This is a genomic window from Cellulophaga algicola DSM 14237, assembly GCF_000186265.1.
GTDB classification, from domain to species: Bacteria; Bacteroidota; Bacteroidia; order Flavobacteriales; family Flavobacteriaceae; genus Cellulophaga; species Cellulophaga algicola.
Map to the genome: position 1 here is coordinate 4,496,679 of NC_014934.1, position 115,343 is coordinate 4,612,021.

General features: G+C 34.5%; 105 protein-coding genes. 58 read left to right on the forward strand and 47 right to left on the reverse strand.

What is annotated here, in order from left to right:
- Positions 1-157: 157 nt before the first annotated feature.
- Both CELAL_RS19490 and CELAL_RS19495 read left to right on the forward strand, forming a co-directional pair.
- Positions 158-727, forward strand: coding sequence for a Crp/Fnr family transcriptional regulator (locus tag CELAL_RS19490; RefSeq protein ID WP_013552614.1), 570 nt, complete (start codon positions 158-160; stop codon positions 725-727).
- Positions 728-795: 68 nt separating this feature from the next.
- Positions 796-1,539, forward strand: a complete 744-nt coding sequence (locus CELAL_RS19495) for an acyl-CoA desaturase (protein ID WP_013552615.1) — start codon at positions 796-798, stop codon at positions 1,537-1,539.
- A 92-nt stretch (positions 1,540-1,631) separates the two neighbouring features.
- Here CELAL_RS19495 and CELAL_RS19500 read toward each other — a convergent pair whose 3' ends face one another.
- From CELAL_RS19500 to CELAL_RS19515, 4 genes are all read right to left on the reverse strand, one after another.
- Positions 1,632-2,507, reverse strand: a complete 876-nt coding sequence (locus CELAL_RS19500) for a transglutaminase family protein (RefSeq protein ID WP_013552616.1) — start codon at positions 2,505-2,507, stop codon at positions 1,632-1,634.
- Positions 2,504-5,056: a circularly permuted type 2 ATP-grasp protein gene (locus CELAL_RS19505; RefSeq protein ID WP_013552617.1), complete on the reverse strand. Its 2,553-nt coding sequence runs from the start codon at positions 5,054-5,056 to the stop codon at positions 2,504-2,506. The genes CELAL_RS19500 and CELAL_RS19505 overlap by 4 nt, the downstream gene beginning before the upstream one ends.
- The gene (locus CELAL_RS19510) at positions 5,056-8,412 is read right to left on the reverse strand and encodes a transglutaminase family protein (protein WP_013552618.1); all 3,357 of its coding nucleotides are present in this window, start codon (positions 8,410-8,412) and stop codon (positions 5,056-5,058) included. Before CELAL_RS19510 ends, CELAL_RS19505 begins: the two co-directional genes overlap by 1 nt.
- Positions 8,413-8,583: 171 nt before the next feature.
- A complete protein-coding gene (locus tag CELAL_RS19515) occupies positions 8,584-9,468 on the reverse strand; it encodes a transglutaminase domain-containing protein (RefSeq protein WP_013552619.1) in 885 nt (294 codons plus the stop codon).
- Between the two features lie 342 nt (positions 9,469-9,810).
- Between CELAL_RS19515 and CELAL_RS19520 the strand changes: the two genes are divergently transcribed.
- Positions 9,811-11,136: a hypothetical protein gene (locus tag CELAL_RS19520; protein ID WP_013552621.1), complete on the forward strand. Its 1,326-nt coding sequence runs from the start codon at positions 9,811-9,813 to the stop codon at positions 11,134-11,136.
- Positions 11,137-11,231: 95 nt separating this feature from the next.
- Here CELAL_RS19520 and CELAL_RS19525 read toward each other — a convergent pair whose 3' ends face one another.
- The 6 genes from CELAL_RS19525 to CELAL_RS22430 form a co-directional block, all read right to left on the reverse strand.
- Entirely contained in the window at positions 11,232-11,630 is a 399-nt protein-coding gene (locus tag CELAL_RS19525; protein ID WP_013552622.1) for a group III truncated hemoglobin, read from the reverse strand.
- Positions 11,631-11,684: 54 nt separating this feature from the next.
- Positions 11,685-13,904, reverse strand: coding sequence for a nitric-oxide reductase large subunit (locus tag CELAL_RS19530; RefSeq protein ID WP_013552623.1), 2,220 nt, complete (start codon positions 13,902-13,904; stop codon positions 11,685-11,687).
- Between the two features lie 20 nt (positions 13,905-13,924).
- Positions 13,925-14,263 carry a cupin domain-containing protein gene (locus CELAL_RS19535; protein WP_013552624.1) on the reverse strand — a complete coding sequence of 113 codons (339 nt, stop codon included), beginning with the start codon at positions 14,261-14,263 and terminating at the stop codon, positions 13,925-13,927.
- A gap of 64 nt (positions 14,264-14,327) precedes the next feature.
- Positions 14,328-14,771: a hypothetical protein gene (locus CELAL_RS19540; protein WP_013552625.1), complete on the reverse strand. Its 444-nt coding sequence runs from the start codon at positions 14,769-14,771 to the stop codon at positions 14,328-14,330.
- A gap of 41 nt (positions 14,772-14,812) precedes the next feature.
- On the reverse strand, positions 14,813-15,244 hold the full coding sequence (locus CELAL_RS19545; RefSeq protein ID WP_013552626.1) for an RrF2 family transcriptional regulator: 432 nt from the start codon (positions 15,242-15,244) through the stop codon (positions 14,813-14,815).
- Between the two features lie 108 nt (positions 15,245-15,352).
- On the reverse strand, positions 15,353-15,493 hold the full coding sequence (locus CELAL_RS22430) for a hypothetical protein (protein WP_013552627.1): 141 nt from the start codon (positions 15,491-15,493) through the stop codon (positions 15,353-15,355).
- A 289-nt stretch (positions 15,494-15,782) separates the two neighbouring features.
- Between CELAL_RS22430 and CELAL_RS19550 the strand changes: the two genes are divergently transcribed.
- Both CELAL_RS19550 and CELAL_RS19555 read left to right on the forward strand, forming a co-directional pair.
- Entirely contained in the window at positions 15,783-17,159 is a 1,377-nt protein-coding gene (locus CELAL_RS19550; RefSeq protein WP_013552628.1) for a right-handed parallel beta-helix repeat-containing protein, read from the forward strand.
- Between the two features lie 340 nt (positions 17,160-17,499).
- Positions 17,500-18,360, forward strand: coding sequence for a sigma-70 family RNA polymerase sigma factor (locus tag CELAL_RS19555; protein WP_013552629.1), 861 nt, complete (start codon positions 17,500-17,502; stop codon positions 18,358-18,360).
- Positions 18,361-18,432: 72 nt separating this feature from the next.
- Here CELAL_RS19555 and hxlA read toward each other — a convergent pair whose 3' ends face one another.
- Positions 18,433-19,062: a 3-hexulose-6-phosphate synthase gene (gene hxlA, locus CELAL_RS19560; protein ID WP_013552630.1), complete on the reverse strand. Its 630-nt coding sequence runs from the start codon at positions 19,060-19,062 to the stop codon at positions 18,433-18,435.
- A gap of 47 nt (positions 19,063-19,109) precedes the next feature.
- Positions 19,110-19,694 carry a 6-phospho-3-hexuloisomerase gene (gene hxlB, locus CELAL_RS19565; RefSeq protein WP_013552631.1) on the reverse strand — a complete coding sequence of 195 codons (585 nt, stop codon included), beginning with the start codon at positions 19,692-19,694 and terminating at the stop codon, positions 19,110-19,112.
- A 224-nt stretch (positions 19,695-19,918) separates the two neighbouring features.
- On the opposite strand from hxlB, the gene CELAL_RS19570 reads away from it, so the two are divergent.
- Positions 19,919-20,761: a helix-turn-helix domain-containing protein gene (locus CELAL_RS19570; protein ID WP_013552632.1), complete on the forward strand. Its 843-nt coding sequence runs from the start codon at positions 19,919-19,921 to the stop codon at positions 20,759-20,761.
- A 108-nt stretch (positions 20,762-20,869) separates the two neighbouring features.
- On the opposite strand, the gene CELAL_RS19575 is transcribed toward CELAL_RS19570, so the two are convergent.
- Positions 20,870-22,030, reverse strand: a complete 1,161-nt coding sequence (locus tag CELAL_RS19575; protein ID WP_013552633.1) for an esterase-like activity of phytase family protein — start codon at positions 22,028-22,030, stop codon at positions 20,870-20,872.
- A gap of 277 nt (positions 22,031-22,307) precedes the next feature.
- Between CELAL_RS19575 and CELAL_RS19580 the strand changes: the two genes are divergently transcribed.
- The gene (locus tag CELAL_RS19580; RefSeq protein ID WP_245529660.1) at positions 22,308-22,682 is read left to right on the forward strand and encodes a DoxX family protein; all 375 of its coding nucleotides are present in this window, start codon (positions 22,308-22,310) and stop codon (positions 22,680-22,682) included.
- On the opposite strand, the gene CELAL_RS19585 is transcribed toward CELAL_RS19580, so the two are convergent.
- The gene (locus tag CELAL_RS19585) at positions 22,679-23,056 is read right to left on the reverse strand and encodes a DoxX family protein (protein WP_013552635.1); all 378 of its coding nucleotides are present in this window, start codon (positions 23,054-23,056) and stop codon (positions 22,679-22,681) included. The two genes, CELAL_RS19580 and CELAL_RS19585, sit on opposite strands and share 4 nt — an antisense overlap.
- Positions 23,057-23,353: 297 nt before the next feature.
- Here CELAL_RS19585 and CELAL_RS19590 point away from each other — a divergent pair, with 297 nt between their 5' ends.
- The 9 genes from CELAL_RS19590 to CELAL_RS19630 all read left to right on the forward strand — a co-directional run bounded on the left by CELAL_RS19590 (position 23,354) and on the right by CELAL_RS19630 (position 31,132).
- The gene (locus CELAL_RS19590; RefSeq protein ID WP_013552636.1) at positions 23,354-23,968 is read left to right on the forward strand and encodes a TetR/AcrR family transcriptional regulator; all 615 of its coding nucleotides are present in this window, start codon (positions 23,354-23,356) and stop codon (positions 23,966-23,968) included.
- A 1-nt stretch (position 23,969) separates the two neighbouring features.
- Complete coding sequence (locus CELAL_RS19595; protein ID WP_013552637.1) at positions 23,970-25,214, forward strand: TolC family protein; 1,245 nt, start codon at positions 23,970-23,972, stop codon at positions 25,212-25,214.
- Positions 25,215-25,224: 10 nt separating this feature from the next.
- Positions 25,225-26,127, forward strand: coding sequence for an HlyD family secretion protein (locus tag CELAL_RS19600; RefSeq protein WP_013552638.1), 903 nt, complete (start codon positions 25,225-25,227; stop codon positions 26,125-26,127).
- A 10-nt stretch (positions 26,128-26,137) separates the two neighbouring features.
- On the forward strand, positions 26,138-26,608 hold the full coding sequence (locus CELAL_RS19605) for a hypothetical protein (RefSeq protein WP_013552639.1): 471 nt from the start codon (positions 26,138-26,140) through the stop codon (positions 26,606-26,608).
- Between the two features lie 19 nt (positions 26,609-26,627).
- Complete coding sequence (locus CELAL_RS19610) at positions 26,628-27,086, forward strand: OsmC family protein (RefSeq protein ID WP_013552640.1); 459 nt, start codon at positions 26,628-26,630, stop codon at positions 27,084-27,086.
- 6 nt (positions 27,087-27,092) lie between these two features.
- Positions 27,093-27,998, forward strand: coding sequence for an ABC transporter ATP-binding protein (locus CELAL_RS19615; RefSeq protein ID WP_013552641.1), 906 nt, complete (start codon positions 27,093-27,095; stop codon positions 27,996-27,998).
- Positions 27,995-28,729 carry an ABC transporter ATP-binding protein gene (locus CELAL_RS19620; RefSeq protein ID WP_013552642.1) on the forward strand — a complete coding sequence of 245 codons (735 nt, stop codon included), beginning with the start codon at positions 27,995-27,997 and terminating at the stop codon, positions 28,727-28,729. The genes CELAL_RS19615 and CELAL_RS19620 overlap by 4 nt, the downstream gene beginning before the upstream one ends.
- 89 nt (positions 28,730-28,818) lie before the next feature.
- Positions 28,819-29,925: an ABC transporter permease gene (locus CELAL_RS19625; RefSeq protein WP_013552643.1), complete on the forward strand. Its 1,107-nt coding sequence runs from the start codon at positions 28,819-28,821 to the stop codon at positions 29,923-29,925.
- A gap of 85 nt (positions 29,926-30,010) precedes the next feature.
- Complete coding sequence (locus tag CELAL_RS19630; RefSeq protein WP_041558373.1) at positions 30,011-31,132, forward strand: ABC transporter permease; 1,122 nt, start codon at positions 30,011-30,013, stop codon at positions 31,130-31,132.
- A gap of 32 nt (positions 31,133-31,164) precedes the next feature.
- Here CELAL_RS19630 and CELAL_RS19635 read toward each other — a convergent pair whose 3' ends face one another.
- Positions 31,165-32,400 (reverse strand): hypothetical protein, encoded by a 1,236-nt coding sequence (locus tag CELAL_RS19635; protein WP_013552645.1) that lies wholly within the window; start codon positions 32,398-32,400, stop codon positions 31,165-31,167.
- A 133-nt stretch (positions 32,401-32,533) separates the two neighbouring features.
- Here CELAL_RS19635 and CELAL_RS19640 point away from each other — a divergent pair, with 133 nt between their 5' ends.
- The 6 genes from CELAL_RS19640 to CELAL_RS19665 all read left to right on the forward strand — a co-directional run bounded on the left by CELAL_RS19640 (position 32,534) and on the right by CELAL_RS19665 (position 41,189).
- On the forward strand, positions 32,534-34,891 hold the full coding sequence (locus CELAL_RS19640) for a TonB-dependent receptor (protein ID WP_013552646.1): 2,358 nt from the start codon (positions 32,534-32,536) through the stop codon (positions 34,889-34,891).
- A gap of 69 nt (positions 34,892-34,960) precedes the next feature.
- The gene (locus CELAL_RS19645) at positions 34,961-36,016 is read left to right on the forward strand and encodes a M29 family metallopeptidase (protein ID WP_013552647.1); all 1,056 of its coding nucleotides are present in this window, start codon (positions 34,961-34,963) and stop codon (positions 36,014-36,016) included.
- Positions 36,016-37,284, forward strand: a complete 1,269-nt coding sequence (locus CELAL_RS19650; protein ID WP_013552648.1) for a purine-cytosine permease family protein — start codon at positions 36,016-36,018, stop codon at positions 37,282-37,284. The genes CELAL_RS19645 and CELAL_RS19650 overlap by 1 nt, the downstream gene beginning before the upstream one ends.
- Positions 37,285-38,730 carry an aminoacyl-histidine dipeptidase gene (locus CELAL_RS19655; protein ID WP_013552649.1) on the forward strand — a complete coding sequence of 482 codons (1,446 nt, stop codon included), beginning with the start codon at positions 37,285-37,287 and terminating at the stop codon, positions 38,728-38,730.
- Between the two features lie 6 nt (positions 38,731-38,736).
- Positions 38,737-40,008 carry a purine-cytosine permease family protein gene (locus CELAL_RS19660; protein WP_013552650.1) on the forward strand — a complete coding sequence of 424 codons (1,272 nt, stop codon included), beginning with the start codon at positions 38,737-38,739 and terminating at the stop codon, positions 40,006-40,008.
- Between the two features lie 212 nt (positions 40,009-40,220).
- The gene (locus tag CELAL_RS19665) at positions 40,221-41,189 is read left to right on the forward strand and encodes an ornithine cyclodeaminase family protein (RefSeq protein WP_013552651.1); all 969 of its coding nucleotides are present in this window, start codon (positions 40,221-40,223) and stop codon (positions 41,187-41,189) included.
- A gap of 133 nt (positions 41,190-41,322) precedes the next feature.
- Here the strand turns inward: CELAL_RS19665 and CELAL_RS19670 are convergent, their stop codons facing one another.
- The gene (locus CELAL_RS19670) at positions 41,323-42,582 is read right to left on the reverse strand and encodes a DUF2130 domain-containing protein (protein ID WP_013552652.1); all 1,260 of its coding nucleotides are present in this window, start codon (positions 42,580-42,582) and stop codon (positions 41,323-41,325) included.
- 357 nt (positions 42,583-42,939) lie between these two features.
- Between CELAL_RS19670 and CELAL_RS19675 the strand changes: the two genes are divergently transcribed.
- From CELAL_RS19675 to CELAL_RS22475, 4 genes are all read left to right on the forward strand, one after another.
- Complete coding sequence (locus CELAL_RS19675) at positions 42,940-43,839, forward strand: DMT family transporter (protein WP_013552653.1); 900 nt, start codon at positions 42,940-42,942, stop codon at positions 43,837-43,839.
- A 239-nt stretch (positions 43,840-44,078) separates the two neighbouring features.
- Positions 44,079-45,068 carry a YHYH protein gene (locus CELAL_RS19680; RefSeq protein ID WP_013552654.1) on the forward strand — a complete coding sequence of 330 codons (990 nt, stop codon included), beginning with the start codon at positions 44,079-44,081 and terminating at the stop codon, positions 45,066-45,068.
- Positions 45,069-45,072: 4 nt separating this feature from the next.
- Positions 45,073-45,678 carry a hypothetical protein gene (locus CELAL_RS19685; RefSeq protein WP_013552655.1) on the forward strand — a complete coding sequence of 202 codons (606 nt, stop codon included), beginning with the start codon at positions 45,073-45,075 and terminating at the stop codon, positions 45,676-45,678.
- A gap of 115 nt (positions 45,679-45,793) precedes the next feature.
- Positions 45,794-46,348: a heavy metal-binding domain-containing protein gene (locus CELAL_RS22475; RefSeq protein ID WP_013552656.1), complete on the forward strand. Its 555-nt coding sequence runs from the start codon at positions 45,794-45,796 to the stop codon at positions 46,346-46,348.
- Between the two features lie 74 nt (positions 46,349-46,422).
- Here CELAL_RS22475 and CELAL_RS19695 read toward each other — a convergent pair whose 3' ends face one another.
- Positions 46,423-47,196 (reverse strand): polysaccharide lyase family 7 protein, encoded by a 774-nt coding sequence (locus tag CELAL_RS19695; RefSeq protein ID WP_041557835.1) that lies wholly within the window; start codon positions 47,194-47,196, stop codon positions 46,423-46,425.
- 338 nt (positions 47,197-47,534) lie between these two features.
- Here CELAL_RS19695 and CELAL_RS19700 point away from each other — a divergent pair, with 338 nt between their 5' ends.
- Entirely contained in the window at positions 47,535-49,022 is a 1,488-nt protein-coding gene (locus CELAL_RS19700) for a glycosyl hydrolase family 28-related protein (RefSeq protein ID WP_013552658.1), read from the forward strand.
- A gap of 79 nt (positions 49,023-49,101) precedes the next feature.
- On the opposite strand, the gene CELAL_RS19705 is transcribed toward CELAL_RS19700, so the two are convergent.
- The 10 genes from CELAL_RS19705 to CELAL_RS19750 all read right to left on the reverse strand — a co-directional run bounded on the left by CELAL_RS19705 (position 49,102) and on the right by CELAL_RS19750 (position 59,122).
- Complete coding sequence (locus CELAL_RS19705) at positions 49,102-50,040, reverse strand: LamG domain-containing protein (RefSeq protein ID WP_013552659.1); 939 nt, start codon at positions 50,038-50,040, stop codon at positions 49,102-49,104.
- Between the two features lie 139 nt (positions 50,041-50,179).
- A complete protein-coding gene (locus tag CELAL_RS19710) occupies positions 50,180-51,388 on the reverse strand; it encodes a winged helix-turn-helix domain-containing protein (protein ID WP_013552660.1) in 1,209 nt (402 codons plus the stop codon).
- A gap of 75 nt (positions 51,389-51,463) precedes the next feature.
- Positions 51,464-53,110 (reverse strand): cyclic nucleotide-binding domain-containing thioredoxin-disulfide reductase, encoded by a 1,647-nt coding sequence (locus tag CELAL_RS19715; RefSeq protein WP_013552661.1) that lies wholly within the window; start codon positions 53,108-53,110, stop codon positions 51,464-51,466.
- A gap of 12 nt (positions 53,111-53,122) precedes the next feature.
- Positions 53,123-53,392, reverse strand: coding sequence for a UBP-type zinc finger domain-containing protein (locus tag CELAL_RS19720; RefSeq protein ID WP_013552662.1), 270 nt, complete (start codon positions 53,390-53,392; stop codon positions 53,123-53,125).
- A 48-nt stretch (positions 53,393-53,440) separates the two neighbouring features.
- Positions 53,441-53,914 carry a Dps family protein gene (locus CELAL_RS19725; RefSeq protein ID WP_013552663.1) on the reverse strand — a complete coding sequence of 158 codons (474 nt, stop codon included), beginning with the start codon at positions 53,912-53,914 and terminating at the stop codon, positions 53,441-53,443.
- 198 nt (positions 53,915-54,112) lie between these two features.
- Positions 54,113-54,583, reverse strand: a complete 471-nt coding sequence (locus tag CELAL_RS19730; RefSeq protein ID WP_013552664.1) for a cupin domain-containing protein — start codon at positions 54,581-54,583, stop codon at positions 54,113-54,115.
- Between the two features lie 614 nt (positions 54,584-55,197).
- On the reverse strand, positions 55,198-56,205 hold the full coding sequence (locus CELAL_RS19735; protein ID WP_013552665.1) for a zinc-binding alcohol dehydrogenase family protein: 1,008 nt from the start codon (positions 56,203-56,205) through the stop codon (positions 55,198-55,200).
- Positions 56,206-56,216: 11 nt separating this feature from the next.
- Positions 56,217-56,882, reverse strand: coding sequence for an oxygen-insensitive NAD(P)H-dependent nitroreductase NfsB (locus CELAL_RS19740; RefSeq protein ID WP_013552666.1), 666 nt, complete (start codon positions 56,880-56,882; stop codon positions 56,217-56,219).
- 198 nt (positions 56,883-57,080) lie between these two features.
- Complete coding sequence (locus CELAL_RS19745) at positions 57,081-57,710, reverse strand: alpha-ketoglutarate-dependent dioxygenase AlkB family protein (RefSeq protein WP_013552667.1); 630 nt, start codon at positions 57,708-57,710, stop codon at positions 57,081-57,083.
- A 44-nt stretch (positions 57,711-57,754) separates the two neighbouring features.
- Positions 57,755-59,122, reverse strand: a complete 1,368-nt coding sequence (locus CELAL_RS19750) for an NAD-dependent succinate-semialdehyde dehydrogenase (RefSeq protein ID WP_013552668.1) — start codon at positions 59,120-59,122, stop codon at positions 57,755-57,757.
- 270 nt (positions 59,123-59,392) lie between these two features.
- Between CELAL_RS19750 and CELAL_RS19755 the strand changes: the two genes are divergently transcribed.
- The 3 genes from CELAL_RS19755 (at position 59,393) to CELAL_RS19765 (ending at position 62,750) form a co-directional block, all read left to right on the forward strand.
- Entirely contained in the window at positions 59,393-60,277 is an 885-nt protein-coding gene (locus CELAL_RS19755; protein WP_013552669.1) for an AraC family transcriptional regulator, read from the forward strand.
- 308 nt (positions 60,278-60,585) lie between these two features.
- Positions 60,586-61,326: an SDR family oxidoreductase gene (locus CELAL_RS19760; RefSeq protein WP_013552670.1), complete on the forward strand. Its 741-nt coding sequence runs from the start codon at positions 60,586-60,588 to the stop codon at positions 61,324-61,326.
- Positions 61,327-61,355: 29 nt separating this feature from the next.
- Positions 61,356-62,750, forward strand: coding sequence for an NAD-dependent succinate-semialdehyde dehydrogenase (locus tag CELAL_RS19765; protein ID WP_013552671.1), 1,395 nt, complete (start codon positions 61,356-61,358; stop codon positions 62,748-62,750).
- An 88-nt stretch (positions 62,751-62,838) separates the two neighbouring features.
- Here the strand turns inward: CELAL_RS19765 and CELAL_RS21695 are convergent, their stop codons facing one another.
- The 3 genes from CELAL_RS21695 to CELAL_RS19780 form a co-directional block, all read right to left on the reverse strand.
- Positions 62,839-64,716, reverse strand: coding sequence for a T9SS type A sorting domain-containing protein (locus CELAL_RS21695; protein WP_013552672.1), 1,878 nt, complete (start codon positions 64,714-64,716; stop codon positions 62,839-62,841).
- Between the two features lie 327 nt (positions 64,717-65,043).
- On the reverse strand, positions 65,044-66,876 hold the full coding sequence (locus CELAL_RS19775) for a monovalent cation:proton antiporter-2 (CPA2) family protein (protein WP_148229718.1): 1,833 nt from the start codon (positions 66,874-66,876) through the stop codon (positions 65,044-65,046).
- A gap of 432 nt (positions 66,877-67,308) precedes the next feature.
- Complete coding sequence (locus CELAL_RS19780; RefSeq protein WP_148229719.1) at positions 67,309-68,760, reverse strand: CotH kinase family protein; 1,452 nt, start codon at positions 68,758-68,760, stop codon at positions 67,309-67,311.
- A 400-nt stretch (positions 68,761-69,160) separates the two neighbouring features.
- Here CELAL_RS19780 and CELAL_RS19785 point away from each other — a divergent pair, with 400 nt between their 5' ends.
- Together CELAL_RS19785 and CELAL_RS19790 are read left to right on the forward strand one after the other, a co-directional pair.
- Complete coding sequence (locus tag CELAL_RS19785) at positions 69,161-70,180, forward strand: M4 family metallopeptidase (protein ID WP_013552675.1); 1,020 nt, start codon at positions 69,161-69,163, stop codon at positions 70,178-70,180.
- A complete protein-coding gene (locus CELAL_RS19790) occupies positions 70,177-70,443 on the forward strand; it encodes a protealysin inhibitor emfourin (RefSeq protein WP_013552676.1) in 267 nt (88 codons plus the stop codon). The genes CELAL_RS19785 and CELAL_RS19790 overlap by 4 nt, the downstream gene beginning before the upstream one ends.
- Positions 70,444-70,502: 59 nt before the next feature.
- Here the strand turns inward: CELAL_RS19790 and CELAL_RS19795 are convergent, their stop codons facing one another.
- The 3 genes from CELAL_RS19795 to CELAL_RS19805 form a co-directional block, all read right to left on the reverse strand.
- Positions 70,503-70,988: an Mpo1 family 2-hydroxy fatty acid dioxygenase gene (locus CELAL_RS19795; protein WP_013552677.1), complete on the reverse strand. Its 486-nt coding sequence runs from the start codon at positions 70,986-70,988 to the stop codon at positions 70,503-70,505.
- 16 nt (positions 70,989-71,004) lie between these two features.
- Complete coding sequence (locus tag CELAL_RS19800; protein ID WP_013552678.1) at positions 71,005-71,634, reverse strand: TetR/AcrR family transcriptional regulator; 630 nt, start codon at positions 71,632-71,634, stop codon at positions 71,005-71,007.
- 124 nt (positions 71,635-71,758) lie between these two features.
- Complete coding sequence (locus CELAL_RS19805) at positions 71,759-72,340, reverse strand: DUF6515 family protein (protein ID WP_013552679.1); 582 nt, start codon at positions 72,338-72,340, stop codon at positions 71,759-71,761.
- Between the two features lie 233 nt (positions 72,341-72,573).
- On the opposite strand from CELAL_RS19805, the gene CELAL_RS19810 reads away from it, so the two are divergent.
- The 16 genes from CELAL_RS19810 to CELAL_RS21710 all read left to right on the forward strand — a co-directional run bounded on the left by CELAL_RS19810 (position 72,574) and on the right by CELAL_RS21710 (position 90,326).
- Positions 72,574-73,164 carry a DUF4494 domain-containing protein gene (locus CELAL_RS19810; RefSeq protein ID WP_013552680.1) on the forward strand — a complete coding sequence of 197 codons (591 nt, stop codon included), beginning with the start codon at positions 72,574-72,576 and terminating at the stop codon, positions 73,162-73,164.
- A 274-nt stretch (positions 73,165-73,438) separates the two neighbouring features.
- Entirely contained in the window at positions 73,439-75,250 is a 1,812-nt protein-coding gene (locus CELAL_RS19815) for a type VI secretion system Vgr family protein (protein WP_013552681.1), read from the forward strand.
- Positions 75,251-75,298: 48 nt separating this feature from the next.
- The gene (locus tag CELAL_RS21700; protein WP_013552682.1) at positions 75,299-76,843 is read left to right on the forward strand and encodes a T6SS phospholipase effector Tle1-like catalytic domain-containing protein; all 1,545 of its coding nucleotides are present in this window, start codon (positions 75,299-75,301) and stop codon (positions 76,841-76,843) included.
- Positions 76,844-76,854: 11 nt separating this feature from the next.
- Positions 76,855-77,919, forward strand: coding sequence for a DUF2931 family protein (locus CELAL_RS19825; RefSeq protein WP_013552683.1), 1,065 nt, complete (start codon positions 76,855-76,857; stop codon positions 77,917-77,919).
- A gap of 161 nt (positions 77,920-78,080) precedes the next feature.
- Positions 78,081-79,130 (forward strand): DUF2931 family protein, encoded by a 1,050-nt coding sequence (locus CELAL_RS19830; protein ID WP_245529661.1) that lies wholly within the window; start codon positions 78,081-78,083, stop codon positions 79,128-79,130.
- 130 nt (positions 79,131-79,260) lie between these two features.
- Entirely contained in the window at positions 79,261-80,310 is a 1,050-nt protein-coding gene (locus tag CELAL_RS19835; protein ID WP_148229720.1) for a DUF2931 family protein, read from the forward strand.
- Positions 80,311-80,352: 42 nt separating this feature from the next.
- Positions 80,353-81,240, forward strand: a complete 888-nt coding sequence (locus CELAL_RS19840; RefSeq protein WP_013552686.1) for a hypothetical protein — start codon at positions 80,353-80,355, stop codon at positions 81,238-81,240.
- Positions 81,233-81,913 carry a PAAR-like protein gene (locus CELAL_RS22015; protein ID WP_013552687.1) on the forward strand — a complete coding sequence of 227 codons (681 nt, stop codon included), beginning with the start codon at positions 81,233-81,235 and terminating at the stop codon, positions 81,911-81,913. The genes CELAL_RS19840 and CELAL_RS22015 overlap by 8 nt, the downstream gene beginning before the upstream one ends.
- A 7-nt stretch (positions 81,914-81,920) precedes the next feature.
- A complete protein-coding gene (locus CELAL_RS19850; protein ID WP_013552688.1) occupies positions 81,921-83,705 on the forward strand; it encodes a hypothetical protein in 1,785 nt (594 codons plus the stop codon).
- Between the two features lie 86 nt (positions 83,706-83,791).
- On the forward strand, positions 83,792-84,817 hold the full coding sequence (locus CELAL_RS19855; RefSeq protein WP_013552689.1) for a hypothetical protein: 1,026 nt from the start codon (positions 83,792-83,794) through the stop codon (positions 84,815-84,817).
- A 16-nt stretch (positions 84,818-84,833) separates the two neighbouring features.
- The gene (locus CELAL_RS19860) at positions 84,834-85,805 is read left to right on the forward strand and encodes a hypothetical protein (protein ID WP_013552690.1); all 972 of its coding nucleotides are present in this window, start codon (positions 84,834-84,836) and stop codon (positions 85,803-85,805) included.
- 169 nt (positions 85,806-85,974) lie between these two features.
- Positions 85,975-86,448 (forward strand): hypothetical protein, encoded by a 474-nt coding sequence (locus tag CELAL_RS19865; RefSeq protein ID WP_013552691.1) that lies wholly within the window; start codon positions 85,975-85,977, stop codon positions 86,446-86,448.
- A 220-nt stretch (positions 86,449-86,668) separates the two neighbouring features.
- Positions 86,669-87,490 (forward strand): YARHG domain-containing protein, encoded by an 822-nt coding sequence (locus CELAL_RS19870; protein WP_013552693.1) that lies wholly within the window; start codon positions 86,669-86,671, stop codon positions 87,488-87,490.
- Positions 87,491-87,547: 57 nt separating this feature from the next.
- The gene (locus CELAL_RS19875) at positions 87,548-88,423 is read left to right on the forward strand and encodes a DUF3828 domain-containing protein (RefSeq protein WP_013552694.1); all 876 of its coding nucleotides are present in this window, start codon (positions 87,548-87,550) and stop codon (positions 88,421-88,423) included.
- Positions 88,424-88,775: 352 nt separating this feature from the next.
- Positions 88,776-89,501, forward strand: coding sequence for a hypothetical protein (locus tag CELAL_RS21705; RefSeq protein WP_013552695.1), 726 nt, complete (start codon positions 88,776-88,778; stop codon positions 89,499-89,501).
- Between the two features lie 63 nt (positions 89,502-89,564).
- Entirely contained in the window at positions 89,565-90,326 is a 762-nt protein-coding gene (locus tag CELAL_RS21710) for a hypothetical protein (protein WP_013552696.1), read from the forward strand.
- 308 nt (positions 90,327-90,634) lie between these two features.
- Here CELAL_RS21710 and CELAL_RS19890 read toward each other — a convergent pair whose 3' ends face one another.
- Genes CELAL_RS19890 through CELAL_RS19910 form a run of 5 tightly spaced genes read right to left on the reverse strand, consistent with a single transcriptional unit; the run spans position 90,635 to position 95,963 of the window.
- Positions 90,635-91,378, reverse strand: coding sequence for a LytR/AlgR family response regulator transcription factor (locus tag CELAL_RS19890; RefSeq protein WP_013552697.1), 744 nt, complete (start codon positions 91,376-91,378; stop codon positions 90,635-90,637).
- Positions 91,375-94,236 carry a sensor histidine kinase gene (locus CELAL_RS21715; protein ID WP_013552698.1) on the reverse strand — a complete coding sequence of 954 codons (2,862 nt, stop codon included), beginning with the start codon at positions 94,234-94,236 and terminating at the stop codon, positions 91,375-91,377. The genes CELAL_RS19890 and CELAL_RS21715 overlap by 4 nt, the downstream gene beginning before the upstream one ends.
- 46 nt (positions 94,237-94,282) lie before the next feature.
- On the reverse strand, positions 94,283-94,831 hold the full coding sequence (locus tag CELAL_RS19900) for a hypothetical protein (protein WP_013552699.1): 549 nt from the start codon (positions 94,829-94,831) through the stop codon (positions 94,283-94,285).
- Between the two features lie 3 nt (positions 94,832-94,834).
- Positions 94,835-95,488 carry a hypothetical protein gene (locus CELAL_RS19905; RefSeq protein WP_013552700.1) on the reverse strand — a complete coding sequence of 218 codons (654 nt, stop codon included), beginning with the start codon at positions 95,486-95,488 and terminating at the stop codon, positions 94,835-94,837.
- A 43-nt stretch (positions 95,489-95,531) separates the two neighbouring features.
- Positions 95,532-95,963, reverse strand: coding sequence for a hypothetical protein (locus tag CELAL_RS19910; RefSeq protein ID WP_013552701.1), 432 nt, complete (start codon positions 95,961-95,963; stop codon positions 95,532-95,534).
- A gap of 937 nt (positions 95,964-96,900) precedes the next feature.
- Here CELAL_RS19910 and CELAL_RS19915 point away from each other — a divergent pair.
- The 10 genes from CELAL_RS19915 to CELAL_RS19960 all read left to right on the forward strand — a co-directional run bounded on the left by CELAL_RS19915 (position 96,901) and on the right by CELAL_RS19960 (position 105,095).
- Positions 96,901-97,773 carry a hypothetical protein gene (locus CELAL_RS19915; protein ID WP_013552703.1) on the forward strand — a complete coding sequence of 291 codons (873 nt, stop codon included), beginning with the start codon at positions 96,901-96,903 and terminating at the stop codon, positions 97,771-97,773.
- Between the two features lie 156 nt (positions 97,774-97,929).
- Positions 97,930-98,214, forward strand: a complete 285-nt coding sequence (locus CELAL_RS19920; RefSeq protein ID WP_013552704.1) for a hypothetical protein — start codon at positions 97,930-97,932, stop codon at positions 98,212-98,214.
- A 7-nt stretch (positions 98,215-98,221) separates the two neighbouring features.
- Positions 98,222-98,644: a DUF3592 domain-containing protein gene (locus CELAL_RS19925; RefSeq protein ID WP_013552705.1), complete on the forward strand. Its 423-nt coding sequence runs from the start codon at positions 98,222-98,224 to the stop codon at positions 98,642-98,644.
- 201 nt (positions 98,645-98,845) lie between these two features.
- Positions 98,846-99,499 carry a metal-dependent transcriptional regulator gene (locus CELAL_RS19930; protein WP_013552706.1) on the forward strand — a complete coding sequence of 218 codons (654 nt, stop codon included), beginning with the start codon at positions 98,846-98,848 and terminating at the stop codon, positions 99,497-99,499.
- A 22-nt stretch (positions 99,500-99,521) separates the two neighbouring features.
- A complete protein-coding gene (locus CELAL_RS19935; protein WP_041558395.1) occupies positions 99,522-100,433 on the forward strand; it encodes a metal ABC transporter solute-binding protein, Zn/Mn family in 912 nt (303 codons plus the stop codon).
- 96 nt (positions 100,434-100,529) lie between these two features.
- Entirely contained in the window at positions 100,530-101,264 is a 735-nt protein-coding gene (locus CELAL_RS19940; protein WP_013552708.1) for a metal ABC transporter ATP-binding protein, read from the forward strand.
- A 135-nt stretch (positions 101,265-101,399) separates the two neighbouring features.
- The gene (locus CELAL_RS19945) at positions 101,400-102,527 is read left to right on the forward strand and encodes a metal ABC transporter permease (protein ID WP_013552709.1); all 1,128 of its coding nucleotides are present in this window, start codon (positions 101,400-101,402) and stop codon (positions 102,525-102,527) included.
- A complete protein-coding gene (locus CELAL_RS19950; protein WP_013552710.1) occupies positions 102,520-103,680 on the forward strand; it encodes a metal ABC transporter permease in 1,161 nt (386 codons plus the stop codon). Before CELAL_RS19945 ends, CELAL_RS19950 begins: the two co-directional genes overlap by 8 nt.
- A 168-nt stretch (positions 103,681-103,848) precedes the next feature.
- Positions 103,849-104,616 (forward strand): hypothetical protein, encoded by a 768-nt coding sequence (locus CELAL_RS19955; protein ID WP_041557841.1) that lies wholly within the window; start codon positions 103,849-103,851, stop codon positions 104,614-104,616.
- Positions 104,613-105,095, forward strand: a complete 483-nt coding sequence (locus tag CELAL_RS19960; protein WP_013552712.1) for a PIN domain-containing protein — start codon at positions 104,613-104,615, stop codon at positions 105,093-105,095. The genes CELAL_RS19955 and CELAL_RS19960 overlap by 4 nt, the downstream gene beginning before the upstream one ends.
- Before the next feature lie 1,246 nt (positions 105,096-106,341).
- On the opposite strand, the gene CELAL_RS19970 is transcribed toward CELAL_RS19960, so the two are convergent.
- The 9 genes from CELAL_RS19970 to CELAL_RS20010 all read right to left on the reverse strand — a co-directional run bounded on the left by CELAL_RS19970 (position 106,342) and on the right by CELAL_RS20010 (position 115,342).
- Positions 106,342-107,088, reverse strand: coding sequence for a hypothetical protein (locus CELAL_RS19970; protein WP_013552714.1), 747 nt, complete (start codon positions 107,086-107,088; stop codon positions 106,342-106,344).
- Between the two features lie 131 nt (positions 107,089-107,219).
- Positions 107,220-107,969, reverse strand: coding sequence for a LytR/AlgR family response regulator transcription factor (locus tag CELAL_RS19975; RefSeq protein WP_013552715.1), 750 nt, complete (start codon positions 107,967-107,969; stop codon positions 107,220-107,222).
- A gap of 3 nt (positions 107,970-107,972) precedes the next feature.
- Positions 107,973-109,037 (reverse strand): sensor histidine kinase, encoded by a 1,065-nt coding sequence (locus tag CELAL_RS19980; protein ID WP_218916570.1) that lies wholly within the window; start codon positions 109,035-109,037, stop codon positions 107,973-107,975.
- Entirely contained in the window at positions 109,030-110,250 is a 1,221-nt protein-coding gene (locus tag CELAL_RS19985) for an ABC transporter permease (RefSeq protein ID WP_013552717.1), read from the reverse strand. The genes CELAL_RS19980 and CELAL_RS19985 overlap by 8 nt, the downstream gene beginning before the upstream one ends.
- Position 110,251: 1 nt before the next feature.
- Positions 110,252-110,992, reverse strand: coding sequence for an ABC transporter ATP-binding protein (locus CELAL_RS19990; protein WP_013552718.1), 741 nt, complete (start codon positions 110,990-110,992; stop codon positions 110,252-110,254).
- An 11-nt stretch (positions 110,993-111,003) separates the two neighbouring features.
- A complete protein-coding gene (locus CELAL_RS19995) occupies positions 111,004-112,236 on the reverse strand; it encodes an efflux RND transporter periplasmic adaptor subunit (protein WP_013552719.1) in 1,233 nt (410 codons plus the stop codon).
- A gap of 4 nt (positions 112,237-112,240) precedes the next feature.
- The gene (locus CELAL_RS20000; protein WP_013552720.1) at positions 112,241-113,566 is read right to left on the reverse strand and encodes a TolC family protein; all 1,326 of its coding nucleotides are present in this window, start codon (positions 113,564-113,566) and stop codon (positions 112,241-112,243) included.
- A 231-nt stretch (positions 113,567-113,797) separates the two neighbouring features.
- The gene (locus CELAL_RS20005) at positions 113,798-114,439 is read right to left on the reverse strand and encodes a tetratricopeptide repeat protein (protein WP_013552721.1); all 642 of its coding nucleotides are present in this window, start codon (positions 114,437-114,439) and stop codon (positions 113,798-113,800) included.
- 132 nt (positions 114,440-114,571) lie between these two features.
- Positions 114,572-115,342, reverse strand: coding sequence for a hypothetical protein (locus tag CELAL_RS20010; protein WP_148229721.1), 771 nt, complete (start codon positions 115,340-115,342; stop codon positions 114,572-114,574).
- Position 115,343 lies beyond the last annotated feature (1 nt).

Consider the following 115,343-nt stretch of genomic DNA (forward strand, 5'->3'; position numbering starts at 1 on the left):
TAAATGGCAAATTCCATATGTTCAGTGAACGCCCTATAGTTCTTGGTGAATACAGCATAACTTCCTATTCCATTAATTTAGTTCTCGCTATGCATCTCTCTATAATCCTAACAGGAATCCTTATCTTTACAGACCTAATTATGATGATTAAATAATTTTGCAACAGATAAAAGCTTACTTAGATCAAATAGCGACCATATCTACTAAAGATTGGGAATATTTTACGTCTAAATTACAAGGTCGTGTGATTCCGAAAAAGACTATTTTTTTAAAAATCAATGAGATTGAAAACCATATTTCATTTATTGAATCTGGTGTAGTACGCTTGTTTATTCCCAAAGAGGACCCTGAAAAAGAAATTACTTTTGGTTTTAGTTTTGAAAACCAATTTATCAGTGCTTATGACTCATTCTTAACACAGCAACCTTCTGCATATCAACTAGAGACCCTTACAGAAACAACCCTTTTGAGTATTACCTATAGCGATTTACAAGCGGTCTATCAGAATACCCAAATAGGAAATCTTATTGGTAGGCTAACCGCAGAACGTCTCTTTTTATTAAAATCTAAACGCGAACAAAACTTACTAAATCTAACTGCAGAAGAGCGTTATTTAAAATTATTTAAAGAACGTCCGGAGCTCATAAAAGTGATTCCCTTAAAATATATTAGCTCCTACATTGGTGTTACCGCACAAGCCTTAAGCCGTATTAGAAAGCGTCTATAGTACGCGTTTTATTGATTTAGGTTCATTGTTTTTCGATAAACAACACCTTATCTTTGTAAAAAAAAGTTATGGCAGTAATCATTTTTGTTTTAGTGCTTTGGTATGGAGGCTTGTTTTTTCAATCTTTCTTTTTACACCGTTATGCAGCACACCAAGTATTTACCATGTCTAAAACCATGGAGCGTATTACCTTTATTCTAACTTGGATATTTCAAGGATCTAGTTATTTAAGCGCGTATGGCTATGGTGTTATGCACCGCATGCACCACGCTTATACAGATACCGATAAAGATCCGCACTCCCCTTCTCATGATGCAAATTTATTTGCGATGATGTGGCGTACAAAGAACATCTATCAAGATATCAATAAAGAACGGATTGCTATTGATCAGCGTTTTACGAAGAACGTACCACAATGGAAAGCGTTTGATAAATTCGCTAGTTCACGTATTTCTAGAGTTCTTTGGATTTCTATGTACATTCTATTTTTCGCCTTATTCACCACAGCAACATGGCAATGGGCTTTACTTCCTATCACCTTTTTAATGGCACCTATTCATGGGGTAATTATTAACTGGTTTGGTCATATTTATGGTTATGTAAATTATCAAATGAAGAATACAAGTAAAAACTTATTCCGATTTGATTTTCTAATGATGGGCGAAGGCTATCATAACAACCACCATAGGCATGCAAATAGAGCCAATTTTGGGGTTAAATGGTACGAGATTGATGTTACTTATGTGATCATAAGATTATTAGACGCCTTCGGATTTATTCAATTAAAGAGAATTGCGATTAAAGATAAATAGTTTAAGCTATTAAGTAAATTTAAAAAACCATAAAATAAAAATACAGCATTGCTGTATTTTTATTTTATGGTTTTTTTTAATCTAAGCTCCTATTACGCTTTACGAGTCACATCTACGGTAACCTCCATATGCTGACCTCCTCCAGAATACACGATTCCTTTTAACGGAACAACATCAGAAAAATCACGCCCTTTAGCAACACGTATATGTTGGTCTGATACTAAAAGATTATTTGTAGCATCAAACTCTACCCAGCCAGTATCAGGAATATATAAAGACATCCAAGCATGTGAGGCGTCTGCGCCTGCTAACTTTGGTTTCCCTGGCGGTGGAATGGTTTCAATATATCCGCTTATATACCTAGCAGACAAACCAATAGAACGAACGCAGGCCAAACCAAAATGCGCATAATCTTGACATACTCCCTTTTTATGTTTAAACACTTCTGCTAAAGGAGTACTTATTTCAGTAAATCCTGGTGTAAACGTAAAATCGGTAAAAATACGCGTATTTAATTCAAGCATAGCTTCCATTATAGGCCTATTAGGTGTAAAAGATTCTAAAGCGTACGCACGAATGTCCCTTAAAAAGGTAACATGGGGCGATTCTAAATAAAATTGCCTTATATCATTAGAGGTATCTATTGATTGCAGGAGTTTAACTACCGATTCCCAAGCAGGAGTTTCTGCAGGAGGTATCGTTAACCAAGTAGGTGGAAATACGGTAATGAGATTGGTACTCTCTACCACAAGCTTTTTATGAGCTTTTTGAACTGAAAAGTAGAAATACTTATTTTCAAAAAAATCTTCACGTTCCATTACAAAGTTAGGTTCAGGATCAATGGTACACTTCGTGGAATTGATCTCCTGAAACTCATTATTACCACTAACTTGAAATACTATATTATGGCACAACGAAACCAGTGACTGATATTCGTATACTGTTTTATGCTTCACTTCGTAAATCATATTTCTGGTATTTTAGTGCTTACAAAACCAAATGTAGTTTCCGTATGGTTAAAATATTGGCTAATAAACAAGCTTGAAGCTTCCCCTAGTAATTGTTCTAATTTTTCCATTAGTAAGATCAAATCTTTTCTAGAACCTGACTTTTTCTTTCCTTTTTTTAAGAGGTTGGGTTCACATAAACGAACTAATGTAGTTGCTTCTAATAATTTCTTTTGTATTAAACTCAACTGTACTCCTGACGTTTTTGGCATGCGATTTACACGCTTTTCAAGTTGTGTAATTTGGTATACAACTGATCTAGGATTCAATTCATTTAACATTAATAGTGTTAAGGTATTCGTAAATTCAATAGTAGATCTATACATATAACGATAGGTAATTAAACTTTCGTTATTTATTAAAACACACTCTAAGAGCGACTTTTCTGTTTCGCTATCCAATGCTTTAGAAAGTATATTTTTTAGAAAAGTACAGGTCATATAAGAAGATTCTAAATCACTACCTATACACTGTAAATTCCAAGAAACATCTCTTGTCATCGTATCTACTCGCAAACCATGGTAGGCCATAAGTCGTACAATTAGGCCATCTAGAATATAACTAATATCATTAATTCGCGTACAGTCTTTAAGTTTGCTACTTTGCTCTGAAATATTGTCTAGTATACGCCAACTATCTAGACCTAAACGGTCACGAACAGCATAAGCATTACGTAAGAATGCTTGTAATGATTGATTTAGAGATCCTGTTTTCGTGACATCAGTAATCACCGAGATTAATTCCTTTTCTGGGTTTACAAGTGTTTCTTTTGCCTCAAAACCAGGCAATAACAAGGTGATATTAGAAAAAGATTTTAATAAAGAGCAGAGTACAACATCGTTTTCAATATTTAAATTATCCTCGGTCTCATAATACTTTTTAATAATAACACGAGCCAATCTAACTAGAAAAATAGAACGTTCTACATACCTTCCTAACCAAAATAATTTTTCTGCTGTACTACTAGGCAGTACATTCTCGGTTTGTAAACTTGTATTTTGTACGCTTTCTAATTTTGTGTTTTTATCAGTACCAAGCACCCAAGTATCTTTACTGATCCCTCCCGATTGATTGGAAACAATAAAAGCACCTTCATCTGCAGAACTTCTGGTTAAACCACCAGGCATAACCTGATACGAATTATCTGTAGTATCTGCTACTACATAACTTCTAAAAACTGCATTTCGCGAAGCCAACTTACCATCAATATATGATGGCGTAGTAGAAAAATCAACAATTTCTTGACCTACAAATAAATAAGGTCGCATATTAATCTCATTCTTTAAGCTAGCAATCTGTTGTTGGTCTAATGAGGAACCGTACACGGCACTGCTTGTATCATCACTATATATTTTTCTGATAATTAACTTTTCTAAATTATCAAATACATATTGTTTTGCAGGTGCTTGTCCGCACCACCAAGTAGCCACTGAAGGTAAAATAAGTTCTTCTCCCAAAATATGCCTACACAATTTTGGTAAAAAAGCCATTAAGCCTGGATTTTCAAGAATACGGCTACCTAAGGGATTAATAAGCATTACTTTTTCCTGCCTCACCGCTTCCATAAGACCTACGACTCCCAACTGAGAGCTCATTTTAAACTCTAATGGGTCACAAAAAACATCATCGACCCTGCGTACAATAACATCTACTTTTTTAAGCCCTTTAATTGTTTTTAACCAAACATACCCATCATTAACTTTAAGATCTGCACCACTTACTAGGGTAAAACCCATTAATGAGGATAGATAGGCATGCTCAAAATAAGCTTCATTCTCAGAACCTGGTGAAAGAAAAACTACTCTTGGTTCTTCTTTATTTTGCCAAGCTAAATTTGTAATTGTTCTTTTTAAGGTTTCGTAATACGTATTAATCTTTCTAATCTGATTTTCTCGAATCATTTCAGGAAATACACGGGTCATAGCTACCCTATTTTCAAAGGTATACCCTGCTCCCGAAGGCGCATCTGTACGGTCATGCAAAACCCACATTTTGCCATTAGGACCACGGGCTAAATCTGCAGAATACTGTATTAATTGCTGCTCTCCTGGTATTTTTAACTTGTCTACCTGCCGCAAAAATCCTTTGTGATTATAGATCAGTTCAAAAGGAATATGCCCAGAACGAATAAGCGTCCTATTGCCATAAATATCTTTTAAAATATGATTTAATAAAATGGTACGTTGCTTTAAGCCTGACTCTATAACGTTCCAATCTTCTTGACCAAAAATCATAGGTACAGCATCAAGCATCCATGGCCTATTCATCCCATTTGGATCCCCATAAATATTGTACGTAACTCCATTTTCTTTCAATTGACGCTTTAGTTGTAGTTGGCGCTCATCCATCTCCTCTTTACCTAGCGTATTGAAACTATCTAATATCTTTTCCCAATGAGGATGCACCGAACCATCTGGCGAAGTTATTTCATCAAAATAAGGAGAGTTACTTTTTACTCTTTTATTTAGTAAAGAAGAGATCATGTCTTCTTTATAAATTTGGTTGTCCATTATTTAATTTTCTTTTTCGCTTTATATTGCCTCAAATCCATAGTGTATGGATAATCAGGATTTACTACTTCGCCACTAATATCATACTGCGTTGTAATTTGTATTGGCGTAATATAGCGTCCTGCAGACTGTTGTGTTGCTACGGTAGGTTCTACCAAATTAACGGTATGTCCAAAATCAAAAAATCTAGAAATACGTCGCGATTCTGCCTCATAACTATTCACTGGAAAAGTTTCATAATTGCGCCCTCCTGGGTGTGCCACGTGGTATTTGCAAGCCGCTACAGATTTTTTAGACCAGGTATCATACAAATCAATTACCAAAGGAGTATCCGCCCCTAGCGTAGGATGCAATGCAGAAGGCGGTTGCCATGCTCTGTATCGTATTCCTGCCACATATTCGCCCTGAACGCCTGTGTTCTTTAGTGGAATACGGCAGCCATTACAAATAAGTATATAACGAGAATCTGTTAATCCGCTTACTTTTACCTGAATTCTTTCTAATGATGAATCTACAAACCGTGCTGTTCCTGTACTAGACATCTCTTCGCCAAGTACATGCCAAGGCTCAATTGCCATAGTTAATTCTATATGGATATTGTCTACTTGTAACTCTCCTAAAAATGGAAAACGGAAGGCAAAAAATGGATCAAACCAATCCAAATTCATCTTATACCCTGCATTTTGTAAGTCTTTCATCACATCACCTAAATCATTAGAACAATAATGGGGCAATAAAAACCGGTCATGGAGTGCTGTTCCCCAACGTACTAATTTATGTTCATAAGGTTTTTCCCAAAACCAAGCCATTAAGGAGCGTATCAATAAAAATTGTACCATACACATTTGATAATGTGGTGGCATATCAAATCCTCTAAATTCTAGAATTCCCAAACGACCTGTTGAAGAATCTGGAGAATACAATTTATCAATACAAAATTCTGCTCTATGCGTATTCCCTGTAATATCTACCAATAAATTTCGGAAGATACGATCTACCAACCAAAACGGTACTTCGTTTTCTTTTAGGTCTTCTGGTATTTGCTGAAAAGCTAATTCTAGCTCGTATAACATTTCATCACGCCCTTCATCTACTCGTGGCGCCTGACTCGTAGGGCCAATAAATTGTGTAGAAAACAAATAGGATAATGAAGGGTGATGCTGCCAATACGTAATAAAACTACGCAATACATCTGGTCTGCGCAGTAAAGGACTGTCTGCTGGAGTTACACCTCCTAGCGTTACGTGGTTCCCTCCACCAGTTCCGGTATGTTTCCCGTCTAGATTAAACTTTTCTGTAGTTAAATACGTTTCCGCAGCTTTTTTATAAAGAATATCATAATTATTAAGTATTTCTTTCCAACTACTCGCTGGGTGTATATTTACTTCAATTACACCTGGATCGGGTGTGATTTGAAATTTCTGTACGCGATTATCAGAAGGCGGATCATAACCCTCTATAAGAATAGGCATCTGTAACTTCTCTGCCACAACCTCGATGTGATTTACCAATTGAAGGTAATGCTCAAAATGCGTAAACGGTGGTAAGAATATAAAGAGCTTTCCTGCTCTTATTTCTACCGATAAACTAGTGATGAAAATTGTAGCACTATCTGCTAGTTGCAGTTTATCTTCTTTGTTTAATGTGTTTTCTTTTATCGTAGGTAACGGACCCTTTTTTTCAAATAAACTAGGCTCTGGCTTTACTTTCACTTCTTCATGATCGAATGCTTGAATAGATTTCAATGGCAATCGTAAGCCTAAAGGAGAGTTCCCTGGAACTAGAAAAAGATTTTTTCTGCGAAATTTCCACGCGCAGGTTTCCCAGGTACTATTTTCAAAATTCCACGCTATAGGTATAGAATAACCAATAGGTTTATTCATACCATGTTGTAACAATTCTGATAAACGTTGGCGTTCTAAAGGAGCTTCTAAATCGAGTTTTAAAGGGTCTATATCTATAGGTATATTACTTTCTTCCCATGCAAAATAAAACGGATCTTCATACGCAGGGTGTATACATTCTTGGTTTAATTGTAATGATTTTGCTAGAGCGTTCATAAACGTATCCGCATCATCAACCGTAAATTTATAATCGTGAGATAGGTCTGCTAAAAGCGCATCATTATTCCAAATTGGCAAGCCATCTTTACGCCAATAACATCCTAACTTCCATCGGGGTAAAGGTTCTCCTGGATACCATTTTCCTTGACCATACAGCATTAAGGCTCCAGTACCAAACTCATCTTTTAATTTATGAAAAAGTTCATTGGATAATTTACGTTTTTGCGCACCATCTGCCGCAGAATTCCACTCTGGCGCATCTTGATTATCTGTAGCTACAAAAGTGGGCTCCCCTCCCATGGTTAGCCGCACATCTTTAGCTAACAATACCGCATCAACTTGCTCCCCTAATGCTACAATTTCATTCCATTGTTCATCGGAATAAGGTTTAGTTACTCGAGGTTTTTCTACAATACGGGTCACCGTATTTTCAAAATGAAATTCTGTTTTGGCAGCTTCTGCTAATCCTGAAATTGGGGCTGCACTATCTGGGTTTGGAGTACAGGCTAAAGGAATATGCCCTTCCCCAGCAAACAAGCCTGAGGTTGCATCTAAACCTATCCAACCCGCTCCTGGCACATATACCTCTGCCCAAGCATGTAAATCTGTAAAATCTTCCTCGGCTCCAGAAGGTCCTGTAAGCGATTTAACATCTGCTTTTAATTGAACCAAATACCCTGATGCAAAGCGAGATGCTAAACCTAAGTGACGCAACAATTGCACTAATACCCAAGTAAAATCACGACAAGAGCCAGATTTTAACTGCAAGGTTTCTTCACAGGATTGTACTCCTGCTTCCAACCGAATATTATAGGATAATTGATTGTATATTAACTGATTTAAGGCGACTAAAGAATCAACCATATTCATGTCTTCCGTCAAAAGTGCTTTTGCTTCCTTAACCAAATTGAGCATTAAGGCCTCTTTTTCTTTAATTTCTAAATAAGGCGATAATTGTTGCAACAAACCTTCTTCATACGTAAAACCTGGTTTTGATGCATATTCTTCAATAAAAAAATCGAAAGGATTAATCACCACCAAATCTGCAATAACCTCTACATCTACCGAAAAATGATCTACTTTATCTGGAAAAACAATTCTGGCCATATAGTTTCCAAAAGGATCTTGCTGCCAGTTGATAAAGTGATTTTTAGGATTGATATTTAAACTATATCCTTTAATCGGGGTACGAGAATGTGGTGCAGGACGTAGCCTAATTACCTGTGGCGATAATTTAATATGCTTATCATATTTGTATTCTGTGTAATGCCTTATGGCTACTTGTATTGACATCGACTGAGAAATTAATGTGAAAATTATCTAAGAGCAAAATTAACTATTAGATTTTATTTATTTAGACTCGTATTCGTAATGCTTAGGCTCACCTGCAACAAAAACGTTAATAAAGCGATTTTTTATGAAACATACTATCATTCATTTGTTTTTTATTTCTGCCTGTAAGTACTAAAATTTGGTGTGAAAATTCTCCTGTTCCTCCGCTACTTTCTCAACAGTTACCAGCTGTTTTAAAGGAACAACACCTGGACCAAATTGATTAAAAACGGCAACGTCTGCTGCATCGGTACCATAGCCTAAAGCTACATAACCTCCTTTTTTATCAGATTGTGTTGCATCAAACGTATACCAGCATCCACCTACATATACTTCAAACCAGGCATGCATATCCATCGGTTTTAAATCATGCAAATATCCCACAACAATACGAGCAGGAATGCTTATACTACGGCATAAGGCAATGCCTAAATGGGCTAAATCTCTACAAACCCCAGATTGTCGATAGTTAACATCTACCGCTGAAATAGGAAAATTGCTGCTACCTGGAATATAGCTGATTGTATTCCGCAGCCAAGACTCAATGGCAGCAACTTGGTTATATCCTGGTAATTCATTTGCTGTAATAGACACCGCTAAATCATTGAAACGATCAGATTCACAATATCTACTCGGTAATAAATAACGCAAAATTGCATCTGGTAAATTTTGAATTTCTACAAACGGAGCCCCAAAATGAACAGCAACTACATCTGGAACTTGTACCTCTGCCTTGGTACTAATAGAAAAAGTTCCCGAAGGAGCAATCAATCGCTGACAAAGGTTGCCCGCAATATCTGTATGTTCAACCACCGGTATCATGGGCGAAATTTTGTATTCCTCACGTTCTACCCATTGTGCAGCATTACTTCGTGGGCGCAGCATTAATATAAACGGCGTAGGTACTTCTAACTCAAACAATAAGTAAAAACTAATTCGCAATACCATAGGGAAGTGTTTTATAAAATACGTAAAAATAGGTTTGCCTATATCTACAGGATATTTTCCAATGCCCAACCAATTTAAGTATTATTTAGGTAGTAAAAGAGTTCTATTTTAGTTGATTAAGTATTATTTATGAATCTTAACTTTTAGTCCTATTAATTTCCTAATTAGATAAAAAACCAGAGGATATTATTTTGATTTAGGGTGATAAATTATAAGCATCTTACAAAAATAGCAACACGAAGATCCCCGTAAAAGCACCCATTCCCCGTTCTACTTGTACTGTAGGAATCAGTTGTAATAACGCATAAGTTAAACGCTGATAAGGTTTTACACCGCATGGATTAATCAAAAAAAAAGATCTAAAAACAACTATAGGTTCACTATTTACGTACATCCTTAAACCCCATGATTATGAATCTTATAAAACATTTAAAACTTTACTTCGGGATCCTATGCCTCAGTTGTGCATTAAACGGCTGTACCAGTGATGATGCCAAAGTTGTATTGCCTAGTGAAGCCGAAGAAGCGGTAACGCCTATTGAAGAAGGTACAGACACTCCAAATGAAAATACGGTTGCTGTTGCCACTTCCTTAGTTGCTAATGATTTAGAGCTACACCCAATGCAAGATATTGCAAGGCCTAACTATTTAGAAACCATTGTAGACCCTTCTTTCGGAACGATCATTCGCAGAATATCCAATGCCGGAGATGGCGGGGTAATTAAACCCATGTACAGTACCATTCAGGCATGGAATGCCGATGAAACTAAAATGATTCTATACGATCAAACCAATGGTGTACACCAATTACTAGACGGGATGAGTTATGCCTTTATTCGGAATCTTGATGATGTATGGCCTGATGATGTAGAACAACTATTTTGGGATTTTAATGATGCGGATGTTTTGTATTACTTAGATGCAAATACTGATGATTTTATCAAATACAGCATTTCATCTTCAACAAAAACCATTTTGGTTAATTTAAAAGAGGTCTCAGGCTGTGACGGAACCATTACCATGGGCAGTGATGTTCAAATGATGTCTTGGGATTCTGATGTGATAGGATTTAGATGTAATAATGATAACACCTATTCATACCGTTTTTCAACGCAAGAATTAACACGTTTTAATCTTGACGATGTGAATTATGCTGCAGTAATGCCAGCACCTAGTGGTACTTTATTTTACCACAATGTATCATCTTATGATAGCAATGGCAATTTTGTAGCAAGACTTAACAAAAGCAAACCAGAGCATTCTTGTTTAGGTCAAATGACCGATGGCACCGATACGGACTATTCCGTAAGTTTTAATGGCGGACCTAATGGCGGCTGCGAAGGGAATATCATAGCCTTTAATTTAAATACAGGAGAGTGCCTTCCCGTAATAGCTGAAGCTATGGGCTATGACTATCCAAAATCAGGAACACATATTTCTGCCGTTGCCCATAAAAACCCGGGATGGATAGCTGCTTCAATGATTGGCTATGAAGAAGACGGGCAAGCACTATTAGACCAAGAATTAGTTATTGCGCATGTAGCACCAGGTAGTGTTGATGTATATAGAATTGGACATCATAGAGCAGATGAAGACCAATTTGACTATTGGGGAGAGCCTCATGCTGTAATTAGTCCTACAGGTACTAGAGTACTTTTTGGTTCTGATTGGAGCGGTAGTGAAGATGGTAAATCAGTTGAATCTTACGTCGTAGAACTCCCTTCTTTTAATCGATAAAAAAAAGGTCTAGCATGTTCCTGAACTTGCTAGACCTTTTTTACTTTGTACGCTTTTTCCGTTCAGAATACTAACGCACTACATTTTATAACCTCTTAGCGCATGCAGGTTGGCCTGTTCTTAGAAATATGTTGAAACTGACCAATAGCCATTCTTCTAGAACCTTCCTTAGCACGTTCTGCTACGGTACCCACATATAAGGTATCAATAGTTGCCGCCCACAAGTTTAACCAAGTATCAAAATGCTCTTGTGCTATACTATGTTTCATATGCGCATCTACTTTTAAATGCGCTTCACTAGGGTTGCCTTTGAAACACACATTTCCTAATAATGCAGTCTCCCAGAAATCGGTTAGTTTTTCTAAATGCGCAGGCCACAGATCTGCTGCAATATGTTCATTGAAGATAGGCCCCAACAAATCGTTTTTTCTAACTTCTGCATAAAAAGTATGCACCAATAGGGTAATCTCTGCTCTGTTTTCTATGTCTTTCATTCTTCTGTTGATAAGAATCAGTACAACCCAAAATTGGATGGTACTGATTTTTAATTAATTTTTCTTTTTTATACAATACACACTTTCTTGTATGGTAAACCAGCAGAAATAAAATATCCCAACAGAGAATATAATATCGCCAATCATACGCATCCATTTTAAGGTTTGTACGGTTGGTGAATATAGTAATTCTGCATCTCTAGCAAAAGAATATCCTTTAGTTATAGACGTATACGCTTGTATAATTCCTATGGGTAATAAACTCAAGACCACCATGGCTACTAATCCAATATTCAAGAACCAAAAGGCTCTTTTCAATTTTACAGAATTCCACACCCGGTCTGAGTAAAAACGCAAACAGATGATGATAAAGCCCATTCCCAGTAAACCATACACCCCAAATAAAGCGGTATGTGCATGTACTGCAGTAGTATTTAATCCTTGAATATAATAGAGTGCGATAGGCGGATTAATTAAGAACCCGAAGACCCCTGCGCCTACCATATTCCAAAAGGCTACCGCAATAAAAAAGAATACAGGCCATTTGTATTTTTGCATCCATTCATTGGATTTTAAAAGGTTCCAGTTTTCACGAATTTCGAAACCCATTAGCGTTAGCGGCACCACTTCTAGTGCACTAAACGTAGCGCCTAATGCAATGGCTTGCACCGGTGTGCCCGAATAATATAAATGATGTAAGGTTCCTATGATTCCACCTGCTAGAAAAATCGTCGCCGAAGCAATGGATGCTTTTCCTGCTGTTTTTGCGGATAGAATTTTCATCCGTAAAAAAATAAAAGCAATTATTACCGTCGCAAATACTTCAAAGAAACCTTCTACCCAAAGGTGTACCAACCACCAGCGCCAATAATTAATTACCGGCAAACTACTATTTTCACCATACATTAATCCAGAGAAAAAGAACATTCCTATAGCTATTACAGAAATGAGTAGAATGATTAGCAAGTGTTTAGAATCGTCATTTTTCTTAATCGCAAAAACTACGTGTCTGCCTACCATCAACACCCACAATACTAAACCTATGCCCAAGAATATTTGCCAAAACCTACCTAAATCCATGTATTCATAACCTTGATGGCCGAAAAAGAAATTGGTGGTTAAATCTAAAAACTGATGTACGCCTAACCACTCCCCTAACATCGATCCTAATACAATTATAATTAAGGCGATAAATAGAAAATTGATCCCGAATACTTGTAACTTCATTTCTTTACCGCTAATCATCGGTGCTAGAAACAAACCAGTAGCAAGCCATGTAGCAGCAATCCAAAATACCGCCAATTGGGTGTGCCATGTTCTGGTAATGGAATAGGGTAAGAAACTAGACAAATCAAATCCAAAGAACGCTTGCCCTTCTACCGTATAATGCACCGTTAGTGCGCCTAAAACAACCTGTAGCGCTATCAATAGAGAGATTACAATAAAGTACTTTAAGACTGCTTTCTGTGATCTGGTTAACACCAAGGTATCTAAGGGATCTTGCTTAGGGTGAATTACCGCATCTCCTTTTTCATGGTTGCGGATGTAATAATAACTCAAGGCGCCTATAAATAACAACAAGAGTACAATAGAAAATCCTGACCAAATTTGAGATTCTGGCGTAATGGTATTCCCTATTAAAGGTTCATGTGGCCAGTTAGAGGTGTAGGTATAATTCTCATTAGGCCTATTGGTACTCGCTGCCCAAGAGGTCCAGAATAAAAAAGCATTTAACTGTGCTAGTTTCACTTGATCTGTTAGTGCCCCTTCTGGAATGGCATATTGTTCATAGCCTTCGGAAAAAATACGGGTATAATGAGCAGTATTGCTCCTAATTGCAGCATAACGTGCGGCAGAAATAGTTATAGCTCCGGTCTCTGGGTTGTAGCTATTGGTTTTAATATCTTTAATTAACCGCGCTTTTAGCGCTGCCTTATTTTCAACGTCTAGGTTTTCGTAGGTAGAATTAAAGTCTTTTTTAGCCCATGCGGCTAACATAAAAACGGCTTCTTTATGAATCCAATCGGCAGACCAATCAGGAGCCACATAACTCCCGTGGCCCCAGATGGAACCTACTTCCATCCCTCCTATAGATTCCCAGACATTCTGACCTATTTGTATATCGGCCTTGGTAAAAACCGTTTTTCCCGTTTCTTTAATAGTAACGGTTTCCGGAATTGGTGGTTGTGTTTGATATACTTCTGTTCCTACCCATATTAAGGCTATAAACGAGAGTATAACAACGCTGGAAAATGCAATCCAAACTTTTTTCATGGTTGTTTCTTTTTCAATTCCTAGTTGGCTACATTTTTTACACGGTCTACACTATCTGCCGTAGAAATGGTCAAACGGATAATAGCGTCTTCAATACAAAATAAATCATGGGGAACACTAGCCTCCAAGGCAATTAAGTCTCCCCTTTTTAATTGCTGTTTTTCTCCAGCTACGCCAAAATCTATAAGGCCTTCAAAGAGTTCTACTACTATTGGAAAAGGAGCTTTATGCTCTTTCATCTGTTGTCCTTTTTTCATGAGGATTCGCACCTCTTTTGTGCTGTCTGTTTTTAATAAAACACTCACGGCTGGTCGGTCTTCCAAATAGTTAAGATTCGCTGTTATTGATGCTGTTTTCATAGTATATATATTTGTTGTTGTTTTAATTTTAATATTCTTAATTAGAGGTACTTACGTATTCCTATTACTTGTTTGTATTTAAATGTTTAAAGCTCCTAAATCCAAATAAAATAAGACAGGTTATTTTTATGATTTCTACGAGCACGTACCACAGATGCAACTTACTTTTTGCTAGCGATACTCCCGCTCGTATGAGGTCTGCTCTGGTATCTAATGCGGGCAATAACCACACACTCTGTAAGACCAAAATGACTACTGCTGTATAAAACAATCCCTGCAACCGCAATGCTTTTTTTTCTTTGGATGCGATACTTAAAATCAGTATTAAAACAGCACTGGTGATCTCTACTCTATTGAGTGCACTAAATACCAATTGTCCAATACCTAAGCCCAATGCAGTATCTATGCCTGGAGCTCTAAATTTTAGCCATGCCTCCATAAAGCTGATGGCGCCTATAAACCCTACCCAGATAAATGTAATGGCAATACTATACTTCTGTTTTTTCATAACGGATTAAAAGACCTTTTTATCTTCTATTGAATTAAATTTTAGCGTTTTAGTATAATGCTTTCTAAACTTAGATCATTCACAACCGATTTAATCGAGGTGGTTTCTAACATTTCTTGCAAATTATCACGGATTTCGACGAACTTAAAATGTAGTGGACAAGGTGAATTGGCATCACATTGTTTTAAGCCCAAGGCACACCCTTTATAAATACTGTCCCCATCTAGTATGGTCACAATTTCACTTAGTTTTGTATCCATCTTCTCGGGCAAAATACTAAATCCTCCATAGGGTCCTTTTAAGGAATGTACAATCTGTGTTTTCGTAAGCTTCTGTAATATTTTTGCGGTAAATGCCTGTGGAGAGTTTATTTCTTCCGAAATAGTGCTCATGCTCACCTTAGTATCTTTATCGCTCTGTTGTGCGATAAAAAGTACTGCCCTAAGTCCATACTCACATGATTTTGAAAACATAACTCCCCTATTTAGATGCCAAAGATATATAATTTTTATAGAGGATAAAAATATCCTTTATGGAAATTTATACTTTTCACAGATCCATCATAAATATCGCTTATAAAACTAATCATTCGGCTTATGTCTATGCGGTTTTAAATTAGGATGATTTGATTTATTATCAGGAGTAACTCGTCTTCTTCTATCTGGAGTACCATCTGGTTTGTTTGGTTTTGGTCCTGGCTTAATGGCTTCTACTTTTATCATAGTACTTAATTTAATTGCTTGAGAATAAAACTACCAAAAACAAAAATCACAACACTTCGGTTTCCCGCAGTGTCAAGAAAAAAGATTGTAGTATGACACTTTGCTTTCCTCCTTCGTATTTCGAGTAACATTCAAAAAAAAGGAATTTTCCACTGCGCTTCAAGACACTAGTGCGGTGCCGCTATACTAATTCATAAAAAAATCTGTTTACTATCTAATGGGTAAGCTATGTTCAAAAAGTTGGGGTAGCATGTCCGCTTATATTTTAAATTATTTCTAAAAAAATAATATGAAAAAGACCTACTATACCTTACTTCTTGTCGTGCTATTGGCTTTAAACTCCTGTAAGCAAGACGAGCTCAACGTACTGCAAACAGTAACTACAGAAAATTTAGATGAAGGTGGTTTGCCTGAGCTTACCTTTAGCTCTGTACTTCCTGCAATGACCAGCACCGAAGCCTATACTATAGATGTAGCACAATGGAATATTCCTAATGATGGCACCGATGCGGCAACGACCACCACCAATTTACAGGCAGCTATAGATTGGGCACATGCGGAAGGTTTTAGTACCGTTACGCTTCCGGAGGGCACTTATTTAGTAGGCGAAGAGAAAAATGACATCTACCAAGGGGGAATAGAAATACACGAGAATACGGAGTTTGTGTTTGGTGAAGGAGCTATTTTAGAAATAGACACCAATGATAAATGGAACTACTGCGTACTTAGTTTAGATGGCGATAATATTATTGTTAGAGATGGTATTATCCAAGGCGATAGAGACACCCATGTATTTACGCCTCGCGAGAGTGATACTAAGGTAGCACATGATGAAGGCCATGGAATTTGTGTTTGGAACGATAGTAACGTTGTCCTTATTGACAATATGATTATTAGAAATACCACTGGTGATGGTTCTCTTGTCTTAGAAGCTACGGATGTTACTTTTACCAACAACACCATTTACAACAACCGCAGACAGGGAATTTCTGTAGTGGGCGGCACCCGTATTACCATCACTGATAATGAAATACACCATATGAATGGTACGAGTCCACAATTTGGAATAGATATAGAAGGTGCTGGGCGTGTAGATGAAGATATCCTGATCCAGAACAATTATTTTCATCATAATACGGGTGGAGATATTGTGAATACTAGTGGTAAAAATGTATACATTTTAGACAATGTTTTAGAACAAGGAGAAGGCAATGAGTATATAGATGGTCCGCTTGTGTCTTGGCATAAAACCCACAATATTATTGCAAGAAATACCATTACCATGCTTAGTGGTTCTGTAAATGGTAGGTTAGGATACATACAATACTCTAGCGGTGGCGACAAAGGCCATAGCCGTGCTACTTATGTACATGATAATGTCATGAACAATTGTGGCATGTATATGTATAAAAGTGCTGATGCCGATGTGCGTAGAAATAAATTCTATGGCTACTTTGCAGCATTCTCAGATTTTGACAATTTAATCTTAGAAGATAATTTAGTAACCTATTCTCAGGAACATACAAATCTTAGGTATTGCTGGTCCTATCGTTTTAAAGAAGCTACGGGTACCGCTAGTGGTAATTATTTGGAGGATGAATTGCAAGACCTTCCATTATCAGAAACAGAACCGTATACTATGCAATGTGTTTTAGATGGTTGGTAGGCTTAGGGTAGATATTAAATAAAAAATGCCTTTCTGAAGAATGTTTCAGAAAGGCATTTTTTGTATACCTGATTTTAGAAAAGAAATGCCACTACTATCCTTTAGAGAATACAACGCTTGAGTCGTGTCTTCACCGTCTGGTTATACTGGTAAATGAATAGAAAATAGCGCAAAAACGTTTTTTACCACACTCCTATTTTCTTTGAAATGACGAAAAAACACCCTTTTTCGTCAAAAAATAGCCATTTTGGGCCTTTTTTTGATAAAATATGCCTTTTTATTAGGAATAACGTAGAAAAAAGTGTATAATAAGGAAAGAAATAATAACTAAAACATATATATGAGGCAACTAAAGATCACTAAGCAAATTACAAACAGAGACACAAAATCATTAGAAAAGTATTTTCAGGAAATATCAAAATTAGACATGATTACCGCTAATGAGGAAGTAGAACTGGCCATAAAAATTCGTGAAGGAGATCAAGTTGCACTTAACACCTTAGTAAACGCCAATTTGCGTTTTGTAGTTTCCGTGGCAAAGCAATATCAAGGAAGTGGTTTACGCCTTTCAGATTTGATTAATGAAGGCAATGTTGGACTGGTTAAAGCTGCCAAACGCTTTGATGAAACCCGAGGCTTTAAATTTATTTCGTATGCCGTATGGTGGATAAGACAATCTATTTTACAAGCGATATCTGAATTATCACGTATGGTACGTTTGCCTTTAAATAAAATTGGAGAGATTGGTAAAATAAATAAGGTGTTTTCTTATTTAGAACAGAGCCTACAACGCCCGCCAAATGCTATTGAAATAGCTAGAGAATTAGACATGAGCACGTCACAAGTAAAGCTTGCCATGAAAAACACAGGGAAACACTTGTCTATGGATGCTCCTTTTGCAGAAGGAGAGTCTTCTAACTTGTACAATGTGGTACAATCAAAAGAAGCCAATAGTCCAGATACGAATTTAATGCAAGAATCGCTTTCTTCGGATATCGGTGATTTACTAAGTACATTACCAAGTAGAGAAAGTGACATCATCCGTTTGTATTATGGAATAGGAGAAAAAGCGCCTATGAGTTTAACAGAAATTGGTGAAATTTTTGATATTAGCAGAGAGCGCGTAAGACAAATTAGAGAAAAAGCAATTAGAGTATTGCGTAGAAAATCTCAAAAAGAGGTATTGAAAGCATACTTGTAAAATATTCTCAACTTAATACTTGAAAATCCGACCTGAGAAGGTCGGATTTTTTTTATACTTTAATTTTTAGCCTTAAGCCATTGCTAATGCTTGTAATTCTTTAGCGGCTTTTGCAGGATCTTCTGCTCCATAGATGGCTGCACCGGCTACGGCAACAATAACACCTGCATTTTTAACTGCAGCTATGCTCTTTAAATTAACACCACCAGCAATAGAAACGGCAACGCCTGCTCTTGCTGCTTCGTCTATCAGTACTTGTATAGAGTATCCATCTTCTGCCTGCTCATCTAAACCTGCATGTAATTCTACAAACTCTGCGCCTAAAGCAATAGCTTCTTGCGCACGTTTTACTCTATCTTTTACACCTATAGTATCTACAACAACACCTTTACCATGTGCTTTTGCTGCTTTTACAGCGCCCGCTATAGTAGCATCTCCTGTTGCTCCTAATACTGTAATATAATCTGCTCCGGCTCCAAAAGCCATATTTGCTTCCAATTCCCCTGCATCGGCCGTTTTAAAATCTGCCAAAACCAGTTTATCAGGAAAAGCATCTTTCATCTTTCTTATTCCCGCTAAACCTTCACTTTTAATAAGCGGAGTTCCTAATTCTATAATGTCTATGTACGGAGCTACTTTTGTTGCTAATGCGATAGCGTCGTCTATGTTTAATAAATCTATTGCTACTTGTAATTTTGCCATAATTTTCTATTTAAACTATTCTTAATTTATATTTGTGTGCTTCTTAATTATTCCATATTTGCGTGACGCTTCCATAATTCGGAAGTCGAAGTGCCTTCTATTTCCCAAAGGCTTTGTATTAATGCATCGAAAACTAAAAGCAACGATTGCTCAAAAAGGCTCCCCGCGTATTGTTTGGATACAGCTTCAACTCGTTCTTGTTTTTGTGCTGCAGGTATCGTTACCGTTTGGTTTGCCAATTGTGCTAAAGGCGATTCCTTATTGGTAGTAAAACAAAGGACAGCTGCACCTACTTTTTTAGCAGTTTCTGCCGCACTAACGATCCCGCTAGTATTTCCAGAACCAGAACCTGCAATAAGTAAATCTCCTTTCATTATTGCGGGCGCAGTAGTTTCTCCTACCACATGAACCGTATAGCCTAGATGCATTAAGCGCATGGCTGCAGCTTTCATCATAAGGCCCGTTCTCCCCGCTCCCATTACAAATAGCCGATCTGCATTGTTTATCACAGGGATCAAGGCTGCTATTTCTTCATACTTAAGAGTATGTATTAGTTTTATATGCTCATTGATAATCGTATTCATGGCATTTTCTACTACTTGGGTTTCCTTATTTTTAAGTATGTTTTCCATCGTTAATCTTCCTTTATGCTATTGCTTCTCAATATCGAAAGCAAAATTAGGGACGCTCCTGAACTAAAGAGTTATACAATTTGACAGATGTCTGGTACAATTTGCCCTTATCCTAAAAAAGGGTGGTGTTATTCACTATTTTTGTGGTACATTTTGGAAACTGTCATTTTAAAGGGGTAATAGGCAACTTACAAACCCCAATGTAGTGCCATAAAAAAACTAGTATGCTTAGTGATAAAGTTTTATATATTCGAGATTTAGGGAATTGCCCTCCAGCCTATTTAAACGATCCTGCACGAAGAGATTTTTTTGAGATTGTTTGGCTGCGCAATGAGGATGCTCTTCATGTTCCGCAACACGATTTTCAAACCCTAAAAGGAGATTGGATTTATTTGATTCCACCTTACCGTGTACATCAATTAAACAAGGCGGGAAAAAATGGAGTATTAATTTCTTTTAAGCAAGAATTGTTGGAAGGAGATTTAAAAGAGTTTTTATTGGATGTTTTTCGTATGTTCAATATTCAAGGAGAATTTTCTTGTTTACAAGTCAACGAAGAAACCTCTAAAAGCTTGGTCTCTGTACTTCAGCTTTTAAAAGAAGATTATGACAAACCCACGGTGAATTTAATTATGATAAAAGCCCTATTAAAAGTGTTTTTATTAAAGTTGATTCATTTAAAAGAACAGCATTTTACACTACAGGATATTAATGAAAAGCGCGTTTATGAGTTTATGCTATTGCTTGAGAATAATTATAAAGAGGAGCGCACCGCTAATTTTTACGCGGAACAATTGGGCATAAGCGCAAAACGGCTCAATCAGATATTAAAAGAAAAGCTTGACAAAACTGGGGTTCAATTAATACATGACCGTGTAATACTGGAGGCAAAACGTCAAATCATACATAGCGAGAATACGATTAAAGAAATAGCGTATAATTTAGATTTTAAGGATCACTCCTACTTCAGCCGTTTTTTTAAACAGCACGCTGCACAAACCCCACAAGAATTTCAGAATAATGTAAAGGAGCATGTCATTTCGCATGACAACACTTTATATAGTTAGTTGCTGTTTTTTGGAGTATTTCCTACATCTATGTTATCGTATAACAGGAAAAGAAACACCTCTTTAATTTTTAATTAAAGAGGTGTTTCTCATTATTAAAAGGAAAGACTACTGCTCTATTTCCAATAAAATAAATTGGTTTAATTGTGGACCAAAAAAACTAAAATTATTATCGGCCACAAGAACTAAAGACCTATTTCCGTTTTCTAAAAGGGGGCCAAAAGTAATTCCCTCTATATTATCAATAATACCACCCGTAAGCTCACTTCTGATGGTTTCAAAATCTAGCAACAGTGTTTTGCTAACTTCCGTATACTCCGCTCCTTTTAGGCTAGCTAATCCGCTTACATCAGTAGCATTCGTAGCATCTACGTCGTAAATTTTTATCGTATTCCCTCCATCAAGATACCCCGTTGAAAAAGAACGCTCTAGTACCAAAAATTTGTTCTCCGCATAAGCAAATAATTCTGCGACGCCATTAACTTCAAACGTAGTTCCCAATAGTGCTGGGCGGGCTACAGGATCAAGATCATAGACTATTTCTTTTTCAAAGGCATTTGTAGCTTTGTTGATATAGGCTATTCGTATTTTGGCATCTGTGTCTTCTAATGTGGGTACTTCGCTATCTTGTTTTAATGGTAGCTCCATAGAAACCCAATATCCTTCACGATCATAGCTTACACAAAGACCTTCAAACACCCCATTTTGTCGCGGTCCAAAAGTACTAGCTGCATTGGGCATGTATCGTTCTGGCAACGTAGCTTCACTAACAAAAGTTCCGTCTAAAGATGCCGTACGCAAAAAAGGAGCTATTCCCTTGTCAATATTTCCTTCGCTGGTCCAAACTATATTTTCATGCCCGTAACGAATCGCTTCTGGATCCGTGATACTTTCCTTTACATTTGCTCCATTAGCATCTTTGAAATTGGTAATCCCTGTGAAGTTTATAGCGGCAATCCCTTCTGAACTCAACGCAATAGCTGCCGTATAAAAGCGAGGCGCTATTCTATCATCACTAATCATATACCAGGTGTTATTGGCATAATCTATACCTGATATTCCTCCTACTATTGTATTCTGGAATACCGTACCATCTGGAATGATATATTCATCAATAAAACGCAATTGCGTAATAGTCTGATGCTCTTCTGAAAGTTGATTGGTTTCTTGATTTGGATTCTCGTTTTTTTCTTGTCCTTCAACAGATCCGCAAGAACCTACAGCCAAAAGGACTGCAAATGCACATAGTTTAATCATTATTCTATTCATTTCATTCGTTTATTAGACCCGCAATTAACTTTGCTTTATCTAGTATTACCAGTATGTAAACAGTAAGTTTTGGGGCACTAATGTACTAGTTTACGATCACATTATTTCATTGAGAGCCTTTTTTTAAAAATGAAGATTATAATTATATGAAATGGTTGCGCTAATTCAATTAAAAAAGGGCATTTAAAACTAAAAAGTTAAGGCCTACAAAGAGGTACAATACAGACCACTCTCACCTCCTTTCTAAAGGAATAGTTATGTCGCTATGTAGAGGATAATGAGTAACTTTACTAAAAAAAAATTGGATCTCTTAACCCTCTTAATTTGGTTTTCAAGCCTAGCCTTCGTGTATTTCGGAATAAGTTGTTTTTATTCCGACTTTATAATTTCGGAATTTGTACGCTATAATTTAGCGAAGTATCGGCGCGCTACCGGTTACCTTCAACTGCTGGGAGCAGTAGGATTGCTATTTGGACTTTATTTTAATGCAATTGTAGTTGTTTGTGCTTCCACAGGCTTATTTTTATTAATGCTTGCAGGGTTTATAGTGCGACTAAAAATTAGAGATAATTTCATTAAATCTTCTCCTGCTTTTATTTTTGCAGGCCTCAACTTATATATAGCCTTTAAAGCTTTCTATACGTATTTCTAATAGGCTAAAGAGGCAATTACTAAATTCATAGCAATAAACAAAAAGGCTGGAAAAGATTTAAACAATTCGTCTTTTACTTTTAAGTGCATAATAATAGAACCTAACAAAAGTGTCGCTAAGCCCAAACTGCCAATTAAAGTTAATCCTTCAAATTTTATGGAAGCCAATAGCATCAGCGCTAAACTAACTTTTAAAAACCCAATTACATAACAGAAAGTTTCGGATAAGCCATACACCTTAAACTCTTCTTTTATAGTTGTGGCATTACCACCGCGCCACTTTGTAGCTTTCTTAGGTTGAAGTAACCACACATTTAGAATACTTAATCCCACTATTATTTTTAGCCCTATACTCACATAATCCATTACTTCCATTTGTTATTTTTAGTTGTTGGCAATTTTCATAAAGCTACAACAAATAATAAACTAATGTTTGCCCAATTCGCACTTTAAATAACACAAAAGCAAATTGTTTATATATGCTATCCTATTCCTTGTTTTATGCTTAGCTAGTGGTGATAATTGCTAAAGAGTTTTTAGAATAAACACTACTCTAATTCGGCTTATCGAACGCTTTACTCAATGAATATTAAAGTTTTACAGATTGATTACCTAGCGGGATCAAATATTTTGTACCTTTGTTAACCATATGGTTAAACCATATAGTTTATTATGAAAAAATCAAAAGACAAAAATACGGAGGAACAAATACTTGCTGCTGCAAAAAGTGTTTTTCAAGCCAAAGGAATGGATGGCGCGCGAATGCAAGAAATAGCAGATAAAGCGGGTATAAATAAAGCGATGCTTCATTATTATTTTAGAAGTAAGCAACTGTTATTTGAAGCCGTTTTTAAGAATGTATTTTTATTATTAGCGCCGCAATTAAATGCTATTCTAAATGATGATTCTTCTATTGAAGAAAAGATAAAAAACTTTACGGCAAATTACATCTCTTTTATTAGTCAGCATCCGTACTTGCCCAACTTTATCATTCAGGAGTTAAACAGGAATCCTGAATTTATATTAAAATTTAAAAACAATAAAGGGTTTCCTGACATCACAAAATTTAAAAAGAAAGTTGCTGATGAAGTGCAACAAGGGGTTATAAAACCAATACGTGCTGAACAATTATTCATTAATATTTTAGCGCTTAATATTTTTCCTTTTGTAGCACAACCTTTAATCATGGCATTTACTGATCTTGACAATCAGGCGTACCAGAAATTAATGGAAGATAGAAAAACAGATGCCGCAAATTTCATTATCAATGCAATAAAGAACACTTAATATGAAACGTTTCCTATGTATTCTGATAAGCATAACCGCATTCTCTGGTAGCGCACAACAAAGCATCTCCTTACAAGAATGTTATGACCTCGTCACACTAAACTACCCTTTAGCGAAACAAACCCAATTGTTAGAAGCTCAAAATACCTTAGAGACTGCTGTGGTCTCTAATGCAAAATTGCCACAATTGAGTTTAGATGCGCAAGCCACTTATCAATCTGATGTGATAGAAATTCCAATATCGAGTATTGATCCGTTGAATAAAGACCAATACCGCGCTACATTTTCGGTAAATCAATTGCTCTATAATGGTGGTGCAACCGGCGCTTCATTAGCGCTTAAATCGGCGCAATTAAAAACAAATCAAAAACAAATAGAAGTTAGTTTATATCAACTAAGACAACAAATTAACCAACTGTACTTTTCAATTTTATTAGCACAAGAATCTAAACTATTAGTAAAAGCAAAACAAGAACAGTTACAAGCAAAACTTGATGAAGTACGTGCTGGGGTTACCTATGGTATGCTTATGCCCTCTTCTGATAAAGTACTAGAAGCAGAATTACTAAAGATAGACCAACAATATCAAGAATTAGAAAGCAGTAAAAATAGCTTGATAGAAACACTTGGGAGTTTAATAAAAAAACCGCTGACTGGGGCTACCCAATTTCAAAACCCGTTGATTGAAATTAAAGTACAGCCAGAATTAACACGACCAGAATTAGAATTATTTCAATATAAAAAAGAAGAAATAGCGCATTCAGAACGCTTTATAGGAAAACAAAATGCGCCTAAATTACATGGTTTTGCTACTGGTGGATATGGCAACCCAGGGTTAAACATGCTAGATAATTCTTTTCAGGCTTTTTACACTGCTGGTGTAAAATTACATTGGAATGTATTTGATTGGAATGCGAACAAAAAACAACGTGAATCATTAGCCATTAACAAAGACCTCGTAGACACGGAAGTCGAAATTTTTAAGCTTAATACTCATATTGAACTGAACAAACAGCAGCAAGAAATTGATAAAATGGAGGCGATTATCACTGCAGATGATGCCATAATAGACTTAAGAAAAGACGTCTTACTAACGGCAAGTTCTCAACTAAAAAATGGCGTAATAACAGCATCTGCGTACCTCACAGAGCTTACCAATTTATATGAAGATGAAAATACTAGGGTACGGCACAAGATTCAGTTGCAGCTCGCTAAAGTAAATTATAATGTTATCAAGGGACTTTAAACATTTAAAAATGAAAAAACACAACGCTATACTAGCGATCAGCATGAGTGCCACTACCCTATTTTCCTGCAGCGATGCTAGCGGTACAGCAGATGGTTATGGCAATTTTGAAGCTACAGAAATTACCATTTCTGCCGAAAACAACGGAAAACTACTGCAGTTTGATGTGCAGGAAGGTGATACGCTTAGTAAGGCTCAATTTATAGGCTATATTGATACCATACCACTTGCTTTAAAACGGGAACAATTACAGGTTTCTAAGGCGATAATTAGTTCAAAATCTAAAGGAGTTTTATCTCAAATTAATGTGCTAAATGCCAAATTAAAAACAGGAAACATCAATAAAGATAGAATGCAGCATTTGATTCGTGATAATGCAGGTACACAAAAACAACTAGATGACGTGCAGGGAGAAATAGCGGTTATTAAAAGTCAGATAAAAAGTGTAGAAATCCAGAATGCCCCCGTAGTGAATGAACTTAAGGCCATTGATGTGCAGTTAAAACAGCTCGACGATCAAATAGGAAAAAGTAAAATTATTAATCCTATTGCTGGAACAGTATTAACCAAATATATGGAGCCTAATGAAATTGTAAGTTTTGGAAAACCGCTATATAAAATTGCGAACCTAAAGATGATGCAATTGCGCGTTTATGTAAGTGAAACGCAATTAGCAAGCTTAAAAATAGATCAAGAAGTTACCGTAAAAATAGATGATGGAGCTGCTATGAAATCTTATAAAGGACGTATTCGTTGGGTTGCTTCTGAGGCTGAATTTACACCAAAAATTATTCAAACAAAAGAAGAGCGTACCGCCTTAGTATATGCTGTAAAAATTGATGTAGAAAATGATGGTCGCATAAAAATTGGTATGCCCGCAGAACTATGGTTAAAAAATAATACCCAAAATTAATTCCTAGAAAATGAAAAAAATAATAGGGCTTTTATTCGTAATTACAACGCTTACGGCAAGCTGTAAAAATACAAACAAAAAAACAGCAACAGATACTTCAACGGACTCCACGACGTCGCAGACAGATGCATTATTTGAAACAGCATGGATGAATGATCTTAGTTTGAATAATGGCCGTAAATGGGAAGCGAATAAGGAAACTACGGAAGGTGTTCTTAAAATGCAAACCCTTTTACAATCTGAAACTACACATACTATTGAAGAATATGTACATTTAGCCGGTAAACTTAACGTAGTAAAAAACGAAGTGGTAAAAGAATGTACTATGGAAGGTGCTTCTCATGATAATTTACACCTTTGGCTTTATCCATTAATTAAAAAAATAAAAGCGTTTTCGGAAGTTAAAAGCTTGGAAGAGGCTTTAAAATTAAAACAAAGTATCGAAGAGCATCTCAAGGTTTACGCTACTTATTTCCAATAACGATCTTAAAATAAATACCATGGAAAAACATACTTATAATGTCAATGTTCGTTGGACGCAAGACCGAAAAGGTCTGCTTTGCTCTCCTGAGCTTCACAATAATGAAACCAATGCATCTAATTGTTTAGAAGTTGCCACACCCCCAGAATTTCCTGGAGGAATGCCAAATATTTGGTCGCCAGAACATTTATTTACGGCAGCAGTCAGCAGTTGTTTAATGACTACTTTTTTGGCCATTGCCGAATTTTCAAAATTAGAGTACCTAAGTTTCGAATGTGACTCTAGAGGTATTTTAGAGAAAGTAGATGGCAAGTTTGTCATTAGTGAAGTGCTCTTATTTCCTGAAGTGGTTATTGCCGATGAAACCAAGCGCGAAAGAACCGAACGCATTCTTGAAAAATCTGAGAAAGCATGCTTAATTTCAAATTCTATTACGTCAAAAATTACAATGGAAACGAAAATAACTGTTCAAAATTAATACGAAATGAGCATCACCGTAAACCATATTGGTAAATCCTACAAAAACATACCCGCTTTACATGATATTTCTTTTGAAGTGAAGGAAGGAGAACTCTTTGGTTTAATTGGTCCCGATGGTGCGGGAAAAACAAGTTTATTTCGGATTCTTACGACCCTATTGATCGCCAATGAAGGTACTGCAACAGTCGCAGGATATGATGTGGTTGAAGATTATAAAAAAATTAGGAATTGTGTGGGCTATATGCCTGGGAAATTCTCATTGTATCAAGATTTAACGGTTCAGGAAAACCTAAAATTTTTCGCTACTATTTTTGGAACTACAATAGAAGAAAACTACGATTTAATTAGAGAAATATACGTTCAGATTGAGCCTTTTAAAACCCGTAGGGCAGGAAAACTTTCTGGGGGGATGAAACAAAAGTTAGCTTTGTGCTGCGCTTTAATTCACAAACCAAAAGTGCTCTTTTTAGATGAACCTACCACGGGAGTTGATCCGGTATCCCGAAAAGAATTCTGGGAGATGTTAAAACGATTACAACTAAAAGGAATTACCATTTTAGTATCTACCCCATATATGGATGAAGCGGCCTTGTGTGACAGAATTGCACTGCTGCAAGATGGGAAAATTTTACAGATAGATACTCCAGAAGCAATAGTAAAACACTATCCTAAAGAGATTTACAATGTGGGAGCCCATTCGATGTATGAACTTATCAATAGCTTAAAAGCGTATGAGCACCAACATAGCGTGTATCCTTTTGGCGAGTATGTTCATTATACCGATAAAAGATCGGACTTTAATCCGGCGGACTTAAAAGCATATTTGGCGGCTAAAAACCTCTCGGAGCTCACTATAGAAAAAACGACTGCCAGCATTGAAGATACCTTTATGGAATTAGCAAAAAAATGAACGATAACAAAGTCATACACGTAGAAGGGTTAACGAAAACATTTGGAGATTTTACCGCTGTAAATGCCATTACATTTGATGTGCATAAAGGTGAAATATTTGGGTTTTTAGGTGCCAATGGGGCTGGAAAAACTACAGCTATGAAAATGCTCATCGGGATTTCTAATCCAACATCTGGCAAGGCAGAAGTAGCAGGTTTTGATGTATTTACACAAGCAGAAGACATCAAAAAAAACATTGGCTATATGAGTCAGAAATTTGCCTTGTATGATGATTTAACGGTTCAAGAAAATATTACTTTCTTTGGCGGTATTTATGGTTTGTCAAGAAAACAAATCAAAGAAAAGTCTGCCTTATTAATCCAAGAACTAGGGCTAGAAAATGTAGATCATCAATTGGTAGGCGCATTACCCTTGGGGTGGAAACAAAAATTATCATTTTCGGTGGCTTTACTCCACGATCCAAAGATTGTGTTTTTAGATGAACCTACCGGTGGTGTTGATCCTATTACCAGACGCCAATTTTGGGAAATGATTTACAAAGCCGCACATCAGGGAACGACCATTTTTGTAACTACCCATTATATGGATGAAGCAGAATATTGCGATCGCGTTTCCATTATGGTGAATGGTAAAATAGAAGCTTTAGACACCCCTAAAAACCTCAAAAAAAAATACAAAGCAGACAGCATGAACGATGTGTTTCTAAAACTTGCCAGAGTGCCCTCCTAACTCCTGCTAAGAAAAAGAAGACTTTACTTTTAAAAGTAGCATCAAAATTAAAACTAGAAAAATTATCCCATTAGGGAATTATACCAAAAATGAAAAGATTTATAGGCTTCATAGAAAAAGAATTTTACCATATCTTTAGAGATAGACGCTCCTTGTTTATTCTCTTTGGAATGCCTATTGCCCAAATTTTATTATTTGGCTTCGCAATAACCAATGAAATTAATAATGTTGATATTGCTATCCTAGACCATTCAAAAGACGCAAACACCACCGAAATTATTTCAAAAATAGGGTCCTCAAAATACTTTAGTATTAAACAAGTTATCACTAAAGAAACAGACATTGCTGCTGTTTTTAAAAAAGGCGAAGTAAAGGCTGTTTTAAATTTTGAGAAAGACTTTAGCAAAAACCTTATAAAAGAGCATAAAGCTAGCGTTCAAATTGTTACCGATGCTACGGACCCGAATACCGCAAATACCATCAGTAACTATGTCAATGCTATTCTACAGCAATATCAAAAAGAATTAAACAAAGACAGCAGCACGCCATACCAAATAGTTCCTGAGACCCGAATGGTCTATAATCCAGAATTAAAAAGCGTGTATATGTTTGTTCCGGGAGTCATGACCATTATCCTTATGCTCGTTTCTGCCATGATGACCTCTATTTCTATCACAAAAGAAAAAGAATTGGGCACTATGGAAATATTATTAGTCTCCCCGATAAAACCAATTCAAGTCATTATAGGCAAGGTTTTTCCTTATATTTTTCTATCCATCATAAACGCTATTGTCATTGTAGTCTTAAGTATTTTCATCTTTAATATGCCGGTACAAGGCAGCTTATTTCTGTTGGCTTTAGAGAGTATCCTTTTTATTGTGAGTGCTTTGGCATTGGGCATTTTAATTTCCACCATTTCTAAAACACAACAAACCGCCATGATGATTTCTCTAATGGGATTAATGCTACCCGTTATTTTACTCTCGGGTTTTATTTTCCCTATTTCAAGCATGCCGGTTCCCCTACAGGTCATTAGTTCTATTATTCCTGCCAAATGGTTTATTCTTATCATTAAAGGCATTATGCTAAAAGGGGTAGGTTTAGAGTATTTATGGAAAGAAACCCTTACTTTATTAGGAATGACGGTGTTTTTCATAGCCTTGAGTGTCAAGAAATATAAAATTAGACTAGAGTGAAACAGTACCTAGTGAAATAAAAAAATAGCAGTAGAACGCGAGTGTTAAAAACTAAAAAGAGATTCCCGGTTTCATGGGAAATAATATGAAAATAATACTATACATCATACAAAAGGAGTTTAAGCAAATCTTTAGAAATAAAGGGATGCTGCCTATTATTTTTGTTTTACCCTTACTCCAATTAATCATTTTATCAAATGCTGCGACTTTTGAAATAAAAAACATCAAATTTGGAGCTATAGATCATGATCATACGGCTACTTCCAGAGCATTAATAGAAAAATTTAATGCCTCTAACTATTTTGATGTACTGACCAATTATCCTTCTCAAGAAAAAGCGAGTGCCGCCATGCTAAAGGGAGAAGTAAATGTGATTTTAGAAATACCAAGCTATTTTCAACGTGATTTACAAAAGGAAAAACACCACACTTTAGGGGTAACCATAAATGCTATTGATGGTGCAGCAGCGGGTGTAGAAAATGTGTATGCTACACAGATTATTCAAAGTTTTAATCAACATCTAAAAGTTGATTTATTACAGCCCTCAGACCAACTTATAACCACAACACGTATAGAAACTATTCCTTTATTTTGGTACAATGAAACCTTAAATTATAAAACCTTTATGGTACCTGGCATTTTAGTGCTATTGGTCACCATGATTACACTATTTCTTTCAGGAATGAATATTGTGCGCGAAAAAGAAATAGGCACCTTAGAACAGATTAATGTAACTCCCATTAAGAAAAGTCAGTTTATTATAGGCAAGCTCTTTCCTTTTTGGGTTATAGGAATGGGCTTACTGACTGTTGGACTTATAATTGCTAAAGGAATCTTTAATGTTCCTATGATAGGCAGCTTACCCCTCATGTATTTATATACAGGAGTCTATATTTTAGTGATATTAGGAATTGGATTGTTTATTTCAAATTTTACAGACACGCAACAACAAGCCATGTTTATCGCTTGGTTTTTTACCGTTATTTTTATATTGATGAGTGGCTTGTTTACGCCTATTGAAAGTATGCCAAAATGGGCACAGATGATGACGGCCTTTAACCCTATAAAATATTTTGTGGAAGTAATGCGGATGGTGATGCTTAAAGGATCTGGTTTTATGGATATTCTTCCACAATTATTAAAAACCGTATTGTACGCTTTTATAATGAATGGCTTGGCGGTTTGGAGTTATAAAAAATCGACATAACTTGATCTTTTATAAACCCTGAGATTGTTCTCCTAGAAAACGTCGGCTTTAAATTGGATACTTACTTCCCCATTTACTAATCTATTTTCATTATCAATACCACTAAAAGCACCATTTTGTATTTCACTTCCCGGTTTCAAAAAATAAGTTTTAAAATACATATGCACTTGATCAAAAGCGATAATCCCTGCGAAATCAAAACTAAAATGTACTACAGAACCTTTATTCAAAAGTTTTAAATTGTCCTTTTCAAAATAAACATTTTCCGTAAGCGGAATCATTTTATAATTATTAGGCGAAATCTTAAATTTTAATCGTTCTACGCCTACGCCATCAATTATGAAGTTAAATTCATATGTACCTGTTAAGCTTTCGTAAATAGAAGCATAGGGACTATGATTAGAAATTTCTAAAAATTGAGTGGGTACGATACTCTTGTTTACTATCCGCTTATTCCTTACTTCCATGGCAATATAGGAGGGTATTTTTGGGTCTTTTACCCGCTCTTCCATATCCTCCTTAGAAGCACATTTTTCCCAAATTGCTTCCCCCGCTACGGTATTGGTATAATTATCAAAAGTACAGTAGGTGCCTATTAAAAATTTTAAGGAAGCAAGATCATTATGTCCTACATAATAAATTTCACTAGCTCCTTCTACCAATTTACCATCCAGTAGTGTCTTAGAGTTAATATGTAAAGTATCTTCCCGACGAATAATGTTACCAAAATTATAATGGGTTTCAATACTCCCGTCTTCCTGAGGATACACATAAGTATGTTTAACTTTTTTCCAGTTATTGGAGATCACCGTTTCTCCTTTTAAAATTAAATTGTCTTCCCCAAAATAATAATTTACATAGTAGTAGGTTTGGTTTGCTGTAGCATCATACAACAGATCAAGCTGTTTCTTTTCATTTACATCTCCTAAGGTATTCTTATTTAAAAAATGATCAATAGATTCATATCCAAGATATAATAAGACGATAGCTTTATAATACCTATTTAGTTTGATAACAGGTTTTCCTTTGTGATAATCTCTAACCTTATCATATAAATATTTACCATTAATAAAATCGCTCCCTATTTGCTCCAGATCACTCTTAAGGTTAGGGCTCTCTATATTGTAATTTCCGTAACCAAAAAACTGCATGGACTTAGGAAGTTCCTTTAATTTATGATTCTCTTTAAATTTTGCATATAGCTCTTCTAATAATAGTTCAAAATATGCTGCAGTCAGTGGTAAAGCGTCAACTTCCTGTTTTTTCATAAATTCCGATTTTCATACTAAAATTATTAAATAATATTTTAATAACTATAAATAATCATAATTAATAGTTGAAGATTAAATTTATAACACATAAAACTAACCAAAGCGAAATTATTTCTAAAAACTGAGGACTATGAGAAATGTACTATTTACCCTATTATTACTACCCCTATTAAGCTTGGGGCAACGTACAACGATAAGTGGCGTTGTAACAGACGGCAGTGATGTCTTGCCAGGCGTTAATATTTTAGAAAAAGGAACCACCAATGGGGTGACTACCGACTTTAATGGAAATTTTCAAATTTCTGTAGCTTCGGGAGCTGTATTAAACTTCTCTTATATTGGTTTTAAAAATCAAGAAGTAAATACTACAGACAAAACTGTTCTTAGTATTGCCATGGAAGAAGATGCAAAAGCATTGGATGAGGTTGTTGTCCAAGGGTTTACAGGCGTTGTTGGTAGGGCCCGGAAACGTACAGAATCAATACAGTCTATCCCAGAATCTGTAACTGCATTAAACAGTGAGGGCATTGAGAAAAATGGAATAAATAATGTTACCAATTTTGCAAAATTAGTACCGAACCTAAAATTAAACAGTTCACAAGCTGCAGGGATTAACTTCTTAACCATAAGAGGTATTCCTCAAATACGAAATGCAGATGCGCCTGTGGCTTTTGTTATAGATGGTGTTACCATTCCAGATCCAAGTTTATTAAATCAAGAATTGTTTGATTTGGCTTTGATAGAAGTAGTGAAAGGTCCTCAAGGGGCACTTTATGGTAAAAATGCCATTGGAGGTGCCATTAACATTTACTCTAAAGAACCTGTAAATACGAACAAAAACAATTTAACCTTAGGCTATGGAAATGCCAATGCTTTATTAACCCAATTTGTTTCTTCCGGGGCTATCAAAAAAGATAAAGTATTTTACCGCCTATCTACACAATTTAAAAATTTTGACGGTTTATTAACCAATGAATATAACAATGAAAAAGTAGATTTCTCTAGAGAATTCAATGTTCGTGGTCAGATTATCGCTAGAATTGCTGACAATTTCAAAGCCAGTGCTACACTACAATTTATTGATGTAAGTGGCGGCGCCGCATACTACTCCGTAAACCCTACAGGAAATATCTTTGTAGATGGCGCTCCTGGAGGAACACTTTCTCCAAACCCAGAAGACGGCAATAATGTTATCAACCATGATGAACCTGGAAAATCGGATATCAACAATGCCTTTGGAAGCCTTTCTTTAGAATATACTCCTGGTAAAGTGAAAATGCAAAGTATTACTTCCTACAACTATGTTGATCGTTCTTTGAGTGGTGATTTGGACTTTATTCCTTTTGATGATTTTACACAAGGCGAGACCGCTGAAACCAGAACGTTTAATCAAGAACTACGTTTTAATAATGTCGCTTCTGAAGGAAAAATTAATTGGAGTGCTGGTGGTTTTTATCAAGATATAGAAAAGCCTTTCTTTCAAGATGGCTTGAGTAGTGATTTTGATTTAAATGAATTGTTTTATGGTGTAGCTGCAGATGTTATCAACACAACAAAAACCTATGCCCTATTTGGTTTTATAGATTATAAGTTAACGGACAAGCTTACTGCTTCGGCAGGCTTCCGATACGATAATGATACTTTCAAGCAAGAAGATCATTTATCTGGTGATACTTTTGAGCGTTCTAATAATATTGTACAACCTAAGGCTTCTATATCGTACCAAGCTACCGAGAATGTTTTGGTCTATACTAATTACGGAAGAGGATATCGAACAGGTGGATTTAACCCTGCAGTGACCGATCGTTTTAACAGAGATTATGAAGATGAATTGACGGATAATTTTGAACTAGGTTTCAAATCTTCTATGTGGAACAACCGATTTATTTTAAATGGATCTGCTTTTTACACAGATTTCTCTAACCAACAACAGTATATCTTTGACCTGGACACCTTTTTTCCAGGAAACTACAATTATGATAAGAGTAGAATTATTGGTTTTGAATTTGATGCAAAACTTAGATTGTCTAAGTACTTAGATTTATTAGCTAATTATGGTTTTGTAGATTCTGAAATTACAGAAGGTGGTACTACCGGTGGTGTTGATGGTACTGCAACAGATCTTAATGCCTTTAATGGTAAAAAGACCCCTTTTGTTCCTCAAAACAACTTCAATATAGGTTTAGAATCTAGTTTTGCTTTGACCGAAAAAATAAATTTTGACGGTAGTATTAATCTAAATAGCACAGGAAAAACCTACTGGGATGAAAATAACTCAGATGCATTTACAACAAATGCCTACCAATTACTAGATGCACGTGCTTCTATTTCTTTTGACAACCTAAAATTTACCATCTGGGGAAATAACATTTTAGACAAACAATACTACACGGAATATGTTCCTGGATCATTGTTTGGTGGTTTTGATGACTTTGGTTGGAGAGGCAGACCAGCAACATACGGTGCTTCAGTTTCAATCAATTTCTAATAATCTTTAAAGTAAAAAGAAGGTACCCTTAAAAATAATACTACTTACTTTTTTAATAACACAAATACTATGAGCACTAATACAAATTTAGACTGCACCTTGGTTGCCAAGGTAATTATACAAGATATGTTTAAGGTAAAAGCGGGGGAATCTGTTGCCATTACGGCCGATTCTGGATCTGATCCTGAACTCATGCAAGCCTTTACAGACGCTGCTTCTGAAGTTGGCGGATTGCCACTACTGATTTGGACGCCAAAAGCAAAAGAAGACGGACAAGCAGGAGTCAAAGATTGGCCAGCGGCTGCATTGACTGCCACTTTGAGCAATGTAGATGTTTGGTTGGAATGTAATTCTACCGTTCTTTTATATTCTGATATTTGGGAAAATGCTTTTAAAAATAATAAAAAATTACGTTATTTAATCATTGCCGATTCTAGCGTACAATCCTTAAAAAGAACTTTTACAGGGTATAGCGTACCTGATTTAGGTAAAATGCTCAACAAGGTAAAAGATATGATTCTTGATTGCAAAACCATACGTATAACTAGTGCCAACGGTACGGATGTTTCGTATGATATTAATCTAGATTATTCCTTTGATATTGATGATGGTGATTTTTCAATGCCTAAATTTGGGACTGCTCCCGGATATGTAAATATCGTACCCAAAATAGGAAGTATGAACGGGACCATTGTTTTTGATTTATTACAACATACCGATATCTATGGAAATGATAATAGCGTAGCATTTACAATGAAAGACAGCATTATCGTTGATGTGAAAGGCACAGAAAAAGAAGCGGAAAAGTTTAAAAAATATTTAGCTTCTTTCGATGACCCTAACATGTATAAAATATCTCATAATATGTTTGGGATTAACCCTAGTGTACGAAAAATGTGTGGAGAAATTGTTGAAGATGAACGTGTATGGGGTGGTGTAGATTTTGGTTTTGGACATACCAGTCCTATGGATATGCCACCACTAGGGCAAGTCGCTAAATCTCATTTTGATGGGATTGTAAATAAAGTAAATATCTACCTAGATGATATACAAATAGTAGAAGATGGTGTGTACACCCACCCAACTCTGAAGCCCTTGGCTGAAAAACTAATAGGAACATATTAATGCTAGATAAAGAAGCACCGATTATCGATGATTATTCAAGAACTAAAGTTCCTGAAGATAAAACAGTCAACGGCATTCGTATTGCTTCTATTATCGTCGGTATTGGCGTAACATTACCCGTTTTTTTTGTTGGTTCAGAAGTTACTCAGGCCCTAGGGCTAGAAAAAGCCTTTTGGGTCTTTATGAGCGTTTGCATCGTGCTAAGTATTCTTTGCACGGTGACCGCTATTATTGGGAACAGAACCCGTTTATCTACCTATATGCTCCTTCATTTTTCCTTTGGAAAAAAAGGAGCTTTACTCATCAACTTGCTCGTTGCCATTACACTCTTAGGTTGGTATGCGGTGACCGTTGAAATATTTGGGCAAGCATTAACAGATGCATTTGCGCAACTTTTTAATGTGTCTTTTCCTGTTTGGATCGGTATCATATTAGGTAGCATTTTAATGACTTTGACCTCCATTTATGGGTTTCGGATTATTGAACGTTTCTCATCTATTGCAGTACCATTAATGCTTTTGTTTGTAGTTTATGTACTTTATATCACTACTTCCCAGAATAGCATACATACCCTTTTGCAAATTTCCGGTAATGCTTCTATGACAACTACGCAAGCCATTTCAGCAGTAGTGGGTATGGTGATTTTAACGCCTGTATTGATGCCAGATTATTCCCGATTTGCTAAAACAGATAAGGATAGTTTAATTTCAATTTTAGGGCTGACTATCGGTTTCCCTCTAGTACTCTTAGCAGGTGGAATACCAAGCCTTATTACAGGAGAAATAGACATCATGAAAATTATGATAGGCCTAAGCTTGACGATTCCTGCCTTGTGTATCCTTATATTTTCAACTTGGACAACGAACACCGCAAATTTATACTCTACACAACTTACCTTATCTACGGTATTTACTAAAACAAAAGATGCTAAATTGGGTATCGCAGCAAGTAGCATTGGAACCCTATTGGCTCTTTTTGGTGTTGCCACTCATTTTATTGATTTTCTAAATATTTCTAGCATATTCATCCCTCCTGTTTCTGCTATTTTTATTGCTGACTTTTTCTTCGTAAAAAAACAACAGTATGAGTTAGCACGTTTTAATGAATTACCCCAGTTGGATACTTCTGCATTAGTTAGTTGGATTATTGCTTGTATTGTAGCCTACTTAGGAGCTTTTGATTATATTACCTTAACCTCTATATCATTTTTCGACTCTTTTATTGTCGCCTTTACCTTATATCTAATTTTAAAGAAAATACGTAACTAAATGTCTATTACTAATTTAGAACCTAAAGCTATTTGGCAGCATTTTGAAGCCATAAATGCCATACCAAGAGCATCTACCAAAGAAGAGGAAATCACTCAATTTATGATTGCTTTCGGCACCTCTCTAAACCTAGAGACCTCTGTTGATGCTATCGGAAATGTGATCATCCGAAAACCAGGTAGTCCTGGCAAGGAAAACCACAGAACTATCGTACTTCAAGGACATACAGATATGGTGCATCAAAAAGAACCCAATTCTAGCTTTAACTTTGACACGCAAGGGATTAAAATGTTCATTGATGGGGATTGGGTCAAAGCAAAGGAAACCACATTAGGTGCTGATAACGGTATTGGCGTTGCAGCAATTATGGCTGTATTGTCTTCCAAAGATTTAGAACACCCTCCTATTGAAGCTTTATTTACAGTAGATGAAGAAATGGGTATGACTGGCGCTATGGCTTTGACTAAAGAGCAACTAAAAGGAACCATGCTCTTGAATTTAGATTCAGAAGAAGACGATATCATTACCATTGGCTGTGCAGGTGGTGTTGATGTACTTATAGATGGCACCTACGATTTAGAACTTTTGGATGCTAAAAAGTATAGCTTATTTGAAATTAAACTCAGTGGATTGGCAGGAGGACACTCTGGTGTAGAAATACACTTAAACCAGGCAAATGCAATTATTGTATTGGCGGAGTGCTTAGCCCAATTAGCCTTAAAAACAGGGTGTAGCATTCATAGTTTAAATGTAGGTACCTTAACCAATGTAATTCCTAGAAATGGGTGGGCCATAGTAGCCGTTGAAAAAGACAAGCAAGAAGTATTTTCACAAACGTTTATAGACATTTCAACGCAGCTTAAAGAGAAATATAGTGCCACAGACCCAAGTCTAAAATTGGAGTATGTAAAAACAAAAAATACTACAGGAGTTCTAGATACTAAAACTCAAAATAAGTTACTAAAGGCTATTTTGACTATCCCGAATGGCGTGTACTCCATGACTAAAGGTATTGCGGACTTAGTACAAACCTCCAACAACATCGCTATCTTCCATATTGGTGAAAGCAAGTTTCATGCGGCCTGTCACACCCGAAGTTCTGTTGATCAAGAGCGGAATGAACTCGCTAATAAAATAAAAGAGTGCTTTGCCTTTGCCGAAGTCAAGGAGGTTGGTCCCTATCCAGGTTGGGAGCCTAATCCTAAAAGTGAATTATTAGGTCTCACCAAAAAGTGCTATGAAGAATTAAATGGAGCCTTGCCTATTGTAAAATCTATCCACGCTGGATTGGAATGTGGTATTTTATCAGGTACTTTCCCTACCATGCAAATGGTTTCATTTGGTCCAAATATCCTTGGAGCTCATTCACCAGAAGAACGTTTACAAATAAGTTCTACTCAGAAATTCTGGAAACTATTGACCACACTTCTTAAGCAACTAGAATAACCAATTATGGCCGAAGACAACCAATACGCAAATACAAAAGTACAGCCTAAAGATTTTACTTCTGGCTGGCTTATCGCCATTATAATAGCTGGGACAGGTTTAACTCTTCCTATATTATTTTTGGGTTCTGAAGTTGCTTTAGGTGTCGGTTTCAAAGATGCTTTGTGGGCTTTTGGTATCAGTACTGTTGTTTTAACGTTGATGTGTTTAGCAACCGCTAAAATTGGGAATAGATCTAGGCTTTCTACGTATATGATCCTTCATTTTAGTTTTGGCAGACAGGGTGCCAAAATCATGAATTTTATTTTCGGAATTACGCTTTTAGGATGGTTTTCGGTAGCCCTAGAATTACTCTCTGTTGCTGTAGTAGATACGGCGCTTGACACCTTTGCAGTAGCGCTTCCAGAATGGCCTATCATCATTATTATGGGAGCTATGATCACCGGCACTACACTCTATGGAATTAAAAGTTTAGAGCGTTTAGCAAATTTTGCGGTACCCGTGCTTACCCTTTTTTTGTGCTATGTTATTTATGTATCATTTGACCAAGGGATGTCGCTTACAGCAGTAATAAATTTTGTTCCTGAAAATCCTAAAATGACCTTATTTGAAGCCACTTCTATACTGGTGGGCTCTTCTATTCTTTTTCCTGTGATGATGGCAGATTTCTCAAGGTTTATCTATAATGATAAACAGAGTATGATTGCCGTTTTAGGAATCACCATTGGCTTTCCTGTTGCGCTTTTATTTAGTGCTATTCCTTCGATACAAACAGGGGAAGTAGACATTATTAAAGTAATGCAAGAGTTAGGTTTGGTCATTCCTGCCTTCGTTCTGTTATTGGTATCTACATGGGTAGGTAATGCGAGTAATTTATATTCCACAGTATTGACATTTTCCACTATAAAAACGGAATGGACTTTTAAAAAAATAGTCCTGATCGTAAGTGTTTTTGGGATTCTATTCGCATTATTGGGATTCTCCGAATACTTATTCGATTTTCTGAATTTTCTAGGTGTTTTAGCGCCATCCATTTCCGCTATTTACATCATCAATTTCTATTGGGTAAAAAAACAACGCTATGAATTGGATGAAATTCCAGAATGGCAACCTAAAGCCTTAATCAGTTGGGTGCTTAGTTCCATCATCACCGTGTTTACCTATTTGGAACTGTTTCAACTCACACACGCTTATTTTATAGATTCCTTTATACTTGGTGGATTATTATATGGCCTATTAAACTGGAAAGCGATATTTAACTCTAAGGCAACAGACTAATGAAAAGCATAACAGCATTAGCTCACTCATTTATTTACCACTTAAAGCGTTGATTAATTCATAAAAGACTTGTTATAATTCGCTTTTTTGAAACAAAAAGAACGCTCTTCATCCCCTGCCATTACCTAAGAAATCAATACCTTCGTTTACACAAAAGGTGCAGACAATGTAGTCTTAACACCATCCTTCACACCTGATAAATATAGATACAAATGGTTCATTATTTCGATCAACATAAAATACAGGAATTGATAAGCATGAAAGAATGCATTGAGGTCATGAGAGCTCTTTTTAGGATTGCTTCTGATGAAAATATACTGAACCCTCTACGTTCTAAAATGGAACTTCCAGAACCGGCAAATGGTATCATGGGACTAATGCCGGCTTACTTTAAACCCTATAATATTATGGGCGTAAAAATATTAAGTATATTTCCTGACAACCATAAAAAAGGCTTAAGTTCTCATCAAGGAATATTCCATCTTTTTGAAACGGAGACTGGGCAACTTCTCGCTAATTTTGATGCAGATTCCATGACAGAAATGAGAACTGCTGCGGTAAGTGCCTTAGTTACAGATTACACCGCCATACCTAATGCCGAAAGCTTAGGAATACTAGGAACAGGGACACAAGCCTATTCTCATTTACACGCCATCACCTTAGTTCGCGAAATTAAATCTGTTTTTGTATACGGAAGAAATCAAGAAAATTTAAATAATTTTATACAGAAGGTAACGGGACTCTACCCTAGCATTACATTCAAGAAGTGTGGCTCGGCACAAGAAGCCGCTAATGCTTCTGATATTGTGTGTACCATTACTGGTGCAAAAATGCCTCTTATTTCACAAAAAGGATTGCGCAGTCATGTGCATATAAATGCCGTTGGTGCCTGGGATCCTAAAAATAGAGAACTGGCCACGGATATTATTTTAAATTCTGCCGTGATTGTAGATAATTATTATGCTGCTGAGCAACAAAAAGGCGAGCTTATTATTGCTGCAAATGAAATGGAGAAGACACCAAAAGAGCTTATTGAAAAAAGCGTCTTTGATTTGGTTTCACAGAATAACAGAAGCTATCAAAACAAAGCAACGGTCTTTGCTTCCCTGGGTCTTGCCATTGAAGATTTAGCATTTGCCTATGATGTATTTAAAAAGTTTAAAAAGGAACAAACGGATTAATTTAGCCATCAACAATCATTGAAAAAGGGTGTTAAGTAGATTGTTCCATCTACCTAATACCCTTTATTTTCGTTTCTTACTTTAAGATGCGTATTGTGCGTTATGATGCAAATCGTATAGCATCAGCTATTCGTTATAAAAATGATTCATCACCTCCAGGAAGTTCTAAAGCTTTAACCGATTGAATAGCATTCCCGGCAATTCCTTTTATGGCCGCATGCATGTCTATCGTATTGTTGGTTACTTTTTCTATCTGTTTCTCCCGTTCTTTCCAGATGCGTTGCATGGCTCTTTTTTCACTATCCAGCGCAGTTTTCATAGATGTAAAACCTTCTACAATGGCTTCTATTTGCATTCTGAACTGATTACTCGTTAAGTAATCATAAAGCATATCCATTTTGTCTCCTTTATTTTCTTGGGTACTAAGTGCTAGATTTACTTTGATAATTGATTCTCGCAATACCTTACAAAGTCCTTTAAATTCATCATAATTGCAAATCCAAATACCTTCTCTAAGTCCCATTCGATCCATATCTGAAGGCATTACCTCAGTAACTAAAACACCAATATTGGCGCCTCTCTCCCTGATATCATTTTTAAATTTCTCGATCCAACTAGGCTGAAAGTCCTTGGTACGCTTACTCTCGTAGTAGATTTTTCCACAATGCTGCTCCGTTCGCGTATTCACTATTTGAATGCAATCGCCTCCTCGCGCTCCTTTTTTTATTTCTTCTATGGTATCTAAAGGAAACTGAGCTGCCAACCATTCTTCTATCGCTAATTCTTGTACTTCTCCTTGTAACTGCATGGAACCCTGCTCCTGCTTACGCTTCATTTCTTCGGTCAGCTTTTTCTGGTCTTCTAATTGCTTTTGCATTTCTTTAAAACGCAATTCATTTTTATCCTCTTCCGATTTCTTAATCTTCTCTTTTTCAGCAATAAGAATCTCGTTGAGCTTTTTTTGAGCTTCTGCTTCAGCCGCCTCTTTCAATTCGCCTTTTTCTCTTTTAAGTTTTTCTATTTCGGCTTTAGAGCGATTTAGCTCTTTTACTTGTTCAGACTTTTCATTCAATTCTTTTTGTAAAGCATCAAACTGTTCCGACTGTTCTTCTGTTAATTTCTTTTTAAGCTTGGCTTCAATCTCTTTTTTATCGGCCTTTAGTTGATTCTCTAAGCGCTCTTGAAACAATTCATTTTCTTGTCTCTTCTTTTGTTCAAATATTATTTTTTCTTGTTTCAGTTTCTCTTGCTCATGCTGGTATTTTCTCTTTTCTTCTGCAATTTGAGACTGATATTTCTGCTTTATTTCTTCTTCTAATTGATGCGATAAAATATCCTGTACGTCTATGGATGTTCCACAATTAGGGCATTTTATTTGAGTTTCGTTATTCATACTACTATCGTTTTTATCTTTAGCGCCCTAATACCATTCCTTTAAAAAAAATTACTAAACTCTAGCAACACATCTCTTATAAAGATTTAACATGTGATAGGTTTAGTTTGCTACGCAACTAAAGAGCTGAAAATTATTTGTTCTGCATTACAAATTTACTCAATGTATCTCCAAAATCTAAACCGTAACGCACCTTGTTTTATAAATTAAGGTGCTTCTGATTTTTCAGAGGGCTTCGAAAGGCTTATTTCTTAGGGTCCGGATTGCTTTAAAAACAAAACACCTAACAATGAGCTCTCAATACATTTTGGCAAATGTTTAGGCTGGCCTTATAAATTATATATCTTCGCGCGCATTATGTGGATGTATCTTGGTCTTTTAGCAGCTTTATTTCTTGGTTTACACAATTTATGTAAAAAACATGCCGTACAAGGAAACGAAGTTTTTCCAGTACTCTTGGGTACTATTTCTTCAGGTTTTTTATTGATCGTCCCCTTTTATATTGGTTCTCATTTCTTTAAAGAAGAGATGGTGAAAATGGACTTCTATATCACAGCTATCCCCTGGAAAACACATGGCTTTATCGCAATAAAATCTGCTATCATGGCGGCATCATGGGTTTTAGCCTATCAAGCCCTAAAACATTTACCGATAACTATTGTAACTCCCATACGTTCCGCTGGTCCATTTTTTACATTTATTGGCGCCATAACCATCTATCAAGAGAAACCTAACTTTTACCAATGGATTGGTTTTTTTCTTATTATTTTATCGGTGTTACTTTACTCTAAAATAGGAAAAAAAGAAGGGATTCATTTTAAACGCAACAAATGGATTTTCGCTATTATTGGTGCTACTTTTTTAGGAGCCTCTAGCGGCTTGTATGATAAGTTTCTTATACAGACGATACACTTAAATCCGCAAACGCTACAATTCTGGTTTTGTTTGTACACTGTTCTTATTTTACTCGTTATTTTAACCATAACATGGTTTCCAAATGCAGAAAAAAGAAAAGCCTTTAAATGGCGCTGGTCTATTCCCCTAGTTGGTATTCTTCTGCAAATAGCAGATTACTTTTATTTTAAAGCATTACAAGATCCTGATGCTTTAATTATGTTACTTTCTGCTATAAAAAGAAGTCAGATCATTATAGCTGTTGTCTTAGGGGGTATCATCTTTAAAGAACAAAACAAACGAAAAAAATTAATCCCTCTAGCAGGAATCATGGCAGGGGTATTTCTAATTTTATATTCTTAAAAAAAGCACATTAAAGTATTAAACTCCTACTTAGCTGTTTAGTGCTTTCCTTTGAAACTGATCATCGTAACGGCGCCTGAAAGGCATAAAATATTATTTATATTTTACTTCCTACCCAATTATAAATTGCAAAAGCTTGCCTTACTGATTAAAATAGCATATTCACTGATTTTATTTTTATAAGTCTTACGCTTTTTGGACTTTTACCCATTACTATTTAAAATACCTGAAAGTTATTTATGAATCGTTCTAAACGAATACTTACTGTTTGCGCTACACTCGTGATAATTTCACTAATTTTTATTTTTGGTGCGGGCAACCTGAATACTACTCGTAATTTGCCTATCTCAACAGATGACATTATTAAAGAAGCCTATTTTAATGCTACCTCTTTACTATCCTATAAAAAAGTAGCTTGTACATTAGACGACGGCACTACGGGAGATTGTTATGAATTGGTATTTTCTAGCAACCCAGTAGAAGATGGACCTTACTGTCCTGAAACTATTGAAGATATAGGTGGTTTAGGTACTTATGATGGCAAAACAAATCCTGGTTTTCAAGTACTAAAGGCTAGCTTGTTTCATGCTATGGAATCCGATGGTTACGATATCATAGATGATCAAGGAAAAATTAGAATGGATGACTTTAATTCTGGGCGACCAGATCCTAATTTTGATTATTGTTTGGCTGCAGCTCCTGATAATGATTTAAAACTTACCTTCTTAATTCCTGCACAACCGAAGCTATCTGAAACTAATAATGTTATTGAAACTATTGAATTAGTGGGTGTTTCTCTAGATGGCGTCCCCATTAATGGTAATCCTCCTTCAGTGGTCAATGGTCCACCAATACCAAATGCTACTGGAGGTAACATCCCTTCTTTAGATCCTTGTGGCGGTCACAATGATCCTGCTGGGTATTACCACTGGCATTTTGTGCCAGAAGTAATGAACCAGGTTTTAGCCGCTCATCATATTACAGAAGTCGCGTGTACCTTAATAGAACAAGTGGCAACGGTAAAACTCATGGGTTTTGCTAAAGATGGTTTCCCTATCTATGCCTATGCACAAGAACCTTCAGATGTAGATGATTGTGGTGGCAGAACAGCAAAGACCGCAGAATATCCTGATGGAATTTATCATTATATTGCCAGTACAACTAGAGCTCCCAACGTTCCTAAATGCTTAAAAGGAGTCGCAGCTGCACGTGGTTTTAAGTTTAGATAAAAAGATGAAAAAACACGTATTACTCTTTCTTTTTGCAGTACTAAGCTTCTCTTCTCTTTTGGCTCACAATTCATTATCTGCACTATACTATTTAGAACTAAAGGATAATTTAGGTATTTTAAGCATTAGTGTAAGTCAAGACGGATTAAATGAAGCCTTAAAAAAGCAATATCTAGCAGAAAATTTCACAGCAATTACAACAGAAAAATACAAAGAATTAGCCGTACGTTACATCAAAGATCATTTTGATTTAATGCTTAATAATGAAGTTTTTTTATTGAACGATGGAGGGATTAAATTGGGGAGTCATCAAACTGATTTTAAATTTCTAACAGATAATCTTCCTAGAGATATAAGAACTATTACTATTTCCATTGATGCCTTCCGAGAGAATAAAGAACACCAAACTATATTTTCTGTTGCCTTAGGTACACTAAAAGATAAAGTAATCTTAAATGTAGATAATGACTATAAAGCAACGCTTCATGTTGAAAATAATATATTAGTACAAGAAACTCATAATGGCACTAAACACTTAGGATTGCTGTTAGCTATTTTAGTGCTACTAAGTGTCGCCTATTTTTATTGGTCGAAGAAGAAAAAAATATAGTTTAATTGTTTTTTAATCACTTTTTTTGTTGTCAAACTAATATGATCTGATTGTCTGTCTATTTACTTTTATTATAAACACAAATAACTTACCTTATTAAACAAAATCAATCCTTATGAAATTCAGAGTAATTCTACTACCGATAGTAATTTGTCTAGTAACTCTAAGCATTTTTACCTCTTGTAAAAACAAGAAAGAAGAAGTTAAAACCGATGAAATTTCAAAAATTGCTGAGACCACTTATAGTTGCCCTATGAATTGTGAAGACGGTAAAACGTACCATGAAGTAGGGAGTTGCCCTGTGTGTAAGATGGATTTAATGTTGGTCTCTACGGATAGTCTTGTGGCCTGTGAAGCACATAAAGACGGTAAGTGTACCTGCGAAGGAGATGCATGTACATGTGAAAATTGTAAGGAACACAACAGTAAAATGACCTGTACAATGCATGAAGATGGCAAGTGTAAGTGTGAAGGCGATACCTGTGCATGTGCAAACTGCAAAGAACATGCTAAAAAAATGCCCTGTACTATAGGAGATGATGGCAAGTGTGCCGATGAAAATTGCAAGAAACACCAAAAAAATAAGGATTGTGTTATGAATAAAGACGGAAAATGTATCTGTGAATCAGGAAAATGCACTTGCGTTGATTGTGCCTCTAAAAATAAATAGCGCTTAGCGTCCTCACTATTTCTAATAACAAAGACCACCCTAGGTGGTCTTTTGTATTTTACAGCATCACTATTTTAGTCATTAAAATAGAAATAGTTGAATGTAATTTTAGGCTGTTTATCATTACCCTCCGTATATACTCCTGCTTTTAGGAAATAGGTGCTAGAATAGCTATTCCAAGAACTAGAAGGTGATAAGGTTTTATTAATAATTGTTGATCCGCTTGATGTAGTAACTTTTACATTTGCCCCACCACCATTATACGTAATAGCGAGTATATAATCACTTCCTTGAGTATATGTAGCTCCTGTATATTCCGTATAGGTACCAGAACTATTTGAAGGATTATTGGTGGTTACTTTAATTTTTATTTTACGATCATCATCAATAAAAACGCGTAACCAAGGTCTGTTTACATTATTACCTCTGTTGTGGATTTGTGCTATGGTTACTCCGTTTTCAGGGATCGACTCTACTTTTGCCTTATAAATCATACTCTTACCATTTGTTAACGAAGATTCTTCAATCTCTTTCCATTCACTCCGGTTACCGTCGGTTGCTAAACTTTTCATGACATAATACCCACTGGAATTTTTATCATACCAACTTTCGTTATCAGTTCCCGTAGAACTAAAAGATTTGGTAGATCTACTGTCTTCCCCACTGAGCCAACTGGTTTCAATATAGAAATCTGAAATTTGATACACTTTAGCGGTAAGTTTAGTTCCTACTGTAGCTTCAGGAATTAATTCAGTTTCTTCTTGGTCTGTTTGACTGCAACTTGTTAAAAATAAAGCAACGGATAAGATCCCAGTTGCTAAGAATTTGTAATTGGTCATTTTTTTCATGTGTACTTATTTAAATTAATAAAATTGGGGCTCCAAATTGGTTTACCATTTTGGTTATCCAATTCTACGAAAAAAATCGACACAAAATCAATTTGATAAAAAATAAATTAAAATATTTACAAATTCATAATAAATAAAACATCTACTAAACATTCAACATTAAATCCTTAAAAAACAACTTATACAATAAACATAGGAGCTCACAAGGGTCGCTGCTCACTTAGCTACATAGAACACACCCTATATAGGATAAAATACTACTTAACGGAGATAAAATACACCTACTAAAGCCTGAACAAAGACACTAATTTGCGCCCTTAACCTCAAAATATCTTATAATGAAAGTACATGTAAAAAGTATTTATTTAGCCTCAATTGCGCTTTTCGCAATAGGTTGCTCAAAAAATGTTGAAGAAACACAAGACCTAAATGAAGCTGCAATTTCAGATGATCTAACGGTCTTAAAAGTAGCTGCTTCTAGATTTTACACGGCACCTAATGCTGCTGTTCGTAATAACAAAAAGAATTTAGTTTCTGATTATGGAGTCAATAACACAGACACCAATGATGATAGCGCTAAATTAGACTTAGCGATTAAAGAATTATCGAATAGTGATGGTGGTGTATTAACCATTCCTAAAGGAACCTATTACTTTAATAAAATTAGAATGCGCTCTAATGTGCATTTAGAAATTGAAAAAGGTACGGTCATTTATCCTACCAAAGGATTAGCCCCTGCTCAAAACCACAGGATTTTTGATTTTGCGAATAAGACCGAAGACAAAATTGAAAATGCAAGTATTACAGGTAAAGGCGGTAAGTTTATTGTAGATTTAAGAGGAAATACCTCAAAAAATCTAATTGTTGCAGATGTCGGTAATGTCAATAATTTTAAAATATCTGATTTTTCCATTAAGGATGAAAAAACTGTATTTGCATCCGTACTCATAAGTTTTACTGATAATGGAAGTAATGCATGGCCACACAATGGAATCATAGAAAATATAAGTCAGACCAATGCACATACTGGTTACGGACTTATACAAGCCTATGCTGCGGATAATGTATTATTTAACAATCTAAAATGTACAGGAGGCGTAACATTACGACTAGAAACAGATAACCTTGCTATGAAAACAGCTAACAAAGGTGGTGTACGTGATATTTTTGCGTCTAAAATTAAAAATACAAGTGGTTTAACGCCTGTAATGTTTTCTCCTCATTTTATGGAAAACGGTAAAGTAACCATAGATGATGTTACGGCTATTGGTTGTGCGTATGCTGTTCGGGTAGAGCACGGTTTTATAGAGATTTTTGATAAACAAAATAGAGCTAGTGGCGAGGCTTATAAAAATTATATAGAAGGTATCTTAGGCGCTGGTTCTGTATCAGAATTATACAAACGCAACAATGGTAGAACTTGGGCTGTACGTATTGATAATGATTTTAGCGAAGCGGCTTACAACCACTCTAACCCAGCTGTAAATGGTATTAAACCAGGTAATTTTAATAATTCTACTGTTAGTAATGTTAAGGTTACTTATAAAAATACTGGAGCTAAACTTAAGCATTTATTTTTACCTTACTTACCTTGTTCGGAATGGTCTAAAGTTTGCAAGCCAGGTCCTTCTGGTTTTGAGTATAACGGACCTTCTTTAGGAGTTACCATTGATAATACCAAAAGAGATAACAGTCTTGGAAATTATAATGTGAATGTAACCACGTCTAATGTTTCCGGTTTTCCTAATAACCATATTTTAAATGTAAAGTATAATACTACTAAAGTATGTACTAACGGTATTGGCACCATTACTTCTTGTAATTAAAAATATTTAGTACAATTATAAAGAGCTCCATGCTACAGAGGTAGTATGGAGCTCTTACATTAATAACTACGATACACTATTATTTTTCAATCAATTTATAGGAATGAATCCAATCTACTTTCATCGTATTTATAGTTTCATCCATTAAATCAGACTTTACTGCAAGACCTCCTAGCCAATCCACATCAAAAGTCCATAAATCCCAAATAACATTTAAATCTCTTGTAAAGTCGGGTTCAGAGACTACACTTCCTGCCGGCTCTCCATCCAAATAAAATTGTATATTCTTAGCATCTTTCCAATACACACCAACGGTATGGTATTCTTCATTCCATTTTACGCCTTTTAACGGGTTATCATCAGAGAGCGTTCTATTATCAAAATTACCCTTATTCCTTCTGGTATCATTATCAACAACATGAAAGTATTGCGAGTTCATTTGCCATGGAAAATCTGGCTGACAATCACATGAAGGATTAGAGTTATTTTCTATAATATCTATCTCATTTCTGTCCGCAATATCACCATTGTTTAACCAAAAAGTATTATATGCAGAAATATGAGCTGTTTTAATTCTACTTTCTGTATACATAGGATAATTTATCTGTGCTTTAGATTGTACTCTAGAAGTTAAAAACCAGCGTTCTTGCGTATCATCAAGTGTAGCTTTTATCCATAAATTACCATCTGCTACTCCAGAATTTTCTGCCTTCATATGTACTGGAACATCATAATTCCATAAAGGTTTAAACCATTTATCAGTGTCAAAAGTGCCATTAAACTCATCAGTAAGCTCAGAAACTTCTATCCATTTCATTCCTTCTGGAGGAGTTGGGGGCGTTAATGTGGTATAATCTACAGCCTCTGGAGCTGTCTCTTCTGGTGTCTCATTAACAGGATCTATAGCCGATTCTTCGTTAACTTTATCTTGGGCATTTTCTTCGGTTGAATTATTATCTTTTTTACAAGAAAATATCATAAGACTAAATAGGCTAGCTATTAGATAAATATGCTTCATTTTTTTTGGGGTTTTAATTAGAATTTAAAAAATGAAAAATACACTTATATACCATAGGAAGCCAAAATTTAGACTCAACAAAATCTGAACATGACCATTATTTATAGCAATTTTTATATGTTATAACGCACTGAGGTCATTAAACGAATAACTCAGGATACGACTGTTCAAAATAATGCTGGAAAGAAGCGGGAATGGTTTTATGCAAACGAACACTGGTACACTTATTAAATTTTAAAAACAACTTTAATTCTTTATTCAACGCTTCTGCAAAAGCTTCAGTTTTCTTTAAGCTAGGCTCTAAGGTCAATTGATGTATATCCAAAATCTTTTCCTTTCTATCAGCTTTACTATCCATTCGGGCAACCAATTTTCCACCCCATAAAATAGGTAAGGTAAAATATCCAAATTTCCGTTTTTGCTGGGGCACATAACATTCTAAAAGATACTCAAAATTGAAAATCTCTGACGTTCGTTTTCTTTGAATCAGTAAATTATCAAAAGGAGATAAAATATTGAGCTTCTTTCGTGTTAAAGGTGTATTCAATAGTTCAAGGGACTCTGGCAAAATATAATATTCATGATCAGCAACATGTATCTTTATAATATCTCCACTTAAAAGCAATTGTTCTAGGGCTTTGCTAACTAATGGTTTCATATTTTTAAGGAGGTAGGTCATTTCCGTTAATTTACCCACGCCGTTGGCGCGCAAATATTTCTTTATCAGAAACTCACCGTGTTCCTCCTCCGTAGGTGTCTTAGTATTTATGGTACTTGGCAATACCCGTTCTGTAAGATCATACACCTTATGAAAATTTACACGTTTTGTAATCATCAAATCTCCTTGCATAAATAAATTCTCTAAGGCTTGTTTAGTCGGAGCCGTTTTCCACTCGCCGTGTTTTACACCCTTTTTGTCAAAATCTTTAGCCATCAAAGGACCTTCAAATTTTATACGCTCTAGTACAGCGTTCATAAGCTTCTCATCTCGTTTAAACCAATGTTTTTGTTTCCCGGAAGCAATCGCATGCTTGCGAGGCAGGCTAAAACGATAATCGGCCATAGGAAGAAAGGATGCCGCATGTGCCCAGTATTCAAAAACTTTTTTATCTGATACTAGCGTCTGTAAGTGATCAGAGTTATAGCTTGAATTACGATTGTAAAGTGTATGATGATGTGCACGTTCAATTACCGAAATGGTATCTATTTGAATATAACCCAAATGCTCAATGGCAGATAGGGTAACATTTTTGGCATCAGTTGCTACTTTTTGAGTAGGCAGTTTTTGTGATAACAGAACTATTTTTTGGGCTTCACGAAGGGAAATACTTTTAGTAGTTGAACTCATGTATTTAAAATAGCTATTTTAAGAAAGGTAAACTAATTACATTATCAATTAGATAGAATGATATTATTATGAGTGCTAACTATTTGTTATGACCACATGCTCTTGAGCAAGATACTTATGAATATCGCTTACAACAATAGAACCCTCACCAACGGCAGAAGCCACACGCTTTACAGATCCAGAGCGCACATCGCCAACTGCAAATAAGCCAGGTAGACTAGTTTCAAAAGTAAAGGGTTTACGAACTTGATACTGAGCTTCATTTCTCAAAGCTTGGTCACAAATAGTGAGCCCTGTATGCACAAATCCATTTGCATCGGTATCAACAATATCATGAAGCCATTCGGTACATGGCTTAGCACCAACAAAAGTAAATAGATAGCTGATTTCATTCTTTACAAATGCATCTTCTTGTTCGATGACTACTTTTTCTAAATAGGTTTCACCTTCAACTTTTACCACATTACTATTGGTTACTACTTCTATATTTTCGAAAGCTATAATTCGCTGTACCAAATAATCGCTCATTTTGGCACCTAAATCTTCATTTCTGATAATTATATAGATTTTCTTAGCGAAATTTGCCAAAAACAATGCTGCTTGTCCTGCAGAATTACCGCCGCCAACAATACCAATTTCGCTATTTTTACACATATTGGCATGCATAGATGTTGCGCTATAATAAATGCCCGCACCTTCATATTTTTCTATACCATCTAAAGGCAATCTTCTATAAGCGGCACCTGTTGCAGCAATCACTGTACGTGCTTTTAAAGGTGATGTATTGCTTGCATTTATCTCATAAAGACCTGCATTTCTTTGGATACTTTCAACCCTATGCGGTACAGAAATGGTACACCCAAATTTTTGAGCTTGAATATAGCCGTTGTTGGCTAAATCTCTGCCAGATATACCTGTAGGGAAACCTAGGTAATTTTCAATTTTAGAACTCTTACCAGCCTGTCCGCCAGGTGAATTACTATCAATGGTCAAAACTTTCAGCCCTTCAGAAGACGCATACACACTGGCAGCTAAACCAGCAGGACCAGCACCTATGACCAATACATCATAAATTTCATCATCTAACTTTAATCGAACACCAGAACACTCCCCTATTTCATCAATAGACGGACGAATAGAAATCTCATCCTGACTATTAATTACAACTGGTAAATCTGATTCTTTTAAATTAAAAGCTTCTAATATACTTTTGAGCCCTTCTTCTTTATCCGAATCGACAAAAGTATATAGAATGTCATTTTTATCCATGAAATCACGAATCGCATAGGTTTCGTTAGAATGCTCCGAGCCTATTAACTTGACACCTTGTATACTATTTTTCAAACTTTCTTCACGTAATAAAAACGCATTCAGAAGTAAATCGCTAATATCACTAAATTTTGCGATGGCTTTTTTTAACTGATCTGGTTTTATGCGTATTACTTGAGTTTTTTCTAACGTTTCTCCACGTACTCCTATAGCCCGGTGAGAAAGAATACTACTAGATCCTGAAAATTGATGCTTACTATGAATAGTAACATTCCCCTTATCTTTCTCCGGATCAATAATTTTAATTCCTCCTTCTAATACAACAAAAAAATCATACCTTTTGTCACCATAGTCTAATATAGTAGTTGGTTTATCATAATTCTCTACCGTACCATAGCCTTTTAACTTTTCTACTTGTTGATTGGTGAGTTCAGGGAATCTGGCATCTATCATAATTTGTTGGGATTAGTATGTAACAAAAGATTCATCTTTATAGCACCAGAGCCACCTTTCGTTATATTCAGCTGAGCTTATAACCGGATGATCAGTTTTATGAAAATGAGCCGTTGCATGTTTGTTTTTAGAATCATCACAACAAAGTGTGACTCCGCATTCTTGACACGTGCGCAAATGTACCCATGAATCTCCTAATTTTACACATTCTTGGCAAACCTGTTTTTTAGCTAATTTTAATTCAGAAATAGAGGCTATATGACTGCAAACTTCTTCGCTCATAATTTTAGGTTATTATAAAGATGAATAAGAAAAAATAACATTCGTAATTTAGCTTACGCTAGCACGTAACATCCAAGCCATTTCTTCATGTTCTTGCAACAACCCAGTTAAAAAATCGGCAGTACCAACATCGTTTAGTTCTTCTTCAATTTCAGGAATTATTTTTCTAATTTCTATGATGATGGTATCATGGTCTTGCAATAAGACTTTCATGTAATTAAGGCTAGAGTTGTCTCCTTCTATCTCCTCTGATAGATGCGTTAATTGTAAAAACTGCTTTAAGGTAGCAGGAGCATAATGACCTATTTTACGAATGCGTTCTGCAACACTATCTACAAATTCTTTAATAGCATTATAGTGGTCTTCAAAAAACACATGTTTGGTATGAAAATCGATTCCTTCTAGATTCCAATGTGCTCTTAGGGTTTTTGTGTAGATTAAAAATTCGTCTGCCAATATTTTAGATAAATGCTCGGCTACTTTTGCTCTGTTTTCTTCTGTTATTCCAATGTTTGTTTTCATTTTCAATTATTTAATATTCTGTTTAAAAATTATTTTCTCATTCTATAAATTTAATAAAAGAAGAACAAAAAAGCGACTAACTTTACTATAGTTAATCGCTCTTATACTATTTATCTTAAAGCTACTTAGAACATGAACGGTTTGAATACTTCGCTCTTATGCAATCGAAAGTAACAACTATGCTCTTTTTTATTTTGATTATTTTTCTGTCTTCTTTAAATAATCTGGCAGCTCTTTAGACAACCAATCTTCACGTACAGGCACATGTACATCCAAATCTACCGTTTCTTCTAAAGCCCAAAATTCGTGAGGAACATTCTCAGGAAAAACAATGACTTCTCCTGCTCCAACTTCTACAAATGTTTCTTTACCATCAATAATAGTCTTGATTTTTACTTTACCAGACATGATGTAGGTAATCTGTTCATTTGGGTGTTGGTGCCAAGGAATATGCGCATCTTTCTCTAAATTGAAAATCGTCATTTGCCCTTTTTCACCGTGAAACCACTTGCGTTTGATGCCTTTTCCGATAGTTTCTGATGCCATATCATCAAAATTGAAATGTTGCACTTTTGATGTTGCTACAGAATCTATAGTGTTTACTTGCGCATTTGCGGTATTGCTAACAAATAATGCGGTTACAGCTACTGCTGCTAGTATGTTTTTCATTTTTATATTTTATTAAATATGTCAGTTCGAGTGAAATTATTTTTAGAATTTTGTATCGAGAACCATTCTTATCTATTAAGCTTCTCGATATCCTCCTTTCTGCGGACAGGCATATTTTTTGCGCCTCAAAATTCACTCGAGGTAACGTACGTTTACATTAATTTTTAATAATCTAAATTGTCAGTTCGAGTGAAATTATTTTTAGAATTTTGTATCGAGAACCATTCTTAGCGTTGTGCTTCTTGATACATTTTTATTTCAATAAAAACATTCAAAGTGACATTCTTATATATTGATTAATAGTTAGATTGTCAGTTCGAGTGAAACTAATTTTAAAGTTGTTAGTTTTGAAAAGCAACCATGTTCCTAAGTTCTCGATACATTTTTATTTCCATTTTATTCCAATAAAAACACTCGAAGTGACATTCTGATTTATTAATAGTTAGTTTGTCAGTTCGAGTGAAATTCTTTTTTAGAATTTTGTATCGAGAACCATTCTGAGTGCTATGCTTCTCGATACAAATTTCTTATATCTTCAATCAAAATATATTTTGATTTTCAATAACTCAAAATTCACTCGAAGTAACATACCGTTATTATTTGTCTCATTGAGACTAAAATCCTTCTAAAACTTTTTTACCTTTTGCTTTTCCGGTCTCTAAGAACGCGTGTGCTTTACGTAAGTTTTCAGCATTAATAGTTCCGAAATTTTCACCTAAAGTGGTTCTAATTGTTCCGTTATCAATTAATTGAGAAACCTTATTTAAAATGTTGTGTTGCTCAATCATATCTTCTGTTTGAAACATAGCACGTGTAAACATTAGCTCGATGTGCGTAGACACTGCTTTCCCTTTAAAAGGCATCACATTCATCACTTTTGGATCATCAATAAAGCCGAATTTACCTTGTGGTTTAATCAACTTTACAATTTCATCAACATGTTGTTCCGTAGCATTTAAACTCACCACATATTCAGGAGCAGGAAGGCTATACTTTTCAAATTCTTCGCTCAATTTGTTGCTGTGGTTGATAACCGTATCTGCACCTAATTCTTTTAACCAATCGGTAGTTTCTTCGCGAGAAGCAGTCGCAATAATGTTCAGTTTTGTTAGCTTTTTAGCTAATTGCACCAAAATAGAACCCACACCACCAGCAGCACCAATTACTAAAATAGATTTGTTGGCATCGTCTTTAGAAACTTCTAATCTGTGAAACAACATTTCATAAGCTGTAAGCGTAGTTAAAGGCAAAGCAGCTGCTTCAGCATAGGATAAACTTGCAGGTTTTTTACCCACAATACGTTCATCTACTACTTGAAATTGCGCATAACTACCTTGACGTGTAAAATCACCAGCATACCAAACTTCATCACCAATATTAAAAAGGGTAACGTCGTCACCAATCGCAGTTACAATTCCGGTTGCATCCCATCCAATAATTTTCCAATCATCACCTTGTACAGGCATATTTGCACGCACTTTGTAATCTGCTGGATTTACCGAAATGGCTTTAATCTCCACCAAAATATCTCTTCCTGTTGCTTTCGGAGTCTCTATTTCTATGTCTTGTAGCGAATTTACATTGTCTATTGGTAAATTCTCTTTGTATCCTATTGCTTTCATCTGAATTAAAATTATATTACAGTAATAATTTCGCTTTCTGCTAATCTAGATTTTGGAGTTTTGTCGGTCGAATTAAAATCAGATGCTGCTCTATATCCTAAAGAAACAACTACTAAAGAGGTAAACCCTTTTGCTCTTAATCCGAATTCTTCATCTAACGCTTTTACATCAATACCTTCCATTGGGGTAGCATCAATACCTAAACTAGCAACTCCTAATAAAAAGTTACCAATGTTAAGATATACCTGCTTTTCCATCCAATGTTGGTAGTCCTTTAAATCATATTTATGAATGTCTCCGAAAGCGTTCATTCCTCCGTACATTCCGTTTTTTATGTCTTCATTAGGAAATCTTCCGTCTTTATCCTGTACTTCTAAAAGGTGTTTAAAAAAAGTATCATCTGCACCTTCGCTTGTTTTCGAACAAAACAATACTACTGCTGATGCATTCGTTATTTTTAGTTCATTAAAATGAAAAAAGCCTTGTGTTCCTTTTGTCATACGTGCTTTTCCTTCTGTAGTCTCAGCAATAATAAAATGCCAAGGTTGCAGGTTAATACTTGAAGGACTCATTCGTAATAAATTTTTGACTTCCCCCATATCTGCATCAGATATTTTCTTGGTTGTGTCGTATTCCTTCGTAGTGTATCTCCAGTTTAATGTTTCTTGTAAATTCATTATTACGTATTTTTTATTTAACTATCATTTTTATAGTAACAAAAATAAGTATAGTATTAAAACCTCACAATAACGGTCATAAATGATAGTATACTAATTTTAGCTTTTTCATATCTAAAAAACTAAAAAACAACCAATTACTAGTTTTATTTTAATTGCTACAAGGTTATCCGAATGCTATATCCAAAACTATTTCACCTATTTCACCCACCTAAAAGTGAGGTTAATTCTCGGTTGAATTTTCTTTGTAGTCTTCGGAATTTTATGCATCCAGTTTTCTTGTGTAGCTCCTTGCATAAGAAGTAAGCTGCCATGTGCTAAAGGAATATCTATTCGTTTTACATCCTTTCTGGTTGCATGTTTTAATTGAAATGGTCTAGTAGCACCAAAAGTGACCGAACCTATGACCGTATTTTTTCGCTCTTCTCCGGTATAGTCTTGGTGCCAATTGACGCTGTCTTCCCCGTCTCTATAATAGTTAAGTAAACACCGCGTGAATTTTACATCTACCTTCTCCTCTATTCGCGCTTTTATATAAAGCAAATCTTCGGTCCATGGGCGTACGCTACGTTTAGTGTTAGCATAAGAATCATCTGCATTGGTATCTCCGTACCAAGCCGTTAATCTGGGCAAATCTATTTCTTTACCGTAAATAACAAGTTGGTCTTGTTCCCAATTCGTATTTTTCAAAAGACTGGTATAAAGTCGACCGCTTTCTTCTTTTGAAAAGAAATTCTCGAATAAAGTAACATCAGCCCCTGGCATATCAAACTCCGTTTTACGGATTTCATCTGTTGAAAAAAGGTCTGTTTGATTAAATAAATCCATACTATTGAATGGTTAGGTGAAGATTATACTTAAATTCTAGTAGCTTATGCTATCCAAACACTTTTTGTGTTTACAAATTCTTTAATTCCATATCCAGAAAGCTCTCTACCATAACCACTATTTTTAACGCCTCCAAAAGGCAATCTTGGATCAGAAACCACCAGCTTATTTACGAAACTACTACCCGCTTCTAATTGCAAAGCAATCTGTTCTCCTCGCTCTAAGTTACTCGTGAATACTCCCGAACCTAGACCAAATTGAGAATTATTAGCCAAAATTATAGCCTCTTCATCATTTTTTGCTTTGATCACAGAGGCTACAGGTCCAAATAACTCCTCATCAAAACCTTCCATACCTGGCTTTAAATCTGCCAAAATAGTAGCTGGATAGTATGCACCTTTGCCTTGAGGAATTTCCCCACCAAGTACTAAACGGCCACCCTGTGCAATTGTTTTTTGTACCTGCTCATGCAATTCATTTCTCAAATCTTTACGCGCCATTGGCCCGTAATAGGTGTCTTCTGCTGTTGGAGCACCCATTTTTGCGTCTTTCATTTTCTTTTTAAAGGCTACTAAAAATTCCTCATATATAGCTTCTAACACAATAAAACGTTTTGCGGCAATACATGTTTGCCCATTATTTTGTAGACGGCCAAAAGTGGCTAGTTCTACTGCTTTTTCTAAATCTGCATCTTCCAGAATTATATACGCATCACTGCCTCCTAATTCTAGTACCGTTTTCTTTAAATTTTGGCCGGCAATTGAAGCTACAGAGCGCCCAGCAGGATCACTTCCTGTTAAGGTTACTGCAACAATATTTTTATCTGCTATAACATCTTTCACATGTTCAGAACTCAAATTTAAATTAGTGAAACACCCTTTAGGAAAACCCGCTTTTAGAAAAGCATCTTCTAGCGCAAAAGCACAACCCTGAACATTAGAAGCATGTTTAAGAACACCTACATTACCTGCCATTAAAGCAGGAACAGCAAATCTAATCACCTGATAAAATGGAAAATTCCAAGGCATAACCGCCAATACTACACCTATAGGCTGAAAAGTAACATAGCTTTTTTTAGCTTCTGTATCTACAGAATTGTCTGCCAATAAATCCTTGGCATTATCAGCATAATAACGACAAATTAAAATGCATTTTTCAATCTCTTTTCTAGACTGGCCAATTATCTTACCCATTTCTCTCGTTGCTAGTTGTGCATATTCTTCCTTATGCTCCTCTAAGTAATCTGCTAGTTTGTGCATCAATTTAGATCGTTCTTCAAAAGATGTTACCTTCCAACTACCAAAAGTTCTGTTCGCTAGAGCAATTTTATTTTTTGCTTCTTCCTGAGTTATTCTATCGTAAGTTGCCACCTCTTCATCGGTTGCTGGATTAATTATTGTGATACTTGACATGAGCGCTTTATTTTAAAAATTAGTACTGTCCTTTTATAGCAACAAGAACGCATATAATGAGATAAGTGCTTAATGGAATTAAATAATACATTAACTCCTTTGATGCTAATCCAATTACCGTAAACATACTATTGTTTACAAAGGTTTTTATTTTTTAAGACATACAATTAGTATAACTAAAGGTAAATTTGGTATATATCGGGGTTAATAGGGTGTTTTTACAAGCTTTTAAACGAATTTGAGTAACTTTACGTGTAAATAAGTGGTGAAATGCAAGTATTAGAAGCCTACAAACCTTTTGAAATACAAGAAATAGAATTAACAAGCTGGAAGCAACGTCCGGTTAAAAATAATTTTTTTGAGTTAGTCTTGATTACTAATGGCGATGGCACTCAGTGTATAAATTACAACCATTATCCCTATATTAAAGGCAGTGTTTTTTTATTACCTCCTTTGAGATGCCATTCATTTACGATAGAAAAGCCTACCAAGTTTGTCTTTTTAAAGTTTACCGATTCTTTTTTCAAGAATGTAAACCGGACTACTATTGATAGAAATGAATGGTTTAAAGAAGCTTCTTATATCCTTTCTAATTATAACCAATTACCTGGTGATATTATTAAAAATGATCTTGACCGACATCATCTGGAAAGCTTAGTGCATATGATCCTTCAAGAGGCTAGAAGTTACGGCTCAGATTCTATTCGTTTAATTACAAGCCTTATGACTAGTATTCTAGAACTCTTAATTCGCAATATAAAGAAAGGAACTTATTTTAAAGCACCCAAAAAAAATGCAGATGATAGGATTACAAAAATGCTTACCTACATCAACGAAAATATTGATAAAACAGCGCTATTGAAAGTTGAGAATCTAGCAACAATTTTCATGATGTCTCCTACTTATGTTAGTGAGTATTTTAAAAAGCAGGTGCATATGTCATTGCGCGAGTATATCATCAAAGCAAAATTAAAGCTCGTAGAAATCCGACTCTTGAATTCAGATTTTACCTTAACACAAATAGCAGATGATTTGGGCTTTACAGACGCAAGTCACCTCTCTAAAACTTTTAAACGATACTCTGGCTCTTCTATAAAAGAATTTAGAACTAATGGAGAATATTTGTTATTGAAACGAACTGCATGTGCAAGCTAGTCTACAACCATAGAGATTTATTTTTCCTTAATATGGAATAATTTTATTAGCGGTTTTGATACGTTAAACATCTTTTTCGCAAACCCTATTTCATCTCACATACGAGGTTAAATAGGGTTTGTTTTTTATCCCAATAGCTGTATACGATGAACAAATACACTTCTATTATAATTCATCTACTTCCCTTTTTCTTTTTTTGGCCGTAATCTTTTTGGTTACAAAAGCATATCGATCAATTCTTAATTTATTCTAGTCAATGAACCACACGCATAGCCGTTACCTTTGGGTAGAACAAAAAAAAGAGACTTATGAAACTAGAAAATAGCACTATAATAATCACAGGAGCATCAAGTGGAATTGGAAAAGCAACCGCACACAAATTAGCTGAAAACGGAGCTAAAGTGGTGCTTATGGCCAGAAGCGAAGATGAATTAAATGATTTGAAAAAAGAGATTGAAAAAAATGGCGGAGTAGCATTAGTAGTTAGTGGTGACGTTACCAAAATGGAAGATTTTGAGAATGTAGTTACCAAAACCAAAGAGAAGTTTGGAACGGTAAACGGACTAATCAATAATGCCGGATTGATGCCCTTATCATTTGTAGAAAAATTAAAAACAGATGAGTGGGATAAAATGGTGGACGTTAATATTAAAGGAGTACTTAACGGCGTTGCCGCAGTACTGCCAGAATTAAAAGCCAACAAAGGAGGTAATATAATTAATATTTCTTCCATGGCCGCACACCGCTACTTTCCTGGTGGAGCCGTTTATTGTGCTACAAAAGCAGCTGTAAAAATGTTTTCTGAAGGTTTAAGACAAGAGCTTGCTCCAAAATATGGAATTAATATTACCTCTATAGAACCGGGAGCTGTTGCTACCAATCTTACGAGTACCATTACAGATGATGACATTAAAGAAATGATGAAAGAAATGTTTGAGATGGAAACTTTAGAGGCGGAAGATATAGCCAATGCTATTTACTACGCATTAACACAGCCAGACCGTGTTAATATTAATGATGTATATCTTGTTCCTAGTGAGCAAAAATAGAAAGGAATAAGAATTTAAAGAAAAAAATTATGTCTACGACAACAAAACAAAATACATTTAATACTACGAATCCCACAACGGGTAAAACCTTATCATCGTATGAATATATGACTGACGATCAGGTGGAAGAAAGCATCCAAGAATCGCAAAAAGCGTTTCTTGACTGGAAAACCAAATCTATCGAAGAACGTGGTAAGGTTATAAAGGCAATAGGGAAAGAGTTGCAGAACTATAAAACAGAATTAGCAGAATTAATGACCGATGAGATGGGGAAACTGCTATCACAGAGTCTGCAAGAGGTAGATATTTGCTCTGCTATATGTGATTATTCTGCCAAGAATGCCCCAGAAATATTAAAAAGTGAAGAGCGTGAGCTACTTGACGGAGGAAAAGGAATAGTGGCCTATGCTCCTATGGGCATCATTTACGGTATCCAACCTTGGAACTATCCTTCGTACCAAGTTATTCGTTACACGATTACCAATTTAATGGCGGGTAATAGCATTTTATTAAAGCACGCCTCTAACGTAACTGGTACCGCAAAACTTCTAAAATCTATTTTTGACACAGCTGGTCTACCAAGCGGACTATTTACCGTATTGGTTATAGATCACGAGCAATCTAATGCGATTATTAAACACAAGCTAGTACGCGGAGTTACGTTAACAGGTAGCCCTGCAGCTGGCGAGAAAATTGGAGAAAAAGCTGGAGCTCAACTTAAGAAAACTGTTCTGGAATTAGGAAGTAATGATGCTTACCTAATTTTAGACGACGCTGATGTTGATCTTGCTGTAGAAAAAAGTGTACAAGGCCGTATATATAATAATGGTGAAACGTGTATTGCAGCAAAAAGATTTGTAGCTACAGAGAAGGTTTACGAAGAATTTAAAGAGAAATTTGTGAATGCTATGAAAGCTTTAAAATTAGGCGATCCAAAATTAGAAGATACCCAATTGGGTCCTATGGCGCGTAAAGATTTGAGGGAGGAAATTCACGAACAAGTACAGGAGAGTTTAGAAAAAGGGGCTAAATTACTTTGTGGTGGAACAATCCCAAATGGTGAGGGCTACTTTTATCCTGCAACCGTATTAGATCAAGTAACTAAAGGGCAACCAGCATACGATGATGAGCTGTTCGGACCGGTAGCATCATTGATTAAAGCGAAAGATAATGAAGATGCCATGAGGATTGCAAATGATAGTAGATTTGGTTTGGGAGGAGGAATCTTCTCAAAAGATGAAAAAGGAGCTATCGAATTAGCCGAAAAGCATTTTGATACCGGGATGATATTTATTAATTCTTTTGGAACAGCAGAACCAACTATGCCATTTGGCGGGGTAAAAGATTCCGGTTTTGGACGAGAGCACGGTGGCTTCGGGATGAAAGAATTTGTGAACGTAAAATCTATTATGATTCGAAAATAAAATTACATCCGTTATTTTATAAAAAAGCACCCTCAAAGGGTGCTTTTTGCATTACTAGTAATTTAAAATTGGTAATATCAATAGTTTGCTAATTTGCGATTACAATCTTCTGCTTAATTACCTCCCCTGAAATAGCATTTATTTCAAGAATATAAATTCCATCTTTTAAAGAAGAAATATCTATCTTTTTATCCGCAATATCTTTTCTAAGTATTGTCAATCCATTCAAATTATAAATTTTTGCATTCACATAGTTGGCGCTAGAAATATTAAGTACTCCCGAAGCCGGATTTGGATATACTTCAAAATTATCAGAAGCTTCTGTAGCTGACTCTACCATAGCTTTACTAGAAACCCTTAAATTTGTCTGACTTCTAGTGAACGTTAACCTGTTTAAGGCCCAGCTTTGATTAGCTGAAGCAAAAACCTCTACATTTAATAATCCGTTTGTGACTACAATGTTATTTAGATTCGCATTTTTATATTCCGCAATCTTTGTGGTTACCGTAGCTGTTTTTCCTCCTGATCGTATAGAATTGTTTACGCGAGCACTCAAACGATCTCCAAAAGTTGCGGTAATATTGTACGTACCATTAGCTACAGGGAATTGAAGTGTTCTTGTCCTATTTTGATCGTATGCAAAATCTCTATTCAATGCATTGGTACCTGTAGTAGCTCCTCTATCGGCATAATTTAAATTGCCAACATTGGTCCAAAAACCATCATTAATTCCATAAGAAACTCTAGTGTATCCATTAAAAATAGCTGAACTTATAGCTCCAAAATCATAAAAACCAGAAGTAGCTCCTGTATTTTGATTAGAACCTCCTGAAATATTTACAGGCTTATACACCCTAATCCAATCTACCAACAAGTTATTATTTTCAAAATTGGTCATTTCAGCGTCGGTTGGAGACCTATTTGCTTCTGCTTGCCAATTTTGATCTTCTACATTAATGATAATATCCATTTCTTTAGAAAATTTTCTTCCATTGTTTAAATAATTAAAAGGATCTATTACACTAATGTTGGACTTGGTTTTAGCATCATTTAAACTTGAGGCTACAGTCATTTTCTGGTATCCATTCTCTCTAATCAATTGTCCGTTTACACCTGTGCTTGTTACTCCGGCCGGGTATGTATACTGCCAGGTACCATCTCCCAAACGTGTTTGTGTAGCGTTATTATCCAATACACGAACCATCTGACCGTCTACAAAATATTCTAATCTAGTTGGAGAAACCCAGTTCACTCCAATTCTAACATTTCTTCCTCCCCATTGTGCAACACTATTTTTAGTCCACCAACTATTTAAATCTGCAGGCTGATAATCTTTAAAATTCGGAGGTCTAATAAAAACATGATGGCTCAGGTGTATTTTAGAAGAGAAAAAACTGTTTCTATTATCAGAACCTGGTCCTCCATAACATTCAATAATATCTATTTCTTGGGTATCATCTGGACTTAAAAGCCAAATGTCCGATGCTAAAGATGAGTTCATTACACGAATACTTGCCTCTACAAAAACAGGATAAAGAACTCTAGTTTTGTTCGTTATACAACCTGATCTAGTTTCGGGCCTAGCGATTGAGGCACCTGTAGAGCCAGTAAATGATTTTGTAGCACCAGGTATTCTCGATGCCCACATGTTTAAACTTCCTCCCGAAACGGCTACATGATCTTGCCTCCAAACTGTTGGTCCAGGACCGGGCCAATTATTAGGCTCGCCATTGGGTTGATTATGAAATTTGTTATACCACTTGGCATTACCTGCTGGTCCAAAATCTACAACATTGTTTGTAGGGTTAAACGTGTAATTAAAATTGTCACTTGGTTTTTCCTGCAGTTGCCATTCCTTTCCGTTGCCTGCATTTGCTGGAATAGCGATATTATCCCAATCATTTTGACTACTTACGAGCAAAATTTGGAATAGTGCTAATAAGGTAAGTAAGTTGATTTTTTTCATTTAAATTAATTTTTTGAGATTATTAACTTTATTTTTTGATGTTATCGCAAAAAATACATTGATAAAATGCTAAAACATCATTATTAACCTCAATGATAGTATTTAAATCCTAGCAGCTTAAAAAAAAAGACTAGACATAAACTGAACATTGAAAAAGAAATGAAATAGAAAATTAACGCATTTCATCGATGAAATGCCGCAGTTAATAGAGGGTCCAGTCCTTACTTATTAAATTTTATCGAAAAAAATAAATCCCTTTTTGTAGTGTCTAGGATTTTTGCATAAAAAAATAGTGCCAATTGTTATCCATCCATACGCTGACAGCTATTAATTTTTAAGCTGACTACTTCCCACTTGTTGATCTTCTTCTAGTAGTTTTTCTTGTTGCTCCATTTCCTCTCGGGCTTTAAAGACATATTCTTTCCCTGTTTTAGGAGCTCGTGCCAACCTACGCATGCTTTCTTCATCTAAGCGGATGAATTTATCTGCCTGCCCTCGAGTTGCCTCAGCATCAAAACCAATATGCTGCAGTACATCACTCGCTAATTTTATGGAAGTATCAAGGGACTCGCGGTAAATATGATCTACACCATTATTAAGTAAATCATAAGCATCATCCCTATTTCTAGCTCTAACCATAAGCTTTAAATGCGGATATTTTTCTTTTACCTTTTTTATTAAACTAAGCGTCACCTCTGGATTGTCTATAGCACAAATTAAAATTTCGGCATTCGCAATTCCTGCGGATTCTAGGAGATCTAAACGTGTGGCATCGCCATAAAACACTTCAAAACCCATTTTTCTCAAAAGATCTACCCGACTAGAATCTTGATCTAAAATAGTCGTTTTTACGCCATGTGCCCTTAAAAATCTACCCACTGTACTTCCAAAGTGACCGAAACCTACTAATATAATTTTATCGGAACGCTCTATGGCATCTGCTGGTTTTTCTTCGGCCTGTTTTGTTCCAAATTTTGGCAGTATTAACTTTTCGCTCAACAGTCCTAATATGGGTGTTAAAGCCATTGTTAGTGCCGTAACAACCAACATAATATCTAATTGTTTTTGGTCTAAAATGTGCAATTGCAACGCAAAAGATAACATCACAAATGCAAACTCACCAATTTGAGCCAAGCCAACCGCTAAGAGAAATTTCTGATTTATTTTTAATTTAAATAGCGTGGCAACGATATATAACACCAATCCTTTTACTAAAATTATCCCCACTACTAATCCACTTATTACCAATGGATTATCTGCAATAACTACAAAGTTTATTGTAGTACCCACGGTAATGAAAAACAATCCTAAAAGTAATCCCTTAAAGGGTTCAAGTGTACTTTCTAACTCATGCTTAAACTCGCTCGTAGCTAAAACCACACCCCCCAAAAAGGCCCCTAATGCCGGACTTAACCCAACAAACTCCATAAGATAAGTAATGGCCAAAACAATCAACAAAGCAGCAGCCGTTAGTAACTCTCGCACTTTTGAAATGGCCACCAAACGCAGTACCGGAATAATTAAATAGCGGCCAGAAATAACAATCAACACAATAGCGCTTACGGTGGCTAAAGCTTGCCAGCCTAAAGGTAAAGTCTCTAAAATATTAGCACTCCCCTCACCTTCTAATTTAGAAGCATCTACAGTAGATAGTAAAGGCAACAGCCCCAACATCACAATTACAATAATATCTTGAAAAAGTAAAATAGCAAATGATGAAGCTCCATAGGTGGTATTCATTAAATTTTTCTCACTTATGGTTTGTAAGGTGATGGCTGTAGAAGACATGGAAATGGCCATGGCACAGGTTAAAGATACTTGCCATGACACCCCAAAAGCTATTAGGATTGCAAATGAAATAAGACTCGTTAATACCACTTGAGTTCCGCCCATCCCTACGATGGTTTTTCTCATTTTCCAGAAACTCTTAGCATCTATCTCTAATCCTATTAAAAAGAGCATCATCACTACACCAAATTCTGCAAAATGTTGAATATCATTTCCTTCTTCCCCTATGAACCCTAGAAGATAGGGACCTATTAGAACGCCTGCCAATAAATAGCCTAAAACAGAACTTAAGCCTAATTTTTTAGCAATGGGCACACATATAATGGCCCCTACTAAAAATACAATAGCTTCAAAAAGGATATCTTCATTCATAGGGTACTGGAATTCGGTGGTAGGCGCAAAAATACACATAAAACCCTAAAAGTTTAAAATTACAGAAGTATCCCTTAGTATCACTTTGAACTAAAGCCTTACGCAAGTGTAAAAATAGTTTATGTGTTCAGTTTTAATTAAAATTTACAATTTAGAGGATCGTAATCTCCGTTTATAACGGTTTATGAAAGAAAAATATAGGCTATTTGATGGTAAAAGCTCAAGGCGTTAAAAGTAAATCTATTTAAACAAAAACTTTGTATAGCACTACCGTTGAAAGCATGTTGGTATGCCTATAAAATTAAAAAAAGGCAATGATAAATTTTAGTAAAACGAGTATATCCTACCTACTACAAGAGCTATAAATACTCTTAAAAAATAAAAGGCTGCTTTCTTATTTTGAAAGCAGCCTTTTATAACAAACAGTGAAGGCTACTCAAAATAATCAGACACCGCACTTACACGCGCGGTAACGTGACTATTAAGTTCGCTAATTGCTGCTTGAAAGTCAGCACTTGAATTTAAAAAAGTATATCCAGAAACTTCTGCCGTAGCATAAGGCGCTATCAATGTAGCATAGGCAGCATATTTAGGCTGCATTAGAGAAGCATTAAATACCGTATTTACCACATCTTGAACATACCCATCATACTGTGCTTGATACACTTCATCCTGATACAAATACCCTATAAGCGGCCATTCTGTAGCATTTAAATCAGAAAAATCTAAAGCCAAAGAACCTTGCATATTTCCTGTTTGTAAAGCTTCATTATTATCCCAAGGAATCCATGATAATACGGCCGTATCGGGATTATTATACAAAAAGTAATTGTGTGTCATCCTACCATAGGTATCCCAGTTTTGAATCACTGTATTTACTGCCAAATACTTCAAAAAGGTATCGGTATCAAAAATTTGCTCTAAACTTTCTCGCCATGCTGCTGGATCTGTGGTTCTAGTTTCTGAATGTAAAGCGGCAAACACACTTTCTATATCGGAATAATCGGCCTCATCTTCATTTGTCTTTTTAACAAATACACTTTCAGAAAAACTTCCTTCTGCAAACGATGCTCCATCGCCATCTGGCTTGTATAAATTACCATCATTATCTGAAAACTGCGTATCTATTACCGTATCATCTACCTCTTCTACTAAGGTATAAACTCCAAAATAAACAGGTCCGTCTCCATGATCTACATATACTGTATAAAAACCTGCATGAGAACTGGCTACGCCAAAATCTCTAAAAACATCTGTAGCCACTTTTTCGCGTAGCATAGAATTATCATTGTAATTATTTTTAAGACTTAATTTTTTAAATCCGTAAAAACGTTGGTTATCTATCTGCGGATATTCATCTTCAAATTCATCAAAATCTAATTTGAAAGATAGTTTTAAGTTCCCACTAGACCAGGTAGACTGTAAACTAGAATTTCCTTTAAAACGAACTCCTACTTTATACCATTCTTTATCCTCGTAAAACACTTCTGCCGGAACAAAAATTGGATCTTCGTCAGTTGTTACTAATCCACCACCACCGGGTCCTCCGCCAGAAGTGCTCGTCCCAAATTCCCCATACAAAGAAGTCATATCATCTAACATACTTTGCCAACGTTCTTCAGAAATTACAATATCAAGACGTTTAACCGCTTCATCTTCAAAAACTTCATCAATATCAGGGTCAGCAGATTTACTGTGTGTTGCATCCGTCCAATCTACCTTATCAAAATCTGTATCTGAATAGGTTTCTACATAAGCCTCATCACTCGTAGAATCATCCGTTTCTTCTACATCTACAGTGGTTGTATTGATATCATCTTCTGAACAAGAATTAAAAAATGAGAAGCAAAGGAGTAAAATAAATAAGGTGCTTAATTTTTTCATACTATTAGTTATTGTGTTAAACAGTAGAGTAATATCTTGCATTATTTACTGCTTTTTAGCAGCTTTCAGTGAATGATAGGAATTTATCTGTGAAATAGACTTTATACCAAGAATCATTTTAATAAATAAGTATCTCTAATGTTTAGAGAGCTACCGTACTAAAACAATAGCTATTTCTTTATTTAAAAATTAGCCATGTATTTTCTTATACTATTTTTGATGAAGAGCTGCATCATTTTTTTTGCTACAAAAATACAGTAGGGTTACTAGGCATTATCTATTCTAAAAGTTTATAAATTTATAAGCACTCTTAAAAATTTTAAAAGGTTAGATTATTTTGCTATCTTTTATTTTAGAAACGCTCGTATATAAACATGAACACCCCCTTAAATTAATACCTATGTGCAACAAACACCAATGTCATATTGTTCCCGAACATATTTTAGCGGCATTAGCAAAACGCGGAAGTAAGAATTGCAAAAAAACCTTGAATGATACCCGTCGTATTTTAGAAAAAAGGAATACGCTTTTAAACGGATTATTGCAACAAAAATTAGCTACTGGAGAAGGAGATAGAAAGATTTATGATTGCGAAAATAAATTTGAACAACGTGTAACTCTAAGCATAAGTGAAGGTGATGCTCTAACAGATGATGCTACTGCAAATAGTGCTTACGATACCTCGGGCTTTGTTAGAGCATATTTTAAAGACACTTTTAATTTAAATTCTGTGAACGGAGAAGGCATGGATTTAGTGTCTAACGTTCATTATGGCGAGAACTATAATAATGCATTCTGGGACGGTGATGAAATGACGTATGGTGATGGTGATCAGGTCGATTTTAAGGATTTTGCTAGTGCCATTGATGTTGTTGCTCATGAACTTACCCATGGTATCACACAATTTATGGCCAATTTAGAATACGAAGGTCAGCCAGGAGCACTCAATGAACATTTTTCTGATGTATTTGGCACCATTATTAAGCAGAAATATTTAGATCAAAGTTTAGAAGAAGCAGATTGGCTTATAGGCAATACAATTGTAACCGAAACTTTTCCTGGTGTAGCGCTTAGGTCTATGAAAGCACCTGGTACTGCTAATGACTTTGATACACAGCCAGATCATATGGATTGGTATTATGCCGGTCCTGAGGATCATCAAGGGGTTCATATCAATTCTGGAATACCCAACAAAGCTTTCTATCTGTGTTGCTTAGAAATCGGAATTGATAATTGCGCTTTACTATGGTTTGAAACCCTAAAATTTCTTTGGCGTACGGCTAATTTTAACGATATGTTAGAGGTGCTTTTAACAACAGCTGAACTCTTAATTTCTCAAAATAAGCTTCCCAAAGCTGCAACAATGGCTATTGAGACTAGTTTTACAGCCGTAGGATTACCACAAAAAGCACTGATATGAAGTATTCCTTAAGTATATCTGGCGGCTTTACTGGAATTACTAAAAAATATGCAGGAGAAGTAAGCGTCGCGGGTACAGAACTAAAAAAAATAGTAGAAGCTCTAAACACTCCCCCATTAGCTAAAAATGAAAATTTAAGAGACGGACTTCAATACCATTTAAATGTACAAAAAGACACCGAGAATTACGAAGCAAATTTTGATGACTCAAATCTGCCATCACCTATAAGAAGTTTAATTACCACTATTTTAAATCAAAAATAACCTACGCTAAAATTTTCGAATTTAGAAATTTTATAGCGTTACGTGTTTAACTAAAATGATTAATATTTAATATTTAAGGCTTTAAATAAGTGACTCATGGTCCAAGCTGGGCCAATCATTAAAAACTGTAAATCTTTTAAAAACGAAGGTTTTTTTCCTTCATGATTGTGACCAATAAATTGCCCTACCCAAGCTATAACAAAAAGAACTAGCATAGGAATCCAAAGTGCTAAACTCGTGCTTACTAGAATAACATCTATTCCCAACAAAACTAGAATAGAAAACAAGAGCATACCTACAAATAGGGTTTTAGAAAGACTTAGATAATAAAATAAGCCCAACACAATTACTAAAGCACCAAAATGGACATAGGATTGTAAAAATTCTGGAAAAGCATGTATAACAGTATCAGAGACTGGAATACTAGCTAATAAGCCTATCAAACTAAAAAAGATTACCGGAACACAAATATAATGAATCGCAATATTAAATTTTGTTTGGTGACTTTCACCATATTCCGCTAATAGGGTATCAATTTTTCTCATACGGGGGATTTAGATATTAGTTCGTTTTTGGTAAGGCTACAAATTGCCTAAGTTGGTGGTACTCTTCCAAACCTTTGTCTGTTAAATATGGCAAAAGCAAGGTCCAAAGCATTTCAACAGCCCCACATTTATTTGTTTCGTAGTTTGCAGCTGTAATAACTAGTTTTTGTGCTTGCCAAAAAGTACTAGCCATCCAAATTAAATGAATGGTTTTATTGTAGTCTATCATTTCAGATTCTGGAAGCATTCTTCCCGTTTCTATATAATAATCAATTAATTTTCTCCCCTCTTTAAACCGGTTTAAATTTATTAATTTATAATGTTCCGCAATTTCAGGGTAGGTTTTGTTGATATTAACAATATCATTAAAAAAGAAATTATAATGCTGTTGCAAACTATCAAAATTCCGCATCATCTCTTCAAAATGAAATAAAGTGATGTATACATTTTCAGGAAGAATATAATTCTTATTTTCTTCATACATATCATAATAAATAGACGCCAGGAGCTTTTCTTTACTTTTAAAATGGTATTGTAAATTACCCGCACTTATAGAAAGACTATCCGCTATTTGTTTCATAGAAACATTAGACATCCCATGAATGTTAAACAATTTTATAGCCTCTTTTTTTATTTCTTCTTTCATACCACAACTTATAAAAAAAATACAAGCTTACTAATATAAGAATTTTTTTAGTAACTAGTTACTAAAAAGCAAAAGGGGAGCATTTTAAAATGCTCCCCTTTTATCTAATAAATTAGAATAAGTTCTATTCTATCATTCCTACAACTTCATAAGCTCTAGTCCCCTCATATTGTATTTTTTCATACAATACATCATTATATTCATAAAGAATAGTACCGTCTATTTCTACCTTTTCTGCACCGTCAGGCAATTCATAAACAATAGTTCCTACTTCTGGAGCCACTACTTCATATTCATTTTGAATTTGAATATAGAAAACACCATCATAATTATAGTAATTTCTAGTTCCGAATTTCACACGACGAAAGCCTGTAGGCAAATTAGTGACGCGCACTCCTGCTCTTGGAGCTACAGCGATATAGCGTCCATTATAATTTCTATAATATTTATTGTTAGTGTAGTAATAGTTCTGATTGTTGTGCTTTATTACCTTAGCATTAGTAGGTACTGATCTATAGGTGGTAACCTTCTTTTTAGGGGTTTTGTAGACCACGGTCTTACGCGGTACCACACGCGAACGTGTACTGGTTTTTACCACCACTGTTTTAGATTTTGATTTTGTACTCCTAGTTTGCGCATTTCCTGAAAATGAAAATGCTAATATCATAAAACTAAATAGGCCAAATGTTCTTATCGTATTTTTCATAATAAATGTTATTTTAGGGTTTATACTTCTTTGACCGTATGCATCTCAGATAGTTTAATTTGTTTAGAAAACTTTAGCATTTAACTGTTGGCTTTTTAAAAGTTCTATCCCGCAACTACCTAAACATAAACACAATACCTTTTGTATTTTAAAATTGTGAATATCTATTCTTTCATTTATAGAAATCATACCTAAGAGAAGCCCTATATTTGCCACCCCAAAACAATGACATTATGAGTGCAACATGGTACGAGTGTAAAATAAAATATAGAAAGCTAGATGAAGCTAGTGGAATGCAAAAAGTAGCAACAGAACCTTATTTGGTAGATGCTATTTCGTATACCGAAGCGGAAAGTAGAATTACCGAGGAAATGGCTGCCTACCTTAGCGATAGTGATGATATAAAAATTACCAATATTAAAGTAGCCAACTATTCTGAAATACATCCTTTTGAAAATTCTGACCGTTGGTTTAAATCAAAAGTATCTTTAATTGCTTTTGATGAAGAGAGTGGTAAAGAACGCAAAACCAATATGTATTTATTGATACAAGCAAATGATGTAAAAGAAGCTTATGACAATACCGTATCTGTCATGAAAGACACGATGGGTGAGTATTCTATTCCGGCAATTACAGAATCGCCTATCATGGACGTATTTCCATACTTTTCAGGAGAAGAAGGTGATATGGAGCGTATAAAAAAATTCAATGAAGTAAAAGCTTCTGTCCCTGAAGTTACAGAGCTCAATGACGATTTAGAATTGGCGGATGTATTAGCCGCTGAAACAGAAACAGATTTTGAACCTAGAACCGGTGAAGAATAAAATTCTTTAAAATTCAATAAAAAAGAGGGCTTTCTAGCCCTCTTTTTTCGTTTCTATACTTTTTCTATTTCCTTTGTTTCCTGCTAGTTTTGTAAAACAAAGTTTCTCCAAAAACCTTATTTTCTTGGCATTCCTGTGCTATAGCTGTTTTTTTGAGTCCTAAAATTAGAGATGATAGTCTATAATTATTAGGGTGATTCATCGAAATATAGCGGTATTTTTTGTTCACCTCAGGGATTGTGTCTATTTTAACCTTCTTTAAATTACGACAGCCATGCCTAAAATGATTACCCCAGTGCTTATTATCGATGGAGAACGTTTTCTTCCTAAATCTGGTTATAAAGTTTCTATAGAACAAGCTATGGGCACGCACAGCTCTTTTAGTGTGGTTTTTCAAACCAATGCTACCGAAGGCTATGGCGGAACTTTAATGAATAATTCAATCAGCTATTCTGGAAAGAAGATATCTATAGGAGTCAATGATGGCGAATTAGAGTATGTGGGGATCATTACATCGGTAGCCTTACAAAAAGGGATTGGCGCTTCGGGCGCTATTGTACTTTCAGGACAAGGAGCTAGTATTTTACTCTCTAGATCAGTGCAATGTTTTAGCTATGAAGAAGGTTCTTCTTTTAGCCAAGTAGTAAGTGATACCTTTAATGGGCATTCTAAAGATCTTTTAAAAATGAGTATGGGTAACGGAACCAACATTCGTTTGCCATATACGGTACAATATAACGAATCCGATTTTTCCTTCTTACAACGCATGTGTGCACGCTATGGCGTGTGGATGTATGATAACGGCAGAACCTTTTGCGTAGGCCGTACGGGAGATAAACAATTTAATGGTGTGTATGGTCAGGATATTCAAACCTTTGGCCTCTCCACTACCTTACAATCCCAAAATAGTGGCTTTACCTCTAAAGATTGGGTCAATGATAGTGAGCTAGAATCGGTTTCTTCATCCTACAGTGCGCAAAGCGGACATATGTATGCCGGGAATGTAAAAAGAGAATCAGAAGGTTTATTTGCTAAGAAAGAAAACTATTCTTGGAATCACAACCAGAATGAATATAGCGGACAACAAGGTTTAGACCATGTAGCAAAAGTAGATACCTTATCTAAAGCCGCAAATATGATTATTGCCAATGGATCTTCAGAAATTGTAGGTTTACGCGTAGGCGATAATTTAACCATTGAAGGCGTTAGCTTTTCTGATAAAACACGTAGAGATGCTTTTGGCTCCTATATGGTTACCAAAGTAGCGCATCGTTTTGATCATAGTGGTAATTATGAGAATCATTTTGAAGGTGTACCCGAAGGAACAGAGCACCCACATTACAGTGCGGTATTTGCTACCCCTTCTGCAGAAGAACAACGTGGGGTTGTACTAGATAACAATGACCCTGACGGATTAGGACGTATCAAAGTACAGTTTGGTTGGCAGCGAAGAATGGGCACCTCTACCCCATGGATAAAAATGAATACTCCATATGGCGGTAGCGGTAAAGGCTTTTACTTTATTCCGGAACTAGACGAAGAGGTACTCGTTGGTTTTGAAAACAACAACCCAGAAAAACCCTATGTACTAAGTGCTGGTTATAATAGCAGTGCCAAAAGTGGTGTTGCGGATGCGGAAAACAATATAAAAGCTATCATGACCCGCAGCGGGCATATCATTGAACTAAATGATACGGATGGTGGGGAGATGATTACGATTAAGGATAAGAATGAGAATATTATTAATATCAACACCGCAAGTAATGATATTATGATCTCAGCACATAACGATATTACCATTACTGCAGCCGAAAATTTAGCATTAAATAGCAAGAACATGCAGATAAATGTAGAAGAAAATTTAGACATTACTGTGGGGGCTAATAAAACAGAAAGTATCACAGAAAATTATACGCTCATGGCCAATAATGAAGAGCACCAAATTGGGGAAGACATTAAAGTAATTAGTAGCACCTATAAACAACAAGCTCAGGAAATTACAACGGATGCCAGTGGAGAAATCAAAACCAACGCAGGAGGAAAAATTACTATTGCTAGTGGGGACTCTATAGAATATGGGGAGTAATAAATTAGTTTAACTATTCAAGAAACAGTACACCTAGCTCCTTAACAAATGAATACAGAAGAAAGCAAATCATTTATTAGCAATATTGACGTTCAAACTGCACCTGTAAATGTAGGAAATTCTACATACGAGGAAGCTATTCCAGACGGTTATTTAAATATTACAATTGGTGTTTTCATAGATGGTACTTTAAATAATGCAGAAAACACAAAAGCAAGACAGGCTTATGAAAAAGAAGGCTCAAAGTCAAATTATGAAAAAAAACAATCTGAAATATATAAAAATTTAAAAAGAAACAATAGTAAAGATGATCTTGTAAGTTATTCAAACGATTTGTCGAATGTTGCAATAATGGAAACGGCATATAAAGAGATTATATCTGGTAATGAGCTACAATCAAAAATTTATACCCAAGGTATGGGTTCTACTAAACATACACTTGATGATTCTGATGGAACAGGTTTAGCCGAAGGACCATCAGGTATAAAAGCAAGAGTTGAAGAAGCGTGTGAACAGATTGTAGTAGAAATTAGGAGACTATTAAAGAATAATGATATAAAAAAAATTAGCGTGCTTCGAATTGATGTTTTTGGCTTTAGTAGAGGAGCAGCTGCTGCACGTCATTTTATGTATGAAGCTACGAGACCCATAAGAGAATCAAACAAAGGAAGGGCAATTAAAACATATTACGGCAAATTAGGGGAGTTTTTTATAAAATATGAAATTGATCAACCCATATTATTACAGTTTCGGTTTGCGGGACTTTTTGATACAGTAGCGTCGTATGGCAAAGAACACAATTTAGATACTTTTCAATTGGATCTAGATGCTGTAAAAAAAGCAAAACATACATTTCATTTAGTAGCACAAGATGAGCATAGGGAAAACTTTGTAATTACCAATATAAAAAGTACGGGAGCAAGCGGCGTAGAGAAATATATTCCTGGAGTGCATTCAGATATTGGTGGTGGATATACCGATAATTACAAAGAGGATTATTTAGTAATAAGAGAAGGGTATTCTAGTGAAGCGAAAGAAAATGGATCAAATGCGGTTACATCAAATAGGTTACGTGATTTCTTAATAAGAGATAGTTGGTACAGGCCAAGTGAAATTTATGTTAATGAATACTCCTTAAAAAAAGATACTAATCAGCACATAGATCCTTATTATGCGGTAATTATTAATAGAACAATAAAGTCTAAAAGGTACAGCTATATCTCCTTACACCTTATGGTACAATATGGAGTGAAAAAATCAATACCACTAGATTATACTTTCATTAAAGATAAGTACACCTTAGACGAAGAAATTAGTGTTGTATTACCTAATAAAACTGTTTATACAACAAATTTAAAAGATATTAAAAAACGTTTATACAAATATGTTTTTTATGGAGCGGCACCCATGAAATTTGATAATCCTGATGATGAAAATATGATACGAGCTATTCGGGCAAATTGTATGCACACTTCCGCTCATTACAGTGGTAAAATTGATCTTGTTGATAAATGGGGTATTCATTATTGGTATGCTCCACATAATCCTAGAGAAAGTTATTTTACCAGAAAAAGAGAAGAAAATAATGGCTAAATTTTAAATTAATGGATTACTACTACAAAAATATAAGTTTGGTTTGTATACTGTTATTAATTATAGGTTGCAAAGATCAAAAACCAACGAAGATAAGCGAAGAAATAGAAGAAGTATCACATATGAATAAATTTGAATGGCGCCCTACAGAATGTGCCCCAGAGCATTACCCTGTAACCATCTATCAAGGTGAATTTGCCACAGAAGAAGATGACTATTTTGAAATCCCAAATGGTGGTGTAGTAAGTAGCGATTGGGGCATATTTGGATCTACTTGGATGACAGGTCCTGATTTCAAATCTATACCTATCAAACTAAGAATTATTTGGATTTCCTATACCGAAAATCAGTTTTATTATGGCGATTTTGATTTACCTAAAGAAAAAATTACAGCTTTGTTCAAAAAAGGTTTTTTAGATAATACTGGTAAACAAGATGAATATACTAACCTTACCGTAGGTTTAGCTCCGGGAGGTGCTGTATCTGTATGGGTCATGGGCGCAGGTAACTATGTGGAAGTAGGTCATTACCAAGCTACAAAAACAAATGTTGCTATGAAAGATTTTGCACCCTATGCTACAATTAGTATGAATGAATTTGTTCAAAATAGAAAAAATAATTTCTCCGAAGAAACTAAAAATACTTTAGCTGTAGAAGGTATTCCCATTGGTAAATGGACAGCATACAGAAAATCCTACAATTGGAAACCTACTTTTAAACATAAAGATGGCGGGGTACTTGTAGACTTCCTAAATAAATTTTATAACGGAGATTTATATAATGTAAGAGCTGACAACCCCATATTACAGGAGTTTAGAGTTTCACCTCCAACCCAAAGAATAAGTTTTGATTGGGATGATAAAACAAAAACTAGATATACCGGTGTTATTAATTTTGATGAAAAAGAGATATGGAATGCTTTTGAAAAAATGTATGAAAATCCAAAAACCACGCAAGCAGAATTACTCTTAGAAGTAGATAAATACAATAGTAGTATAAGAATAGCTTTAAAAAGTGAAAATGATACTATTCCAATAGAAAAGTCAAAAGTAAAAATATATGTAACCCCTGTTTAAAAACTATACTATAGACCTTCTATTTATAATTAAAAAAATACATGCATCAAGCCCAAGACTCATATGAACCAATTATTTCATGCAACGGGCAGTCTGTACCGCATGCCTATGGGGCTGAATTAAAAAATGAGTTTACTAAGGAAAAAAAGGTGCGATTCATTATGAGGTACATATTCTTCACAATTTCTCTTCATATTATAGGTTGCAAAGATCAAAAACCAACCAAACTAAGCGAAGAAATAGAAGAAGTATCACTTATGAATAAATTTGAATGGCGCCCTACAGAATGTGCTCCTGAACATTATCCTGTAGAAATCTACCAAGGAAGTTTTATCACTGATGATGGTGATTATATAGTAATCCCTAGCGGAGGTACTAAAAATAACGGATGGGGTAAATTAGGTTCTACTTGGGTTGTAGGGTCCGGTAAGAAATCTATTCCTTCTAAATTAAAAATTATATGGGTTTCATACACAGAAAAACAATTTTATTTTGGAGATTTTAATTTACCAAACGATAAAATAATAAAATATTTCAAAGACGGCTATGAAGACCATAACGGAATACATAGGGAATACACTAATATAGCTGTTGGAATGGCACCTGGTGGAGTAGTTTCTGTTTGGGTTATGGGCGCAGGTTCTTATATTGAAATTGGACATTATAAAGGAAAAAAAACAGAAGTAACCATTGAAGATTTTAATCCAGATGGTACAATCACTTTAGAGGAATACTTAAATAATCGACAGCTAGAATTTTCAAGTGAAACAAAACAAGTTATAGCAAAAGAAGGAATCCCTTTTGGAAAATGGACAAATTATAGGAGATCTTATAATTGGAAACCCATTTTCAAGCATCAAGATAGAGGGGTTCTAAAAAATTTTATTAGTACATTTTACAATGGTGAATTTTATAACATCCGGGCTGATGATAAGTTGTTAAGTAAATACTCTTTACACCCACCCTCTAAGAGAATTGCTTTTAGCTGGTATGATAAATCAGGAAATAGATATGGTTCAGAGATTCTCTTCGATGAAAAAGAAATATGGAATGCTTTTGAAGAAATATATAAAAATCAAAAAACAACTGAAGCTAATTTAGTGTTAGAAATTGATAAATACAATAGTAATTTAAATATCACTTTAGAAAGTGAAAATGATACTATTCCAATAGAAAAGTCAAAAATAAAAATTTACAATTCGGCAGATTAATTACAAATAAATGTATCCCATCCCAACCTCATATGAAACAATTATTTCATGCAACGGGCAGTCTGTACCGCATGCCTATGGGGCTGAATTAAAAAATGAGTTTACTAAGGAAAAAAAGGTGCGATTCATTATGAGGTACATATTCTTCACAATTTCTCTTCTTATTATAGCTTGCAAAGATCGAAAACCAACGAAGCTAAGCGAAGAAATAGAAGAAGTATCACATATGAATAAATTTGAATGGCGCCCTACAGAATGTGCCCCAGAGCATTACCCTGTAACCATCTACCAAGGTGAATTTGCGACAGAAGAAGATGATTATTTTGAAATCCCAAAAGGTGGTGTTTTTAGTCAGGGTTGGGGTAATACTGGGTCAACCTGGGTAGTAGGTCCTGATTTCAAATCTATACCTATCAAACTAAGAATTATTTGGATTTCCTATACCGAAAATCAGTTTTATTATGGCGATTTTGATTTGCCTAAAGAAAAAATTACAGCTTTGTTCAAAAAAGGTTTTTTAGATAATACTGGTAAACAAGATGAATATACTAACCTTACCGTAGGTTTAGCCCCGGGAGGTGCTGTTTCTGTATGGGTCATGGGTGCAGGTAACTATGTGGAAGTAGGTCATTACCAAGCTACAAAAACAGATGTTGCTATGAAAGATTTTGCACCCTATGCATCCATGAACCGCGAAGAATATGTAAACGATGTACAAAAACATTTCTCTGAGGAAACTAAAAATAATTTAGCAAAAGAAGGTATTCCTATTGGTAAATGGACAGCATACAGAAAATCCTATAATTGGAGACCTACTTTTAAACACAAAGATGGCGGGGTACTTGTAGACTTCCTAAATAAATTTTATAACGGAGATTTATATAATGTAAGAGCTGACAACCCCATATTACAGGAGTTTCGAGTTTCACCTCCAACCCAAAGAATCAGTTTTGATTGGGATGATAAAACAAAAACAAGATATACCGGTGTTATCAATTTTGATGAAAAAGAGATATGGAATGCTTTTGAAAAAATGTATGAAAACCCAAAAAATACGCAAGCAGAATTACTCTTAGAAGTAGATAAATACAATAGTAGTATAAGAATAATTTTAAAAAGTGAAAATGATACTATTCCAATAGAAAAGTCAAAAGTAAAAATATATGTAACCCCTGTTTAAAAAACTAGACTATAGACCTTCTATTTATAACTGAAAAAATACATGCATCAAGCCCAAACTTCATATGAACCAATTATATCGCTCAACGGCCAACCTGTTGTACGTACCTATACCGCTGAAATAAGAAATATAATTATCAAGGGTAAAAAAGTAGAGCACTCCGCAGTGGTACTATTTTTTACATTACACTATTTAGGTACTACAGAAGAAGGCAATCTAAAATATAAAAGTAGCATACAACGCCGTTTATTTTTAGATGATAAAAATAGACCAGTTTTCAAACCTTCTAAAGCGCAAAAAATAGGCTTAAGCGTTGCTAAAATAAATGATGAATTGCTATTAGAGGTTTCTAAGAATTATCAGTTTATAGGAGTATTAAATCCGGAAGTTGTTCAGAAAAAATGGCAATCCGTAAAAAATGTACTACAAAATTCATTTACAGATTTACAAACAGTTATAGGCGATTTTGATTGGCAAATGCAAACAGAAAATATTCAAAAAATATATAAAAATGACCCTTTCTACACCTTCTTCTTTGCTAACTTTTTCTATCAAGAGTTTAATGAAAATAAATGTTTAGAACACGAAAAAACACTAGTGAATGGTATTCATAACCTAAATATTCCAGTCTTAGAAAAACAATCCATTACTAAGCAAGACACATTATTTCAAAATATAGAAATAACAACATCTGCAACACTAGAGCATACGAACAAACTATTCCCTACTGAGAAAATTAATAGGTTTATTGGAGGTTTACTAAATAGTAAAGGAAGTAAGCATGATGTAGATTTTACCTATCAAGGTGTATATAAAGTACAGCCCAGAATTGGTATTATAAATTCAGGAGAATTAAGCTATAGCTTGTTTATCAAAGATGTGTATAGCAAGACCACTACCCTAACCTTCAATTTAGAAAAAGATGAGTAGCAAAATATATGTATTAGATGGTGCATTACTCGAGTGCAACCAAGGCTTTACGCCTGCAAAACTAATGGTAACCGAAAACCAAAAAGTAAAAATCCAAGGCAAATTTAAAGCTACGGATATGGATGTACAAGTACCGCAAACCTTTGGGCAATGCAAACTTAAACCTACTAGTGGTGGTTATTTACCCTGTATTCCTGCCTTACAAAAATGGACAAAAACTACAGGCAAAGCTACCTTAGGAAAAACAAAACGATTTCTATTTGAAGATTCGGAATGTATGTGTGCTACGGGGGGTATGGTTACTATTTTAGAACCTATGCAAATAAACACTGCTGGTAGCGTACTGGAAGAATTTAAAAATATAGCCATGACGATACCGGGCGCTATGTTAGGGAATGATAAAGCTCCTAAAGTGGTAGAGAGCTATTGGATGGATGAGCATGGACAGGAGAAAGTAGAGTCCATTATATATGGAGAAAAAGCTTCAATGTTTATACGTACAGAAAACATAGCTGCCGGAGAGACCATTACTGTTAAAGTAAATGAAACCAAAAATAAAAAAATTGATGGTGAACAAGCTCAATTCATATATACTGGAACAATACAAGGAAACGGAGTTGCTAAATTAGAACTATTAGCCACTGAAGAGAATTGGAATCAAATAACAGAATAACAAGCATATGTCCAGAGATAGAGAATTAACAATGGAAATAGAGGTTGCAGGACGATCTTTTAATGAACAAAAAGAAAAATTAGCCCTTACACCTTGGCCTTCTGCCAAACCTATATTTCATTTTAGAAGATGGGAGGGCTCGTGGAATGAGTTCATGAAGGGTGACTTTGATGGATTTCATGAAACGCGTGAAGATGATTTTAAATATGGTTTTGATTGGTTAGGTGATGACTATTATGATTTTGGAAAAACAGATGATTTAAACAAAAGAGCTGGTCGTTACAATTACATCTATAATGATGTATTTAATAGTATTAAAGATCCTGGGGATTCTGGAAAAAAAGTCCCCATAGTCATGGAGGATAAAAACATAGAATCTAATGAGTCTCTACTAATAGCTAAATATAAATATAAAGCTATTTTTCAGAAAGATGCAAAACTTTATACACTCAACGAAAAAGACTATTTTCCTTCTTGGGTTACTATTCGCCAAGGCAAGACGGTTTCTTTATTAGTAGGATATCGAAATTACGACGTTACTGTTGGTCCGCAATTTGGCGACAATGATGATTCTTTTCATATAGTAGCTGAACCCGGTTATGAAAATCATTTTGAAATCAGCGCACCCGAGATCAAAAAAGAAGATTTGAATTCTAATGGACTTCCATTAGATATCACTTGTAAAAATGTTATCAATAGAGACGTTAGTATTTTGGTATACCATACAGATAATTGTACGATTAAATCTCCTGATGGAACTATTGATCTTGCTAAATATGGAACTCTAGTCGGTGAATTGAGAGTTATGAAGAATAACATTGAATATATGTTAGATGTGGTACTTGTTAGAGTACAAAGAAAAAACACAGCAGATTTTGCTAATAGCACTCTTAATGATTTAAGAAAGTTACAAAAGACAATGGGAAGAGCCTTCTCCCAAGCCTCTATAAATTGTAGTTTTTCCGTACAAACGTTATCCAATTGTAAGGACTCTAATCAATTTATAATACCCGATGAAGGGAACGCAATTAATCATAATGAGTATAAACAATATATTAATAATAAATTTTTATATGAGGAATATAAAGCCTCTTTAACCAATACAACACCAATTTCTTTTAGTCAATTTAAAAATAACCACCATGATGTAAGGAGTAATTTTGAGGGTACTACAAAAAAACGTTTTATACTATATCTCCACACCTATTACCACCGTGATGGCATCTATGGTAGCGCTGACGAAGTAGAAGAAAATATACAAAGTTCTGATAAAGGCAAATGGGCTATTTTATATAATGATGGAACAAGCTACTTTGTATCAGGAATTCATGAAGCGGCCCATAGTATGGGTTTAGCTCACTCCTTTAATAGTTATCAAACAAAAAAAACCAGTTGTTTTGATAATAATGATCGACCAGATGAATTTTCAAATGTTGATGTATACCCTTCCGGAGAATTAACCTATTATTTTCATAAAAGAACCACTGGAAACAAACATCTTTTAAGACGTGGTTGTACAGAAAATATTATGGATTATAATAATTGCTATTTTTATAATCAAGATATTTCTGTAGATTATTTAAAAGGAGCTCCTCCAGAAGGAAGGCCGGTAAATGATATTACTGAGAATAACAAAAGATATAAGACTAAAACACCTTTAAGATTTCATACAATTCCTTTAGAAGGAACTCCTCCAAAGAAAACTATTAGAAAGAATAGTATGTTTGCTATTTCATTTTACAAATGGCAATGGGAGCTTTTACAAACTGATGACGAAGTAGTTTCTCGCTAAAACTTGGCAAAAATGTTTATTCAAACTATTAAGCTTTAAGCAATAGATAGTTACTCAATACACATTCTCAATTAAAATTGATCAAAATGAAATTTATAAAAAATCCCATTTCCATTACTCTTTTATTTTTATGCGTATTTGGCTATTCACAAACAAAACTTTTACCAAACGGGGACGACTACTATCACTCTTACAGCAAAGCTAATGATACCGTTCGTATTTATGATATAGGCGATAATTTGGTTCGGGAAGCCTATTTAAAACAAGATAGGGCTGTAGATTTTTATAATGAAACAATTTTTTGGACACATCTAGAAAGCAGATACTTATTAGAAAGAAATAAATTTATAAAACCTGCAAATACAGTTTCCTACTTATATACAAAGGAAATTGAATTAGAAATTCTTTCCGGAGGGGAAAATGGTAGGTTAATACATAGACCTTATATAGTTTCCACATATGGTTTTAACGATTTAAATGGGTCAGAAGATAATTATATGGATAACCCCCTTAACCACACAGACTATATAACCAAGAATTATTCCAATGCCAAAAAGAGCTCAAATACTGAAATTTTAAAATCTAAATATCAACCAGAAACAAAAATTATAAAAAAATACAATGAAAAAGAAAATATCCATTCATGTATATTCTATAGTAATGATGTAAAACACTTAGAGCTTTTTATAAGATTTAATAATCAAGGTTTAATTTCTGATTTGTTATACATAAAAACTTACTCGAGAGGAGCAAAAGATGAAAGTAAAAATATGTGGCTAAAAAAAATGCAATATGATGACCTAGGGAATATTATAGAGGAAAAAGAATGGCGTTTCAAGGACACCAACCAAGTAGAGAATTTTATAACTGAAAAAGGGGAAGATTTATTTTTGAGTGTGATTTTTGAAAATCCAGCTAATTATTTGGATTTAAATATGGTGCTAAGTATAACAGTAGAATATGACGATAAATTTGCTACTAAATATACTTCGTTTAGAGGTAGTGATAAAATGGAAATTAATTACACATTTGATGATAAAAAAAGACTAATAACATCCAAATATTATAATAATGGTATGTATGTAACAAAATATAGCTATTTATATAATTAACTTATTTTAAATAACAATGATCCGAATTTTAATAATATTAATCCTATTTCTCTCTAAAAGTACACCTAGCTTTTCACAAAAAAAACCATTACCAAACGGAGATGACTACTATCACTCTTACACCACAGCTAATGATACGGTTCGTATTTATGATATAGGCGATAATTTGGTTCGAGAAGCCTATTTAAAAGAAGGGAGAGCTATAGATTTTAACAATGAAGCAATATTTTGGACACATTTTAAGAGTAAATACTTAATTATTGAGATGTTACCTGAATCTGAAGATATAATTGAATATTTATATACTTCTGCAAAAAGTTTTGACTCCCTTGGTTCCGAAATTTTCAATGAAAATAATGGAAAATGGAAAATATCTCGCTTTGGTTTTAAGGAAGATCTTTATGCTACATCTAAAGAAAAAAATAATGCTAATAAATATTCTACTTTAAACATTAATAAAAAAGAGACTAACGTATTAAAAGAAGAATATTATAAAAAACAAAACATTCATCACTCCACTTACTATATTGATGGCCATAAAAACTTTGAGCTTTTTTCTCGGTTTAATGACAGAGGCTCACTTTCTGATGCATTACTTGTTAGAGTTAATAATAGAGGTCAAATTAATGAACAAAAACATTTTAGGTTGAAAAAGGCGCTCTATGATAGTGTTGGAGCATTAATAGAGCTTAAAGAATGGAGAAGTACTAATTATCTTCAAATTGAGAATCTCATTGAAAAAAATGGTCTAGATTTTTTTTTAAATGTAATTTTTGAGAAACCTTTAGACTATTTTGAATTAGAAGTTTTAAGAGTCTTATCATTTCATTACGAAAATGGTAATTTAATCAAATTCAAAAATAAGTATGACCATTCTAATATATATCTAGAACATAGATATTTTTATGATGAAAAAAACAGGTTAGTTACTGATAAAGGGTTTCAAAATAAAATGCATTTATATACTACCAAATATTATTATGACTAGTTAATCCCTATTATATATCAGTTTTATTTAAATCCATTTTTTAATACAATATAAATATTATTTATGATAATGGTCAGAATATCAATCCTTTTACTACTAATTATAATTCAAAGTACATCTGGCTATTCACAAAATATACAGTAACAGAGGTAAGACTAAATAATTAAAAATGAAAAAATTTATTAGTATATTTTTCGTCGTAACGACAGCTATTTGGTTAATATCTTGTCAAGGGAAAAGAAATAATTACGAAAATAATATAGAAGGGCATACTTTTTTTAAGGTGACTGAAACGAACTCTCAAAAAATACTTTTTGAACCATGTTATGCTTCAATAGAAACATTTAAGTTTTACAAAGATTCTATTTATCATAATTGGGGACAGGAATATGATAACATTAAAAATATATCCAAAGAAGTTAAAACTGATGGTTATTTATTAAAGGGCTATAATGATAACCTAAATAAGATTAGTGAAATTAATATAAGTAGACCTAAAGGTAAAGACCTCTTTTGGACAATTAATCCTAAAGTGTTTATTGATAGTATTAACCTTGAACAAATTAAATTAGAAAAACACATAAATGAGAGTTTAAGGAAAATCCTTTTACAAACAATATTGAGAGTAGTTTTATTGTTTTAAAAAGATGCGAAAACTAAACTAGACTCGCCACTAGCGCAAGCTTCTCGCTTGTGCCATTACTGCTTTGAGTATAATAATTTTCATCACTCATTTCTTTTACTCTTTTGTATCTTACTCCCTCGGTTAAGATCGTAACGCTCATACTAACGTAATGTTTTTTTTTAAATCTTGGAGGTCCGATAGGATATTTTAAATCGAGAAATTCCTTAAAATAATTATAATGAAAAGAATTATTTTATTAATACTAATATGTACTTTCTTGTCTTGTAAAGGGCAAACAGAAAAAGAAGAAGTAGTTTCATCATTTGAGTATTTATCAGAAGAAGTTTTAAAAACAAAAACCGAAGAAGACTTACGTTTAGTCAGAAATGAAGTTTTTGCACGTAAAGGTTATGTTTTTAAAAGTGAGGATTTAAATTATTATTTTAAAACTAAAACTTGGTATACACCTAATGCTAATATAGAAATTACTTTATCTGATGAAGAACAACACTATATTGACAAGGTAAAAAGCATAGAAAATCAATTTAGCGTAGATGGAAATAAAAATTGCTTGTATTATTTAGGCCTGAATAATACAGACTTTTTCCCTTTAACCAGCGACAAATTACTTAATAATAAATTTAGGGATGATTTAGAAAGAATTAAGCTTAAAGTTTTAAATGAGGTAGTTAGGGGTAATCTTTGTGGAGGAGGAAGTGTATGGGATATTATGTATTATGAAAACATAAAGTATCTATTGTTATTTTACACTTGTGATAGTGATAATCTGTACATGAAAATGGCTATAGTTAAAAACGAAGAAGTAATAGAATTTAAGCAACTTTTCGGATCCTCTACAACACTAAATGAAGATACTACTACGGATGGCTATTATGATATCGATTTTAAATTAAACAAAGACACTTTAGAAGTTTTTAAAATTTACAAAGAACTAGCTTACAAAAATTCCGAAACAAAAGAAGATTCTTATAAAACAAAAGAAGTTAGAAGAGAAGTAACTAAATATAAACTAACAGAAAATGGTTTAGTCGAATTCTAATAAAGTATTTCACCCCCACTTGGTAGCAGGGGGTAATAACTCAGATATATAACAATTATGAAATATTTTAATTTGTACATCACACTATTAGTAATGCTAATTAGCTGTAAAGAAGAGAATCAGAATACTGGCAGTACTAAAAACACAACTACCCAAATTGATTCTGTTATTACTAACAATAAACTTGGTGTGGATTTTTTAACTGAATTCTACAAAAAGTATTATGGAGAATATAGAGTTAGAGAAGGTATAGAAGAGTATGTGTCACCTCGTATTTTAAAAAGAATGGATAGTCTAACTATAGAGGATAATCTTATATTAGATTATAACCCTTTTATTTATGGTCAAGATTGGGATGAAAATGTACTTATGAAATCTATAGAAATAAAACCTTTAAAAAACAAGAATGAATATAGGGTAAGTTTTTTTAAATTTGAGAATAATGATGAGGAAAGAACAAACATAGATTTTTTATTAAAAAACAATAGAGAAGGCAAACTATTAATTTATAGCATTCTTAATGATGAATATTTGAATTTTAAAAAGAACGCTAATATTTCTCATAATAAAACAAAATCAATTATAGATAGTTGGCAAAATGATCATATTGAGATACACATAACAACTGATAATCTAACATATTTATTCAACGGGCAATGCATTTATGCCTTTTCGGTAAAAATATTAAACGATACTGAAGTAGAACTCATATGGGGAGAAATAGGGATGGATTGTGCTAATGATATGCAGTTTAATGAAACATTTGGTTTGTCTAAAGAACTAATTCCTCAAAAAGGGAAACCATTTGCAAAATACTCATTAGAAAAAGAAGTTGTTAATGTAAATTATTATTATGAAAATTGGGTAAACTTATATAAAACACAAATAAATGTAAAGCCATTTATGAATTCATTTTATGCTAAAGATGAATAAATTAACTGATATGTAGTATTTGAGAGTTTTAAAACAGGCCGCTGGACCACAAGATATAGTCGCTAGCGCGATGGCTCTGGCTCGTGCCTATTGTGAGTAAAGGCATAGAATTAGATTAAGAAAGTACAAGAACCCACAGCATAAGAGTTGTGGATTTTTTTGCGGTTATGACCTACTAACACAAGCGTCTCACTTGGGCCGTTATTGCTTTAATTATAATAATTTTCATCACTCATTTCTTTTACTCTTTTGTATCTTACTCCCTCGATTACACCCGTGATGCTCGTACTAGTGGTACACCTAATAACTTTAATAGAAGAAAATAAAATAGACCAATTAACTAGTTAATACAATGGGAAAACATCAAGAACATAGGATTTTAAAAAAACCAAGAAATATTACAGATAAAGATAGAATTGAGGTAAGAGGTGGGGCAATAATAGAGGCTAATGAAAAAAAGTTTATTGAATCTACAGAAGGTAAGCAATTGGCTGACATTATCTTTGGTGCCATTTTCTTGCTATCAGGGTTATGGATTATATATCCTTTTGATGATTTCTTTACTTCTGATGATTTTCACTGGACTATGTTATTTCTATTATTATATCCTTTTATAGGATTACTATTGCTAATTAAAGGTGTTTTCACACCAAAAAAATATTCAAATTTAAATTTTGATCGGCTTAATGGTATTATCTCTTATCCTGCCACATTCTTCGGAAAACCATTAGAAGGCCCTTTTAATGAATTAAAAGTAGTATTTGCAGTGAGTGGCGCTATTGATGGATATTCACCGCAAGAATATTTAAAGGTAATCAATACTTTTAGGCCTAAAATAATTGATTTGTTAAAAACGATTAGCTATCAAAACCCCTATGTCGCTTGGAGTTTTATGGTATGGTATATGGATAAAAACAGGCCGCTACCTCCTTGTGAAATCTTTGACCCCTACCGTAAGCAAGATTTTGAGCGTAGAAAAGCAGAGGGTTTTCTTCGTCCACTCTATCCCAGTAATATTCCTACGCCAGAAGCTACACCAGAACAACAAGCAGAACGTGAGAAAATTGGAGGTTGGTAAATGGGAAAGAAATTATTACACTTAATTTGGTTTGTTAGGAAGATAATTAAAGGAACAAAAAACATGGAAGTAAAAGACTATAAACGAAAAATAACCCATAGAGATTACGGAAAAGCGGAGGCTGGTTTACAGCAATATGCGCATGGGGTGGATAAAGTAATTACCGAAATACCTCGAGCCGTTAAATTAGACGATATAAAACCTAAAGAAGTATTTACGCAAGTAAATCAAAAGTTTATTATACTATATTATGCCGCAAAAGTATTACCACATATGGCGGGAGGGGTAGCTTTAGCTATGATTATTATGTTCCTTATTCCTTCAGATGAAGAATGGACCTTTATGCCAATTATAATTTTTTCTATTTCTTGTATCGCCTTTGTTTTTTTTGCGGTGTATTTATTTACCATGCCAAAAAAAGAACACATTCTTAACCGGGAGGATGGTCTCATTACTTTTACGGGTTTCTATTGGCAAGCCAATGTGACCATGCCTTTTGAAAATGTAATATTTTCTTACAGCACAGGCGGTGAAGATGCAACAGGCTCATTTATGTTACAAGTTATCAGACCTACAAAGGGTCATGCATTTGACCTTTTCGGGGCTGGTAATGGGGATTGTTATCGTGATATATCCTTTATAACCTGGTATATGGACAAAAACCGCCCTTTACCTCCTGGAGATGCCTTTGATGAATATCGTAAGCAAGATTTTGAGCGTAGAAAAGCAGAATGCTTTCCCAGACCCTTGTACCAAAGCAATATACCTACCCCAGAAGCAACTAAAGAGCAACAAGAAGAACGTGAGAAAATTGGTGGTTGGTAGTGGCCGTATATTACAGATAGCTTTTAAAAAAATGTTATACCATAGACTAAAAAGGCCAATTAAAAAAAAACAAAAGCCCCGTATCTCCATACAGGGCTTTTACAACTAACTCAACCACTACTATAAACTCACTCAATATCTAATCAACCAAAAAACTATTTTATAAGTTTCTTACATCAAAGATGCAGGTTATTTAGTTTAGTTTTTACTACGATCAATGAATGGTTTAAACAATTCAGTAAATTGGATTAAAATAATGTTAATGCTCTGAATAAAGTATATAGCTTTTATTAATGAGCATTAAACTATTACCTTGTTTGCAAGTCGATAAAGGTTTTTTTATATGTTTTTGAAATTGGTACTCTATTTCCGTTTTCTAATACAACATATCCTTCATTTTCAAAACTACGTACCTTATCTAAGTGTACTATATGTGATTTATGGCATTTAAAAAAAGGGTTATCGAGAATATTGGCAAATTTTCCAATATTATAAGAGCTCGTTATAGTGGTATTATTAAGCAAATGAATTTTTGTATATCCCTCATACCCTTCTATATGTAAAACCTCGTTATAAGGGATAAAAGATATTCCCTTTATTGTTGGGATTAATAGTTTATTATTATTTGTAACATGTTCTGTTAATAAACTAAGAAGCTTAGTATTACTTTCGTTTTGTGCTTTTTGGTTTATTATATCCTTCGCTTTATTTACTGCCGTAATTAAATCATTATTTGCTATTGGTTTTAAAACATAATCTACTGCATTTTGTTTAAAAGCTTCTATAGCATATTCATTATAAGCAGTAACAAAAATTATTTGAAAATTAATTTTTGTTAGCTTTGTTAATAAATCAAATCCGTTTATTCTAGGCATCTCAATGTCTAAGAACACTAAATCTGGTTGGTTTTTTTGTAATTCTACTATTGCATCCTCTGGTTTTTGAAATGTATTCACCACTTCAATATCCGGAAAAAGTTTACTTATTTTCTGCTGTAAACCTTTTATATTAGCAATCTCATCATCTATTACTATTGCAGTTATTTTACTCATTCTGACAAATGTTTTATTATAAAAGTTACTTTACTGCCTTTATCACTTTTTTCGGGATACATTTCCGAAAAACTATGTGTCACATGCCAATCTCTAGATTGATTTAAAAAATGAATTCTATCTTTTAAAACATTGGAGGATTTTACTTTTTTTCCTAATCTCACCTTATTTTTTTTATAACCTACACCATCATCCATTACAGCTACTCGAAGCGTATCTTCACTTATATATTCAAAATTTATACGTAGTAAACCATTTGTTTCTTTATTAAAAATACCATGATTAATGGCGTTTTCAACAATAGGCTGTAGCAACATCGTTGGTATATAACTTTTAGATATATTAATGGCGGTATTTACATGTATTTTATAACTTAATTTCTCTTTAAACCTAAGTTTTTCAATTTCTAAATAGCTATTTAGAAGCTCAATTTCTTCTGATATTAATATTTCATTTTCTTTAGATAGTTCAAAAAATTTACGAATTAGTTTTGAAAATTTAACTAAATACATCTCGGAAGATTCAAAATCATTCTCATTAATAAAATACTGAATTGCAGAAAGAGAATTGAACACAAAATGAGGGTTCATTTGCGAACGTAGGGCTCTTAATTGAATTTCAGACAATTCTTTTTCTAAAATAATTTTTTGGTCCTTTTTAAACTGAATCCTTTTACTAATAAACCAGACAATGCATATTACTAAAGAACCAATAATAACACTAACTACTATTTTAAACCATAAAGTTTGCCAAAACATTGGTCTAATCATAATTTCTAAACTTTTCGTCACTACATTACCATGATGATTCGTAGCCTTTAATTCTAAAGTATACTTATTTGGTGTTAATGTATGAAGGTTTATTTGGTTAGAAGAAGTGTTGATCCAAGTAGTCTGGTTAGGCAATAAGCGGTATGCTTTTTTTAAATTATCTTGATTAGAATACTCAATGACACCAAAATCTATTTGAATGTTTCCTGAATCAGAATAATCCAGTTCTAAACAAGTTTTTTCTTGTACTTTTCCATTGAAAGTGATGCCGTCTATATAAATACGCTGCAGCTGATTATTATGATTGTTTTGGGTATTTAATGCTGTTAAACCAACATCTGTAGCTACATATAACAAACTATCTTTTACAGTTATTGAATTTACTTTGTTTGCCAATAACCCATCAGACTCATAAAACGAGGCTGCTATTTCAAAAATAGAATTATTTTCTTTTATTTGATGTACTCCTTTTTGTGTTGCAATCCAGAAAGATTTTTCATTTTCTACAAAAATATCTTCAACACTATAATCTTTAGTCGAATGTATTAATACTGCATTTTCACCATCAAAAATATAGACCCCAAAACCATCCGTACCAACTGCTATTTTTGTTTTATTTAAAGCCGCTAACTTTAGAATTGGTTTTTTGAATATTTCCCGATCAGAAATTAATTGAATACTATCTTTTAACAAAGATTTTAAACCCGATGATGTACCAATAATTAATTTGTTTTGAAGCGAAGAAAAATCGCTTATAGCATATTCAAAATAGAAATTTTCGATAGAAAGATTTTCTATATTTAACTTATTTACACCTTGATATACATTGCTATATATGGTATTATTATGATTTATAAATCTTCTCCCAATGTGGTTTTTTTTGAACGTTGAGTTATTAAATTTTATGCTTTCGAATTGGTCATTTTTATACCATATAACACTCATTTCTGTACTGTAAATAAAGCCGTCATCGTTTTTTAAAGGGTTAATTGAAAAACTATATTCATCATTTTTAAAAGAAAGATTAAATAGATTTGTGCTTTTACTTAAAGCATACAACCCTTTCTTATAAACAGAAGCCCATATTTGATGGTTTATGCTTTTTAATTCTTGAACCTTTTCATTTAGAAAATAAGTTTTGGTATTCTTCTTTGATGCTGGAAAAAAATAAACTCCCTTATTAAAAGAAGCCGCCCATATATTTCCTGTTTTATCTTTAAAAGAAAAATGAGTATCTAATTCTTCCGGAAGATAATTAACATCTGTAATACCATACTCTTTTGATATTTTGGCTACAAAATTACTACCTGTAAGCTGAATCTCATTGTTTACATTATGAAGCCTCTGGTAGTTTATTTGCTCATATTTTAATGATTCAGAAAAATTTAAAGAATAATATTCATGTTTCTTAAGATTAAGAAACATAAGTTGTTTATGGTCTATAAAATAATACAAACTATCGTTAAGCTGTGAATCGAGTTTTCCTGTACTAGTTATTAAAGATTGGTTATCAGGCGACCAAATGATTTTGTCATCTTTATCTACAAAAGAAAATGAGGTTCTGTCTTCTTCCTTTTTAATATATTTTATCTCGGAATTGCCCAGTATTCTTCCATAACTATAGTTTTTATTAATTTTCCTTTTTTTAAATACGTTCCCTTCTAACATATAATTAAACATATTAAAATTCAATACGATACTATCTTTTGTTTGACCAATAGTATTTGGAGAAAAAACTTCTCCCTTTTGTGAAGAAGGAAAAGCATAAACACTATCATTTTGTATATAACCTAGTTTTTCACTCTTTGAAAAATACCAAACCCTGTTATCTTTTGTAATTTTTATATCCCAAACATCATTTGTGGGTAAGCCATTTTTTGAGGTAAATGTTTTGAAGTTCTCACCATCAAATTTAACCATTCCCTTATCGGTAATAAACCAAATAAAGCCCTCGTAATCTTGTGTTATACGGTATACATGGTTACTTGGTAAACCATGGTTAATCGTATAATTTTTATATTGCTGCCCAAAAGAAAAACTCCATACAATTAAGAAAAAAATTAATGTATGGAGTTTTATAGTTTTCAATTTATTATAGTTTTACGAGGTGAAGATACTTTTTTTCATACTTCTATTATAAATTTTGATCTAGATCTCTTTCTGCTCGGCATACCCCTGAAATACTATGAGTAGCATTAGCACTATCTACATAACTTCCTGTAAATGAAAATTCAATAAAATCTCCTACGTTAGTTGGTATAGCTGTTGTAATTGTAGCGGTAATTGGATTTATACTAAAATCAGGAGAAATAAAAAAAAGATTTGTACTCGTAGTTTCACTAAAATAAAAACCTTTAGTAACACCATCACTAACCCCCCAGTCGTAAATGGTGCTACTATTAAAAGTTGCCATATCTGGAAAAGAAAATGTTCCGGCTACTCTTCTAAAATCATTTGTATTGGGCGATATGCCATTTGCATTAAATTCAAACTTTATTAAATTAGTAGTACTGCTTGTTTCAATGTGTATTTCTACCTCATTATCAAAAATTCGTTCTACACCATCAACAGTATATTTAAAATACTCCTGAGTATTGCCCGTTGTACTCGAACCGTCATCTGAACTACAACTACTTACTAGGTAAATAGCGGCTATACTAAGTATTGTAAAGATTATTTTCATACACTAGTCTAATAGTACACCATAAGTTCCTGTATAGTGACCTGTGATTACCTCTCCCGAAGTATTCATAAAAGTATAATCAGCATCAATTATACTATTTTCTAAATCACTTAAATCAAAATTAAACGTGTTAATAGTAATTGTAGGCACTACTGTTCCTGGAAGATGGAATGTTCCTATATTTTCATTACCCATACCAAACGCTACACTATTTACAATAAAAGAAGGAGATAATGCATCTATTTGCGCATCGTGAATGATTACAGAGTCTTCTGTGCTTGAAACTATATATGTATTTCCTGCAACAATACCTGTATTTGCTAATCCTGGATTATCAGAAACCAATACATTTAAAAATACCAACTTTGTAGTATTTAGAGAATATAAATAATCGCCAGAGGAGCCGTTTACGTTATCATCATTATCAAACATTCTACCATCTGTAAAAAAGAACGTATAGCTATCTGGCATACCATCATTATCACTATCACAATCATCTATATCTATATAGGTATTTGCCGTTTCATAAAACGTTGTATTATAGGTAAAACCATCTGTAGGCACAGTAGTGGGTGTTGTTTCATCATCATTATTATCACAGCCTATAAAACTAAACATGAGAGCTAACAATGGTATACTATATTTTATTTTTATCATAATTTTATTTTAAGAGTATTTTTAAATAGCTATAAAAAAATAATTACGGATTTACTCCGTCTATTACCACACAAAATTCTACTTCAAAGCCAGAAAGAGTTATATCATAACGAAACTCTTCACCTACTGCAGTTCCTGCTCTTTGGCAAATAACATTAACCGTAGTCGTTTGTCCATTATTTATTGTTAAATCTCCTGTACCTGTAGCATTAAGAGTAACAACATCAGTTGTAAAAACCATGCTAACATCATCTGTCTTGTAAATTTCCACTGCAGGAATCCCTGGTCCACTATTATTTGGATAATAAGTTGTTGTTAAATTAGATTCTGGTATTAATGTTTCATCATCATTATCCACATCATAATAGGATAAACCTTCATAATTACATTGACTTTCGTTTGTTGCATTTCCATCATCGTTATCACAACTTAAGAAACAAAATGCTACGGTCATTACTAAAAAAAAATTCTTCATTGTTTTTAAAATTTAGGATTATTTATAATTTGGTTTACTTGTTTATTATACGATCATGACCCATATACCTTTATAGAATATATAGGTTTCTAAATACTATAAAGCATAACATATAACGGCATGCTAGATGATAACTATCTTAAATATTTTAAAATAGCGATTAGGATTTCTTAGACATTTGGGTTTAAAAATTTTAGCACGTAAAGGTGAGTAATGAGTAGGTTAATTAATTACAAATAAACACTTTACGCACTCCATTTAAACATAGGGTTATAGGAAATGCCTGTTTCATTAAAGCAAACACTCTTTTCGTACTATTAATGATTAAATAATTCTAGTTTGGCTGAAATTAAATAGAGGTATATGAGGAACGCATAAAAGGGTTATAGTACGCTTGAAGGTTATGGTAAAGGAAAAACAGGGCTACATGGGCAACAAAACATTGGAGGGTGGTAGTTATCGTTCACTACAGCTAGCAAAAAAAATAGATTTTAAACGCAAACAATTCCCCCTTTGAAGGGGGTGCCCGGAGGGCGGGGATATAAAATAGTAGTAGTAGTAGTAGTAGTAGTAGTAGTAGTAGTAGTAGTAGTAGTAGTAATAAATTTTAATATCTAATTCTAAGACAACAGGTATAAAACACCCCAGCTTATCAGCTGTCCTCTCAAGGGATCATAATGTTAATGAAAAGAAGAAGTGAAAAAAATGATGTAAATTACTGAGCTTAAATTCATACAAAAACAGAACTAATATATGCTGCTAAGCTTACTATTGATTCTAACAAGAAGGTCTTTTTTCCATATGCAAGAGGCGGAAACAATAATCGGTATATGGGGATAAAAATTACGCCAAAATCTCAAGGACTAACCTTTTTTAATACTAGTGAAAATAAAAAAGTAAAAAATCTTCCCTTAACCGAACTACGTAAATATAAAACATGGCAAAACCAAACACGAGTTTAAAAAGAGACATTACGCATGTATCCTATCCTTCCAATAGAAAAAGAAATGACTATTGGGCAGGTTATATGCCCTTTAAAATAACTGAGAAGCCCATAGATTATAAAGACAAATATGTAGGCGAAAAAGAAGATGTTATTTTTTTAAATAATTCATATATTGTTAGTAAAGATCCTCAACATATTTTTCCATTAATTTTTGGAGGTATTGGTTTACTTTTTTTTATTTTCGAATTATTTGATTGGATCTATAAAGAGAATTGGGATTATTTAGACACCATTTTGTTACTTACGTCCATTGGTTTGGTAATTTTCTTTGCTATTTATTATTTTACAATGCCTTTAAAACAAGTAATTTATAACAGATATGATGGGTTAATTACTTTTCCTGGTTTTTTATGGAATAATGCAATAACTATGAAATTTAAAAGTATTCGCATGTTACATGCAGGCGGAGCTTTAGGCTCACCAACCGCCGATATGTTATATGTAAAACGTCCAGATAAACTTATAGGCTCTAAATATATGCTTCACGTTGGAGGTAATCTTGATACTAATTTATCGTTTATAGTTTGGTATATGGACAAGAACAGACCTTTACCCAATGGAGATGCATTTGATGATTACCGCAAAAAAGAGTATAAACGTAGGAAAGAAGAAGGTTTTCCTCCTCCACTTTTTAGAACCTTTATTCCTACGGATGAATTTAAGTTGAAATGGCGAATAGAGCGAGACAAACATTGGAAAGATATTATTTCAACTAATAAAAATGGAGATATTTCACATCAATTATGGCAATCAGCAGAAAATATTGCCCTACATGGGGAATGGAAAGAAGTTGTGCCTCAGTAAATTTTAAACGTTAAAAAAAATAAATACGATTTAAATTTTATCCTTTACAAGCCTATCAATTTGGCTACATGTTTGTAATTATTGTAACCCTAACGCTGAAAATTAAAAGAACAATAGAATTTACACTATATTTAGCCTAACAATAAAGCAACCCTAATGAAAATAATTAAAAGTAAAATCGTCACTTTCGGAATGTTTTTCCTACTCGTATTAGCCACCTATTCTTGTGGTGAATCAAAACCTAAAGGTTGGTCAGATGAAGAAAAAACCGAATTTGTATCAAGTTGTGCTAAGGCAAATAAAGGTGCTGTTTCAGATGAAAAAGCAAAAGAACTATGTACCTGTATGTTAGATAAAATGGTAGCGCAATACCCTACAATGATAGCATCTCAAGCCATGAGTGTTGATGAAATTAAAGCAATAGCACTTTCGTGTAAATAGTCTTCCAATGCCCATGACAATTCCTTTAAAATTTATAATAACTACTTTACTATTCATAAGCTTTACACTGCCTGTAGCAGCACAAGAAATAGATCCTAGTTGGGTAGAAATAGAAGCCACAATTACAGAAATTCATAAAAGTATTGGGCGCAGAGGTAGAACAAACGCTTTTGCAGATGTGACCTTTACCACAAAAAAAGAAGAAGCCATCCAGACCAGAGTAGAGATTCTAGCCATTCCCATCTATGGTTCTGTAAAATCTGCTGGTGATATAATTACAATTTATTACAATCCAGAGACACCCCAGATTGCTGCATCACAAAATGTATCCTTTTTTAATACTTACGGATTATACATTTTAATTGCAATCGGTGTTGTGATTAGTGCCATGCGGATTATTAAACTAAAGAAAAGTTATACAGAAAAATAAAACAGTCCCCATACTGATTAAAAAAAGAGCGCCATGAGGCGCTCTTTTTATTTAAGTCAAATCCTTATTCCTCCACAACCACCTACTCCTTAGCACATAATCCTTTCTTAATGTTATATTTATAATTTGTCCAACTATTTATTTTAGTTACATTTGATAAATTTTTAAGTATACTTAAAAATAGTTTAAAGTAAACCCATTATGTCTGTAGCTGTTGAGAACTTTGTAAAGGCCGTATATAAAAATGCGAAGCGTACCAATGATACCAAACCCGGTATCATTGCAAAAGAATTGGGTATTTCTAATGCTGCAGCAACAGATATGGCTAAGAAATTGGCGCTAAAAGATTTGTTGCATTACCAGAAGTACCAAAAATTAAAACTTACAGATAAAGGAAATAAAATGGCGCTTAATGTGATACGGAAACATCGCCTTTGGGAATCGCTACTCTTTAAAATGTTTGATATGTCTTTGCATGACATTCACCGTGAAGCAGAATTATTGGAGCATCAAACCTCCGACTTGCTTGCCAATAAGATGAGTGAGTATCTAGGCAATCCTCAATTTGATCCCCACGGAGATCCTATTCCTGATGAAAACGGCATCATAACCACCACAGATACCTCCATAACCCTTTCTAAAGCTATAGAAGGCAAAACATATATTATTTCTCGTCTAATGAGTGATGATAAAGAGTTTTTTGATTTCTGTGCGCAGCATGGTTTAAAATATGGTAATGCTATCGCCGTGTCCAAACAATTCATAAATAATAAAATGACTCAAATTATCGTAAATAACAATACCATATTACTTAACGAAGATTTTTCTACCATAATTTACGTGAATGAAAACTAAGCAAAAAATATTCAATACTAGAATGAAAAAATACCTCATAATTACGCTTTGTACTCTTGCTATTATAAGTTGTAAATCAGAAAAGAAAGATAACGGAAAAATAAATGTGGTTACCACCACCTCTATGATTACAGATTTGGTGAAAAATATTGGCGGAGATTACATTAACCTCCAAGGCCTAATGGGCAGCGGCGTAGATCCGCATCTCTATAAAGCTAGTGAAGGCGATGTTTCTAAACTATCAGAAGCAGATATAATTTTTTATAACGGCTTACATTTAGAAGGTAAACTGGTAGAAGTGTTTGAGAAAATGGCGCATCAAAATAAAAAAACCATCGCCCTATCAGATGCACTGGACGAAAACACCTTAATTGGTTCAGAATTCTTTGCCTCTAATTATGATCCCCATATTTGGTTTAATGTAGACTACTGGAAAGAAGCCACCAAGTATGTCGTGAAGCAATTATCTGAAGCGCTTCCAGAGCATCAGGCTGTTTTTAAAGCCAATGGAGAAGCGTATTTAAATAAACTTGAAGCACTAAAAACAAGACTGAATAAAATTATCCAAACCCTACCCGAAGACCAACGTGTTTTGGTAACGGCTCATGATGCTTTTAATTATTTTGGTAAATCTTTTGGCTTTGAAGTGGTTGGCTTACAAGGACTTTCTACGGCTACAGAAGCGGGTGTTCAAGATGTTCAAAAAATGTCAGATTTTATTATTGACCGAAAAGTAAAAGCTATCTTTATAGAAAGTTCTGTGCCTAGACGTACCATTGAGGCAGTAAAAGCTGCGGTAAATGCTAAAAACCACGATGTGGAAATTGGCGGTTCATTATATTCAGATGCACTGGGAAATCCTGATTCTATTGAAGGCACCTACATCGGTATGTTCGAGTATAATGTAAATACAATTGTAAACGCATTAAAATAATAAAATCTTGAAGCTATCTCCTGCTATCCGCTGTATCTTTTTTGAAGAAAAATCAAAAAAGTATGCCGCTACTATCAGGGCTAAACACCTATTAAAATGACAAACATAGCCGTAAAAGTAGATGATTTAACAGTGGCTTATAACTACAAGCCTGTACTTTGGGATATCGATTTAGAAATCCCCGAAGGTGTGCTTATGGCTATAGTTGGGCCCAATGGCGCAGGTAAATCTACCTTAATAAAATCTATTTTAGGAATTCTAAAACCTTTAGCGGGTAGCGTTACCATTTATGGCAAACCCTACAACAAGCAACGCTCTTTAGTGGCCTACGTACCACAAAAAGGGAGTGTAGATTGGGATTTTCCTACCACCGCATTAGATGTGGTTATGATGGGTACCTATGGTAGCCTAGGATGGATCAAACGTCCAGGACAAAAAGAAAAGAAATCGGCCTTAGAGGCCTTAGAAAAAGTAGGGATGCTTGCTTTTCAAAGCCGACAAATTAATCAGCTTTCAGGCGGGCAACAGCAACGGATATTTTTAGCACGCGCTTTAGTACAAGATGCTGCTATCTATTTCATGGATGAGCCTTTTCAAGGGGTAGATGCAACTACAGAAATTGCCATTATCAACATCCTAAAAGAACTGCGTAAAGCCAATAAAACCGTAATTGTAGTACATCACGATTTGCAAACCGTACCCGAATATTTTGATTGGGTGACTTTTTTAAACGTAAAGAAAATTGCCACAGGCCCCGTAAAAGATATTTTTAATGATGATAATTTAACCAAAACCTACGGCATTAATTTTAAAGTTAGTGTGCAGGAATAGTGGTTAAAATAAAAATTAGAAGCACTATCAAAAACACTTGAAAACAAAAATTAAAGCTTGAACAGTACATACTAAAAGCCAAACACTACAGACTAACCACTAAAAACGAAGTATAAACCACTAAAACAAACAATCATAGACCCATTAGAATACATAGAACTTGTCTTTACAGATTATACCCTGAGAACCATTACGTTAGGGACTGCCATTTTAGGAGCTGTATGTGGCATGCTCGGTAGTTTTGCCGTCCTTAGAAAGCAAAGTCTATTAGGAGATGCCATCTCACACGCCGCATTGCCCGGTATTGCTATTGCATTTCTAATCACAGGAACAAAAGACAGTAGCGTGTTGTTAATCGGAGCACTGATCAGCGGACTCTTAGGTACATTTTGGATTCGTGGAATTACCACAAAAACGCATTTAAAATCAGACACCGCATTAGGGTTAATATTATCCCTCTTTTTTGGATTTGGAATGTTGCTCCTTACTTTTATTCAAAAGCAACCCAATGCCAACCAAGCGGGTTTAGATAAATACCTTTTTGGGCAAGCAGCAACACTCGTAGAAAGCGATGTTTGGCTTATGGCTATCGTAACCGGTATCTGCCTAATTATTTTACTTCTCTTCTGGAAAGAATTTAAAATCTTATTATTTGATGCCGATTATACCAAAACGCTAGGTTTCAATACAAAATTTATAGATATCTTAATTACCACATTTATTGTGCTCGCTATTGTATTAGGCCTGCAAACGGTGGGTGTAGTTCTTATGAGCGCTATGCTCCTAGCTCCTGCCGCTGCTGCAAGACAATGGACCAATAGTTTGAGTTTTATGGTGATTCTCGCAGCAATTTTTGGTGCGTTTGCTGGTGTTTTTGGTACGGCAATTAGTGCTAGCCAAACCAACCTTTCTACCGGACCGGTAATTGTTATTGTAGCCGGTGTATTTGTACTATTTTCTTTTATCTTTTCTCCAAGCCGTGGCTTACTTTTTAAACAAATACGAATTATTAAAAACAGACGTGATTTAGAGTTACACAAAACCTTAGCTTTCATGTATCATATAGCGGAAACTCACGATAATATTTCGCACCCACATGCCATTAAAATATTAAATAATTTTCAAGGATATACCACTAAGACTCTAAAGGAATTAGTGCAAAAAAATTATGTGACCATCAAAGGGAACATGTGGAGTTTAACAGATGAAGGCTTTAACGTAGCATCTAATTTATACAACCAACAAAACGCTAAAGATGAGTAGCTCACAAATAGAAATTCAGCTTATTGCTAGTATTGTAGCCATTGCTTGTGCTATTCCAGGAACTTTTTTGGTATTGCGTAAAATGGCCATGATAAGTGATGCCATCAGCCACTCTATACTCCCAGGTATTGTTATTGGATTCTTTATCACGCAAGATTTAAATTCGCCCTTACTCATTATACTTGCCGCATTAACCGGAATACTAACCGTGGTACTCGTTGAATACATCCAGAAAACAGGCTTAGTAAAAGAAGATACGGCAATTGGGTTGGTCTTCCCTATTCTATTCAGTATTGGTGTTATTCTAATTGCTAAAAATGCAAACGATGTACATTTAGATGTAGATGCCGTTCTTCTAGGAGAATTGGCTTTTGCACCTTTTGATCGTATGATTATTGGGGGGACAGATATTGGCCCAAAATCACTGGTAATCATCGGTAGTATTCTAGTACTTACAATTATCCTTCTTATTGCTTTTTTTAAAGAATTAAAAATCAGCACTTTTGATGCTGGTTTAGCAGCTTCGTTAGGCTTTTCGCCTACCATAATCCATTACGGATTAATGACGGTTTCGTCAGTGACTACCGTTGGAGCTTTTGATGCCGTCGGGGCTATCTTGGTAGTTGCTTTGATGATTGCACCAGCTGCAACCGCCTATTTACTAACAACCGATTTAAAGCGTATGTTACTGTTGGCCATTGTTTTTGGGGTTACAGGAGCTATTGCTGGCTATTGGCTAGCCCATTTCCTAGATGCTTCCATTGCGGGTTCTATAACTACCATGTTAGGTATTATCTTCTTTTTAGTATACTTATTTGCCCCTAGCAAAGGGGTCATAGCGGTAATCTATCGGGAGCGGCAACAACGTACAGAAGTTTCCCTGCTTACCTTTTTATTGCATTTAAAAAATCACCAAGAGGAAGAAGAACGCCATGTTAATCACCTCAACGAACACATCAACTGGCAGAAAGTCCGTAGTAAGACAGTTGTAGAACTTGCACAAAAAAATAATATGATTCTTATTGATAATGGGGTAGTTTCCTTAACAGCAAAAGGAGAAGAATTTACGTCTCTTGCTATTGATTATATTATTACGAATGAGGATGCTAAAATTGAGTATATGAAGGATGATTTCTTTCTATTTAGGGGGTAACGGTTTTCTGTATGGTTAGTTCCGTGGCTAACCAACTAATTTAGTAAACTAAAACGTGACAGAGAAAATGCCGAAGGAATTTTCTAAATAAGAACTAGCCAAAGTAATTAATTATACAGGTTGTTGTCTGTATTTTTTTTATATTCAGTAATTTTGTATTTTAGAAACGTGGAAGAACAAGGTTACATAGAGTTAAGAGTGACGAATAAGGATAATACCTTAAGTCCTAAAAACATTGATATTAATGAAGTAAAAGACTTTATATCAGATGTAGAATCCTTCTTGTATCCAAATCGAAAAGAGAAACAAAATCGACCACATATGTCTTATGACATAGAAGAAGGGTCTGCCAAACATAAATTCTTTTTACCAATCACTGCGGTAATATTATTTAATGGATTAACGAGTGAAATCAAAAGCAGGAATAATTTAGACTTTTTAGATTATAAAAGGCAATCCATAATTGATAAATTTCAAAAAAAGGCTGTTAAAGATGGTTATATAATTGAGTTTAATAATTCGATTGCAAAAGAGTCATCTTTGGTTATAGATTATACCACAAATTTCATAATGATTGCACCAACTTTTTATGAAAGTGAATTTTATCTTTATGGTGAAATCTATCAAGAAGGCGGGAAAAATCCAAATTTACATATAACTACCAATAAATATGGTAATCTCACAATTGCTGCTACTAAAGAACAGATAATGAATGGTGAGAAAAAAACTTATAAGCCTTTCGGAATTAAAGTACGTGGTAAAAAAAGTCTTGAAGATGATAAACTATCCGATTTAGAATTAATTGAGTTTATTCAATACAAACCGGTTTTTAATAAATCGCTTTTAGAAAAAGTGATTGAAAAAGCATCTGTCAATTTAAGCAAAATTACAAATGTTGATGCTTGGATTGATGACCTAAAAACAGATGGAATATGAAGAGAATAAGTAGTGTTCTTTTAGATAATTCTTTTTGTATGCGATTATTGAAATCGGATGATGAGTTTCACCAAAATGCAAAAGATTATTTTGAATACTTTCTTGAAAATGGAATAGAAATGTATCTCTCCACTATTGTAGTTAGTGAATATGCTGTTGGAGATAACCCAGATAATTTACTTTCACTTAATGCATTTAGATTATTAGAATTTGATTATGCAGATGCTAAAATTGCAGGTGGCTTTTTTTTAGAACTCAAAGGAAATGAAACATTAAGGGAATCCGAGCAAAGAAAAGTTATAATCAACGATATTAAGTTATTCTCTCAAATTCATAATAGGAAAATTGAGGCTTATATCACAAAAGATAGAAAATCGTTAGGGAAAATGATTGAGCCTTTGGGAAAATCACATAATTTAAAATTTGAGTTTATTGATTTAACCATTCCTCTTAATGATAAATTAGGAAGATTGTTTTAATCTCATTCTTAAATTTTATTCTGGTGTTTTTAGATCAAAAAGCCCTTCGAATGAAGAGCTTTTATATAATTGAATGCCTTATAGTATGGCTATACTTCTAAATTGAACCTCATACTATCTAATAATAACTTAACCCAAACTATCTGTTCATTTTTTTCATCGATAAAAAAAAGAACCAAACCTGCCGGCAGGCAGGCGGGAAAATCTAGGCTGACGAAACTTAGTCTAAATTTTTCTATCAATCTCCTGAATTTCAGGAACTCGCTTTTAACAATCAAGAAAAATAAAACCTAGCGTTAAGCTCAAACAGCCTGAAATTACCACGGATATTTCAATTCAAATTTCACGACAAATTTTCGATAGGCCGTTCCTTAATTCAACTAAAAATAACAATCAGACTTTCTTACTTATTACTTTGTACTATCTACTTAATACTAAAAAGCCAACTGTCAGTTCGCGTGGTTTTCAGTAGAAAATTGTATCAAAAAATTTTTACTACTCTAAAACTTCTCGATACGAATGATGCATCCGCTAGCGCTACTTCATAATTCACTCGAAGTGACAACACCCATTACCTCAATAGTACCACTGGAATGTCAGTTCGAGTGATTTTCCATAGAAAATTGTATCGAGAACTTTTTGAAACGCGACAACTTCTCGATACTAATAATGCATCCGCTAGCGCTACTTCATCATTCACTCGAAGTGACAACACCCATTACCCCAATAGTACCACTGGAATGTCAGTTCGAGTGATTTTCAGTAGAAAATTATATCGAGAACTTTTTGTTACTCTAAAACTTCTCGATACTAATGATGCATCCGCTACCGCTACTTCATCATTCACTCAAAGTGACAACACCCGTTACCTCAATAGTACCACTGGAATGTCAGTTCGCGTGATTTTCAGTAGAAAATTGTATCAAAAAAATTTTGCTACTCTAAAACTTCTCGATACTAATAATGCATCCGCTAGCGCTACTTCATCATTCACTCGAAGTGACAACACCCGTTACCTCAATAGTACCACGGGAATGTCAGTTAGAGTGATTTTCAGTAGAAAATTGTATCGAGAACTTTTTGCTACTCTAAAACTTCTCGATATTAATTATGCATCCGCTACCGCTACTTCATCATTCACTCGAAGTGACAATATAGTATTTTTTGATAGTAAGAATGCTTGTTCTCTAGCACTGCTTCTAGTTCACACTTAATCTGAAGTAAAACCTCAACAGTTGTTTTTAAGCTAGTCTAATTCCTCCGCTAAAACATTAATAAGAATTTTAGTTTTACTGCGTAGGCTCTTTGCATGGTCAAACTGAATTTGTGTTTGTAACATGCGATCTATAATACTATTCTGGTATTCTTTATCGGATAGCAAACCAACATAATCAGACTTGGCTCCATACTTCCATATATTATCGTATTTTGGATCATTATTGGGCAACATATCTGCCAACGAAATATACTTTTCTAAAACGGGTTTGAGTCGGTTTGCTACAATTAGTTTAATCTTAGCATCTTGCTCTTTAAAATTCTGAATCTTATTTGGATACATGATGATTAAATCTTTCAAATCTGCACTATCTATAAACTCAAACTTTGTAGTATTGATGATGGAATTTATAGCGCCATCTAATAAACTTACTTCTTTATCTACTACATTGATGATAGTGTCTTTGGTACCCTGAGTAATTTTATCTTCTGTATACCCAACATAATTCAAAGTGTTTTCTAACCGAACTATGGCACGTGGATATTCGGCTACCAAACCATTTAAAATGCGCAAATTGGTATTCAGCTCTTCATTTAAACTTTCATACACCTTCTGCTCTACTATATTGTTTTTTCGTATTTCATTTAAGTCGCCTATTTTCCACGCAATCAAGATCCCTATTACGATTAATACAATTTCACCTAAAGCATAAATGATATAAGATTTTACCTTACCTAAGGCAATCAGGTTTCTTCTTAACTTACGGAATAGCTTCATATACTTTACTTTAGATACTCCTAATCCTCCTTAACATCAACCTTAAAAAACATTGCCTTTTATATTAAAACTAGCCACTAGACACCTAGTGCACTTTACAATGCATTTGAAAAAATAAGAAGAAATGGAAATTATAGGTTCAGAGAATTGGAATTTATATAGTCTAAAAATTTACTTTTATATTGCTCCGAAATGGTAATACGCTGGTTATTTATGAGGATCTGACTTCGCTCTACAACCTCAATATTCTTTAACGAGACAATAAAAGAACGGTGTACCCGCATAAAACTTTCTTCGGGCAATTCTTCTTGTAATGATTTTAAACTCATCAATGTCAAAATAGCTTTTGGATTGTCTTTGATCCAAATTTTGATGTAATCTTTTAAGCCCTCAAAATACAACACATCGGCCAGTTTTATACGGAGCTGTTTGTATTCCGATTTCACAAAAAGAAATTCTTTTTCTGGCTGCTCTTTTAATTCTGGCACCACTGATACCGGTACCGTTTGCTTTTTTGATAGATCAAACCAGACCTTCGCTTTATTTGCTGCAGTTAAAAACTCTGCATAATCAAAAGGTTTTAATAAATAATCTAATGCTTCTACCTTAAACCCTTCTAAAGCATATTGATCAAAAGCTGTAGTAAGAATAAACCGCGTATTTTTAGGAAGCATTTTAGAAAACTCTAAGCCCGTTAAATCTGGCATTTGAATGTCTAAGAAAATTAAATCTACCGGTTCTTCATTTAGGTAGTCTAAAGCTTCTAATGCACTACTACACTTTTTCTTAAGTTGTAAAAATGATGTTTTTGAAACATAGGACTCCACTAAATTTAGTGCCATAGGTTCATCATCTACTATAATACAGGTAATTACACTCATCTCTTAGGTTTCTATTCTTAAATCTACACTATAAATACCATCCTTTAATTGCGTCTCAAAAGTATATTTATCGGCATACAAAAGTGCCAAACCTTTCTTTAGGTTCTGTAAGCCTATCCCCGAACCACTTTTATCCGTCGTCGTTTTAGGAAAATTTGTATTCTCAATTTTAAAAATAACCAAATTATCTTGAGTAGTCAAGCTTATTTTAATCTCACTTTCTTGGGTTGCCGAAACTCCGTGTTTAAAGGCATTTTCTATAAGCGATATAAATAACAAAGGCGCTATTTGTATTTGTGTTTCTTCCACCGGAAAACTATAACTAATCTTTGTTTTATCTGAGGTACGTAACTCCATCAAATCTATATACTTCTTCAAAAAATCTATTTCCTTACTCAAAGCAATTACACTAGTATTTGTTTCATACAACAAGTAACGCATCAACTTACTTAAACTATGTAAGGTAGATTTGGCTTGCTCTGGTGCAACGTCTACCAAAGAATATATATTATTTAAAGAATTAAAGAAGAAATGCGGCTGTAATTGGTAGCGCAAATGCTGAATCTCTGTTTGTAATTTTAAAGTTGCCGCCTCTTTAGTTGCTTTTTCTATCTTCACCCAGCGCTCCGTAGTTTTTAAAGCTACAGCGAAGGCTATAGGAACGATGGTAGCTATAATATTAAAATAGATTGACATTTCTTTACGTGGCATTTTTCTAGTCTCTTCGCTATTAAGGTCCAGCCATTGGTCAAAATAAAAAGCTTTTAAGTGTTCTCTCAACAAAATAGAAACCCCGATAATAATCACGTTAATGCCAATAAATTGAAGCAATTTATTGGAGAACAAAAGCTTATCAATAAGATACAGGTAATTGATATAAAATATAATCCCATAGAAAAACAAGTGCACCCAAGAGCGTATAAAAGTCTTTAACAACACTTGATCTTGTGTAGCATCTAGCGTAAGTAAAAAATAAGGCAAACTAAACAAGATAAACCATGCCAGAACATGCAATACAGGTAGTAGTACTTTATTATTTATGGGCATATTAAAAAATCTATTATTCATATCTCATTGCTGCTATAGGATCTAAGGCTGCTGCTTTACGTGCGGGGTACCATCCAAAGAATATACCTGTTACGGCACATACCGCAAAAGAGATTATTATAGACGATGCCGTAACACTTGTAGGCCAATGCAATACTGTTTCAATGATAAAAGTAGTGCTTAGTCCTAAAACTACCCCAATAATTCCACCTGTAATACTAATTAATATCGCTTCGATTAGAAATTGCATCAAGATATCGGCTCCTTTTGCACCTACTGCCAATCGCAAGCCAATCTCCCTGGTGCGTTCTTTTACAGAAACATACATAATGTTCATGATCCCAATACCTCCAATTAATAAGGAGATACTTGCAATAGCTACTAACAATACCGTTAGCATCTCACTGGTAGCACTAAAAGTAGAAATTAATTCTTCCATAGAACTTACTTCATAATCTGCAATGCCTCCTTTTTGCAAACCATGTGCTTCATCCATAATTTTAGTGACCTCAGCTACGGCATCTGCAGATTGATCTTCACTGACGGCAGAAGCAATTATAGATTGTAAATAGTCTATCGCTAAAATACGTTTTTGCACCGTAGTATACGGAGCAAGAACCACATCATCTTGATCTTGACCAAAAGTATTTTCTCCCTTTTCAGCCAATACGCCAATCACCATAAAGGGGATATTGTTAAAGCGAATCATCTTCCCTACCGGATTTTCTCCATTCGTAAATACATTCTCTACGACCGTTTGCCCAATAACAGCAACCTTTGCTGCCGAAGAAACCTCAGCATTGGTAAACATACTTCCATTTTCTATTTCCCACACTTTGATCGACAGATAGTCCGGATTCACCCCATAAATACTAGAAGGCCAGTTCTCTGCGCCATTAATCACTTGTCCGCTACCATCTACTTGCGGAGAAACATAGGTAAGTAAACTGGATTCTGATGCTATTTTCTCATAATCATCAAGCGTAAGCGATTGCATTTCACTGCGGTCTAAACGTACTCCTCCTTTCTGTTCTGCATAAGGTCTTATGGTAATCATATTAGATCCCATATTAGATATTTGCGTTTTAATACTCTGTTTAGAGCCTTCACCAATGGCCAACATGGCAATCACTGAAGCCACACCAATAATAACCCCTAACATGGTCAGCAAAGCCCTTACCTTATTTAAGATAATAGCTTTGAATGATATTTTTAATAAATTTAGAATTCTCATATCAGTCTTCTTTTGGGATGGCTGCTAATTCTTCTTTAGCATTCTTAATGTTGGTATTCTTTTCGTCTTTTATAATCTGCCCATCTTTTAATACAATGGTACGCGTACTAAAAGAGGCGATATCTGGCTCGTGAGTTACAAAAATGATGGTTTTCCCTTGGCGATTCAGTTCTTGAAAAAGTGCAATAATCTCATAGGAAGTGCGGGTATCTAAATTTCCCGTGGCCTCATCTGCTAATAATACAATAGGATTATTCACTAATGATCTGGCTATAGCTACACGTTGCTGTTGCCCTCCTGATAATTGTGAAGGTGTGTGGTGCAACCGTTCTGACAAACCTACTTTTCCTAAGGCCTCTAAGGCTCTTTCTTTGCGTTCTTCTGTTGATACAGATGAATTGTATAGCAATGGCAATTCTACGTTCTCTAAAGCCGTTGTTCGTGGTAAGAGATTGTAGGACTGAAAAATGAAACCTATTTTTTCATTTCTAATTTTAGCCAGTTGATCTTTGTCCAATTCCTTTACCGATACCCCATCTATCTTATAACTTCCTGATGTAGGTTGGTCTAAACAGCCTAAGGTATTAAGCATGGTACTTTTTCCTGAGCCACTTGTTCCCATAATGGTAACAAATTCTCCTTCTTCTATCGTAAAAGAAACTCCTCTTAGGGCATGAACAACCTCATCCCCCATTTTAAATTCTCTTTTTAAATCATCTATTTGTATGGCTATCTTTTTCATACGCTTATCTTTTATCGATTTCCACGTCCTCCTGGTGGTTTTGTAGGCATAAACGGACTCTCACTATCTCCACTTGCCTTTCCTGTAGTGGCCCCAGATGCATATTTCATTTGATATACAATTACATCATTTGCAGTAACACCTTCTATGATCTCTACATTTACGCCGTCACTAACGCCTAAGGTAACCGGCTGCGGCTTAATATTTCCATTGGTATTCACCCATAATACTACAGGCTTCTCTTCAGGAGCTGCTTTCCTACCTTGTGCACGTGGTGTAGGCGTTATTCCTTTTTGCAGCTCATACGCTTGCATCAATTCTTGATTCGGTTTAAAATTAACTGCCTTTGCCGCTACCGTAAGTACCTCTTTCAATTCTACCGTATAAATAGAAATTGTAGCGGTTAAGCCTGGCTTTAATTTTAAGTCTGGATTGTCTGCCTTAATAACTACCGTATAGGTCACTACATTGGAAGTAGTGGTTGGGTTAAGACGGACTTGAGTAACGGTACCCTCAAACTCTTCACCTTGATACGCATCTACTGTAAAACTTACACGCTGCCCCTCTTTTACTTGTCCTATATCTGCTTCATCTACATCTGCTTCTACTTGCATTTCTGTTAAGTCTTTGGCAATCGTAAATAAGGTAGGCGTACTATAACTTGCTGCTACCGTTTGCCCTTCATCTACGTCTCTAGACAATACCACTCCGTTTATAGGGGAATAGATATTAGCGTAACTCAAGTTTGTTTTCGCATTCTGATAATCAGAATAAGTTTCTGAAACGGTATTTTTAGCTACCTCATAATTATACAAGGCTTCATCATAATCAGATTTGCTAATTACCTGATTGTCGTACAATACTTTCTGACGGTCATAAATAGTCTTCTGATAATTTCTATCGTTTACCGATTTATTATAATTAGCCTGTTGCTTGATTAATGTAGATTGTAAAGTGGTCTTATCCAATTCAGCAATAAGTTGCCCTTCGGTAACCACACTATTATAATCTACATAGATCTTTTCTACCACTCCAGATACTTGTGTACCCACATCTACTTGTTTTACGGGTTCTATTGTTCCTGTAGCGGTCACCATTGTCGTAACATCTCCCTTGGTTGCATTTACCGTTAGTACCTGCACTTCAGCGTTACCTGTCCCAGCAAAAAAGAAGAAATAACTTCCTAAACCAAGCGCGATAACAACTGTAGCTCCTATCCATTTTTTTGTTTTATTATTTTTCATATGTTTAAATGCTTATTTGGTTTCCTTGATAAAATTGTAATAATTGATGGTACAATAAGTTTAAATATTTTGCTTGTATGTAATTTTGTTCTGTATTGGTATAGGTATTCTGACTAAAGATTAAATCTGTAGTACTCAATGCTCCCAATTCATATTGTTTCTGTGCCAATCTATAGGATTCTTTTGCCGCATTACGGGCGATATAGGCCGCGTTTAACTGACTCTGAGTAGCTATAGTGTTTTTCCACGCCGTTTCTACTTTCACATACAAGTCTTTCTCTTCTTGCGCTAATTGCAAGGCGGCATTGTCTATATTTAGTTGTGCTTCTTGAACGGCTGCTTTTGTTTTATTCTTATTAAATATAGGAACGTTTAAGGACAAACCTACCCGTTGGTTAAAGTTGCCATCAAACTGATCGGTAAAATTTAAAGCTTGCGTAGACGTATAACCTGATCCTAAACTCCCCGTAAGTGATAAGGTGGGCAAGTATCCCCCTTTTGCAATATCTAAGGCTTTTTCTGATACCAAAACATTTGTTTTACTGGCATTTATTTCTGGAAGTATAGCTACGGCTTCTGCATATATTTCTTGTAGTTCAGGAACATTCTCTGGCAAATATTCTACCCCATCTACAATAGCAAAGCTATCTGATGATGAGAGTTCTAAAAGTTGCTTTAAACTCAGTAATTGTAGATCATAGGTATTTTTAGCCGCAATTAAATTATAGTTGTTTGTAGCAGTTTGAGATTTAGCATCTGTATAATCACGTATAGCTATGGAACCCGCATCAAAAAGCGCTTTTGCTCTCTCTTCTTCTTTCTGAGAAGTGCTTACATTGTTTTCTGCAATCTTTATAGCCCCTTTCGCATATAACAATTGAATGTAGGCCTCAGTAATATTTAAGGTGATGTTGTTCTGAGACTCTTGCGCGTATAACTGATACTGATCTACGAGCAGTTGACTTTGTTTAATTTGATTGTTAATCTGATTGCCTTGAAATAGTGTTACTGACGTATTTAAAGAAAGGGTTGTGGAGTTTATCTGCTGCGAAACAAAATCGCTCGTAATAGGGTCAATCGTATTCCCATTGGTAAGGTTCTGACTTGCTGTCCCTGATAGACTAGGTAAACGAGAAGATTTAGACTCCATTAAAGCTACCTCTGTTAATTGCTTATTAATGTTGGCTTGTTGTATTGTAATGTTATGCGCTAATGCATAAGCTATACATTCTTCTAAGGTCCAAACCTTAGCATCTGAAGTATTAGGCTGCTCTTGAGCAAAAATGCCTAAGCTAAACAGTAGCGATGCTATAAGTGTATATAGTTTCATATAAAGTGATTTTTAATTTACACTTCAAAATTGAAACTTTTACACGTATCTAGTAAACGGAATAGAAGTTCTACACTATTCTCTATACGAAAACGGATATTTTATCGATGGTTTTTCTGTGAATTTGTTTATTTTGAGGAATATGAGCCGTATAGGCCTCCCAAAAACAGGATAGTTACCAACTTTAAATGCAGACTAATAAACTATAATCCCATAAGGTTAACTAACATTTTAATCTATTAATTTTCGTAAGTCTTCCCTAATAATAGTAGCATCTAGCTGATCTGTTAATTCTATATATTTCCTTAGGCTATCTTTTTGACTAAAATAAGTATACACATGAGCTAACTGACCCGAAACACGCGCATTGTTAGGCTCAATTTTCAATGCTTTTTTAAAACAATCAATTGCTTTATTAAGCGGAGTAATTTCTTTCGTTTTATAAAATATTTGACCATAACTGATGGCCTTTGATTCCCATACTTTTGCATTAGAGGAGTTCATCCGAAGGGATTTTTCAAAATAAACTAAAGATTTTTCGAAATCACCTTTTTTCCCTAACAAGTTTCCGAATCCCCAATACACATCCGCATTTTCCTTATCCAACAACCAAGCTTGATTAAACCTTCTCATTGATAAGTCCATTTGATTTTCGTAGAAATGACCCCAAGCTAAATCAATGTAATGGATTGCAGCAATTTTTCTACTTTCAAAAACGCTATCACATTCCTTTAGAAAATCAGTGTCAATTTTTAGTTGCTCATCACATTTAGGAACTTCTCCATACATGGGCAAATCATTAATACCCTCAGGGCATTTATGCTGATTACAACTACTTAATATCGTGAGTAATAAAATTATTATGGCTTTCAATTTTTTATTTTTTAAATAGATCCTGTTCAATGTATTGCTACGAGTCTAAGTACAGATAGACTTAAATCATAAAGCCTAAATACTTAAGCCCCTAACTTCACTTTATCTTCATTTTTCATAGGCAATAGTCTTTTAGTTTGGTCCATCTATAGTTAAATCATAATCTGAAATAAACTTGTTTTTCAGATTATCAAATTGAATCGTAAACACTCCTCCCATTCTTCCAACATCACACCAAACGGTTATCTTATTTTCACTTAAATTATTAACTTCTATATTTTGATATATTAGTGTAATGACATTGCCTACATTATACTCTAAATCTTTAAAATCAATAATTTGAAAGACGGAATTATCATGTTTATTCATTATTTTTAATTTCTGCATGTTAGCCCTCACAGACGCAGCTTCTTTTTTAGAATAAACCCCCATAAAATAATAGTCTTTAAGGGCATTTAGTTGCAAAATTTCTATGTTTTCAAAGACATCTGCATCAGAAGTATCCATCAGTTTTGAAACGTATTCTAAATTTAAGGGTAATGTCTTTTGGTTTTGTAAGCTTGTCCATGTTCCAGTAACTATATTTTCAGAAAAATTGAATTCTAAAGTTGCCGTTTGTGCATCATTAAATTTTTCAAAAAGTTGAATTTTATTGTTTTTTAAATTTAAAACACCTTCTAATTGAATAGGGTTATTGTAGTGGTCATATTTGTAAACACCATTAATAGCAAAAATCTCTTTATCTTTTTCTCCAAAAAAACCTTCTGTAATCTGAATAGAAAGTGTAATAGGATAGTTGCCTACAGTTCCTTTATAATTGTAACATTGATACCAACCGGCATAGGTTTTAACTAGTCCAAGAATAGAAAATAACACCATTAATAAAAAAACTCTTTTCATCATA

Coding starts and splice junctions, on each gene's coding strand:
- CELAL_RS19580 (WP_245529660.1), top strand. CDS start 22,308: ATGAGTAACTTTACTAAAAAAAAATTGGATCTCTTAACCCTCTTAATT.
- CELAL_RS19650 (WP_013552648.1), top strand. CDS start 36,016: ATGCTAGATAAAGAAGCACCGATTATCGATGATTATTCAAGAACTAAA.
- CELAL_RS19985 (WP_013552717.1), bottom strand. CDS start 110,250: ATGAGAATTCTAAATTTATTAAAAATATCATTCAAAGCTATTATCTTA.
- CELAL_RS19765 (WP_013552671.1), top strand. CDS start 61,356: ATGTCTACGACAACAAAACAAAATACATTTAATACTACGAATCCCACA.
- CELAL_RS19825 (WP_013552683.1), top strand. CDS start 76,855: ATGGATTACTACTACAAAAATATAAGTTTGGTTTGTATACTGTTATTA.
- CELAL_RS19980 (WP_218916570.1), bottom strand. CDS start 109,037: ATGAATAATAGATTTTTTAATATGCCCATAAATAATAAAGTACTACTA.
- CELAL_RS19780 (WP_148229719.1), bottom strand. CDS start 68,760: ATGAAAAAATTAAGCACCTTATTTATTTTACTCCTTTGCTTCTCATTT.
- CELAL_RS19910 (WP_013552701.1), bottom strand. CDS start 95,963: ATGAAGAATTTTTTTTTAGTAATGACCGTAGCATTTTGTTTCTTAAGT.
- CELAL_RS19900 (WP_013552699.1), bottom strand. CDS start 94,831: ATGAAAATAATCTTTACAATACTTAGTATAGCCGCTATTTACCTAGTA.
- CELAL_RS19940 (WP_013552708.1), top strand. CDS start 100,530: ATGACAAACATAGCCGTAAAAGTAGATGATTTAACAGTGGCTTATAAC.
- CELAL_RS19615 (WP_013552641.1), top strand. CDS start 27,093: ATGAGCATCACCGTAAACCATATTGGTAAATCCTACAAAAACATACCC.
- CELAL_RS19905 (WP_013552700.1), bottom strand. CDS start 95,488: ATGATAAAAATAAAATATAGTATACCATTGTTAGCTCTCATGTTTAGT.
- CELAL_RS19590 (WP_013552636.1), top strand. CDS start 23,354: ATGAAAAAATCAAAAGACAAAAATACGGAGGAACAAATACTTGCTGCT.
- CELAL_RS19585 (WP_013552635.1), bottom strand. CDS start 23,056: ATGGAAGTAATGGATTATGTGAGTATAGGGCTAAAAATAATAGTGGGA.
- CELAL_RS19540 (WP_013552625.1), bottom strand. CDS start 14,771: ATGAAAAAACAGAAGTATAGTATTGCCATTACATTTATCTGGGTAGGG.
- CELAL_RS19995 (WP_013552719.1), bottom strand. CDS start 112,236: ATGAAAAATAATAAAACAAAAAAATGGATAGGAGCTACAGTTGTTATC.
- CELAL_RS19685 (WP_013552655.1), top strand. CDS start 45,073: ATGAAAAAACACGTATTACTCTTTCTTTTTGCAGTACTAAGCTTCTCT.
- CELAL_RS19870 (WP_013552693.1), top strand. CDS start 86,669: ATGAAAAGAATTATTTTATTAATACTAATATGTACTTTCTTGTCTTGT.
- CELAL_RS19710 (WP_013552660.1), bottom strand. CDS start 51,388: ATGAGTTCAACTACTAAAAGTATTTCCCTTCGTGAAGCCCAAAAAATA.
- CELAL_RS19605 (WP_013552639.1), top strand. CDS start 26,138: ATGAAAAAAATAATAGGGCTTTTATTCGTAATTACAACGCTTACGGCA.
- CELAL_RS19700 (WP_013552658.1), top strand. CDS start 47,535: ATGAAAGTACATGTAAAAAGTATTTATTTAGCCTCAATTGCGCTTTTC.
- hxlB (WP_013552631.1), bottom strand. CDS start 19,694: ATGGAAAACATACTTAAAAATAAGGAAACCCAAGTAGTAGAAAATGCC.
- CELAL_RS19675 (WP_013552653.1), top strand. CDS start 42,940: ATGTGGATGTATCTTGGTCTTTTAGCAGCTTTATTTCTTGGTTTACAC.
- CELAL_RS21710 (WP_013552696.1), top strand. CDS start 89,565: ATGGAAGTAAAAGACTATAAACGAAAAATAACCCATAGAGATTACGGA.
- CELAL_RS19790 (WP_013552676.1), top strand. CDS start 70,177: ATGAAGTATTCCTTAAGTATATCTGGCGGCTTTACTGGAATTACTAAA.
- CELAL_RS19550 (WP_013552628.1), top strand. CDS start 15,783: ATGAAAAAGACCTACTATACCTTACTTCTTGTCGTGCTATTGGCTTTA.
- CELAL_RS19975 (WP_013552715.1), bottom strand. CDS start 107,969: ATGAGTGTAATTACCTGTATTATAGTAGATGATGAACCTATGGCACTA.
- CELAL_RS19625 (WP_013552643.1), top strand. CDS start 28,819: ATGAAAAGATTTATAGGCTTCATAGAAAAAGAATTTTACCATATCTTT.
- CELAL_RS19680 (WP_013552654.1), top strand. CDS start 44,079: ATGAATCGTTCTAAACGAATACTTACTGTTTGCGCTACACTCGTGATA.
- CELAL_RS19705 (WP_013552659.1), bottom strand. CDS start 50,040: ATGAAGCATATTTATCTAATAGCTAGCCTATTTAGTCTTATGATATTT.
- CELAL_RS19660 (WP_013552650.1), top strand. CDS start 38,737: ATGGCCGAAGACAACCAATACGCAAATACAAAAGTACAGCCTAAAGAT.
- CELAL_RS19920 (WP_013552704.1), top strand. CDS start 97,930: ATGAAAATAATTAAAAGTAAAATCGTCACTTTCGGAATGTTTTTCCTA.
- CELAL_RS22015 (WP_013552687.1), top strand. CDS start 81,233: ATGAGTAGCAAAATATATGTATTAGATGGTGCATTACTCGAGTGCAAC.
- CELAL_RS19865 (WP_013552691.1), top strand. CDS start 85,975: ATGAAAAAATTTATTAGTATATTTTTCGTCGTAACGACAGCTATTTGG.
- CELAL_RS19530 (WP_013552623.1), bottom strand. CDS start 13,904: ATGAAAAAAGTTTGGATTGCATTTTCCAGCGTTGTTATACTCTCGTTT.
- CELAL_RS19930 (WP_013552706.1), top strand. CDS start 98,846: ATGTCTGTAGCTGTTGAGAACTTTGTAAAGGCCGTATATAAAAATGCG.
- CELAL_RS19695 (WP_041557835.1), bottom strand. CDS start 47,196: ATGAAAAAAATGACCAATTACAAATTCTTAGCAACTGGGATCTTATCC.
- CELAL_RS19525 (WP_013552622.1), bottom strand. CDS start 11,630: ATGAAAGACATAGAAAACAGAGCAGAGATTACCCTATTGGTGCATACT.
- CELAL_RS22430 (WP_013552627.1), bottom strand. CDS start 15,493: ATGATAAAAGTAGAAGCCATTAAGCCAGGACCAAAACCAAACAAACCA.
- CELAL_RS21700 (WP_013552682.1), top strand. CDS start 75,299: ATGAATACAGAAGAAAGCAAATCATTTATTAGCAATATTGACGTTCAA.
- CELAL_RS19760 (WP_013552670.1), top strand. CDS start 60,586: ATGAAACTAGAAAATAGCACTATAATAATCACAGGAGCATCAAGTGGA.
- CELAL_RS19555 (WP_013552629.1), top strand. CDS start 17,500: ATGAGGCAACTAAAGATCACTAAGCAAATTACAAACAGAGACACAAAA.
- CELAL_RS19775 (WP_148229718.1), bottom strand. CDS start 66,876: ATGAATGAAGATATCCTTTTTGAAGCTATTGTATTTTTAGTAGGGGCC.
- CELAL_RS19915 (WP_013552703.1), top strand. CDS start 96,901: ATGGCAAAACCAAACACGAGTTTAAAAAGAGACATTACGCATGTATCC.
- CELAL_RS19620 (WP_013552642.1), top strand. CDS start 27,995: ATGAACGATAACAAAGTCATACACGTAGAAGGGTTAACGAAAACATTT.
- CELAL_RS19715 (WP_013552661.1), bottom strand. CDS start 53,110: ATGATAGATGCCAGATTCCCTGAACTCACCAATCAACAAGTAGAAAAG.
- CELAL_RS19890 (WP_013552697.1), bottom strand. CDS start 91,378: ATGAGTAAAATAACTGCAATAGTAATAGATGATGAGATTGCTAATATA.
- CELAL_RS19730 (WP_013552664.1), bottom strand. CDS start 54,583: ATGAAAAACATACTAGCAGCAGTAGCTGTAACCGCATTATTTGTTAGC.
- CELAL_RS21695 (WP_013552672.1), bottom strand. CDS start 64,716: ATGAAAAAAATCAACTTACTTACCTTATTAGCACTATTCCAAATTTTG.
- CELAL_RS22475 (WP_013552656.1), top strand. CDS start 45,794: ATGAAATTCAGAGTAATTCTACTACCGATAGTAATTTGTCTAGTAACT.
- CELAL_RS19815 (WP_013552681.1), top strand. CDS start 73,439: ATGCCTAAAATGATTACCCCAGTGCTTATTATCGATGGAGAACGTTTT.
- CELAL_RS19735 (WP_013552665.1), bottom strand. CDS start 56,205: ATGAAAGCAATAGGATACAAAGAGAATTTACCAATAGACAATGTAAAT.
- CELAL_RS19840 (WP_013552686.1), top strand. CDS start 80,353: ATGCATCAAGCCCAAACTTCATATGAACCAATTATATCGCTCAACGGC.
- CELAL_RS19635 (WP_013552645.1), bottom strand. CDS start 32,400: ATGAAAAAACAGGAAGTTGACGCTTTACCACTGACTGCAGCATATTTT.
- CELAL_RS19860 (WP_013552690.1), top strand. CDS start 84,834: ATGATCCGAATTTTAATAATATTAATCCTATTTCTCTCTAAAAGTACA.
- CELAL_RS19785 (WP_013552675.1), top strand. CDS start 69,161: ATGTGCAACAAACACCAATGTCATATTGTTCCCGAACATATTTTAGCG.
- CELAL_RS19720 (WP_013552662.1), bottom strand. CDS start 53,392: ATGAGCGAAGAAGTTTGCAGTCATATAGCCTCTATTTCTGAATTAAAA.
- CELAL_RS19655 (WP_013552649.1), top strand. CDS start 37,285: ATGTCTATTACTAATTTAGAACCTAAAGCTATTTGGCAGCATTTTGAA.
- CELAL_RS19570 (WP_013552632.1), top strand. CDS start 19,919: ATGCTTAGTGATAAAGTTTTATATATTCGAGATTTAGGGAATTGCCCT.
- hxlA (WP_013552630.1), bottom strand. CDS start 19,062: ATGGCAAAATTACAAGTAGCAATAGATTTATTAAACATAGACGACGCT.
- CELAL_RS19970 (WP_013552714.1), bottom strand. CDS start 107,088: ATGAAGCTATTCCGTAAGTTAAGAAGAAACCTGATTGCCTTAGGTAAG.
- CELAL_RS19510 (WP_013552618.1), bottom strand. CDS start 8,412: ATGTCAATACAAGTAGCCATAAGGCATTACACAGAATACAAATATGAT.
- CELAL_RS19805 (WP_013552679.1), bottom strand. CDS start 72,340: ATGAAAAATACGATAAGAACATTTGGCCTATTTAGTTTTATGATATTA.
- CELAL_RS19960 (WP_013552712.1), top strand. CDS start 104,613: ATGAAGAGAATAAGTAGTGTTCTTTTAGATAATTCTTTTTGTATGCGA.
- CELAL_RS21705 (WP_013552695.1), top strand. CDS start 88,776: ATGGGAAAACATCAAGAACATAGGATTTTAAAAAAACCAAGAAATATT.
- CELAL_RS19835 (WP_148229720.1), top strand. CDS start 79,261: ATGAGGTACATATTCTTCACAATTTCTCTTCTTATTATAGCTTGCAAA.
- CELAL_RS19575 (WP_013552633.1), bottom strand. CDS start 22,030: ATGAATAGAATAATGATTAAACTATGTGCATTTGCAGTCCTTTTGGCT.
- CELAL_RS19740 (WP_013552666.1), bottom strand. CDS start 56,882: ATGAATTTACAAGAAACATTAAACTGGAGATACACTACGAAGGAATAC.
- CELAL_RS19935 (WP_041558395.1), top strand. CDS start 99,522: ATGAAAAAATACCTCATAATTACGCTTTGTACTCTTGCTATTATAAGT.
- CELAL_RS19505 (WP_013552617.1), bottom strand. CDS start 5,056: ATGGACAACCAAATTTATAAAGAAGACATGATCTCTTCTTTACTAAAT.
- CELAL_RS20000 (WP_013552720.1), bottom strand. CDS start 113,566: ATGAAACTATATACACTTATAGCATCGCTACTGTTTAGCTTAGGCATT.
- CELAL_RS19645 (WP_013552647.1), top strand. CDS start 34,961: ATGAGCACTAATACAAATTTAGACTGCACCTTGGTTGCCAAGGTAATT.
- CELAL_RS19855 (WP_013552689.1), top strand. CDS start 83,792: ATGAAATTTATAAAAAATCCCATTTCCATTACTCTTTTATTTTTATGC.
- CELAL_RS19750 (WP_013552668.1), bottom strand. CDS start 59,122: ATGTCAAGTATCACAATAATTAATCCAGCAACCGATGAAGAGGTGGCA.
- CELAL_RS19875 (WP_013552694.1), top strand. CDS start 87,548: ATGAAATATTTTAATTTGTACATCACACTATTAGTAATGCTAATTAGC.
- CELAL_RS19500 (WP_013552616.1), bottom strand. CDS start 2,507: ATGATTTACGAAGTGAAGCATAAAACAGTATACGAATATCAGTCACTG.
- CELAL_RS19950 (WP_013552710.1), top strand. CDS start 102,520: ATGAGTAGCTCACAAATAGAAATTCAGCTTATTGCTAGTATTGTAGCC.
- CELAL_RS19755 (WP_013552669.1), top strand. CDS start 59,393: ATGCAAGTATTAGAAGCCTACAAACCTTTTGAAATACAAGAAATAGAA.
- CELAL_RS19495 (WP_013552615.1), top strand. CDS start 796: ATGGCAGTAATCATTTTTGTTTTAGTGCTTTGGTATGGAGGCTTGTTT.
- CELAL_RS19800 (WP_013552678.1), bottom strand. CDS start 71,634: ATGAAAGAAGAAATAAAAAAAGAGGCTATAAAATTGTTTAACATTCAT.
- CELAL_RS19745 (WP_013552667.1), bottom strand. CDS start 57,710: ATGGATTTATTTAATCAAACAGACCTTTTTTCAACAGATGAAATCCGT.
- CELAL_RS19850 (WP_013552688.1), top strand. CDS start 81,921: ATGTCCAGAGATAGAGAATTAACAATGGAAATAGAGGTTGCAGGACGA.
- CELAL_RS20010 (WP_148229721.1), bottom strand. CDS start 115,342: ATGATGAAAAGAGTTTTTTTATTAATGGTGTTATTTTCTATTCTTGGA.
- CELAL_RS19630 (WP_041558373.1), top strand. CDS start 30,011: ATGAAAATAATACTATACATCATACAAAAGGAGTTTAAGCAAATCTTT.
- CELAL_RS19665 (WP_013552651.1), top strand. CDS start 40,221: ATGGTTCATTATTTCGATCAACATAAAATACAGGAATTGATAAGCATG.
- CELAL_RS19595 (WP_013552637.1), top strand. CDS start 23,970: ATGAAACGTTTCCTATGTATTCTGATAAGCATAACCGCATTCTCTGGT.
- CELAL_RS19640 (WP_013552646.1), top strand. CDS start 32,534: ATGAGAAATGTACTATTTACCCTATTATTACTACCCCTATTAAGCTTG.
- CELAL_RS19535 (WP_013552624.1), bottom strand. CDS start 14,263: ATGAAAACAGCATCAATAACAGCGAATCTTAACTATTTGGAAGACCGA.
- CELAL_RS19830 (WP_245529661.1), top strand. CDS start 78,081: ATGAGGTACATATTCTTCACAATTTCTCTTCATATTATAGGTTGCAAA.
- CELAL_RS19725 (WP_013552663.1), bottom strand. CDS start 53,914: ATGAAAACAAACATTGGAATAACAGAAGAAAACAGAGCAAAAGTAGCC.
- CELAL_RS19670 (WP_013552652.1), bottom strand. CDS start 42,582: ATGAATAACGAAACTCAAATAAAATGCCCTAATTGTGGAACATCCATA.
- CELAL_RS19545 (WP_013552626.1), bottom strand. CDS start 15,244: ATGTTTTCAAAATCATGTGAGTATGGACTTAGGGCAGTACTTTTTATC.
- CELAL_RS19925 (WP_013552705.1), top strand. CDS start 98,222: ATGCCCATGACAATTCCTTTAAAATTTATAATAACTACTTTACTATTC.
- CELAL_RS19795 (WP_013552677.1), bottom strand. CDS start 70,988: ATGAGAAAAATTGATACCCTATTAGCGGAATATGGTGAAAGTCACCAA.
- CELAL_RS19610 (WP_013552640.1), top strand. CDS start 26,628: ATGGAAAAACATACTTATAATGTCAATGTTCGTTGGACGCAAGACCGA.
- CELAL_RS19990 (WP_013552718.1), bottom strand. CDS start 110,992: ATGAAAAAGATAGCCATACAAATAGATGATTTAAAAAGAGAATTTAAA.
- CELAL_RS19520 (WP_013552621.1), top strand. CDS start 9,811: ATGAATCTTATAAAACATTTAAAACTTTACTTCGGGATCCTATGCCTC.
- CELAL_RS19810 (WP_013552680.1), top strand. CDS start 72,574: ATGAGTGCAACATGGTACGAGTGTAAAATAAAATATAGAAAGCTAGAT.
- CELAL_RS19600 (WP_013552638.1), top strand. CDS start 25,225: ATGAAAAAACACAACGCTATACTAGCGATCAGCATGAGTGCCACTACC.